Here is a 115,343-nt window from a genome sequence, read left to right on the forward strand (position 1 = left end):
AACAAAGGAGGCGCAGCTTTTTGCCGAATTGCTTGTTGAAAAATTAAGCTTAATCAAAGGGATTTCATCCAAAAAGATGTTTGGCGGTCATGGTATATTCCATGAAGGAAAGATGTTCGGCATTATTGACCCAAAAGGGCAGGCTTATTTTAAAGTGAATACTGCTTTGCAAAGTGATTATGAGAAAAATGATAGTCACAGACATGGTAAAATGCCTTATTTCTCTATCCCAAAACACGTTTTGGATAATGACAAAATACTATCGGAATGGGCCAAAAAATCAATCGAAATTTCTAAAGCCTAATCTATGAAGCATGTTTTTGTGCCATATAAGGTAAAACCAGATGCCGTTGAAACAGTAAAAGTTATTATTGGCAAATTCATTTCAGAAATTAAAAAGAATGAGCCGGGAACATTGTTTTATAGATCTTTTCAGGAAGAAGATAATCCTACTTCTTTTGTTCATATTATGGCTTTTTCAAATGAAGAAGCAGAAAATCTTCATAAGCAAAGTGGCTATTGTCGGGGATTTACCGATGTATTATACCCTTTGTGCACGGTAATGCCCAAGCCTGTTAGTTATTTGGAAATTAATTAAATCGGACAAATTCATGATTACGAAAGCCTATAGTACATTTTTTAAGGAACTTTCCAAAAACAATAATAAAGAATGGTTCCATGCCAATAAGAAAAGGTACGAAGCCGAGGTGAAAATTCCATTCTTAAATTTGTTGGACAGTTTGTTGCCCAACTTAACAGAATGGGATCATCGTATCCTACCAGATGCTAAAAAAGCGATGTTCGGGATTAATAGGGATGTTCGTTTTTCAAAAGACAAGTTGCCTTATCATACCATTTTAAAAGCTGGTTTTTCCCCGAATGGGAAAAAATCCATTTTGCCTGGCTACTATTTAGGAATTGATGCTACTAGCATTCATGTTGGGGGTGGACTTTTTATGTTGAGGCCACCAGAGCTTGCTTTAGTCCGAAATCATATTACAAAGGATACATCAGTATTGACAAAAATTGTTGAGGCTTCATTGTTCACCCAAAACTTTGGAAGACTTAAGGGAGAAAAGTCAAAACGATTGGATAAGAGCTTGCTTCCCGCAGCGGAAAAAATAGATTTAATCTATAACAAGCAATTCTATGCCATGGCCGAATTTCCATTGGAGCCTTTTTATAACTCTAATGAATTAAGTAGTGAAATCTTATCCCATTTCGAAGCCATTAAGCCATTGAACGCTTATTTGGGACATGCATTTGATTAACCAAGAGTTTATTTATTAATCCTAAAAACAGATACAAAAATGACAACACAAGAAGTTGCAAACAAACTAGTGAGCCTTTGTAGAGAAGGTAAATATGATCAGGCCTATGGCCTTTATGCCCAAGATGCGGTTAGCGTAGAAATGGCCGGAGTGCCCAATGAAGTGACTGAAGGGCTTGACAATATTTTAAAGGGCTTTGAACAGTGGGCCAGTAATATTGAGGAAGCCCACGGAGGAACGGTAGGTGACCCCATAATAATGGGCAACCATTTTGTAGTACCCATGACCAGTGATGTCACTTTTAAGCAAGGTGGTCGTGTAAATATGGAAGAGCTTTCCATGTACCAGGTAGAAAATGGTAAAATTAAAAAAGCGCAATTCTTTTATGATCCATCTGTCTTTGGTGGGTAAACACTAAATGTGCTAAATAGTATTAGGCGATGGCAAACCATCGCCTTTTTTATTCTAAAAACATCTCGATCATTCTTTAGGATCATGTTTAAAATTGTATTCTAAATGCTATACCCGCCAGCTTCCTTCGTCGTAGTTTATCTATTTTTCTTTATTTGAAGATTAAAGGAAATTCCCAGAATTTTTAAGGTTTTTGTGCAATTGCATTTAATGCCAATTCTTTATTTTTAGCATAGCAGCTCCCCTCAATCTTTTATAAACTTTTTTAATTCCTACTTAATTATGAAAAAGCATTCTTTTTTCAAATTTGCGTATTCCTTTTTTATTTTCCTGTTCCTTCTTTCGTGCGAAACTGAGCCATTACAATTGGAGACCGTTGAGGAAACATTAGAATCTGTTCAACTTAACGAACAAGAACGTATCAAGAACAATTTTAACCTTGATCACTTTAAAGACTCCTTGGATATTGAAAAAGAAAACCTAAAAATTCTATGGGAAGAGCACAAGACTATAACTGTTGAAGATAGGATTTGGCACGAATATAAAATTGAAGAATTGGTAAAACCCGATTTAGAAGAAGGTGAGATTACGGATATTACCTATAGCCTATTGACAACATTTTCTAATGAAAAGCCTGCATATTGGATAGTACGGATGGATTCCCATAACGGGGTTGCTTATAGCTCTTATTTTGATCTTTCCCCCAATTATTTTACAGGTATGGTATATTTATATAATGTAAAAGGGGAAATGAGTATGGCCAGATATTACCAAAAAGGAAATGGGTACCACGGTATCACTAAAGCAGGGAACGCTGTTACCTTGCCAACGCCTAGTGCTTCCCGTTGCGATTTTAAGTTAACCTCCAGTAACTGCTCTGGGACAAGTGATTGTGGACTCTTGGCAGGTGGCGGTGGTTGTGGCAACGGAGGCGGCCAAGGTTCGTATAGAAGGGTAAGGATTCCCGGCGCCACTACAGATTGGTACAATGACCGTAACGGGGACGGAAGGGGACAACCCAACGAGTATTCCCATACCTCTGTGGGGCGGGATACCTATACATGGGCGTGGGTCTCTAACGGGAGATCAGGCTATACTCACCAAGGCAGACAAAATTATAGAGCTGTTCAGAATAATGGGTATACCAGGGGCATCCCTAAGCCTGCTGTTTCGCCAAGTAAAATTATAAAACATCCTAGTTTGAAAAGTTATCCTTGTGTTGGGCAAATCTTGGGAGAGTTGGCAAAAGGTAATTTTAAACAGTTAAGACTGAATAAACTTGGACAATTGGAAGGTGGAAAACATTTGTCAAAGACGATTCTTGACCTTTTTGAAAACAACTCAAAACATCATTTGAATATTAAAGTTGGAACATTAAACAATGCTAATGGTTCTACTAAAATTGTGCGCAATGTGCCATCGAGAGGGCAAATTACATTTGAAATCACATTAGATAAAAGGTTTGTTCAAAATGGAACAAAGCTTGTAATTGCCAGAACACTTATTCATGAATCACTGCATGCTTATTTGAGCTATTTATATCAGAATAAAGCAACTTCATCATTTTCTTCATTATTAAGGCATTATTTGAGTCAAAATGGATATAATAACAATGCAGCTCAGCATAGACTAATTACCGAGTTTGCAGATGCAATTGGCTACTCACTAAGTATTTGGGATAATAATAAATTGAATATGCAGTATTATAAAGATTTAGGATGGTCAGGAGACATGCTTCAAACCAATGAATACAAATCGCTTAATACATCAAGGCAGACTGCAATAAGAAATGCAAATATTGCCGAAGGAAGTGCGGTTCAAAATGCAAGTAGTAAAGCCAAGGGTCAAAAATGTAAATAACACCTCCCATGAAGTATAATTTTCTAATATTATTATTAATAGCCTCGCTATGGAGCTGTAAAAGTGGATTTAATATTTCCCAAGAGGAAAATGATGTTGACTACCAGATTATAAATGCATTCATTTCTTTGAGAAAAATAAAAGCACTGAAAAAAGAAACTTTTGAACCCAAATCAAATGACTCTATAATTACTCAACTAATCTCATCAAATGGTTTAAATCTATTCCATTACAACCTTACGGAAGATCAGCAAAATATTAATTTTGAAAAGATTTTCTCAAAAAATGACATTGGTCAAATAAAAGCAGAATTTGAACGATTGCGCATGAGACGGCTAGATAAAAAAAGATTGTCGCGAGATGTGAAAATAGTAAGTACCCTTGATAAAAAAGGAGAAACTAGAATGATTACAATGCCAATAATTGTACCTAATAAAAATTATGTTTTTGTTTATTCAGAAAGTATATCGGATGGTGATCTATTTTGTATGAAAATGGAAAATGGAAAATGGATGCCTTTTGCCTCTTTTCCATTGTGGACATCTGATTAATCGTTTATTTTACCACAGTCTTATAAGTTGTCAATAATTGTTCATTAAAAAATACTGTTTTGGCGACCAATTATAAAACTAGTCAAACTCTTAATAGTTATAATATTGTTTGCGCATTGCAAACCTCAAAATCAAAACCTTGAAGACGATGAAAAAAAAATTATTTCGTTAGTAATAGATGAATATACCATCCCCTTACCTCCACCTCCTTCAACTGACCCAAATGACACCTTGGTCTCTATAAAGGATGCAGACTCATTGAAAAATGCAAAACTCAACATTGCTGTTTATCCTATTATGGATAATGAAATTAATAAAATAGAAGATGGAAAAATTCCTGACTTCTTCAAAAGTTTGTTGAAGTATGATTTGCCTATCAAAACAATTCATGAAGCCACACTTTTAAAAAGTACACAAGGACATAAAATCGTTTTGGCAGATACCACTATCTTATCCAACTCAAAAGAATTCAAGAAGTTTAATCTACTTTTTAATTTTTCAAGAATTTGGTTCGATAAAAGCAATTTTGGAAATGAGCGTCAGTCGAAGCCAATTATCTGGATATGCCCAAATATTATGCTTGACCAAAGAAAGAGACCAATGGATAGCACATCATATAGAACCAACCACTATTTGGTAATGCAAAGAATAATTCTGATTTTCTTTAATCTCTCATGAAATTAATTCAGGCGATGGCAAACCATCGCCTTTTTTATCCTGCAAAAAAGGTTTCCAATTCCTTAAGTGTCTGTGTTGAGGTTTGAATATCTTTTACAATTTCCCCTTTGTTCAATACCACAATACGTTCACAAACCTCTGTAACATGCATTAAATCATGACTTGATACCAAAACGGTTACATTCTGTTTTGCCGCAAGTTCTTTTATGATTCCTTTTAATCGAATCTGTGTGGTGGGATCTAGATTAGCAAATGGCTCATCCAGAATTACTACTTCTGGATTGCCAATAAAAGAAGCGACTATACCCACTTTTTTTTGATTTCCTTTGGATAAGTCTCGTAAGTATTTCTTTTGGCCCAAAATTTCACCATGAAAAAAATCTTCAAAAGTGGAAAGAAGGGCATCTACATCTGCTTTGTTTCTTCCTCTTAAATCACCAACAAAATAGAAATATTCTTCTGGGGTCAGATACCCAATAAGGAAGGATTCATCAATAAATGATGCTGTAAAAGGTTTCCAATCCTCGCTCTTGTTTACCTGTACTTCATTATTTATGATATGGCCCGTTGTAGGCTGAATCAAATCCAATAGAAGGCTGAAAAAAGTGGTCTTGCCTGCTCCATTGTTCCCTACCAGACCAAAGCTCTGCCCTTTGGGTATTTCCAAAGATTCAATATTTAATACGGTTTGTGATCCGTATTTTTTAGAAAGATTTTCAGTTGTAATCATCTATATATTTTTAAACTTCACTTTTGTGAATTTTGCTAGCTGTTTTTTTCCTTAAACCCAGCTATCATTCCATATTTCTTTCTTCTGTATTGCTCGGTGATTCTGTCCAACAAATAATTTTTTAGCGCAAAACCGATAACACCCAGAAGAGATAGTATTATTACCGCAGCTTCCATAGATATGAGATAATATGCTCCCGTAAAAATTAGAATGGGCAGCCCTAAAACTGGTAACATTATTAAAAACTGGGTGGAACTTGTGCCCTGCATATTACCAAATGGACTTTTATCAAGATCTATTCTTTTTTTGTTGAAAGATCCAAAAAATAGAATCACGGGAATGTTTACTCCCAAATTATAAATCGCACTTCCAAAGTTTATTGCTAAAGCTTCCCATCCAAAATACACATAGGGAATAGTCAATAAAAACATGGCCACCACACTAACCGATATTAATGTTGCTTTAGATTCTAAATATTTTCGCAAGGGTATGTTCTGTGACATCATCATGCTATAGTAACCGCTATCCCATGCCGGAATAAATTGACCAAAATTGCTAAGAAAGATTCCCGTCATAAAAATTCCCAAAAAAGCAAACATGGGGATCATATTGGCATAGACTTCTTGGGTATAGAATATTAAACCGTAAAACACGAAGAGAAGGGATATAAAGACTTGTGCTTTGGTTCTTTTGTTCCGCCAAATCATCTTCAGGTCTAGCTGTAAAAAAGTTCCCATGTCTCCAAAGCGTTTTGTCCATGTCAAATCTGAGGTCTTTGCTTCTTTGGATTTGGTTTTTAAGGAAGCATCTAAAAAGAGCTTGTTTTTAAGTAGTTTGTAATTTAAAAAGTATGCCAAAATAGCCAGCGCTACGGGCACAAGTACTGCAATGGGGTATTGATACAATCCATGAAAAATTGGACCGAAAAAATCTTTCACAGGCAGTATTTGAAAATAATCCAATCCATACTGTAGTACGATAATTCCGCCTATGATACCAAGGGCCTTATCACTTTTATTAACCAGAAAATTGACATAATTGATGCATAATACTATCGCGAAAATTGACACAAGCCATAGTACAACATTCAAAACGGGATAACCATTAAACAAAAGCACAACGCCAAAAGGAACGAAAAGAAAAAGCGCTAAAGCATTGTACCCAGAAAATCCTGATTTTCCCAGAATATAATGTGTTATGGTACTTTTTTTAATCGGAAAAGACAATAATGGCTTAATATCCATCACAGGAAGTTTCTGCAAAAAGTATCTAAAAAACAGTTCTATCAATATCCAGTATACCAAATACCTGCTCAGCACCCACATTGGCGCTTGGTCTGGAAAAAGCTTTCTAAGGATTTCATAAAGAAAGCCCCCAACAAACACTAAAGCTCCAATCATGTAAATACCAAAAAAGATCATTACAATTTTCAATGCCAACCCCTTTCCAAAAGAGGATGATCTAAAAAAAGATTTCCACTGAAGATTGATAAAATGTTTGAACATGGGTCGGTGATTTTCTAGATGTTTGTACCTAAAATACTTGATTTGTTACAAAAGCAACGCTTTTTTTAAAATCTAGCTTTCAAAATTGCATGAATGCTTAGTTTTGCAAAAAAAATTGATATTCCATGAGTGACTTTCATGCACTAAAAATTACTGCGGTTGATTCTTTAACTCCAAATGCAGTAACCCTAACTTTTGACATTCCAGAGCATCTTAAAAATACATTTGCCTATACAGCTGGGCAATATATAACTATAAAACATACTGTGAATGGAGAAGAATTACGCAGGGCCTATTCCATTTCTTCAGCTCCTTCTTCTGGGAAAATTACTGTTGGAATAAAAAAAGTGCCTAATGGTACCTTCTCTGTTTATGCCAATGAGAGCATTAAAACCGGAGATGTTTTGGAAGTTATGCCTCCTGAGGGTCGATTTGTTTTTGAGTCTACTTCAGAAGCCAAAAACGTCGCAGCATTCGCTGCAGGAAGTGGAATCACTCCAATAATGAGCATTGCTCAAACCGTGTTGGAAAGCCATTCAGAAAACACCTTTGTATTGGTCTTTGGAAACCAATCTCCTGAAGAAACTATGTATTTAAAGGCTTTGCAAGAGCTTCAAGAACAATATACCAATAGGTTTTTTATTCAACATCTTTTCAGTAGGTCTCAAGAAGAAAATGCGCTGTTTGGTAGAATCGAGACTTCAACAGTAAACTTCATAATCAAAAACAAGTTTAAAGAAACTGCTTTTGACGCCTTTTATTTATGCGGTCCAGAGGAAATAATCAATACTGTTTCAGACACCTTGAAAAGTAATGGTATTTCCGAAGATAAAATTTTGTTCGAATTGTTTACCAGTTCGGATGCGGAAGACACTTTGGCCGAAGAACTTGAAGGGAAAACCAAATTGGAAGTTCTTGTTGACGATGAGACCTTTTTCATAACCATGGATAAAAAAGAATTGGTGTTGGATGCTGTTCTCAAAGAAGATATAAATGCACCATATTCATGCCAGGGTGGGGTGTGTAGCAGTTGCATCGCTAGAGTCACCGAAGGAAAAGCTGAAATGGTCAAAAACCAAATCTTAACAGATGGGGAAGTTGCCGAAGGGCTCATTTTAACTTGCCAAGCACACCCGTTGACTCCAACCCTTAAGGTTGATTATGATGATGTTTAGATCTTTCAGCTAGATTAATTCCTTTTTTAATTGCTTATCCATTGTTCTGCAGCCATGGTCATAACCAATGGAAAAAGCTTTTTGAATGCCTTTTTTATCCAGCACTCCAATTTTTTCTAATTCTTTGGGCTCAATGAACAAATCACATTCTTGAAGTTTTTGGTGACTTGAAGCGTAAATCATCAGGCCAGTTACTCTACCTGCCAATTGCAATGAGTTTTTCAGGTCTTTTTTTTGTATTTCTCCAGCAATGGATACGTTACTCCCAATAATAAAGTCTGCTTTTCCATCAATATATTCTTTTGGAAAATTATTCATTACCCCACCATCTGCATAGAGCGTTCTGTCTATTTCAACTGGACTAAACACAGGAGTCAATGCAGCTGAGGCCAAAAGGGGTTTAATAAGTTTTCCTTTAGTAAATACTTTTTCCTCTCCTTTAAGCAAATCAGTGGCGACCACAAACAATGGTTTTTCCAGGCATTCAAAAGAATCTTTTGGAAAATAGCCCTTAAAAATTTTATAATACCTTTCGGTATCTATAAAGCCTGGCTTGTTAAGTGCAAAAAAGTTGTATTGAAACAAAGGCGTGTCTTTAAAAAACTGCAACATGTCTTCAATAGAATTCCCATTTGCATATAACGCACCAACCAGAGCACCTACACTGGACCCTGCTACCGTTTTGGCCTCCAATTCGCGTTCCTGCATTGCCTTAAGTAACCCGATATGTGCCATGCCGCGAATTCCGCCTCCGGAAAGTACCAGTCCAATCGATTTTGCCTTGGAAATAGTTGTGACCATGAAATAAGTAGATTAAAAACACTATAAAATTAACCACCAAAGCCCAAAACTCACATTTTAAACTTGTTTTTTAAGATAAAATTACCGACTGCCTAGTTTGTTTTTTTCAAAGATCAATGTGTTTTATGCATTTCGTCGATATCGCCTCGATTTTAATCTTGATGTATTTAAGGATGCCATTTTTGAAACCGACTTGCTGGTCGGAATGTTAAAATTGTCTGTTCTAAAAGAAAAATGTAATCAGACATGATACTTTTCGACCAATTGCACATAGATATTTATCGTAAGTTTACGATAGTATAGCAAATCTTGAAAAACACTTTTTCAAAAGAAACGGCAATCTTGATTTTTGCGAATTCTGCTGTTGCGGAAACTCGCCATAAAAAAACTGTGGCAAATTTGGAGTTGTTTCGAAGACTAACCGAACGTACACTTCAAACTGCAAAAGCCACTGGACTCCCATTTTATCATTTTACGGAAAAGGAACAAAAGGGTGCGACTTTTGGCGAGCGTTTTTCCAACGCCATTCAAACACTTTACGATAAGGGCTACCAAAATGTGATTACCATTGGTAATGATAGCCCACAGTTGAAAGCCTCCCATATTGTTGAAGCTGAAAAACAACTACGCTTGGGAAAAACCGTTCTGGGGCCAGCTTCTGATGGTGGTTTTTACCTAATGGGCCTCCATCGCTCTAATTTTGATGCTACTTTATTCCTTAGATTGCCATGGCAACGCTTTGGGCTATTCAATAAGATTTCCCAGCTACTTGAAAGTTATAATTCCCATATTTATAGCCTTCCCGTTTTACACGACCTTGACAACAAGCAAGACATTATAACTCTTTTAGGTTTTTCCAAAACCATTGCAGGCTCTATTCTCAAAATTCTCAGAGCTTTCTTAAAGTGCAATACTCAAATTGTTTTCAAAGACATACGAATACCTGGGTTCTACATTACATCTCTTTATTATAATAAGGGTTCTCCAATCCTTTTATAAAATCATTCTATTTCATCATTCATTGTTTTCAACTTGGATAAGGGTAAAATGCTTTTATCTAAATTCTAATTACTTACTAAAAAACATAACATGGCAAACTCATATTATGACCCGGCAGACTTAAGAAAATTTGGTAAAATAACTGAATGGAGCGAAGAACTGGGCACTAAATTTTTTGATTACTACGGTAAGGTTTTCGAAGAAGGTGCACTAAGTGCAAGAGAAAAATCTTTAATAGCCCTGGCCGTTTCCCATGTGGTTAAATGTCCATATTGTATAGATGCTTATACCAAAGACGGATTGCAAAAGGGAATTACCAAAGAGGAAATGATGGAAGCGGTACATGCGGGTGCTGCTATTGAAAGCGGAGCTACTTTGGTTCATGGAGTGCAAATGATGAACAAATACAACAAATTATCCATGTAGACCCGTACGGTTTACCACTAGAATTTTTAAAAATGGAAAGTATCTTACCAAAGTCTAAAAAGGTAAAAAAGCCAATGCAAAAATCCCTGAAAGCACGGGATAATGAATTAGCGGCTACCAATAGACAACTTGAAATACTTGAAGGAGGTCTCTTTGCTGAGGGCGAACTTCCATATTTCAAGGATAAAATCAATAAAATTGGTCATTTCCCACTTCGACCAAAGAAATTAGAGATTCTACAAATCAATGTGGGGTATATGTGCAATCAAGTATGCGAGCACTGTCACGTAGATGCTGGACCCGACCGTAAGGAAATTATGACACGTGATACCATGAAACAGTGTCTCGAAGTCATTAAAAATACTGGTGCCCATACCCTAGATCTAACAGGAGGAGCGCCAGAAATGAATCCAGATTTCCGTTGGTTTGTCGAAGAAGCTGCCAAAGCGGGAATTAAAGATTTTATTGTTCGGTCCAATCTAACCATCATTCGAGCAAACAAGAAGTACTACGATTTGCCGGACTTCTTTAAAAAACATAATGTACATGTCATTTCATCCATGCCGCATTATACCCGTGGCAAAACGGATAAGCAGCGTGGAGATGGCGTTTTCGACAAATCGATTAAAGCACTACAAGAATTGAATGCACGTGGATATGGCATGCCTGGCAGTGACTTGCGTTTAGATTTAGTCTACAATCCTTCTGGAGCTTACTTACCGGGGGATCAAATGGCTATGGAAAAAGACTTTAAAAAAGCCTTAGATCAGGATTTTGGAATTCAGTTCCATAATCTTTTTGCCATTACCAATTTACCCATTGCGCGCTTTTTGGATTATTTAATTGCCTCTGAAAACTACGAGGATTATATGTACGCCTTAGTGGAAGCCTACAATCCAGCAGCGGTGGCCAATGTGATGTGTACCAATACCATATCCATTAGTTGGGATGGCTGGTTGTACGATTGCGACTTCAACCAGATGTTGGACCTTAAGGTCGCCAGCAAAGTGAAACATATTAAAGATTATAATGAAGATGTTTTAAATGACAGGAACATTATTATCTCCCAACATTGCTACGGCTGTACCGCAGGTGCTGGAAGTAGTTGTCAAGGAACTGTCGCCTAAAACAATAAAATACTATTTAAATAAAGAATTATGAGTTATTTACAAGCTACCGAAGATTTATATAAAGAAGCCGCATTAACCCCAGACGTAGGGCTGTGTTGTACCACAAACCCCATTTGGGAATTGCCAGGACTAAAAATCCCAAGAATAATGCAAGAGATGAACTACGGTTGTGGCAGCACCGTTCATGCCAGAGACCTTTCCAATAATCCCAAGATGCTCTATGTAGGTGTTGGCGGGGGAATGGAATTATTGCAATTCTCTTATTTCAACCGTCAAAAAGGGGGGGTTGTTGGTGTTGATGTTGTTGATGAAATGCTACAGGCCAGCCGAGATAATTTTAAAATTGCCGAAGAAGAAAACGATTGGTTCAGGTCGGAATTTGTTGATCTGAAAAAAGGCGATGCTCTAAACCTTCCTGTTGAAGATAATTCAATCGATGTTGCCGCACAGAACTGCCTGTTCAACATTTTTAAGGAAGAAGATTTAAAGCGTGCCATTGAAGAAATGTATCGCGTGTTAAAACCAAATGGCAAACTCGTCATGAGTGATCCTACCTGCGAGCAAGAAATGAATACAACCTTACGAAATGATGACCGCTTACGTGCTCTTTGTCTTAGTGGAAGCCTTCCTATAAAACAATATATTAAGGCATTAACAGATGTTGGTTTTGGCACCATTGAAATTAGAGCCAGAAAGCCGTATCGAATTCTAGATCCTAAAAACTACCCCACAGATGAACTCATCTATATTGAATCTATAGAGGTAGCAGCTATAAAAGACCCTATGCCCGAAGATGGTCCATGTGTTTTTACCGGTAAAGCAGCCATTTATTTTGGTGGTGAAGATTATTTTGATGACCATAAAGGCCATGTTCTGTTAAAGAACCAGCCTTTGGCTATCTGTGACAAAACAGCAGGAGCCCTTGGTTCATTGGGGAGGGATGATATTTTTATTAGTGAGTCTACCTACCATTATGATGGTGGTGGCTGTTGCTAGAAAACAATATTGATTTCATTACAAAAACCGCTCTTGACCATCAGGGCGGTTTTTTATTTTGGGGGAATGGTACTTATCGTGTTTGTATATGGTTTCTTAACCTGAAAACCCATGAAGAATTTCCGATTAGGAAATTTAGAAGCAGCGAACTATGCATCCTATTAGGTATTGGGCATCGTACTCATTCTCTCCAATTTTGAAAACGGTCTATGTATAAATAGCTTTCAACAAATTTTCTGTGTTCGTTACTGGTCATTTTCTCCAGTAAATTAAGAGCAGAAATATAGCTCGTCAAGTTCCCGTTAGATGAACTGAATTTTCCGTCCTCAACAAATGTTACCAAACTGTCATTTTGAACTTTTAAATTTGGGTAATCTTTTTGCAGTTGTTTTCCCCCACCAATATAGGTGACGATTTTATGTCCGTCAGCAATTCCGGACTCACCAATAAGTTGTGCTCCTGCGCAATTGCTTACGATGTATTTGGTTTCTTCGTTTTTCTTTTTAATGAAATCCACCATTTTTTCATTGCGGACATGTGCGTACATATCATAACCACTAGGAACAAATAGCACTGTTAATTTTGGACAGTTTTCAAATGTGTAATCAGGAACAAAATGCATGCCTTCCTCCGTTGTGATTGGGTTTTCCGTTTCCGCTATGGTGATTACATTAAAAAGCTGCTCAAAATTTTGATTGGGTTTTCCAAAAACATCCGATGCAGCAATAACTTCACCTTGCAGGACGCCATTAAACATAAGAAGACCTATTGTTGGCAATTCAGTTTTGTACGGCTTCAAGTGTTTTGTTAATGTGTCAGATTGTGACTCTACTCGATTGGTATTCTCCGTATTTAGGTTGGTTTTTGATTTCTCATTATTACAGCTAATAAAAATAGTTGCAAAAAACAGTGTCGAAATAATCAGCACATTTTTCATATTCTCATTTAAATATTGACAAGTCAACTATAATACAACTTGGACTCACCTTTTGATTAAAAAGTAGAACAAAGGTATTTATGTAAATTCTATTAAAAATTAAGCTAGTTTAAGAAAGATTTGACAAATCCATTTCACAGTTTGATACTGGGTTTTACCTTGGTATTCTTTTTTACTAAAGTTTTAGGGTGTCTTTTATCCCACAAATGATTCGCTTAAACCGACCCGCCAGTCGGTCTGCTTTTTTAGGATATGCTCATTTTGGCCTGTATTTTACTTTTCACCGATTTTTCCTACACCTATACCCTTGTTTTTTTCGGTTGGATGGATTGCGCAGAATCTTTGTTACAGACTTAACGGTCTAATTCACCCAAAACCTAAATCTTATGGAAAAGAACCTAAAAAAACGAGAAACCATGCACCGCTTATGTGCAAAAGGGCTGGAAATATTCCAACAAAAAGGCTATTACAACACTAGCTTAGATGATATATTAAAGGAATTAGAACTTTCTAAAGGAGCCTTTTATCATCATTTTAAATCCAAGGAGGATTACTTTATCAATATTATACAAAACTTAATTGTCCAAAAGGTATATGCCTTGTTGGTTGAACCTTTGAATACCTACGAAAACCCTTTACCCATTATTTTGGATAGTTTGGAAGAAGCTTTGGAGCCCGGTAAGCGAAATGAAATGGCATATGGATTTATGCTTAATGACTTTCTTACAGAATTCAACAAGCGAAATGCTCAAATCAGTAAGTATCTAAAAGATATTCTTAAAGTGTGGGAGGTCAATCTAGTTTCGGTGTTAAAAAGGGGCAAAATAGATGGCCATATTGCTCGTCATATTGATTGTGAGGGAGTAGCTACCTATATTATAGCTTCTTATTTGGGAATGCGCTCTTTGCTCATGGATAATACCAATAAGCAACTCAAGTATCAATACATACAGCAGCTAAAACATTACTTTCGTTCCATTGCAGCGCAAAATGTAATGGCTTAAGGTGTCAATACCTGCTCAATTTTGGCCACTATCGCTGATGGACTGATGGACTCCATAGCTTTCTCATACCCTTTTGGAAGTTTGTTTCCATACACCGAAGTTGGAATTAATGGAAACAACGTTTTATTTGCCAACAATGCATTTTCCAGAGGTTGATTAAAAGGATAAAATCCGGCATAAGGGTGGGTAACACCCCAAATGGTTATCACAGGAATACCATAGTTTGCTGCCAAATGAGAATTGCCGCTATCCATACTTAACATCACATCCAAATTTGAAATTAGACCCAATTCTTCGGACAACGTCAGCTTGCCTGCCATATTGATTGCGCTCTTGCTTTCCTTTTCAATAGCTTCCAACTGTTGAATTTCATTAGCCCCACCGCCAAATAATAATATTTTATACTTTTCGGTATTGCTTAATGCTTGTATCACCTTTTTCATTAAATCTAGAGGATACATTTTACCCTCATGGGCAGCAAAAGGCGCAATACCTATCCATTTTTTAGCGTCTTGTGCTATCAATTCCAATGCTTTATCCGAAAGTGATTGCCGTTCCAGTAAGTTCACATTGGATAAATCAACGGGGAACCCTAATTCGGCGAACACATCGGCATAGCGTTGATGTGTACTTTTCAACTGTTGAAAATTTTTATTCTTGGCCCGCGTGAGTGCTTTTTTCTCCGCGCGTCCTTTGTCAATTTGAGCAAAAGGAATTTTATCCAATGCAAAATACTTCTTCAAAATTCGGCTTCTAAGCACATTGTGTAAATCTGCCACCGCATCGATTTGTAGTTTATTTAATTCCTGATGCAAGCGCCACAGACCAATAAGCCCTTTATGGCGTTTTTTTACATCAGCCTCATACACCTCAACATTCTTCAACGCAGAAAAAATAGGCGTGAATGCTTTTTTGGTAAGAATAGTAATCTTTAGTTCTGGGTTTTTGGCAAGTAAGACGGATAGCACCGGAACGGCCATAGCTACATCACCCATAGCCGATAGGCGAATCACTAAAATATGGGCATGTTTACCCTTTTTGTCCACGAAGCACAGGGTTTAATTCATCATCATTGTACATCTTCATCTGCTTATAAACTTTCATGTACTTGTTTCCCGATTCAATATCTGCCAGTAATTGATCAATAGCGGTGGAAAGGTCTTTTCGTTGTTCCAAAAGCACTTGGAGTTTTTCATTACATTTTTTGAGGTGTTCTGGGGAAGCATCCGTCCTATTTGCCTCTTCTTGCATATGATAAATTTTAAGTGCCAAAATAGAGAGCCGGTCAATGGCCCAAGCTGGGCTTTCTGTATTGATTGTGGCATCTCCTCTTACCTCAACCGATTGATATTTATTTAAAAAATAGCTATCAATATATTCGACCAAATCCGTGCGGTCTTGATTACTGGCATCTATTTTTCGTTTAAGGTCCAGCGCATCTTCTGGATTTATGGAAGGGTCCCGAATAATATCTTCATAATGCCATTGTACGGTATCAATCCAATTTTTTCGATAGAGTAAATGCTCTATCTTATCCTTTGGGTATGGATTTACAAACTCTTGATAGACATCGTCTTTAACATGGTAGGTATTAATACTCTCTTGAAAGATATTGAAGGCAAGCTCGCTAAACATTTTCGGATAATTTGAGGCAAAGATATTGCTTTATCGCTTAAGGATTTAGCTCTAATGCAAAAACCAAAAAAGACAGCAAAACAGATATCACAATAACTGCCTCTTTTAGTCTAGCCTTTTTGATGGCTTCCAAATAATTGGTCAAAAAAACAGCCGCCGGGAAAAAAGTGAGCAGCAATAACGATGAATCCATTGATTCAAACAGGCTAATAAAAAGTCCAATTAAGAAGGTTAAGAAGATAATGCGTAATGGAAGTAGTTTTCCCCCTCCTTTTTTTCGAACTTTCAAGAAAACCAAGAACGTTACCAATAGTATTAACGAGGCATAAATTATCAACTTGGTGATTCCAGGTTGACTTGGAAAATTAGTGTTTAAAAGTCCTAGCGAAAAACGATAGTGCTCTCTATAAAAATGAAGCATGTCGTACAACTTAAAAATCGCAAAGGACAAGATAAAAACTGATATGATAGCCGCAATAGGAACCATCCAGTTTTTGGTTGTCTTTCTATCATAAATATTGATTACGACAAAAACCAGAATTAAAAAAACAAGGGCCCAATCGTAAAAAAAGCTGGCTACACATATTAAAAAGCTAGCATCAAAAATTTTATGCTTTACGTTTTTAATCGATTTAATCGATAATAACCTCCACACTGCCAACAGCACAAAAAAATTGGTGAAAATGCCATTCTTATCTATTAATACATTGGAAAATGCAACTAGTAGCAATACAAAAAATAAGATGGCAAATGAGCTAAGATCCGTTACCTTCTCCACCCTCACAATTCTACTAATGAGGTAAATGGAAAATAAGAGTACCGTCAGTGTTAAAAGTTCTAGCGGAAGTACATCAACATTAATGTTCCGTTCTGAACCTAAAAACAAGAACATTCCATAAAAAAAGGAGAGAAAAACAGATAAAACAATATAGTTTATGGGCTTTGTTTTCCCGAAAAAGCTTGAAATCATGCTAGGTTTTACTACTTTTGTAAAGTAAATATAGCTAAGATGAGCAAGTTTTTTTATGGCATTGAAGACTTATTTGTAAACGGTCTTTTTGCTCCTTATGATTTTTTCCGTTTTATGCAAAACTGGTGGGCTTCCAACTCCGTGAATTGGATTTTCTTCGTCATTGGAATGATCGCTATGGTTTATTGGATGAACCAGCTGAAAATTTTTAATGATAATGGGGAAGAGGACAAGAGCATAAGCTCCCATTCTTATCTATAATAGGTCAAACCCAAGATCTTTTCGGTAGTACATCCCACCAAAGTGTAGTTTTTCTATATTTTGATAGGATTTTTGCAGCGCTTCGGTAAAGTTTTCTCCAAAAGACGTTATTGCAATAACACGACCTCCGTTCGTGACTATCTTTCCGTCTTTTATTTTTGTCCCAGCATGAAAAACAAGGGAATCTTGAATCTTTTCTGTCCCTGTAATTTCCTTTCCTTTTTCATACGCTTCTGGGTAACCTCCTGAAACTGCCATTACCGTTGTAGCTGTTCTTTTATCTATTTCCAGATTAATTTCATCCAGTTTCCCTTTGGCCATCGCATCCAGTATATCAACCAAATCGGTTTTTACTCTGGGAATAACAACTTCCGTCTCTGGATCACCCATGCGTACGTTGTACTCGATTACTTTGGGTTCGTCTCCTACTTTTATCAATCCTATAAAAATGAATCCGACATAGGGCAGATTATCCTTTTTAAGGCCCTCTACCGTAGGTTTTACAATTTGCTTCTCTATCTTCTCCATAAAAGCATCTGTTGCAAATGGTACAGGGGAAATAGCTCCCATGCCACCTGTGTTTAGTCCTGTATCACCCTCACCTATCCGCTTATAGTCTTTTGCTGTTGGGAGTACTTTAAAATTGGTGCCGTCAGTAAGCACAAAACAGCTTAATTCTATTCCATCCAAGAACTCTTCAATAACCACCGTCGCACTTGCCTCTCCAAATTTAGAATCCAGAAGCATCGCCTTTAGTTCAGCTTTGGCTTCGTCTAGGTCTTTAAGAATCAAAACCCCCTTACCAGCAGCCAATCCATCTGCTTTTAACACATAAGGCGGTTTTAGTGTTTCTAAAAAGGCATACCCTTCCTCTAAACTTTCAGAAGTAAAGCTTTCGTAGGCTGCCGTAGGGATTTGATGGCGCATCATAAATTCCTTGGCAAATTCCTTGCTGCCTTCCAGTTCTGCAGCAGCCTTTTGCGGGCCGATTACCGAAACATTTTTAAGCTCAGCGTCATTCAGGAAGAAGTCATGAACTCCATTGACCAATGGGTCTTCTGGACCTATCACAACCAAATTGATGCTTTCTTTTGAGACCAGGTCTTTTATGCTTTCAAAATCGTTTACCCCAACCTCAACGTTTGTGGCAATATTGGACGTTCCAGCATTGCCAGGAGCAACAAACAAGTTGTTAATTTTAGGGCTTTGTGAAATTTTATGGGCGATCGCATGTTCGCGACCTCCTGAACCAAGGACAAGAATGTTCATCAATCAAAATTTTGGCAAAAATAAACCAATTCAGATATCGGATATCAGATATCAGTATTTATTTCCCATTCAAATGTGAAAAATCACGATGCTCCTTGCCATGTAATTCCTCTGATGATAGCGATTTGAAGTATTCATACACCATTTTTAGCCCTTCTGAACGATGCACTTTAGGTTCCCAATCCAAAATTTCCTTGGCCCTAGCGATATCAGGTTGGCGCTGTAAGGGGTCATCCTGAGGCAATGGTTTGAATGTTATTTTTTGATCCGTTCCCGTAAGCTTAATGATTTCCTCAGCAAACTCCAGAATTGTGGTTTCATCTGGATTACCTATGTTCACGGGAAGATGGTAATCACTCATCAGTAAACGATAAATCCCTTCAACCTGATCATCTATATACGTAAAAGATCTTGTTTGGGATCCATCTCCAAAAACCGTTAAATCCTCACCCCGAAGCGCTTGCCCCATAAAGGCTGGAACCACTCGCCCATCATTCAAGCGCATTCTTGAGCCATAGGTGTTAAAAATACGAACGATACGGGTATCCAATCCATGATGGGTATGATACGCCATTGTTATGGACTCCATAAAACGTTTGGCCTCATCATAAACCCCTCGTGGGCCTATTGGACTAACATTACCATAGTATTCCTCATTTTGGGGGTGTACCAGTGGGTCTCCGTAGACCTCGGAAGTTGATGCAACTAGGATTCGGGCATTTTTTTCTTTGGCCAATCCCAATAAATTGAGTGTACCAAGCGAACCAACCTTTAAAGTTTCAATAGGAATCTTTAAATAATCAATAGGACTTGCAGGGGATGCAAAATGAAGAATGTAATCCAAATCACCTCCCAGATGCACAAAGGTTGAAACATCGTGATGGTGAAATTCAAAACGTTCTAATGGAAATAGATGTTCTATGTTTTTTAGGTCCCCTGTGATTAGGTTATCCATTGCTATGACGTGATGGCCCTCAGCAACAAACCGATCACATAGATGGGATCCAAGGAAGCCTGCTGCGCCACTTATTAGAGTTCTTTTCAATTAACTGGTTTTTTCTTTTTTGTATTTGAATCACTCTTTCCTTTTAGTGATTCCATTTTTCTTCTCAGCCTAATTTTATGTTTTAAGTTGGTGAAGTTATAGTTATATCTGAAAAACACATACCCCAAAATGACCACTACACTTACTAGCATAATAACCATTCCCAGGTTTTTGGCCTTGCTCCCCAAAATGATAAATAGGACAACGAACATAAGATTGAAGCACCCTATAATGAAGCTTGCTTGCTTATGGGTAAGTTTCCAGAAATCTATAAGCACATGATGCACATGATTCCTGTCTGGCGAAAAAGGTCCTTTTTTGTTGGCAATTCGTATGGCAAATACTCTTGCAGTATCAAATAATGGAACAATCAAAATACTTATCGCAATAAGTGGTGCATTTTCCAATAGAAAAGGTAGCCCTTCATAAGATTCCGGTTTTAAAGCCAAAAACTTCAATGTTAGAACACTAATGATGAAACCAACTATTAAAGAACCTGTATCTCCCATAAATATCTTTTTGTCGGAGGAGATGTTGAATCCGAAAAATGCCATCAAACAGGCATTCATGGTTATGCTTATCAATGCAAAAAAATACTCTCCTGATAAATAGAAAATGGTCGTATAAATTATCATTATTACAATACCAACTATTGAAGCCAGACCATCAATTCCATCAATTAAATTGTATGAGTTAATAATTGTCAACATTAGAAATCCAGCTATAGTCAAGTACAGAAAATAGGGGATTTCATAAATATTCAAAAATCCATTCAAAGATTCAATAACAAAACTGTCATTAACCAAAACAAAAGCAATAGCCAGTGTTTGGGCTATCAGCTTTGAGCCAGGAGAAAGTACTACCAAATCATCTTTTAAACCGATAATAAATAATATGGTCAATCCTGGTATTATGTAGATATCTTCTCCAGAAACATGCCAATTCTTGATAAAGAAAAAAGCGAAAATCAATGTAAAATAAAAAGAAACACCTCCTAAAGTTGGTGTTTTACTTTGATGTGAACTCCTGTTATTGGGGTCGTCCATTAACCTTTTATATTCTACTACTCCGATAATTTTAGGAATGGTTAGGTATACCAAAAGAAAGGCCCCAATAAAAATAAGTACAGCAGTTTCTAGAAAATTCATTTTTCAAAGGTAGAAAACTAAACTTAGTCCTTGATAAATAATAACATATCCGTAGCAAGATTAGTTCTATCAAAATCCGCAACCATGTCATCAAAAGTGTACTCTTTGCTTTCTCGGGTTCTAATCAATTGGACTTTCTCTATAAAATCTTGCATGTTTTCTGGTTCAAAAGGGATTCCTATTTTATACTTTTCCACCAGATTCTTGGACTCTCCTTCAACGCCCAGTAAAATAGGCTTATGCATTGCCGCCAATTCAAAAATTTTGGATGGTATCACCGTTTTAAAGGTGACAGATTTTCTTAAGTTTACCAAAGCCGCATCTAATATGGAAATATATCGCCCAACCTCATGCTTAGGAACTGGATCCAGCATGGTTACATTGGTTAATTTCATTTTGTTTTTTTGCTCAAGTAATTTTTCTTTTTCAGCACCTGTTCCCAAAAAAAGAAAATGAATTTCATCATCTTTTATTTTTGATGCGCATTCGAGCACAAAATCTAATGCATGTGCCATTCCATGTGTGCCAATGTAACCAATAATATATTTGTTTTTTATTTCAAGTTCACACAGTAATATGTTATCCTTTTCTCGTGGCGAAAAAAGATTCATATTAACTCCATTTTTAACTACGGTTATTTTAGAATCATTTACCCCATACCTTTCTTTTAATATCGCTTTGAAAGAATCTGTAACCGTAACAATCTTCCAGGCAGACTTGTACATTCTCTTTTCAAGAAACTCAAAATATCTTATTACAAGATTATGCTCCATCGCCCCTACTGCTTTTATTGATTCTGGCCAAAGATCCCGAATCTCCATTACCCATTTTTTTCTCTTCCAAAAAGCCAACCATTTGCCTGATATTGCCGTAAAAAATTGAGGAGAAGTGGCTATAATTAAATCTGTCTTAATAAACAGACCAGCAAAAAAGGACATAACCATAAAGCTTAAATAATCAATAATCCTTTTGATGAACCCTCTATTTGCTGCAATATAGGTCCAAACACGTATTACCTCAATACCATCGATTGTTTCCTTTTGATATAGCTTGTTCTTATATCCCTTATATACTTTCCCTTCAGGAAAATTTGGAATACATGTTATTACCGTAACTTTCTCGCCACTTTTTACCCATTCCCTACAATGCTCATATGTTCTTGTAGCTGGCGCATTCACCTCGGGAGGAAAGTTATCGGTCAAAAAAAGTATTTTCATAACAAAATAGTTGTTGTTAGTTCTTTTGAGAACGAAACACAGACTTTTTGTGCTTTTTCCGTTTTATTAAAGCCGAGACAATACTCATATTTCCCCAATTTGATATCGTGTATTTCTCCTTCAAAACTTAAAGAAACATTTATTCCTCCAAAAGATACTTGTCCTTTATTTATAACTATATTGTTTATTGACGGATGAATATGGAAAAATGCTTGGGATTCTATTTTCTTATCCCTCTTCGATAAAATTCTATCATGAATTACAATACCCTTTGTAGCATAAAAACTTCTTTCATGCAACACTCCCATAGATTTATACCCATCATGAGCAGATGTAACCATATCAACACTCTCTTTTAGATAAGCTATTTTGGCTCTTTTCGCGACTCTGAATCCGTCCCAAACTTGTGTTTGGTCTTTATTGTTTACAATAACTGTATTGTGGGAAGAAGTTTGGCGTTCATTCTGTCGTTTTTTATTCTTCTCATAAGTTGATGTTCCAACATCCACTATTAAGGGTCGTTCATGAAGGTATAGCTCAAAACTAAACGTATCAGAATGGGCATGACCTGGTTGATAATCTGGCCCAACATTACCAACGTCAACGAATAATTCATAATCCTTTCCAAGGAATTTTCTGTAGCCTGATTCCCTTAGGCTGGTTTTGTCAAAGGGTATTTTCAAATACTGGGCATAACTAAATAACTGCTTTGAGGTTGGGGCAATATTGTAAGTGCAATCGTTGACCATTGGAATATTTCCATTGCGATAAGTAACCGTTTTTATCCATCCCAACATTTTCTTTGCTTTATTATTCAATAATGAATGTAGGTCATCCTCTTTCCATGGGTTATTCTTAATCAAATTGATACAATCCAATAATCGATAAAGTAAAATCTGATGGTACATGGGGGAAAGCTCAAAATGAGCTCCGTCCCCCAAAATTTGTTCATCCAGCTCTTCTTTTAAAATCTTTTTGGCAATGCCGTAAAAATCATTGTCTTTAAAATAGTATGCTCCAAATAGCATCGAATACCCATTCTCCAGTAAATGATTCCCAAGCAAATGGTATTCCAAATTATCTTTCAATCTATAATAATGGTTATATAATTTTATGTTTATGTTTATGTTTTCTATTCCATTCTTCGACAAGAATTTTATCCAATTAATCCCTCTTAATGAAATAGGATATGGTTCAAGTCCATCTTTCAAAGAGCTGTCCTTTTCTATATAATCTTCTATAAGATTCAAGGCTTCATTCTTGTTTATTCCTTGTTGATTCAAGAATTCAAAATAATTCAGGTTATATGTCCAAAGTTTTCCATAACTATCATAATTCCAATCAATTACTTTATCAAACTTGTAGCCTATATTAAGAAAGTCAAATTTGTTATTCCCATAAAAACTTGATGGATTGGATAAAACATTATTCCAAACTAAGCCTGATGGCTTTTGGGGAACATGAGAGTAAGTTTTTCTAGGGGGAAATGCTTTAATCCAATTGCAAAAGCGATAGAAAGCCTGTATAGGCTTTAAATATCGTATAGTCCAGAAAAAAAATCTAAGTTTCACTAAATCTCGGTTAACTGTCCTCGGATAATATGCCCAAAAAAAAGAGTGCAGTAAAAATACCCAATTGTCTACTAATAAAGGGTTCTACAAAACAAACTAACGCAAGCATTCCCAAAAAAATAGCCAGAATCAGGTTTTTATTTTTATAACTCAGGTATAATGGCATGGCAAAAGCAGTCATTAAAATCAAAAAGCCCAATAGACCTGTTCCCACCAAGGTTTTTAAAAATTCATTGTGAGGGTCGTACGATTCTCGTTTAATCTTTTCTGGATAACTTAATTCTTTGATCTTTTTTTTCATTGCTGACCGCACATCACCTATTCCGTATCCAAAAAAGGGTGCTTCATAAATTAATTGTAAGGCGCTTTTGGAATACTGAATTCTTTCTACGAGACTTCCTTCACTCTTGGCAGAAATGTTTGTTGCTTCTTTGATTAAACGAGCAAACCTTGGGTTTGCAATTTTTAAACCAAAAATCAGGACAAGACCAATACCTAGAGCATAAATCCACTTTAGTTTTTTAGGAACCTTTCTAAGCTCAATTCCCACAATTACCAATAGAAGCATAACTAGAATAATAACGGGTATTTTAGCTTGCAATAGAAAAATTACTAGTGACATAATTGCCAGAGACACGTATCTGAAAATTACCTTAAACTTTACCTTTTTGGAAAGGAACAAAAGCAAAATACTTATAAGTAGTCCAAAACTGAAATACGTTCTGTGTATGTCCAAAAAAATGAAGTTGTTCCGTCCATGGAATATGATATACACCCATGTTTCTTGACTGATACCTTCCTCCACGGTTTTATTAATGAAATACAATTTTTCCGTGAAGAAAAAATAAATCAAATAGAAGAACCCAGTTAAACAGAGCAACAAATTCCCGGAGATATAAAGTTTTATGATTTTTGCATATGGGATATCCTTATTTATAAAAAAGAGCAAGGGTGCAACTATATAAAACAATCTTCGCTCTACTTTATTCAGTCCAAAAACAATATCCGTTGTCCATAACAAAGAGGAAAACTGCCAAACAAATAATAAAACAAACCCAAGGAAGAAAGGCAAACAACGTTTAACATTTTCGTGAAAGTCCTGTTTCCGAAATTGAAGCAGGGAATGAAGTAGCAAAACAACAACTAGGATGGGTTGAACCTTTAAATTGAATGGAAGCAGAAAGGAAAAAACCAATAATAAAACAATCTTTGATTTAGATAACAATGTCTGAATAGTTAGGGATTGCATTGTTTTATCTAAATTAATTGTCACTTTCCTTATTATGGGTTATTGGATTTATCTTAACAAATTTTCTTTTATTTTCAAGTTTCCAAATACCTTTAATGTTGGATTTTTTAATCATATTACCATAAGATTCCCAAAAATCTTTATCATTCCATATTACAATATAGTCATATTCTCTCAAGAGTTTATAGAACTCTTTGGTAGAAGTGAGCCTTGTTTTTAGTCTGACTTTTTTCTTTGGGTGATATGACCAAGGTCCCTTCACACTTAAAGGAAATGCCAAATATTTAAACTGTACATAAAGCCCGCCCATCGAAGTTTGATCTATCAGCATAATTTGGGCGTTGGGGTCTTTATCAATCAATTCATCAATAAGTGGGGTTATCAGTTTGTTTTTAGCTCCAATGTTATTAGCCCTAGTATTTGTGTGTCTTGGGGCAAAAGTCTCCATAGCGGACGAAGGTGTAAACAAGAGCATGAAAACTATAAAACCAATGGATAACCCTCTCCCTCTTTTATTAGTCAAAGTGAGAAACAATATAATCATAAACATCCCCAACAACATAGTTCCTGTATATCTATGATAACTGGCCAACCTTATAGATTCATAAGAGCCAAAACTGTATAAGTACAATATTAACAATACAAGGGCATAGGCAATCAAAATTAAGAGGAGGGAAGCTATAAATACCCAAAAATTTACCTTATTGGCAAAAATTCGCTTATCCAATGTTCGCCAATTAACAATAAAAATAATTATGGACCATACCATAAACAATAAGGCCCAATAGACAAGGGACAAGGAAAAGTTGATGTTATACAGAAAATCTGGCCCAGGTTTGTATAGTTCCGAGTTAAATATTTTGTTGATTGCAGCTACGTTATCCGTAAAATTAATGGGGCTTGCTGTTTTTGGGACAAAAGCGTCTCTAGACTTTGCCCTACGCTTTTCAGAAATGGTATCTAAATTTCCAATATAGGATACAGCTACTTTGTAGTTCTCTAAAGTTGAGTGCTGAAATTTTTGCAAGTTGCCCAAGTCTATTTCAGACAGTTCCAAAGAAAAGGACTCATTTTTTACATTGTGGAAATGTAATAGCATACTCCAAGAAAACTTAGATAGCAAAACAAGCATCACTGCAATTCCAAATCTTTTTAAAAATGCAACTCTTTCTGTTTTTGAATGTACTCTAAATAATAGATAGTCCATGGCTAAACCTAGTAACGAAAACAATGCGAACAGAACGCCTATTTCTTTAACCAAAGGAAGGCATACCAAAAAAATCAATGCTATACCAAAACCTTTTTTCTTATTTCCGCTTTGTAAGTAAGTAATAATGGACAAAGCCCAAAAAAGAGCCAAAACATTGTCATTATATATCAAATATATAGGCTGTACAAATACAAAAAACATAATAAAATAAACTGCGGATAATATTACGCAGTATAATAGATTACCCTTCTTGAACATGGGTAAAAACATAGACAAAGCGGACGCCAACACGGTTGTTTGTGCAAAAATTGTAACCCCTTCACTATATTCTCCTCTATTCAGAAATATGTTAAAATAATATTGAACCAATGATGTTACCCTAGGGTAATCTGCTTTATTAATATCATTGAAATGAGCAATAAGATCATGTTCTTGAACGAGTATTTTTGTGAAAAAACCCCAGAACGAAAATTCATCCCAGCCTACAATTATATAACTTCTAAAAATTATCCAATTAAGGAAAAACAAAATGGAAAAAATCCATAACGCCTGCCAACTGCTATTTTTAAGAAAAAAAAGGAGATTTACTTTTTTAACATATAAATAGGTATATGACAAATATATGGCAAAGGCAAAGCCCATTATGAACACCACAAAAGCACACTCAAACAGAAATCCTAGAATATTTGCTAAATACAAGACAACCATGAGGATGGCGAAAGAAAGAACAGGAACTATTTCATAAGAAATTTTTAATTTTCTTTTCACAAAAACCATAATTCCCAGTAGGCTAACAAGGAATACAATAAGTATAAATAAATTAGGCATTTTGTTTAATTTTTACAACTATATCACGCTCATCTTTGCTAACAAAAATTATTAATGGTTTCGTTTAATTTTCAAAAATCATCGTGATTTGAAAAGTGCATATTTCAATATGGCATAAATTGCTCTAAATCCATCCTTCCATCCTATTTTCTTACCTTCTTCATATGTTCTTCCATAGTATGATATTCCTATTTCATATATTCTTATTCCAGAAATTCTAGCAACTTTAGCTGTCACTTCTGGCTCAAATCCAAATCGCTTTTCCTTTAAATTTACGCCTTTAATGATCTCCGTTTTGAATACTTTATAACAGGTTTCCATATCCGTTAAATTGAGATTTGTAAACATATTAGACAGAAAGGTCAAAAACTTATTCCCTATAGTGTGCCAAAAGAACAATATACGGTGCGGGTTGCTCCCCATAAATCTTGACCCATAAACTATATCAGCGAACCCTAGAAGTATAGGCTTAAGAAGATCTTCATATTCATTGGGGTCATATTCCAAATCTGCATCCTGAATCACCAAATATTCCCCTGTTGCTTTGGAAATGCCAGTGTGTAAAGCTGCTCCTTTTCCACTATTAACCTTATGTTCGAAGTATTGGATATCCACCTCTGGTTCTTTGTCAATATATGCCTCAATAGCCTCTTTTGTATTGTCACTGGAACAATCATTAACGATAATAATTTCTTTCTTAATATTATGCGATAGGTTTACATTCTTAACTTTGTCAAGTATATGATGAATAGTTTTACCTTCATTGTATGCAGGTATAATAATGGAAAGTTTGGTTATTATAGACATATTTGGGTTTGTATTGTTTAAATTTGGAAGGTTTCCTATATTGGACTTAATATTCTTTAACCTTCTTAAAGAAATAATAGCAGCAAATGTAGTATAAGTTGGGGAAACAAATTTCTAAAAAAATTTGATTTGATTTCCTAGTCACTTTTTCTTCTAGTACAAAAGCATGATTACAAATAGAAATACGGTTCCTATCAAAAACCTAATTTTTACAATTATTATTTGTTTTAGTGCTTCCTCTTTTGCAATTCAAAACAAAAATATTGAACATCCACCCCAAAAAAGGAATTTTCTTCAAAAAGGACTAACCGGATTGGATTACAGTAATATGACAAAACTGAAAAGAGAAGTTGAAAAAGGTAAACATAGGTCTTCATATAGGAAACTTATCAGACAAGGAAACAAAATTATAAACGAGGATTCATTTTCCGTTATTTACAAACCACACGTTCCTCCAAGCGGAGACAGGCATGATTATATGTCCATTGGTCCATATTGGTGGCCAGACCTTAGTAAACCGGACAGTCTTCCTTGGATAAATAGAGATGGAAAAGTAAATCCCTTATCTCGAGGAGTTAATTCTGACTATTCCATTAAATCCAGGTTTTTCAAAACTGTTTATTCTTTGAGTTTGGCGTATTTTTTTTCTGAAGACTCGGAATATGCAGTTAAGGCAACTCAATTACTTCATGATTGGTTTATTAATCCAAAAACCAAGATGAATCCGAATCTAAACTATGCACAAGGAATTCCAGGTAAGAGAACGGGTAGAAGTTCAGGTATTATCGAGTTTTCTGGAATACGTGATATAATATCCTCAATAGAAATATTGGAATCTCAACAAGTTTTAGACAAGAAAGCCAGTTCTAAAATTCGTGTTTGGATCAAAGATTATCTTCAGTGGTTACAAACAAGTGACTTTGGTATAGAAGCCAAGGGAGCTACCAATAATCATGGTACATGGTATGATGTACAGGTTGTTTGCCTTCTTATTTTTTTAGATGAAATAGATAAAGCAAGGCAGTACTTACAGTCAACAACGTTTAGCAGGTTGGCAACGCAAATCAATCCAGATGGCAGTCAACCAAGAGAGTTAGGTAGGACCAAAGCTTTGCACTATTCTACTATTAATTTACACGCTTTTACACTGCTAGCTTATATGGGGCAAAAGGTGGAGGTAGATTTATGGAATTATGAGTCTGACAACGGGTCTAGTATTCAAAAAGCTTTTTATTTTCTTAAACCCTATGCCATTAATCAAAAGGAATGGAAGTATCCACAAATAACGGATATTAATCAGGCTCTCGAAAATCTTCGTGAATTATTTGCCAAATCTGCAAAGATGTTCAACCATCATGATTTTTGTGAAGTGTCTTCCAAAAAAACTTCTAAAAACAAGGCATTTCCTTTATTATTATTTAACTGTGCAATTCATTAGCTGGTTTTTGTTTGATTGTTAGAAGTATAATATAGCCCTTAAAGGCATCATGGTTGAGCATACAACTTATATATTTCGGTACCCGCACACAAAAATGCACCTGTTCCATAAACCTCTGTCTGGTCTGCAAATGCTTCTCCTGGAGCTGCCCCAATAGGTTGAACATACCCGAGCATTCCATCATCCGTTATATGATCCACCAAAGAGTTCCATCCTTTAATCAAAAAAGGTTCGTATATAGACCTATCCAATATTTGATTATTTACCCCCCAAGCTAAACCATAAATATGAAAAGATGTCCCGCTAGTTTCTGGTGTTGGATAAAACTCTTCACCCAACAAGCTCATAGGCCAATGGCCTTCTGGTGTTTGAATCTGAATTAGCTTTTTCGCCATTTTCTTATAAATCCTTAAAAAGTATTTATATTCCTTTGTTTCCTTCTTCAACTCGTTCATTACATTCACAAGGCCTGCAAATACCCACCCGTTTCCGCGAGACCAAAAAATTTTCGTTCCATGATCTCTTTTTTCCATATAACTTTCATCACGATAAAACAAGCTTTCCTCATCATCAAAAAGAAAACTCGTCGTTGCCTTAAACTCAGACATTAGGAAATTCAAATATTTATCATCTCCGGTTAAATTGTAAAGTTTGGCCCAAACCGGTGGGGACATAAACAAGGCATCGCACCAATTCCAACGATCTTGATGATAAGCTGAGGCCCATTCTAATGATGTTTTTGCAGGATGGAGTAAGACATAATCAAACTGTCTTTTGGTCGGTTTTAACATTTTCTTTTCCTTATACTTTTGATAAAGTGAAAGATAGAGTTGCCCTACTGTATGATCATCTGCATGGTAGATGCGATCATGTAACTTCCACTTGTTTGTATTCCCAATTTCTTTAAGCCATTGAAAGTATTTATCTTCATCTGAAACCATTGCCCACTTTAGCATGCCTATATACAATGCCCCATTTGGCCAAGCTTTTGGATTATGGGGGTCTTTATTTCCACTGTAAGTGTCATGAAAATGATTAATTTGCCAGTCAGCAACTTTTTTCATGATTCTCTTAACTTCATGTGGTTTGATTTCTTGCGCAGTCAATAAATAACCCTGCATTAATACCATGAGTAAAATACACAATAGCAATGGCCTTACTTTCATATGTTGAGGTTGAAGAAAGTTAATGATGTTGTCTGGTAATTGCTAAGTTAGCGTAAAATTACCCTGTTTAGCCCAATATTTTCCATGATCCATCTTTTAAGGATTCTATAGCGGCAAATGACGCATTTGTGGTGTTTACGATTACTTCAAAAGGAATAATAGAGCCTTCACCTGATTTGTGTTTTGCCAGAAGCTTTCTAAATTGGTTATAATGTCCCTTGTCTTGTTTAGAGCTAAAGTTTTTAGTTCCAAATCCATATGTTTTTAGTTTTCGCCAATTCTCCAACACTAATGTTCGCTCTTGCGAATATACTTCCACTCTTTCCTTAGAATAACCTTTGCTCCCGTTTGCAAAATAATTGATAACTGCATTGGAACCATCTTCATATTTTAATAAAATACTCGCATTATCTGTATTCTCCTTGGGGTTTTTACCTAAGGCACTCATGCAGACTCCTTCTACAATACTCCCCGTTAGGTACGAACATAAATCTATGAAATGGCATGCTTCCCCAATAATTCTACCCCCGCCTACTTCCATATCATGAACCCAGGTCTCGGGTGGAATAAATCCTGCATTCATGGTGGCTATGATATTAATCGGAATGTTTTGATTACCTAAAAGGTGTTTCATTTTCCTTGCCAATGGGGCAAAACGACGATTAAACCCTACACTCAAATTCCCATAATTTTCTTGGTAAACCTCCTCAATCTTTTTAAGTTCGTCCCTGTTCAATGCCAAAGGCTTTTCAACAAATACACTTTTATTGTTCTGCAAAGCTTCAATTACCATTGGAGCGTGCATATTATGCTTGGTTGTTATAAAGATCAAGTCAACTTCTTCATCCTGAACAATTTCCCTATAATCCGATGTGCTATTGGCAATGGCATGACGTTTGGCCATAATCGTAGAAGACAAGCCCCCAGAACTTGCTATGTATTTTATCTCTGCTCCAAGCTTTTTTAGATTAGGAAGAATAGTGGAACTGGTAAAATTTCCGGCCCCAATAATCCCAATGACCCCTTTTTTATTCTGAAAAGATTTATGAACAACTTGTATTGTCCTTTTTGGTTCTTTTGTGTCATCATATTCAATAATTGAGGCAATGGATTTTATACTGCCCATATTCTCATATATTTTTTGAAAATCGGATAACGGAATTCTTTCTGTAATTAAGGGCCTAACATTTAAATTCTTTTTTGAAATAGCATTTAGAACAGCTTGAAAATTCCTTTTTTCCGTCCATCTTACAAATCCTATAGGGTAATCGTTACCTTTTTCCTCATATTCTTCATCATATCTTCCAGGACCATAGGAACAAGATACCTGGAACGAGATTTCTTTTTCATAAAAGTCTGCCCTACTTATATCCAGACCAATAACGCCCACCAACACCACTCTTCCCCTCTTTCTGCACATCTTTGCGGATTGGGAAATGATTTCATTGCTCTTATTTGATGCTGTAATAATCACGCCATCGGCCCCAACCAAATTAGTGTAAGCTTCCACAAATTTTACTTGATCTGTTCCATGACTTGGGTTCACAGCCGTTACACCTTTTTCGTTGGCCATACGAACCTTTTCCTCATCGTAATCAAAACCTATCACATTGCAACCGTTAGCTTTGAGCAATTCAGCAGTAACCAACCCAATAAGCCCAAGTCCAACAACTACTATTGTTTCTCCAAATGTGGGATTTAAAAGACGTATCCCTTGCAACCCTATAGATCCAATAACGGTAAACGTCGCTTCTTCATTTGAAACATTATCCGGGATTTTTGCAACAAGGTTCTTGGGTATATTTACAAATTCTGCGTGGTTCCCATTTGAAACAACTCGATCTCCAACGTTGAATTCATGCACATCCTTGCCAACTTCCACAACTACTCCAACATTACAATACCCCAATGGTAAAGGTTGATTGAGTTTATTAAAAACAGCATCCATAGTAGGTTTCAGACCATCAGTTTTTACCTTATCCAGTACCATTTTCACTTTATCAGGTTGTTGTTTTGCCTTTTGAATAAGATTCGCCTTTCCGAATTCTACAAGCATCCTTTCGGTTCCTAAGGAAACCAGAGTCCTTTTGGTCTTAATTAGGACGGTACCTTGGTTAACCTTCGGAACCGGTACGTTCTCCAAAATGGTTTTTCCGCTTTTAAGGTCTTGTATAATTTGTTTCATCAAAAAATCTTTAAAGAATATTAATCAATTGTTAGCCATATGAATCAGGGCTTCCTTAAGTTGTTTGCCCTCTTGAGTATAGAGATAAACCTCCTCAGGAAGATTAAATATATTTTGTTGATATAATTCAAAATTTTCATGGGAATTTTCCCAGACACACCTCACAATCTCATCTTCTGAAACGTCTTCTACAGTGAATCCTATCTTGTGTTCACGAACAATGTCTCCATCAGCACTACCTTCCAGTGCTATCATGGGTTTTCTAAAGTAACAGCTCTCATAAAACCTATTGGTCCGAGCCCATTTCCAATTTAATTCACCAACATTGGGAAATGGATACACACTCCAAACCAAGTCAACCTTAGAATAAATTTCAAAAAGGTTTCCCGGTGATTTGTATTCTCCAAAATACTCCACATTTTTTAAAGAAATCAGTTTGGCAAATTTGGCATCGTCAACCAAGGAATAGCCAGCAACAAAAAGCTTTATATTATTAGGGTAATTACTGGCCAATCTAGTTAATACTCTAATTGATTTAGAACATCTTAGCAATCCAAAATATCCAATTATGACTATGTTATGTTCTAAAAATCCAGTTTTAGTTTTTTGCTGTCGATCCGATTGTTGTCGCTCAAGCTTATTTTCCAAGATAATTGTCTTAGTCTTTACCTTAAGGTTCTTTTGATAATACTCTTCCACAAATTTTATCGAGGTAGCTATCATAAGTTTACAGTTGCTTACAATATATTTATCCAAAATTCGTACTAATCGCCCTTTAAGATTCTTTTGTACTTGCGCACTACGTATGTCACCAATCTCAACAGCAACATGTTTCAGTAATCCAATCGCTGAAATAATACATAACAAACCCATGTCTACACCAAAGGCATAAATAATATCAGCTTCTTTCACTTGACTCCTAAGCTTTGGCAAGGCTTTAATCATTTTTATTGCGCGCATAAGGAAATTTCCGTGCTCAATTTCACCAAGTATAGCTACTTCACAAGATGGTAATCTACCTTTATGATATTTGCGAGTAAATGAAGCGGCACTTACTTGAAAACCTTCATCCATTATCATTTTTATTCGCTTGGAATTACGGGGTTGACCTAAGACCCCCAAAGCAAAAAGTACCTTAACCTTCTTTTCATTCATACCAATGACTTTTAATGCACGTGTCTTCCCATAGAAATTTGTTGCCTGCGCCAGCGGTGTTCTCAGAATAATAGCTGTGTTTTATTAAGATGCTTTCAATTGCATTTATAATCCTTTTTACATCTTCCCCTTCAGTTTTAAGAACTATTCCATAGTCACCAAACTCAACGATTTCCTTCATTGGCTCATTGTTTCCCACTACCACGGGCACTTTCATGATTATGGATTGATAAAGCCTATTTGGTTCACAATATCTATTATTCGGCGTCTTCTTATCGTAAAGGATGATGCTCAACTTTGCGTTCTTGAGATATTTGGGTATGCTTAATTGGTCCACCAAGCCCGCAAAAAAGATATTCTCTTTTAATTTATCACCATACTTTTCCTGCAATCTAGACAAGGCTTTGCTCTCAAAATTACCAACTACTATGGCTTTTATGTTCTTCGTTTTTAATATTGCATCCACCGTATTAAATGGATAACGTTTAGGAATAGACAAGCCTTGTAAATAAGCATAATCAGATCCATTAAGCCAACGTTTGAATTCGTCAAAGTTAACATCCTTGTTCGTTGATTCTACAAATTGCTTGTCAGGATAGTTTCTGATAAAATCGTGTTTGGGATAATTTTTTATGACTCCTGCATTTTGGAGGTATTCAATTCTGAACTTGTTAGCGTGAATAATTTTTTTACTCTTATTTTCTATAAAATTGAAAACCCTTTTCAGTCCTTTTCTTTCAAACCTAAAAGGAATCTCATGCAAGTCCCAAATGCATTTACCTCTCTTGGAAAAAAGAGGAAACATAAAAGTATACTCCTCGTGAGCCCAAATAAGATCGTATTTGTACAAGAATGGTGAAACTCGTAAATAGAACTCAAAAGATTTAATTAAAAGAAATTTGGATGACGGTAATTTATCTCGAGTAACAAGTTTAAATGATTTAAAGGGAATTCCATATGAAGTTACACCTTCCTCTAATCTATTATCCTCAAAGTTAACGTATATGAAAATATCATTTCTTTTGGACAAGCTTAGGCATTCCTTTCTTATCCTATCATCGTATTCCAACCCTTTAGTCCTGGCCACAAAGGCTATTTTCATATTACTTATTTATAAGTTTCTTTTAAGGTTAAAAAACCTTACAAAAATTCATGTCAAATTTCTCTTATTTTTTTTAAACTTCCTGGTATAAATAAAAAGAATCAGAACCAAAAGCTGGAAAGGGAGTTTTAATCTTTGATGAGACCCTCCGAAATGTGCAATGGAATAAATAGGGAGAAATGCAAAAAGCCAAAGAAGTATGGCCTTTTGCTGAAACCCAAGAGCCCCAATCGTACGCACCACTGATTTGATGTTTATCAAAAGCCATACCAATGCAAAATAATAGACAATCAGAGTATATAACCTTAAAAATTCACTGGTTTTGCCATATTCGGATTTCAATCCGGAAGAAAACATCCGCTTAATAATAGAATGAGGCATCGGTGTAACTATATACCTTACATGACTCATAAATATGGCTTTAGGCATATTGGAGGCATCAATTACATCATCTGCCTTTCTTAATTTCGCTCGTTCTTCATAACCTTTTGTTATTAAGTGGGTTGCATTATATTTATATGAATGCACTTTTTTCTGAACAGTTGGATAAACTATCCACAAAACAGTTAGTAATCCCAAGACAAAAGCTGAGTAACCCAAGACTTTTTTAGCATTGATTTTCTTGAAGAAACTTTTGATAAATGGACCAAATTCAAGTAAAAACATCGCCAACCACACTGTCGCCAACATAAAAGGACGTAGCATATAAAGACCTATGGATAGAATAATAGCTATTAAATAGCATCTTATGGTTTTCTCGCTATAGTTTTTTACAATTAGGAGTGCAAAAAGCCAAATAAGCAAATCCCGGAGATTGGAGATTGCTAAAAAAAGAAGGTAGGGATAGAAAAAAACAAATGTATACGGAGATTTTGCAACTGGAAAGAGCTTATGAAAATAGTACAAAAAAAGAAGCAGAACAGGAATATTGATAATCTTGATAAAAATGAATCCCAATGGGTCCATATATTTCTCAAAGTAATTGATATAGCCCCAAAAAGACCTATCTATATTAGCAATCCATATTTCCGGATTGTCAAAATACTTAAACCCATCACTTATCAAATAATCTACATTGCCAAATAAAAACTCAAAAACAAAGAGTAGATATACAACCAGGCAAAGCGAAAAAATGATGACATAGCTCGATATGCGGTTTTTTCGAGTGTAGCAAATCAAGGCGAGAAATGATAACAAAAAGAATAGTATCATATGAAAACTTTGGAATGAACATCTGCTGATACCTCCCAGGAATTCTTGTCCAAAAAAACCTTACAATTATTGCTGTAATGGCTATAATTAGTCCTAATCTTGTCAACACATTCCTCAATCATCGAAGAATCACTTATTACCTCTCCTAATTGGAATTCTGTAATTATTGAATTCACCGGAGGCCCATTTAAACCAATTACTGGAATTCCGTAGCTTGCGTACATATAAATAGATGTAGGCACTGACTTGTTCTCATGACCAATAAAGCCAATAATTTTGTGTTCAGTATTTAAAATCATTTTGACTTCTTCTCTAACAAAATTTGTATAAAACAAAACATTCTTCGGACACTTGACATTCGTTTCAGGTTTCCTGTTCGGAGCAATAATCAAGGTATTTATATTTTTATCTTCAACTCCCTCAATGAGCACCTTTAAATTGCTTCGTTTGGCGGCAGATATTGAAACCATATCCGGGCTTGAAATTCCGTTAAGCTTCATCCATGACCGGCTCAGTATTGAGAACTCCTGATTCTTTTCTTCCTGAGTTTCAATAAACGTTCTAAAATCCCCAAAGCATGCAACTACCGTCTTGTTCTTCGCCCTTTTGGGTAAAAACTCCACAAGATCTTTGTGAAAAACTACAATAGAGCTAGATAGCAAACAGAGTAATCGCCTCAATAGATAATTGATACGCTTAGAGGGAATATTATGCTCACAAATGTTATGACATGACCAAATAATTTTAGACCCTGTCAATTTGCACAGGGCGAAAACTAGCAATATTCGAATAAAAGTAACTAGCCACCCTCTGTAAACAATATATCTGATATGATAAATTGAGTTTCTATTTTTTAAAAGCTGTTTTAGTAAACTCAAATAGGTTCCTTCACATGGAATTATGGATTCTAGTTTGGAAAAAATACTTTCATATTTATAATCAATTCGTGATTCACATAAAACCTTTTTTAACTTCAATGCCTAAATTGTTAAGTAAAATTGTCATTAATTACCAAGTTACGGCAAAGTACCGCATCTTAGATTCTCAAAAATCATTATTTATAAATATTAAGTTCTCTCCTTTGTGAGAAAAAGAAAAGTCATATTTACTTATTGCTCTGAAAAGACTGGTTGAGCATCCTGCTTTTTTTCTGTCATGAAGTTCAATTATCAAACATCTTGTCTTCGGCAACCAATTTTCTGTGTTGGATTCAAATAATTCTTTTTCCGCACCTTCTATATCAATCTTTAAAATATCAATCGTCTCCAGGTCATTTTGTTTCATTATCTCATCGACAGATATTGTCCTCAAAAGCCCTCCGGTATTCTCTCTTGATTCCTTAGCCAGTTCAGTCATAAAGCCCCATTTACCATGCCCACTATCTATAAGGTTTATCTCTTGATCATTGATACTTGATAGGGCTTTTTTTAATGCGGTAATGTTTGGGTATTCTTTTATGTTTTTTTGAAGCAATTCAAAATTAGAATCCTCAGGTTCAATACAGACCATTTTGGAATGTGGATGTTTATTGATAAAATAAATAGCGGCCAACCCAATGTTGGCTCCAGCATCTACGATAAACTGAGGTTTAAAGTCAAGAGAAATATGGTATTGTTTTTCCATGAAAATATGCCGAAAGGTAGGAATATCACTTGTTCTACTTCTTAATTTTAGAGGGATATCAGAGTTAGGCAAAAAAACACGTTCAGTTTTGTTGAATTTTATTTTAAAAAAAATTACAATCCCTCTTCTTCCAAATGTTTTAATATATCTATAAAGGTTTAAAAGTAATCTCATTTTATTTATGTTTTTATCGTTTTCATTGACAATCATTTATTAATACTTACTAGCTCAAGGCACAGAAGAACCAACTGCCAATATACTTTTCAAATATTTAAAGTAGAAAATAATCATTATACCCGACCAAAAGACATAGAGTAATAGATAGGAAACACCAGCACCTATAACACCTTTTAAACTAACTAAAACAAAGAAGCAAACAAAATAAAGAATCGTAGAAAATAACAGTGCTTTAAAAGAAAGTTTGGGGAAACCCATAGCTAGTACCGCTGGAGTGATTGGAAAAGCTGTCATTGAAACCAAAACTCCTGACAAATACCACAGCAATGTGGGCAACCCCTCCAAATACTCAGCCCCTACAGTCCATAAAATAATATATTTTCCGCAAATTATAAATCCCAACAATGTAGTTGCTCCAAAACAAAAGCTTAAAAAGGAGAACTGTTTAACAACATTCTTAAACTCAAAAATTCTTTTAGTCGCCCATAATTTGGTAAGCTCAGGATATATTGATTTGTAAAGTGGTTGGGATACTTGGGTAAATATCTTGGCAAACTGCTTTGCAATCTGATATAACCCCGTTGCAGCACTTCCCAACATAGAATCCACAATAATTATGTCTAAATTCAAAGTCATCATCCGCACAGTTCCATGAAAGTTTGTTGTCCAGATAAAACTCCAAATTCCCTTAAAGCGAGTTGGAATACATCTAATTTCATCAAGAGTTGGGCAAGAATTAAGATAAATTTTTTTTCTTCTTAACAACAATATACTACTAGTGAGTAAATAAATATATCCTGTTATTTGCGATATCATCGTAACAATAACAAAATACCAAATTCCATATCCGAATATAAAACCTATGAAAACTAGTGCCAACTTTAGCACCGCCCCACTTACACTGCTGATAGAAAAATGCTTGAAATCATCATAAATCCTGAGAATAGCTGTGGGTGTGCCTTGAATATTAAAAAGTATAACGATGGAAAAAAGGGATGCTAAATTAGTTTTGTCATCCGCCCATCCCAAAAAATACCCTATAATAAATGAAAAAGAAAACCCAACCAAGGTAGCAAGTATTGCTGTAAAGACATCAAGGGCAAAGCCGAACTTCAACAAATCCTTGAAATCAGATATTTCTTTGTTAACAACTAGTTCCGACCCATATTTTATTAAGGCTTGCCAAGATTGAAAGTTTAATAACTTATCCACTATAAGTGCATATGCCTGCACAAGAGCAAGTACACCGAATAATTCTGACCCCAAGACCCTAGCTATTAATGTAAAGGATATCAACCCAATTAAAGATGAAATAACACTCCCAGATGCCAATATTCCGGCATTTAAAGAAATCTTTTTAAATAAAGCGGATTTGAAAAAGCTCACAATGGGTCTTTATTAATTCACCTCAAAAATCATTAATGAGGAAATGGAGTTCATGATAATTATGCATTGGGAAGAGTAAAAAAAATTTAATCTCCTATTTTTTAACACCACAAAAATCAAGTATTTGTTTTTCATCAGTTATTTCCAAAGACATGAATTCATTATGGGCAACAAGAAAAACGATTATATCTGCTTCTTCAGCAGCTATTTGATAATCAGTAAGTTTGAATACTTTATGCGAGGTAATATTTGGCTCTACGATAAAATATTCTTCATTATTTGCATCTTGTAATACTTTTTGAACAATATATTTTGCAGGTGATTCACGTAAATCATCAATATTGGGTTTAAACGCGAGACCCATAAGAGCGATACGAGGTTTTCTTCCATGTTTCAATTGAAACTCCATTTTAGAGGATTTTACTTTTTCTGCGCACCAAAATGATTTGTAATTATTGATTTCACGAGCAGTTCCAATAATTTTAGATTCCATGGGGTAATCTGCCACAATGAAATATGGATCTACTGCAATGCAATGTCCTCCTACACCACAACCAGGTTGTAAAATGTTCACACGAGGATGCCTATTAGCCAAAGAAATTAATTCCCACACATTAATATCTGCCTTATCACAAATTAAGGACAACTCATTTGCAAATGCTATTTGTACATCTCTTGATGAATTCTCCACTAATTTGCACATTTCAGCCGTTCTAGCATTGGTCTTATGCAATTCTCCCTCAATGTACTTAGAATAAAAATCAACCGCTTTGTTGGTGGAAGCTTCATTAATCCCGCCAATAACCCTATCATTGTGCACCAACTCATACATCACATTTCCTGGTAATACCCTTTCTGGGCAATAGGCAATATGAAGTTTATTTTTTAATTCTGGTCGCTGCTCAAAAATCAGGTTCATCATTCTTTCAGTGGTCCCGATTGGAGAGGTTGATTCTATAATATATAGGTCATCCTTTTTTAGAAGAGGAATTATAGCTTCGGTTGCTGCTTTTACAAATGAAATATCTGGCTCGTTCTTATCCTTAAAAGGAGTTGGCACCACAATAAGGTAAGTATTGGCCTCAACCGGATTTGTTCCAGCTTTTAAAAATCCTTCTTTCACTGCATTCTCCACTGCCTCATCTAATTCCGGCTCAACAATATGTATTTTGCCTGCATTAATTGTTTCAACTACATCTGGGTTGATATCCACCCCATGTACTGGAACTTTGTTTTTTGCAATCAAAGCAGCGGTAGGCAGGCCAATATAACCAAGCCCCATCATAACAACTTCAGGGTAATTGTTCATTTTTAACTTTTTGAAATATAATCTACAATTTTCTCGCAGGCGTTTCCATCTCCATAAGGGTTGTGAAGTTTGCTCATTTTCGAATATTCCTCGCTTTCTTTGAGCAACTTGGTCGTTTCAGCAATAATTTTTTCCTTGTTTGTACCAACAAGTAGTACGGTACCTGCCTCTACTGCTTCTGGTCGCTCGGTAGTGTCACGCATTACCAAAACTGGTTTTCCTAGACTTGGGGCCTCTTCTTGTACGCCGCCGCTATCTGTAATTATCAAATAAGATTGATTCATTAACCAAACAAATGCCGGATAAGACAATGGAGCAATTAATTGTATGTTTTCTATTTGATCCAAAAGTTTGTAAACAGGCTTTTGAACATTTGGATTTAAATGAACCGGGTATATAATTTGAGTATCTGGATTATTAGTTGCTATAAGTTTAAGTGCTTCACAAATATTGATAAAACCTTGTCCGTGATTTTCTCTTCGATGTCCAGTTACCAAAATCAGCTTCTTGTTTGAGTCCATTAAATTCTCCAATAAATCTATTTCCTCATCTTGATAATCAGTATTATTTACTTTTTCGACACTAAATTTCAATGCATCAATTACGGTATTACCAGTTACTACTATTTTGTCAGTAGGTTTATTTTCATTTAATAAATTTTGTTTTGATGTTTCAGTAGGGGAAAAATGAATATTGGATACAACTCCTGTAACACATCTATTCATTTCCTCAGGAAAGGGAGATTGTATGTTAAAAGTTCTAAGTCCTGCCTCAACATGACACACTTTTGAGCCGGAATAAAAAGCAGCAACACTCGATGCCATAGTTGTTGTTGTATCCCCATGCACATATACAAAGTCCGGTTTAAATCCTTCTAAAATTGGTTTTAATCCAATAATTATATCAGAGGTCAAAGAATAAAGATTCTGATTGGGCTTCATTAAGTTCAAATCATAATCTGGCACTATTTCAAAAAAATCAAGCACTTGATCCAACATTTCTCGATGTTGTGCAGTAATACAGACCTTCGTTACAAATCTCTCTGGAAACTTTTGAAATTCCTTTATCAAAGGTGCCATTTTAATGGCTTCTGGTCTTGTACCGAAAATGATCAGGTTTCTTATCATTAGACATTATATTCTCATAACTACTGTCGTACTGTTTCCTTTTTTTGATTTAGCACACAATTAGATTGATAGCTCAAATGCTTTCTTATTAAGAAACCTAATTGCCGAAAATGCAAAAAATAAGCCTACTAGAAAGCCAGGCACAAGTACGGTGGCCTTTGAAAAAAGAGTCCTTTTAACCCGTTGAACATTTCCAAGATTAATTATGTTAATCGCTTGTTTCTGTTCTTTAACTTCAATCTTCTTTTGCTCAGTATTCTTTATGAGTTGATTTTTTAAACTAAAAAGGCCAGTAACATTCATTTTTTCGTTATTATCCAATACAATTCGCCCATCTCCGTTCTGACTGCTTTGAATATTAAAACTCTTAGAGTAAATAGAAATCAATTCATCAATCTGTTTTATGAATGTTTCATTTCTTTCAATTCTTTCCAAAGCATTTTTATTGGATGTATCCACCAATTCATTAAAATATTCATTGGAATTTATATATTCCATAACTTTTTGCGCAAATAATTTTCCTTCAGATGGGTTTTTGAAAAAAAAGGTGATTCTATGGTTTAATGAGGTTTTATTTGAAAGCTCGGATTTAATCAAATCCAAAAATTCGTCATTAGTTTGAAATTTCTCCAAAAGTTCAAGGTATTCCAAATCCCCTTCTCCTTTTTTCCCATCTTCTATAGGTTCAATCGTAATTTTAAGCTCCTTTAAATTTGTAACATCCGCGCCAATATTCTTAAAAAAGACGGAATCTTTGGCTCTTATATTACTTTCTAACTCTGCAACAACATCATATAGATAGTTCTTACTTTCTAAATTAGGTTTTACAATTACCTCAATTTTCAGCTTATTTCTAGAAATCTGGTTAAGTCCGTATCCGAGTCCTACTCCAACTATAACAAGAATCCCCAGAATCAAAGCATTCTTTTTTAAATAAAGGAACGTTCTTAAAAAAGCTATTCCAATTTTATTAAATCCCCTACCTATCATTTGAAACAACTGTCCCAAATCAATTTCATCTGAATTGTTATTGTTTGCTGGTTGGCCTGCCATATCTATGCGTTGAATATTTGTTTTAAAATCCTATCTGTTATCAAATATGTGGGTTTTACACCTGTTGTCCCCAATCCTCCTGATGCTAATGTACTTCCAGTTTCTAAAGGGTTATCGGAAGCATAATATGCGTATCTTACTTTTACATCTTTTTTGATGCTCTTCCTAATTTTAGATGCAGATTGAACCGCCTTTTGGTAGTGCACTCCTTCCATTTCCAAACCAATTACATTCCAAGTAGATTCATGAAAAAACCGAAGAATGTCCTTATTTTGGAGCGATGTTCCTAGCACCGTCACCATTGTTCCTTCCAATACTTTCAATCCATAGCCTTCAAAATCCGCTGAGCATAGTTCATTTTTAAACGGATAATTGTCCGCGGTTCCTTCAAAAATGTGTGCTGAAGGAATCATCAAATCCCCTTTACCACCTTCTAAAATACCTGCTTTACCCATCACTGAAATGGAATCAACATTTAAAAATTTCTTTCCGTTGCCCGTTTCCACCGGTTTTAGTAACTCATCTATAGTTTCATAGGCCTGTTCTCCAAAAGCATAATCCATTACAAAGATAACGGGTTTCTCTTCCGTTGAAAGGTCAGATGGAAAATCGTAACAACATGTATCTTTTCCAAATTTTGCAGAATCAAAAATCTGAACATCAATGTTGGCTCCAGATTCATCATCTATAAAAATCATCCCATTTTTTTCTCCTGCATCTGTAACTTTTTTACGCAGCTCTTTGTTTTTTGAAGAACTAAGGGCTTCATAAATATCCAAAGACTTTCCATCTGGAAATTCTTTGGCCAGCACCTTTTTTGCAAACAATGAATTCATAACACTGTGCATGTTGGCGCTAATAATATGAATTGGTCTTTCTAATAAATTGTGCTTGTTGAGGGTCTGCTTTATCATTGTTGCCCACCTTTCTCCATGAATATGGTGGCCTAGCCGCTCTCTCAGCAATGGACTAAAGGTGATGGTGCGCTTATTACCTGTTGTTTCTTCTTCAATAGCCAATTTGCCCAGCCAAAAAATGATGTTCAAAAAACGATCTGGTTGCGTTGGAGTGCTCAGTTTATTTTCAATTTCAACTACTTCGTCAAAAGTTCTCCCCAAAATGTTTGCAGCGTGTATCTGTGCAACCTCGCGCTCCGAATCATTCTTTTCTTCGTTTTCCACAAAGCGGGCCAATTTACCCCAATCACGTATTGTTGCCGTCCCATCTTCAACTAAAACTCGTTTACAGATTTTTCCTGATTCAATAAAAAGAAAGGTGAGGTGGGTAAGAATATCGTAAATGTCGCTTCTCCCGCGCGTTATCTCAATATTCATTTGCTCGTCATCAATTCTATAACAATTTCTTCTACGTTTTGGAGGAACTATAGCTTTAAGGTGTGATTTTGAGAACCCTTCGTCTGAGGTAAGATTTATAAATCGACACTCTTCTATGCCTTCAGGTAATCTTTCCAGTACATAAATCAATCCATTAAGCTCTGCCTTTTCTTCGGCGACAGAACCATAAATCTCTGGCCTTAACAACAAAAGTGCACTTCTTAATGCGTTTCCTGAAACTCCTGAGGGTTTGTAAAATCCTCTATTGAGTAGGTGCCTCATTGTGATGTACAGACGCTCAATAGCGTTGGTGGATTCTTGTGCTCTTGTAGTTTGTTTTACTTCGGTTGCCATCATAACTTCTGGCAAAAATACATGAATTCCTAAGAAAGTAGCATTGTTGTTTGCTATCTATATTTGAAAAGGTGAAAGTCCGTCTGCAACTTTTCGATCATTGGATAATCGTTGTACCTTATTCTGTCCGCCAAGTTTGCCTATTGTCTTCATATAGGCCTGAAAACCTCCTTGCCTCACCTTAGTTATTTTAAGAGGTTGCAGGATGTTTCCTTCAATTAAATCAAGGTAATAGGAGTTCTGCGTTTTCATGCTTTCCTCAATCAAACTTGAAAATTTAGAGATGTCAGATGGTGGTCTCTCAAATTCTATGAACCATTCATGAAACGGAAGCTCTCCATTCTTTGGTGCCGTTTGAGGTGCAACAGTAAACTCGTTTATTAGTGCATCGGTTTGCATGGTTGCTTCTTTTATGGCTTCTTCTACTTCTTTTGCAATTACATGCTCCCCAAAAGCGGAGATAAAATGTTTTATTCTTCCCGAAACAACTATTCTATAAGGCTGTATAGAAATAAACCGGACGGTATCTCCAATATTGTAGGCCCACAACCCCGCATTCGTTGATATTATCAATGCGTAATCCACATTCAATTCTACATCTTCAAAGGTGAGCCTTCTTGGATTTTCATCAAAAAACTCATCTGCTTTTATAAACTCATAAAAAATACCTGAATTGAGCAGTAAAAGCATTCCATTCTCGTTTTGGGAATCTTGATAGGCAAAGAATCCTTCACTAGCTGGGAATAACTCTATACTATCTACTTTTTTTCCAATCAAATTTTCAAACTTGGCACGATAAGGTTCATAGTTGACCCCTCCATATATAAACAATTGAAAATTCTTAAAAAGCTCCCCAACCTTTTTTCCAGATTTTGCATTCAACTTTTCAAAATACATCTGCACCCATGACGGAATGCCTGCAATCACTGTCATATCCTCATTTTCTGTCTCTTCAATAATCTTATCTACCTTGGTTTCCCAATCTTCAATACAATTGGTTTCCCAGCTTGGCAACCTATTCTTTTGCAAATAATTGGGAACATAATGAGCGGAGATTCCCGAAAGCCGACCTAATTTTATTCCTCCTTTTTCTTCAAGAATAGGGCTTCCCTGTAAAAAAATCATTCGGCCATTTACAAAATCGGCATTACCAGTCTCATGGATATAAGACAAAATCGCATTTCTAGAGGCTTCAACTTGATGCTTAATGGATTCCCTTGTGATAGGAATATACTTCGCTCCTGAGGTAGTACCCGAGGTTTTGGCAAAATAAATGGGTTTATTCGGCCACAGCACATCACTTTCGCCATCAATTATTTTTTGAACATAATCTTTAAGCTGTTCATAATCTCTAACAGGTACTTTTTTGGCAAAATCAGCATAAGTGCTAATAGCATCAAAATTATGATCCTTACCAAATCTGGTCTTGGCCGCAGAAGAAACGAGCTCTTTAAAAACTTTTTGTTGCGTTTGTATGGGGTTATTCACCCATTTTGCGGTTTTTTTTGCAATTCTCCTGGCAAAAAGTTTTGCTGCAACCTTTTTTAAAGACATCAATTAAAATCAATATAGTTTAATGGATTAACAGGCTTTCCGTTTTTCCAAAGTTCGAAATGCAGGTGTGGACCCGTGGTGAGTTCACCTGTGTTTCCTATGGAAGCAATGACTTCACCTGCCCGAACCAAATCTCCTTGAGACTTGCTTAGCGAGCCGTTGTGCTTATACACTGAAGTAAGCCCATCTTGATGTTCAATGATAATTACATATCCTGTTTCAGAAGTCCATTCGGAAAAAAGCACCGTTCCATTAGCTATGGATTTTACAGGAGAATCCTTTGGTGCAACTACGTCTACGGCATAATGCCTCGTTTTGGGGTCAAAATTTTGTGATAGCGTTCCTGTCAATGGTGAGAACAGAAGCGCTTCAACATTTGTCACATTTCGCTCGAACAAATTGTACTTATCCTCCAATTCCACTTCTTCCCGTAATAATAGATCTTCTCGAATTGGTGTTAGATCCACAGTAGAGGGGTCAAGTTTGAATTTTTCGAAAAGGGAATCTCTGTTCACCTCGTTATTTTCAATATCCCCCCTTAAAACAAGGCGTACATTGTCTAAATACCTGTTGGTATAATTAAGAACCGTTACAAGAGAATCTGTCTTATATGTAAGCTCTGTAGCCTGTCTTTTAAGTCTGGTAGACGAATAGCCGGGAATATATTCCCGTAAGGGAGTAAACGCAATTATGAGGGTAGTAAGGCCTATGAGCGCAATAATAAACAGTGTTCCCGTAACAAAAACGTTAAGCCGGCTAAGCTTAAAAGATATTTTTTCCTCAAAAGTGCTCTCATTAAGTATTACCAGGCGATACTTGTGCAGTAGCTTTCGTTTTATTTCCTTTCTTTTCTTCTTATCCTTTGCCATAATGAACAAAGATAACTTTAGATTTTAATTTTAGCTGTTAAGCTTTTTAAAATGAAGTTATGCCTTGAATTTGGCTTATAAGCAATTTGAATTGCTAATTTTCGTTAATGGCATAGAGCCTTAAGGTTCTTTTTACTAATTTTACTGTTCATTTAAAGGCGTTGATGTTATGATTGCTCAAACTATTTTTCTTGGTATGCTAGGTCCTTGGCAAATTGTACTTGTTGTACTTGTTGTTCTTTTGCTTTTTGGAGGCAAAAAAATTCCTGAACTTATGAGAGGTCTGGGCAGCGGTATAAAAGAATTCAAGGATGCTTCAAAAGAAGATGAGAAAATAGAGGGTGGAAAGGAATCCGACTCTTAAATCTATTTTATTATAAAGGTTTTTCCTACGCATTAAAAGCTTATACTTAAAGGCTTTATCGATGAAAAACCACATTTTTATTGCATACACGCTATAAATTCCCCCTTTCACAACAAAAAGTTATAAACGCTACCACCTTGTTCTATTTTAGCGTTTGAAACTTACATTAAGTTCGCTGAGCTTGATGTACTATCAATCACCTGACAGTTATTTGTACAGACGGAGTGATTATGAAAAGACCGTTTTTAATCTTATTATTTCTTCTTCTCACACCTGGGCTTAAATCTCAGGAGGTCACCCTATTGCAGTTTGATGATGAAGAATTGTTGGCTGCCGTAGCGAACAATACCGGCACTGACACCAATACAAAAACACTTTCCAAAGAATTTGAAAGCCTAAGCCGAAAGCAACTCGCAAAATTCATGCGGAAAAAGGGCACAACGGATAAGCTTATAAAGAAAGCAGATGAGTATTTTGGTAAAATGTGGTATGCTGAGGCAGCGCGTATCTATGATATGGTCCTTGAAAAAAGCGAAGCAAAGCACACTTTCAATCTCCTTTCTAATGCAGGAGATTCCCATTATTACAGTGGAAACTTGGAAAAATCGTATAAATGGTACCATGAACTTTATGAGACCTACAGAGAACTAATAACAGAAGAAAAGTTCTTTAAATATGCCCATAGCTTAAAAGGAACCGGACGGTATAGAAGAGCTGCCAAGCTTACAAAGTTGTTTAGGCAGAAAAGAGATGAACCGCTTAAAGAATTGGCCAAAGACAATGTTGCCGAATATGCCCCAGCTCTTGTGGAGATTAAGAATATGGCCATAAATTCCAAATATTCCGATTTCTCCCCAATGTTTCATAACGAATCTGAGGTCGTTTTTGCGTCAGCACATGATTCTTCCTTCTTAACTACCCGTCGTTATAAATGGAACAACCAACCTTTCCTTGATCTTTATGTGGCCAAAACCGATAGCGAAGGGGAAGACTTAACGAGCCCTAAAAAGTTCTCCAAAGAAATCAATACAAAATACCACGAAGCTTCGGTTGCTTTTTCTCCTGATCAAAAGACCATCTATTTTACCAGAAACAACTTCGGCAAAAAGCTGAAACGCGGCAAAAATGGTATAAATCATTTAAAAATCTATCAATCTAAACTCATCGATGGAGAATGGACCAAAGCTGTTGAGGTATCGTTTAATAGTGAAAACTACTCTACTGGTCATCCCTCGGTAAGTCCTGACGGAAAGAAGTTATACTTTGTGTCTGACAGACCCGGCGGGTTCGGCGGCACTGACGTTTACAGTGTCGACATCCTAGAAGCGGGCAAATTCTCTGAACCTAAAAACCTTGGAAGAACAATCAATACCAACAAAAAAGAAATGTTCCCATATATTACGGAGGATGCACTATATTTTTCATCTGACAGAAACATGGGGATGGGAGGACTGGATATATACAAATCCGACCATGTAGACGGCTTTTTCAGTGTAGGTATCAATCTTGGGGAACCCATTAATAGTAGTAGGGATGATTTTTCCTATATCATTGATGAAAATAACGAGAAAGGTTATTTTGCCTCAAATAGAAAAGGAGGAAAAGGGGATGATGACATCTATTCCTTTAAGCACATCCTAAACCTCAACGCTATTTCTGGGTCCATTGCAGATCACATAAACGGAGATCCTATTGCCGATGCAATGGTAACTCTAGTGGATAGTGACAACCTTCGTGTTGATTCTATTGTAACATCAAAAGATGGTAGTTTTATTTTTAAAAACCTTAAACCCAAAACTAAATACACTATTAAGACTGTTAAGAAGGGATATTTTGAACAAACCTCCCCCATTACCACCAGAAAAAATGAGCAAGTAAGTATAACGCAATCCTTAACACAGCTTCAAGAAATAATAGCCGAAGAAAAAGGCGTGCTGAAATTGGAGACTGAAACGATTTATTTTGATTTTGACCGATTCAATATAAAACAACAGGCTGCCGCAGAGCTGGACAAACTGGTAGAGGTGATGAGAGAATACCCAGACATGGTAATCAAAATCGAATCTCATACAGATGCCATCGGGAAAAAGGTTTACAACAAATACCTTTCAGACAAACGCGCAAAATCCACAAGGGATTATATTATCTCTAAAGGAATCGATGCCTCAAGGATTCAAAGTGCTCTTGGTTATGGAGAAGAGCGGCTCTTAAACGACTGTGGAGATGGTAGGCGTTGTTCCAGAGCCAAACATCAAGAAAATCGGCGCTCAGAGTTTATTATAGTAGAAATGTGACCCAACACACCCTAAAAAGCTAAAATCCCCAACAAAAAATTGGGGATTTTTTTATTCCATTATTCTTAAAAGTGCATTCCACCGATTCTTTTCCTCGATATCCTGTATTTACACCCATGCATTTAATCCATGAAAAATTGTGCTTCATGGGGTTTTTATAATTCATGAGGTTTTCATCATTCTTTTTTGGTGTTTTATCCCATTGTTTTTTACTCCCTCTGGGAAACCATAATCTTTGTCCTGTCTTTAAATCTTAAAAACTTATTTATGAAAAAACTAATACTCGTAAAAGAAATTTATTTGGAAGGTTTCAAAAACCTAGGTCATATTGTGATAGAGAAATACTTTAAGGTATTTGCTTGGTTCAGTTTTGTGATGTTCTTTATTGTGCTTTATGCTTTCGTATATAGAATTGCGACTGGGTTTGCCTTTGACTAAAACATTAGTTAAGCATTTAAAGAACAAAAAAGCCCAGTAGGCTCTGGCTCACTGGGCTTTTCTGTTTATCAAACAAGTCAACTAAGAACCCTGATTAAATTTTACAGTTCTTAATATGGCTTCTAATTCAAACATGTAATCTCGCTTTTCTTCAGAAGGGGCAAAGGTAAATCCTTCTAACACCAATTTCCTATTGTTCTCTTTATCGTTGATGATATAGGTTATAAAAGGGCCCGCCATTGGGTAACCACTGATTTCCCATACTCCTCTGGCCTCAGCAGCCTTTTTTCCGCCAATTTGGGCAGGAAAAATATAGGGGGAAAATGCCTTTTCAGTAATCATAAATGTCTTTTCATATGGGCCTGGCACATACTTTTTGCCTATAGAGTCCCTCATTTTAACAATATCACTTACAAAAGTGGAATCGTTGGCAAAGCTATTCCAGGGCATTGCATATGCTACAATATTCATAGTGCCTTTTGGAATTTGAATGTCCATCCAAACAAAATTCTTTTCGTGTTTCCCAACTTTATATAAAGAAGGAACGTTTAAGCTTATCCCAAACTCCTCTTCAAACGCTTTTTCCTTGGTCAAGGACCGGGTAAAACGTCTCTGTGCCTCATTAATTTCTACTCTTTTAAAGGATGCTATTGCCCTCCCGGCCAAAGAATCAATATTCCCGGCTAGATCATTGTAGGTTTCCCCTTTAATTACCGCAATTTTTTGTGGTTTTGCATATACATCCGTTTTTATGTGCGCGCGCGAAAGGGTGTCTTGCTCAACAAAAAGAACGGATCTGGAGTATGTGATTGCTCCTTTAAAAATCTGAGGGGGTATTTGGGTAATCGTAAATTTTGGTTCTCCTTGTGGCAATCCCAAAACCGGTGCAGCAAAATGCTCCCGTATTTTATCTCCAATACCGCCCTTCCAGAGTTCGGAGTCCATCACTACCATTAAGGAGTTGATTCCTCCCGTAGATGGGGGAAGAAATCGTTCTTTTTTTCCAGAATCTTTACATGATATAATCACCATTAAAAAAATGGTGATGCTTAGTGTTCCAAATTTTTTCATCTCGAGTTAAATTTACGAAGAACAATCGCACAATTTAAGTTTTGTGCCCGGTTTCAAGTTATTACCACTAAGACCGTTCCATTTTCGTAAATTTTCAATAGAAACTCCAGGGTATTTTCTTGATATGGTCCAAAGCGAGTCTCCTTCCTGAACCGTATGTACCTTTGAGCCGCTTGCCAATGCTCCTCCTGAAGTTGATTTGGAAGAACTGGTTTTGGCCACTGCCTGTTTAGGAAGATAGGGTTTTCTCGGGAAAATAGTGAGTCGTTGTCCAACTCTTAAATTGTTACTCCGCAGGCCATTCCATCTTTTTATTTGACTTACTCCTACACCATATCGCTCTGCTATTTTTCCTAAATAGTCCCCACTTCTAACTTTATACCTAACCTGATTTTTTGCTTGCGTAAGTTGTGGCAACGGTTTTTCCAAAGAGTCCAACTCTTTTTTTGCATAGGCATAAATGGCTTCTTCATTGTTTACAAACTTGCCTATTTTGGTAACGGGTAAACGAAGCGCGTAGTTTTTCCCCTTGATTTTGGGAATGATGTTTAATTTGTAAGCAGGGTTCAACATTTCCAATTCTTCCGTGCTTATATCAACTAGTTTGGATATTTGGTCAAACGTAATTAGGTTTTTTACGTGGATAGTATCGGTCTCAAAATAAGGTCTGTCAGCTTTTTTATATTGAAGTCCGTGTTCCTCCGCATATTCAAAAATATACATCGTGGCAAGAAATGCAGGTAAATAACCTGCTGTTTCACGTGGAAGATTTCTTCTAATATTCCAATAATTTTTATAGCCTCCAGATCGTCTTATGGCTTTGTTTACATTTCCTGGACCGGAGTTGTAAGCAGCCAATGCCAAATCCCAATCGTTAAAAATATTATGGAGCTTGGATAAATATTTCGCGGCGGCTTTTGTCGCAAAAATTGGATCATTACGCTCGTCTACATAACTGCTTACTTCCAATCCATACATTTTACCAGTGCCATACATAAACTGCCACAGTCCCTTGGCCCCAACTCTTGATCTGGCTCTTGGGTTCAAGGCTGATTCTATAATAGCCAAATATTTTACCTCTAGCGGAACATCATTGTTGTCCAGCTCTTGTTCAAAAAGTGGAAAATAAAATTGGCTGGCCGTGATCATCCTTTGCATTAAATCTTTCTTCCTAACCAGAAAGGATTTTATTACACTCTCCAAAGATGGATTGTACGAAATATTAAAAGGTGTTTTTTCATCCAACAACGCCAACCTTGCTTTAAGCGTATCCGTAGGTAAATCAACCAGGGTAATTTCTTCTTCTGATGGATTTTGTACCTCGAGCAACATCTCACTAAAAAGTTGAGCGCTATTGTGTAACTCTTTTAACCAAAGACTGTCATATCTTCTGGCCTCCTCCAAGTCCATTAGTTGGGTCTTGCTCAGCTCATCTGAAGATGCTATAACGGTATTCCCATCAATTTTGTCTTCAGCGATTTTAAGATTTAATGGCTTAATTGCCTGTTCCGAAACAGAATCGTTTGGTGTAGGTTGTAATAATGCTTCTTTGGTATCAGCTTGCTTCGTACCCGTAGAATCTATCTCTTGTGCAAAGAGTGATGTGGTTGAAAACAGGAGCACTGCCCATGCAGCTATTTTAAAATTTTGGTTCATTTTGGATAAGGTTTGATTTTGGGGCAAACGAAAATGGTGTTTTTTTCTGAAATATTAAAGCTTTCAGCCTAAAACATGGCATAGCATAAGATTTCTCCTATTAATTCATAACGTGCAGATTAGCCCAATATTGCCGCGATTCCTGGAAGTGTTCTTCCCTCCAAACTCTCTAGCATTGCACCTCCTCCGGTAGACACATAACTCACTTTTTCTTCAAAGCCAAATTGCTTCACAGCGGCTACTGAATCTCCGCCACCGACAAGGGAGAACGCTCCATTTTGAGTGGCTTCATCAATTGCATTGCCTACTGCTATGGTCCCTTTTGCAAAATTCTCCATTTCAAAAACACCTACAGGTCCGTTCCAAAGTATCGTTTTAGAATCCAAAATTACCTGCTTAAAGTTCTCCATAGTCTGAGGCCCAGCATCAAGTCCTTGCCATCCATCTGGAATCTCATTAACATCCATAAATTGGGTGTTGGCACTATTATCAAAGGCATCTGCTGCCAAAACATCAACTGGTAAATGAACTTTTACCCCTTTTTCAGAAGCTTGTTTTAAAATGTCCAAGGCCAATTCCATTTTGTCATCCTCGCAGATGGAATCGCCCACTTTTCCTCCTTGTGCTTTTACAAAAGTATAGGTCATTCCACCACCAATAATTAGATTGTCCACCTTATCCAGAATATTTTCAATGATGGTGATTTTGGATGAAACCTTTGCTCCTCCCAAAATAGCAGTAATTGGTTTTTCTCCCGTTTGCATCACTTTTTCTATAGCCTTTATTTCTTTTGCCAATAAATATCCAAAACACTTATTCCCAGAAAAATAGTTGGCTACAATAGTGGTAGAGGCATGGGCTCTATGGGCAGTGCCAAAGGCATCGTTCACATAAATATCACCATGTTTGGAAAGTGCTTCGGCAAAAGCTTCATCCCCACTTTCTTCCTCACTATAAAATCGAAGGTTTTCCAACAACAATACTTCCCCGCTTTGCAATTCCGAAACGGCAGTATCTGCAACATCCCCAACACAGTCCGAAGCAAATTTTACCTGCACCCCAATAATTTCAGAAACTTTTTCACAAATATGGGATAATGACATGTCTGGATTTACCTTTCCTTTAGGTCTTCCCAAATGACTCATTAAAACAGCACTGCCTCCATCTTCCAAAACTTTTAATATACTGGGGGTCGCCGCATCAATTCTACTCGTATCCGTAACATTAAAATCTCCATCAAGCGGCACATTAAAGTCAACTCGGATCAAAGCTTTTTTATCCTCAAAATTGTAATCGTCTATGGTCTTCATTTGTATTTGTTTATGGCAAGCCCAAATGTAAAGATTTCCTGCTTTCCAGTTTGATCATTAGCACCATATTTTTAGAGCCACAACAAAAAACCGTTCAAAACATGTGGAACCTAAAAAATGTATCTTTGGAGCATGCTGTTTAAAGATGTTTTAGGGCTAGAACATATTAAAAAACATTTGGTAACGACTGCTGATTCTGGCAGAGTGGCCCATGCTCAATTGTTCATTGGCCCTGAAGGCTCTGGAACTTTGCCAATGGCGCTGGCATATGCGCAATACTTGCTTTGTGGTAATAGCGGGGGTGAGAATGAAGGAGACAATATAGCCTGCAATGCAAAGTGCAATTCGCTTACTCATCCAGACCTACATTTCGCTTTCCCGGTTTCCAATTCCGATAAAGTAAAATCCCATGCGGTAAGTGACCATTATCTTCAAGATTGGCGACAATTTATAAACGAGCAGCCTTATGGCAATCTGTTTGATTGGTACAGACTTATTGGTATTGAGAAAAAGCAAGGGCAAATTGGGGTTGATGAGGCGCAAGATGTGGTTAAAAAGCTTTCTTTAAAATCTTATGAAGGAGGGTATAAAATAGTAGTAATATGGATGGCCGAAAAAATGAACATTTCTGCCGCTAATAAGCTTCTAAAACTTATTGAAGAACCTCCTGAAAAAACGGTGTTAATTCTAATTGCTGAAGAGGAGGAACAAATCATCAATACTATTCTTTCTCGCTGCCAGATACTACACTTTCCTCCATTGGCACAAAATGATATTTCTACGGAGTTGATTAAGAAAGGTGCACCCGAAAACGAAGCACTTTCCATTGCCCATGAAGCCCATGGCAATTTTAATAAAGCTTTGGATTTGCTAAACAACGATTCTGAAGATTTGGTATTCGAACGCTGGTTTGTGCAATGGGTGCGTAGTGCTTTCAAAGCAAAAGGAAATAAAGCGGCCATTCAGGAATTGATTCTTTGGAGTGATGAGGTTGCCAAAACAGGAAGAGAAGTGCAAAAACAGTTTTTAAATTATTGTTTGACGATGATGCGCCAAGCACTTCTGCTAAACTATAAAGCGGACAGTTTGGTTTATGCCAAAATGCATTTGGAGGGGTTTGATCTTGGTAAGTTTGCGCCCTTTGTGCATGAAAACAACATTCAAGATATTGTGGAGGAGTTGGAAAAGGCAATTTTTCACGTGGAACGGAATGGGAATTCTAAAATCATCTTTACTGATCTCTCTATAAAACTCACCAGGTTGCTTCACGCTAAAGCAGCTTAAAAACTAATACTATGGAACATTTTACTTCGCATGCGACCCAAATCTTGTTGCTTGTCTTTTTAGCCGTCACATTTTTACAAAGTGGTATTGATAAAATTATGGACTGGAAAGGAAATTCATCTTGGCTAACGGGTCATTTTTCAGAAACTTTTTTGAAAGGCATTGTGCCTCTAATGCTTGGAATTGTTTTGCTTGCCGAAATGGTTTCTGGACTTCTATCTGTTGTAGGTATTTTTCAATTCATTACTGAAGGTGAAAGCGACATGGCGTTTTGTGCTGCCGTACTTTCTGCGACCACTTTGTTGCTATTGCTTTTTGGACAGCGGGTTGCCAAAGATTATGAAGGGGCAAAGACTATAGTAATTTATTTTATTCCAACCATCTTTTTACTCTATTTGCTCCAAACTTAATTCTGTTGACAGTGATCTTCAGCTAACATTTTTTTGAGTTTCCTTCGACTAGTAGAATAACCACTTTAAGTCAAATAATTATGAAAACAAAGGAAGGAGTTCAGGTTTTAAGACTCAATGAAAACAAATTGGAGTTGTTGATAAAGCTTGTGAATTTATTCAATGAGGTATTTAGTGAATACTACACAGTTGCTTCTAAAAAACATCTTAAACGGTTGCTTCAAAAGCCTGAGTTTTATGCAATCGTTGCTGTTAAAAATGATGCTATTATTGGAGGGTTTACCGCATACGAGTTTCAAAAATACTATACTGATAAAAGTGAATTGTATATCTATGATATCGCTGTAAAAAAAGCCTTTCAAAATCAAAGTGTAGGAAAGAAGTTAATCAACTATTTAAAAAATAATAGTCCTGGTGTTGAAACCATTTTCGTAGATGCCCATTCTGAAGATATTCAAGCTGTAAAGTTTTATGAATCTGTCTTTGGACCCAGTGAAAAAGTAGATCATTATACTTTTGACATCATCAATCCGAAAAACAGCTAAAACGGCAAGCTTTCCTTTATATAAAAACTATTCATTATCTGGTATCTTTGGAGTGATACCTAGATTGCTATTGGTTAAAAACTAAGCTGGAAGACTCAAAGCAGAATAAACAAAACCTAAAAATAAATATCATGAAACATGCACTTTCTATTTTCCTAATTATTCTAATGGTCTCTTGCGGTTCTTCTGATAAAAAAGAGGCATATGCCACCAAAGACTATAATGTATACATGCGAGGGAATCTTGCTGGAAAACACTCTAGCACCTTAGATAAAGAGGGAAACTATATTTACAATTTTGAATATAATGATAGAGGTCGAGGGCCGGAAATAGAGGAAAAAATAAAGCTAAATGACAAGGGCTCTATCACCTCACTACAAATCTCTGGTGTTAACTATTTAAAGGATACCATTTCTGAAGTTTTTAGCTATAATAAGGAAAAAGCCAGTTGGAAAAGTACTTCTGAACAAGGTACTACCGAGTCGGATGGAGCCCCATTTTATGCTAGCGTAAATGGCACCTTAGGCGATACAGAATTGTTGATTAGAAAATTACTAGCCTCTCCCAACCATGTAGTGCCCCTGTTACCAAGCGGTTCAGTAAAAATTGAAAATATAGATAGCATTGAGGTTGAAAATAACGCCTTAAGGCTCTTGGAGATTACTGGATTTGGTTTTGTTCCATCTTATATTTGGCTGGATGATAATGATAGAGTTTTCGCCTCCGTCTCCTCGTGGTTGACCATAATTGAAGAAAAAAATGCTCCACTTATAGAGCAGCTTTTGGAAATACAAACTGAAAAGGAAAATGCTTTTTTTAGGTCTTTGGCCCAAGAACTGACCGATACTCCCAGTGGTGCTTTCGCCATAAAAAATGTAAATCTATTCGACTCCAATTCAGGTGAAATTTTGCCAAATCGAACGGTTATCATAAACGGAAATACTATTGCGTCCGTTTTAACAGATGATCCTTCACTACCTGAAGGTGTAACCGAAATAGACGGGACCAACAAAACACTTTTGCCCGGGTTATTTGACAATCATTGTCATGTGCAAAAGGAAGATGGTTTACTGCACTTGGCAGCTGGTGTAACCTCAATAAGGGATATGGCTAATTCCATGGAACTCATAGAAATCAGAAAAGAGTTTGATAGTAACACCAGTATAGGGCCCCGTGTTGTAACCATGTCCGGATTTATTGATCAAAAAGGTCCTTTTGCTGGTCCTGGGCTTACGATTACAAATGTGGATGAAGGCTTAAAAGCTATTCAGGATTTTAAGGATAATGGCTATCATCAAATCAAATTATACAGTTCTATAGATCCTTCTTGGGTAAAACCTCTTGCGCAGAAAGCACACGATTTAGATTTAAAACTAAGCGGACATATTCCTGCACATATGTTAGCGGAAGATGCTATAAAAGATGGGTTTGATGAAATACAACATGTGAATATGTTGGCTTTGAATTTCCTATCTGATACCATAGATACCAGAACCCCTTTGCGATTTTCTGCGGTGGCCGAACACACTTATAAATTGGATTTAAAAGGAGATGATTTTAAATCATTTGTTAAACTTTTAAAGGATAAGGGCATTGAAATTGACCCCACCGTTTCCATTTTTGAAGGCATGTTTACTACAAAAGCAGGAGAACCCGACCCTCAGTTTGAAGCTGTTTTGGATAGGTTGCCTATTCAAGTGAGGCGTGGTTTTTATTCTGGTGGCTTACCTATTCCGCAAGGAAAAGAGCAACAATTCAAGGATTCATTTCAGAAGTTATTGGATATTATTTATGAATTGCACACCAGCGGTGTTACCATACTTCCTGGTACGGATGCTACTCCCGGCTTTGCATTGCATAAAGAACTGGAAAACTATGTTCGTGCCGGAATTCCAGCAAATGAAGTCTTGCAGTTGGCCACAATAACCTCTGCAAAAAACACCTTTACAGATAATCGGTTGGGCTCTATTGAAAAAGGAAAACTTGCCGACCTTATTCTGGTGGACGGAAATCCTTCTGAAAACATAAGTGATATAAGACGAGTGGTTATGACTATAAAAGATGGCAAAATCTTTAATCCCAAAAGTTTATACGCAGCATTGGGCATTGCACATTTTGAATAGCCTTGCCTCGATACAATTTTAGCTTGCCTAAGATAACTTTTAAAACAAAAAAGCCCATCTATAAAAGATGGGCTTTTTAAATTATAGAGTATATAAAGTTCTATTTCTTGTATTTATCATTCAGGATTTTTAACACCGCATCCGTAAGGTTTTTTGTGTCCTCTCCATACAGCACAGCTCCACCATCTCCGCCTCCAAGGATATAAGTGTAGCCATTTGCTTTACCGTAGCTTTTAATTTCCTCTTTGACTTTGCTCACCAAAGAGTCCATTTCTGTTTGGCTTCCTTGCTGTAACAATTGCTCCTCTTGTTGTAACTGCTGACCTACAAATTGTCCTCTTTGTTGCAGTACACTATATTCTTCTTGGGCACTTTTTTGAGACATTTTTTGCGCTTTCGTTTGAAATGCTTGAAGCTCAATTTGAAATGCTTGAGAAATACTGTCTCTTTTCTTGGTCAATGCTTCGGCCTTAACTTTAAATCTAGCTTCAACATCTAGCTTCTCCTGGTAGCCATCCATCAATTTCACGTTGTCCACATATCCAATCTTGTCTTGTTGACATGATATCGTCGTCAAGGCGATTGCAAATACTATAAGTTTTTTCATGTTTCTCTTTTTAAGGATGCGCAAAAATAGAAAAGCTTTTTGAATGACTATCATTATCTTTTATGAATCCAAAAAAAGCTTTCAGAACAATTATAAATAATTTTTATTTAGGTTATAATAAAAAATCAATTTTATCTATTATTATGGCCTGCGGAAACAGCCTTTATTGCGCGCTTCTTTTTTAAAAAGGTAATTAGTGCTCTATTTGATAAGAAGTCCTCAGAAATAGCTTAAAACAGATTAATTCTTCTTTTTAATGACGTATATCAACGAAGAATATTCTTTTGAAAAATATGCTTTAATGTTAGACCATAGCCCAATAAAAAATGCATTTATCAAATACAGTTTGTTTCCTTTATACTTTTCTGACAAGAGTGAAACATAAAACGAATCGAACAGCATTGGTTTAATTGAAACCACTTCCATCTCGTGCTTATCAAAAAGTCGAATAATTGAAGTTTTAGAGAAATGCCATATATGTCTGGGCACATCATATGCGGCCCAATAGGCGCCATAAAATTTGGCATCGTAAGATTTATAATTAGGGACTGCAACTACCACAACTCCATCTTTATCCAATAAACTTGCTATTTTTTCCACTTGTCCATCTAAATCTGGTAAATGCTCTAAAACATGCCATAACGTAATCGCCCCATACCTGCTTTCTTTTAAAGCAGAACTATTTTCGTGCAATACTATCCCCTTTTTGGCAGCATTGAGCCTAGCCTTTTCATTTGGTTCTATTCCATCAACTGAAAAACCTTTTGTTCTGGCTTTTACTAGAAAATCTCCTGTGCCTGCTCCAAAATCGAGGAGTTTTTTTGAGTTAACTATCTGATTATCAATCAGTTTAACTTTTTTTCGAAGACTATATTGCTTTACTTTTTGATATAACCTATCGGTAAGCGAAGTTTTTGAGTCCGTATGGGAAATGTATACCTCGCTATCGTAATACGGACTTAAGTCTTTTGGCTGTGGATGCGTTACCAACATTTCTAACTCAGCATCGTAGTGTAACTCAAAGGACTCTTGAGAAACTGAAAAATCTTTAGTTTTTAAATACGACTTCATTATAATTATGGGTGGAAAGGTATTCTTGTTTGAGGTTTCGAAGATACGGCAAAACGATATCCTTTGAAATTGAATCTTCGCTTAAACAATCTTTCTCAGTGTCACTAAACACTTCAATAGCGATGTGCCAGTTTCCAAATCTAGAAGCATGCACATCTTCCATTAACGGACCCATATCAGCTGCCTCACTTAGAATTCCATCAATGGCTAAAGGAATTAAATTAATTGTCTTTGTGGGAATTTCAACTTCGTAAAAAGAAAAATAGTATGGCTTATTCTCGACCATGAATGGAACCTCTGTATCTACGTAATAATCTTCCAATTCGAATTTGATGTTTATATAATTATAGAATTCATTTGCATCCTTGGGGTCTTCAAAAACAAAAACGGTCTTTTTAGGCAATCCTCTTTTAAATCTTTTGCCATTGGTGATTTTGTAATCTTTAATATTTGGAGCAATTCTAATTGGAATACAGGAATACAATACAATCCCCAGTGTTAAAAAGAGTAAAAATTTCTTCATTGGTGTTTAGTTTGATTCTTTTATTGAATCAATAATTAAGCCAAAAAAAGAAATCATGTATTTTGTTCCACGTGGAACAAATAGCTCTTTACCTTCCTAGAAAAACCAATAAAACACTAACATCTGAAGGAGAAACACCACTTATTCTCGAAGCTTGTGAAATTGTAACTGGGCGTATAGCTTCTAACTTCTCTCTTGCTTCATAAGAAAGAGATTTTAATTTAGAGTAATCAAAGTCCTCAGGAATCTTTACATTTTCCAAACGGTGTAATTTATCCGCATTGTTCTTTTCCTTTTCTATGTAGCCAGAATACTTTACCTGAATTTCCGCTTGCTCCAATACCTCAGAATTGAATTGGTGTTGTTTCACAAAACCGGAAACAACATCCAATTGAAGCATATGATCCATAGTAACCCTTGGTCTAGAAAACACCTTAAATAGTTTATCGGATTGGCGAACGGTTGAAGAAGACACCGATTCCAAAATAGGATTTATTTCCTCTGGAGAAAAGCTTGTCTTTCTAAAAAAGTCTACAAAACTTTCCGCCTCCTTTTGTTTTTTCTCCATTCGAACCATTCTCTCTTTGCTTGCCAAACCCAGCCCAAAACTCTTAGGCGTCAAACGAAGATCAGCATTATCTTGTCGCAATAAAGTACGATACTCTGCTCTGGACGTAAACATGCGATACGGTTCTTCTGTCCCCTTTGTAATTAAATCATCAATCAAAACACCAATATAGGCTTCGTCTCTCTTTAAAATAAACGATTCCTTTTCATTGATTTTCAAATGTGCATTTATTCCTGCCATCAGTCCTTGTGAAGCTGCTTCTTCATACCCTGTAGTTCCGTTAATTTGACCAGCAAAATATAGATTCTTAATCAGCTTTGTCTCCAGTGTATGTTTCAATTGCGTTGGCGGAAAATAATCGTATTCAATGGCATAACCCGGTCTAAAAAACTTAACATTTTCAAACCCCTTTACAGACTTCAACGCATTATATTGAACATCCTCAGGCAAGGAAGTAGAAAAACCATTTACGTACACTTCAACTGTATGCCACCCTTCAGGTTCTACAAAAATCTGGTGAGCATCTTTGTCCGCAAAACGATTTATTTTATCCTCAATTGAAGGGCAGTATCTAGGTCCAATACTTTTTATTCTTCCGTTAAACATTGGGGATCTGTCAAAACCTTCTCTCAATAAATCATGAACCAAAGCACTGGTATGTGTCATATGACAATCCCTTTGATTGGTTAAAATTTTAGACTCCAAATAGGAAAATTTCTCAGGATTCTCATCACCCGGTTGTGGAATCATTTGAGAATAATCCAAGGAACGCCCATCCACTCTTGGAGGTGTTCCCGTTTTCATTCTGCCACTATCAAATCCGAAATCCGTAAGTTGCTCCGTAATTCCTGTAGCCGCCTTTTCTCCAGCTCTTCCTCCTCCAAATTGCTTTTCCCCTATATGGATAAGCCCATTCAAAAAAGTTCCATTAGTCAATACAACCGCCTTTGACTTAATGTCAATTCCCAGTGATGTTCTAACGCCAACAACCCTATCTCCCTCAACCAATAGGCCAGATACCATCTCTTGATAGAAATCTGCATTTGGGGTATTCTCTAAAGCCAATCTCCATTCCTCAGCGAAACGCATTCTGTCATTCTGCGCTCTTGGACTCCACATAGCGGGTCCCTTAGACTTGTTCAGCATCTTAAACTGAATGGCTGACTTATCAGTAATAATGCCACTATAACCCCCCAATGCATCTATCTCACGAACAATTTGCCCTTTTGCAATTCCGCCCATAGCAGGATTACAAGACATTTGTCCAATGGTTTGAAGGTTCATGGTGACAAGCAGGGTTTTAGAACCCATGTTCGCTGCTGCTGCCGTAGCTTCTGCTCCAGCATGGCCACCGCCAACTACAATTACATCATATTCTTTTTCAAACATATCTAATGTTCCACGTGGAACAATTTTATCTTTTCTTCCTCTTTACTCCGCATCAATATACGCTCTTCATCTGTCTTATCTCCAAAACCCATAAGGTGTAATATGCCATGACTCATGACCCTTAATAGCTCTTCATCTAAACTTACTTTGTAAGCTTTAGCATTCTCATTGACTCTTTCAGTTGAAATAAAAATATCTCCTGAAAGTGTCTTTCCATCTGAATAATCAAATGTTATAATGTCTGTATAAGTGTCATGATTTAAATAGTCCTGGTTGATACTAAGAAGATAATCATCAGAGCAAAATATATAGTCCAACTCTCCAGCCAAAAAACCCTCTGACATAATTATTCTAGTAATCCAATCGGAATATTGGGTTTTGCTCTCTAAAACAAAGTCCGACTTAAAATGAAACTCAATCATTCTTAAAATAAACCTTTACCCTCTTCGCGTAATTTTGCCGCAAAGGTAGTGCTTGTCCATTTAATATTTCAATGTCGTTCTGGTATTCCTTGAGCAACTCTGGTTTCGTGGTTATAGGGTTCGTAAAGTTGTTTAAGTTTGTGTTGCTTTCTCGTTCCTTTTTCCTGCCCTGTTTTAGGGTTGCATCTTTGAGTTTCAACAGTTCGTGCTGAATCGTATTTACTTTACTTCTAGTGCGCCTCGTAATTCCATTTTCCAATAAGTCATTTTCAAAATCCCCCATCTGCCTAATCAACTTTTTCGCAAGATTCCTGTCCGCATTATTGATTAAATCATTCAGCTGTTTTTCCAGTTGTTGACGGATATATTGTTGTTCTTTATAGATTTCATATATCTCGCTCAAACTCATTTCTCCATCGCCACTTTCACCGCCACTTCCATTTTCACTTCCCTGTTGTCCATTCCCATTCTGTCCTTCCTTTCCATCATTTTTTCCTCCTTCATTCCCGTCCTGTCCTTTTTTACCAGAACCTTGCTTTTCTCCTTCTCCTTTGTGACCTTCCCCTTCTTTTCCCTGTTGCCCAGATTTACCTTTACCCTGTTCTCCAGAACTACCCATCTTCTCTTGAACACCTTGCTGTCCCTTAATGATATCCGGCAGCTGAAAATCACCACCTCCCTGACCGCTGCCTTGGCCAGGTTTCATATTCTGTTGCATGTTATCCAGAATATTCGCCAAAAAATCAGCCAATGCATTCGTCGCATTTATAACATATTGTTGATATGATGCTCCTTGAAAAACTTGGTTTTCGGCTATGCTTTGCAATGACTTGTCAATATTATAATATACCTCAGTAATTTGCTCATTCACAAACTCTGACAACTCCGCTCTTCTAAGAGACAAAGCGAATAAACTGTCATCAACATGCTCAAACAACCTTCGTAATTCCTTTTGATCTCTTACTGTTTTAGAAAACTGCGAAATGTCAACATCTGAACCTTCCACGGTCTCAAAAAGGGTTTCTTGCTTAAAAGAAAAGGTCACCAAATTATCCAAAATTTGTCTCAACATTTCCGCATCTTCTGTAATAGAAGAACCGCCACCACCCATGGAGCTTTGCTGTAATGATTTGCTCATCTCTTTCATCTTTTGGGCAGCAGATTTCTGTTTTTGGCTAGCCTTGTTTTTAGCTGCTTTACTTTTTTCTTCTTCCGAATTTTCTTGCTCTTCCTTACTCTTATTTAGTTCCTCCAATGCCTTTTTCTGATCTTCTTCAACGCCTTCTTTGTCCCTATCCTGAACATTTATGCTCATCGGCTTTTTCAAGTTCTCATTATCTTTTTTAAGCTCATTCAACTCCTTGGCCAATTCCTTAAAATCTTCATTCAACTTTTGTTGCTTCGCTTCTTCCTCAGAAATAGCACTATCCTCCTCCGAAAGCTTTTCTTGTTTCTCTGATAACTCATCGAGCTCTTTAGATAGCTGCGCCATTTTCTCTGTTACATAATATCGTTTGGTGAGCTCTAAAATCTGCTCTAAATTTCTGGCGCTTGAACTCTGCTTCCTGCCAAGTTCGTCTAGCTTCTTTTTTAGTTCCTCTTTGTCAATTTTATCAGCAAGCTTATTTAGTTCCTCTAACAGTTTCTCGTTCTTTTTTGCTTCAAGCTCCTGTCTTTCCAGTCTCTCTTGTAACATTTTCTTTCTCTCATCGGAACTATCATCCTTATTCAAACTTTCCTTTAACTGTTGACTGAATTTCTCCATCAATTCCTCTTGGCGTTCCTGCTTCTGTAAAAAATCTTTTATCTCATTTTTATCATCAAAGTTCAAGGTCTTTTCTTCCTTTTGCTTGTCATTGATTTTTGAAAGGGTTTCTTGCTGTTCTTTATATTTTTCAAGAGACCTATCCATCTTATTCAAAACAGAATTTTGAAACTCTAACTCTTTGTTTTTCAGTTGGTTACTGTCAAATAATGCTGTGTCAAACGTTTTGCTTTTAGTTAGCTTACCGTTTCTAAGTCCATCATTATCAACAACTTCAAAATACAACTTATAGTTCTTCCCTTTCTCCAGGGTAAACCCTGAAGGAAATGTATAATAAAACTGGTGCACATTGTTGTTGGGTGATTCCAAAACCACTCTTTGAATATCTCGATTATTATCTGCTGGATAGCACACAACTCGTATCTTACTCACCTTGTAGTCATCCGCAGCTTGGCCTGTATAAAATGATTGGTTTTGATGTATAGAATCCAAAACCTGCTCCACCTCAACTGTCGGATAGGCATCCTTAACAACTTCCAATTGATAACCAAGTTTTTCAAAATCCTGTACATTTTTATTCGATGTGCTCAGCTCATAACTTAAATCATTATAAACCTTAACCGCATGTTCGAACACATTTTGATCCTTGACAAAAGCAAAAGTCGTATCACTTGCTGACATTTGAATTTCCTCTACATGCCTGCCCTCAATATTCCAACTTACTTTAGTGCCTTCGGGAATAACCGCATTTCCGGTTCCAGTAATTACCTCAGTTGTTCGTTGTATATACTTTGGAAAATCGAGCTGCATTTTAAAATCAAGTAAGGACGGAGTTCTAAAACTTCGGACCGTATAATGCTTGGAGTTCCACCCATTGGCTGTTACATAAAAACTGCTCTCGTTGACGGGCGCCTCAAACGTATGCGTATAAACACCATTACGGTTTTTAAGCAATAGCTCCTCCCCATCAATTACCATAAATACATTTTCTGGTTTTACCTCTCCTGCAGTGGTCACCTGTATGGTCAAAGGTTCATTATCCAAAACCTCCAGCCTTTCATTCAATATTTGAAAAGTAAACGGTGCCGGCTGTTCAAACGCCAAGTCATAATTAACTACTCTTTTGTATGAATTAAAAAAGGAAACGATATTGCCAGACAACCAAATGAAGCTTAAAATAAGCACTGGAATCACCACATACTTTGCATATTTAAAACTCTCTTTAAAGTCAATTGCTTTCTTAAACGAAACTTGACTCAAGCCTTCACTTCTTTGTTCAATACTCGCCAACAAAAGTTCGGAAGCAGATTTGTTTTCAGCCAACTCCAACAAATTGTATAGCTTATCATCAATTTGAGGAAAATGTTTTCCAATGAGCACCGACGCTTCTTTGTTGGATATCCCTTTTCTAATCTTAAAAAGAAAGAATAGCGGAACTAGAATAAACTTATAAATCAAGAACAGCTCAACCACTAAAAAAATCAGAAACAGTACAAGGCGCCAATCTTGGTTCAACCAAAGCATATATTCCAAAGACATTATGCCAAGCATAAAAAGAAGTCCAATCGCTAAAAACAGCAGACTTCCTTTAATCAATTGCTTTGTATAATACTTCTTGGTAAACTCGTTGAGCTTATCGAGTATCTTATGATAACTGTTCAAAATCCATATTATTTACTACCAAGATACCTGATAGCAGGGAATAGTGCTGAAAACTTTTTGTTAAAACACATCCCTTAAACTGTTTTCTAGTGCTGGGCCAAGTAGTATCTTTGCGGCTCAATTTGGTGTCACATGAGTCAAAAAGTACGGGTTCGTTTTGCTCCCAGCCCAACGGGGCCATTGCACATAGGTGGTGTTCGCACTGCTTTATTCAATTATTTGTTTGCCAAAAAACACGGTGGTGATTTTGTGCTCAGAATTGAGGATACTGACCAAAACCGCTATGTGGAAGGTGCAGAGGCATATATTGTGGAAGCTTTAAACTGGTGTGGTATTCCTTTTGATGAAGGGCCAGGGAGAGAAGAAGCTTTTGGGCCCTACAGACAAAGTGAACGGAAACATTTGTACAAGGACTATGCTCTGGAGCTCATTGAAAAAGGGCATGCTTATTATGCTTTTGATACCTCGGAGCGATTAGATTTTCACCGTAAAGATCATGAAGAAAAAGGCAAGACTTTTATCTATAATTGGCACAACAGGCTAAAGCTTACCAACTCCCTTTCGTTGTCTGCCGAAGAGACACAAACAAAACTGGATGCCGGAGAAGATTACGTTATCCGATTTAAATCACCACAAGACCAGGAAATAGTTTTGAATGACATTATACGTGGAGAAATTAAAATAGACACCAATGTTCTTGATGATAAAATCCTTTTTAAAAGTGATGGTATGCCTACCTACCATTTGGCGAATATTGTGGATGACCATTTAATGGAAATTACGCACGTAATTCGCGGTGAAGAATGGTTGCCATCTTTGGCCCTTCATCAATTATTATATAATGCTCTTGATTGGAAGGCGCCCAAGTTTGCACACCTGCCCCTTATCATGAAGCCTGTTGGTAAAGGAAAATTGAGCAAACGTGATGGTGAAAAAGGAGGATTCCCCATTTTTCCTATATCGTGGAACGAATCTCAAGGGTATCGCGAAGCGGGATATTTTCCAGAAGCGGTTATTAACTTTTTAGCGCTATTGGGATGGAATCCTGGAACGGAACAAGAGCTATTTAGTTTGTCAGCATTAATTGAAACCTTTAGCTTGGAGCGTGTAAACAAATCCGGCGCACGCTTTGATCCTGAAAAAACAAAATGGTACAACCACCAATACCTCCAAAAGAAAAGTGATAAAGAACTTGCATTCTCATTTATTGCATTTCTTCAAAATAGTTTCACCTCTCTTCCTGAATCTGCAGTCAACCTAGAATATGTTACAAAAGTAGTTTCGCTAGTTAAGGAGCGTGCCGATTTTGTTTCCGATTTATGGGAATTGGGCAACTACTTTTTTGAAGCACCTACCAGCTACAATGAAAAAGCGGTAAAAAAACAGTGGAAGGAAAATACGCCACAACTGATGCAAAAAGTAGCTGAGATTTTGGAAGTTACCGAAGACTTTAACTCAGCAACTGTTGAATCCAATGTTAAGGCCTGGATTACGGATAATGAACTTTCCTTTGGAAAAGTGATGGGCCCTTTAAGGTTAATCATTGTTGGAGAATTAAAGGGGCCTCATATTTTTGATATTCTTGCTTTATTAGGAAAAGAAGAAAGTGTAGGAAGGATAAAAAAGGCCTTAGAGACAATCTAATTGACGGATGTGTAACAAAACTTGATCGTTGACTACCTATATCGTACAGAGTTTTGTACTTTAACTTCTTAACATAAAATCTATACGCTATGGGTAATTTTCTTCTTATTCCTTTAATATTTTTTGGGCTTATCGTTCTTTTTTCTTCCTTCTTTACGGTAAAGCAGCAAACCGCAGCTATTGTGGAACGCTTTGGCCGCTTTAACAGCATTAGACAATCTGGTTTGCAAATGAAAATTCCATTGGTGGATAGGATTGTGTCTCGTGTTGGGTTAAAAATTCAGCAATTGGATGTTATTGTTGAGACCAAAACGCTCGATGATGTTTTTGTAAAACTTAAGGTTTCAGTTCAGTATGTAGTTATCAAATCTAAAGTTTACGAAGCCTTTTATAAACTGGAATATCCACATGATCAAATCACTTCTTATGTTTTTGATGTGGTCCGTGCCGAGGTTCCAAAAATGAAATTGGATGATGTCTTTGTGAAAAAAGACGACATCGCCATTGCCGTAAAAACCGAACTTCAAGATGCCATGTTGGATTATGGATATGACATTATTAAAACCTTGGTAACGGATATTGACCCCGATGCTCAGGTCAAAGAAGCTATGAATAGGATTAATGCCTCCGAACGTGAAAAAATTGCTGCGCAGTTTGAAGGTGATGCTGCCAGAATCCTAATTGTAGAAAAGGCGAAGGCCGAAGCGGAAAGCAAAAGACTGCAAGGACAGGGTATTGCCGATCAGCGTCGTGAAATTGCACGAGGTCTGGAGGAATCTGTCGAAGTTTTGAATAAGGTTGGAATCAATTCACAAGAGGCATCTGCCTTAATTGTAGTAACACAACATTATGATACGTTGCAATCTATTGGTGAAGAAACCAACACCAATTTGATTCTTTTGCCAAATTCTCCACAAGCCGGTAGCGATATGCTCAATAATATGGTTGCCTCATTTACAGCAAGTAATATGATCGGGGAATCTATGAAAAAGACAAACGTTCCAAAAAAGAATAGTTAGAAAATCGGATTTTCTTGCTGGCTTAAAGAAAAAACCTCAATTGTTTAATTCAATTGAGGTTTTAATTTGATGTTTACTAAAAACTTAAAATAAAGCGCTCTCACGGCTGATCTATAGCCAAAATATACTGTTGGGTTTCAGTAAAAAGATCTGCTAAGAAACGCTATCTAAATTGACTGATGTTTATTGTTAAAAACAATGAGGTTTGGCTTGTTAAATAGATAACCTCTATATTAATTATTTTGTTGGATTTTTGCCCAAGTGTCCCTTAAAGTAACCGTTCTATTGAAAACCAAATTTTCGGCTGTTGAGTCCGTATCTACATTAAAATATCCCAAACGTTGAAACTGAAATCTGTCTCCAACTTTTGCATTTTTCAGACTTGGTTCTAAATACCCCGTAATTTTTTTCAATGAATCTGGATTTACAAATTCCATAAAATCCTTGTCCTTATGTCCATCGGGATTTTCATCATTGAACAAGCGATCATATAAACGAACCTCAGCTTTCACAGCATGCGCAATTGAAACCCAATGTAACGTACCTTTTACTTTTCTTAAACTTTCTTCTGTGCCGCTACCACTTTTACTTTTGGGGTCATAGGTGCACTGCACTTCAAGAATATTCCCATCGGTATCTTTGGTGCAGCTTTCCGCTTTTATGATATAGCCGTTTTTCAATCGAACCTCACCGCCTAGCTTTAGTCTGAAAAATTTGCGATTGGCCTCCTCTCTAAAATCTTCTTGCTCTATGAACAGCTCTCTTGAAAATGGAACTTGTCTACTTCCATCGGATTCATCTCCTGGATTGTTCTCAGCCTCTAACCATTCTTCTTTACCTTCTTCATAATTCGTTATAACCACTTTTAATGGATTGAGTACCGCCATTACCCGGGGAGCAATTTTATTCAAATGTTCCCTTACGTGAAATTCCAACAAAGAAACATCTACAATGTTCTCCCTTTTTGCAATTCCAATAGTTTCCGCAAAATTCCGAATAGATTCTGGAGTATATCCCCTTCTTCTTAATCCGGATATGGTTGGCATGCGTGGATCGTCCCAACTATCAACAACACTCTGCTCCACCAATTGTAATAATTTACGTTTGCTTACCACAGTATGACTCAGGTTTCTTCTGGCAAATTCCCGTTGTTTGGGGCGAAGCTTTTCAGTATCTACCAATTGGTCCAAAAACCAATTATACAATTCTCTATGAGGCAAAAACTCTAATGTACATAAGGAATGCGACACTTGTTCTATATAATCACTTTCACCATGAGTCCAATCATACATTGGGTAAATACACCAATCGGTATTTGTTCTGTGGTGGGCCTTATGCAGTACGCGATACATGATGGGGTCCCGCATTAGCATATTTGGAGAAGTCATGTCAATTTTTGCTCGTAGTACATGTTTTCCTTCTTCAAACTCTCCATTTTTCATTCTCTCAAAAAGTGATAGATTCTCCTCTATGGAACGATTTCTAAATGGGCTTTCTTTGCCCGATTCAGTCGGAGTTCCCTTTTGTTCTGCCATTTCTTCTGAGCTCTGGCTATCAACATAAGCTTTGCCCTGCTTGATCAATTCTACCGCCCAATCATAAAGCTGTTGAAAATAGTCTGATGCATAACGCTCCGTGTCCCATTCATAACCCAGCCACTTAACATCTTTTTTTATGGCATCTACATACTCCTTTTCCTCTTTTGCTGGGTTTGTATCGTCAAAACGTAGATTCACAGGCGCATTGTACCTAAGGCCTAATCCAAAATTTAGACAAATAGAACTGGCGTGGCCTATATGAAGATATCCATTTGGCTCAGGTGGAAACCGAAAACGCAGGTCTTGCTGCCCATATCCATTTGCCAAATCTTCCTCAACAATATGCTCAATAAAATTCAACGATTTAACTTCTTCCTCCATTTCAAAAATTTGAAGCGCAAATGTAGTAAAATCCAGCGTTTATAGCCATTAATCATGCATTGGTGTATACAAAGAAAGCCATTTCACAACACTTTTGGTATGCCCTACAACAATATCTTTCCTTTCGACGAAATTAAAATCATATTTGTTATTAGAATATTATATGAAATAGTGGGTGTTTTTGGGCACCTAACTGAACTGAACAAAAATTAAGGGGCACAACGATAGGGCATTATTGCCCATAACCTCTTAAAACTAACGCTGATGAAGAAAACTAGTTCATATAATAGCATTCTTGTGATTGTATTCGCATTTATGCTGCTTGGAGCACACTCCTTAAGTGCACAAGTACTTGAAAAGCCAACAACCGTGTGGACGGCTGCGTGTGCTTCGGATAGCTTTAACCAATACGATGTTAGCTTCAGATGGAACCCGCCCTTGGTGGATGCTGGAAATGAGTTTATTCTTGAACTATCAGATTCCAATGGAAACTTTGGGTCTCCAAGAGAGCTTACAAGAGTTGGAGACAAAAACACGGATTTTAATTTTGATTTTCGCTTCACGCTTCCAACAGATGTTAGAGGTGAAAGCTACAAATTGAGGGTACGTAGTACAAGTCCTGTAAAAACAAGTCCTGCTACTGACTCATATCCCATGCATTATATTGATTATGGCTCTCCATTACTTATCAGCCAGGATGGCAGCGGAACGATTCCTCCAGGTGGAGCTATTTCTGTTTGCGGTGGTGGGTCTGTTACACTTTCACCACATAATATCCCCAATGCTAACACCTATCAGTACAATTGGTATAGAAGTGGAACACTATTATCAGAAAAAAGCGAAAGCATTACGGTATCCACTACAGGGATGTATTATGTTGAGTTAGATTATGGGTCTGTATGTTCAGGTTCTGCAAATACACTTTCCAATACCATTGAAATTTCAGCGGGCAGTAGTGTGGGAATTGCAATAAATGGTCCTAACGATATTGGGCTATGTCCAGGAGATGCCGGCACCTTAACCACCAATATTACCGGTGTGGGTCTTACTTACACTTGGTTCAAAGATGGTGCTATCGTGTCCGGACCTACTTTAGAAGGCTCTACATATAATATAAACACAGGAGTCAGTGGTTTTGATGGAAGTTACGAGGTTGAAGTTGAAGGTGCTGCTGCCTGTTTAGAGCGTTCTGCAGCTGTAACCGTAAGAAATCTTGGAGAGTTTGAAGTAACAAGACAGAATGAAGAAAATATTGTGTTGTTACCCTCTCAGACAAAAACACTCTCAGTAACGACTACGGCTACTACTCCAACATATCAGTGGTACAAAGATGGATCGCCTGTTTCCGGTGCCACAAACAGTTCTTTAGACATTACTGAAACAGGAGTGTATTTTGCTAGGGTAACTGAAAATGGAGGAGGTTGTTCAGCTTTACCATTAGATTCAGCAAATACTACGGTGGTTTCTCCAGATTCCTTTGAGTTTGTAGTTGCTTATGCCGGAGCGTACACCGAATGTCAAAATACTGGAGCAACCATAAGTCTTTCCACTATTAATGCAGTTAGCAACTCTGGAGCAAAAACAGATGTTACTGCAGATTTACAATCTTCATTTACCTATCAATGGGTACATGACGGTAATACTATTGGAGGAGAAACTTCGAGAACAATTACTGTTTCCAATTTTGAAGACAATGGTGACTATAGACTAGATGGTGTTTTAAACAGCTTTAATGTTTCTTCCAATGATTTAAACATAAGGTTATCAAAAAATACTTCATTAGAAATAACTTCTAACGGAACTATTCTATGTGAAGGAGCAGATGCCATTGTTTTTAATAGCTCTGAAAACTTGGCTGATGAAACCTTTGAATGGTTAAAAGATGGTGCTATTATAGATACCTCTTCAGAAACTATTACTGCAGATGAAATAGGAGTTTACCAATTAATTATACGGACAAATGACTGCCCAATAGTTTCCAACGAAGTTACCGTACGGACCTTTGATGAATCCTTACTTGTTCTTGACAGTCCTGAAGACATCATTATAATAGAAGGTGAAACCGAAACTGTAATGGCAACTGGTGCTGAATCATACGAATGGTTCGACACCAACAATACCTTATTAGGTACACAAGATTCCTACAATTTTGAGCTAGAAGGAGAATACCTTTTAGTCGCAAACTTTGGGAACTGTACCATAAACAGAGTTATTACCGTAACCTATAGAGATACCTTTTCCATTCCTAATGTAATTACCGCAAATGGTGACGGAATTAATGACCTATGGGTTTTACCAAATACATATTCCAGAGATGAAAATGTTTTGGTAACCATATATGATGAAAGAGGGAAAGAGGTTTTTAGCCAATCTAACTACGAAAACAACTGGCCTCAATCTACTACATCATTTAACAAACAAAATATGATCTTTTATTACAGGGTCACTAGAGGAGGTGAAAACCTTAAACAAGGAACAATAACTGTTATCCGATAAAACCGAAATGCGCACAAACAAACCCCAACTTTTATTACTCTTCATCCTTATGCTTTCTTTTTCTGGCTTACGCGGCCAGGAAGAGAATCCGTTTGTGGCGTATGATGTGCCTTCCCAGAACCTGTTAAAGTTCAATAGGTTCCTTATAAATCCGACCTTTTCAACGGTACGGGAAGACAAATCGTACATCAATTTATTTCACAGAAACCAATCGGTATCTTTTGATGACAATAACCAAGTTTATTTCTTAAGTTATAGCGGAAGAGTAGGTGATAGGAGTGGTGTTGGACTAAGTCTGTTCACCAATCGTGAAGGGCTATTCAACAACTTTGGGGTACATGCCAATTATGCCTATGGAGTCAAGTTGAGCCCAAAAAGCAATTTCACTTTTGGGGCTAATGTTTCATATTATCAAAGTGCCTTTAATCAAAACAGGGCCAATGCCTTGGATAATGATCCTTTTTTAAACGGATTGGAAAGTAGTTCTTTAGTTACTTTCCAACCTGGGTTCAATATTTCTTATGGTAATTTTGACTTCGGTGGTTTTGCCGAAAATCTCTTTGATTACAACCTTAAAACCAGTGAATCGGTTACCGAATTCAATGAGAAAACCTATTCTGGTCACTTACAATATACCCATCAGTTTGAAAATGCCTCTGGAATATTGGAGCAAGGTAGGCTAATGCCTTTGGCGCGTGTTAGAAAAACAGGGGAGGAAACCATTACGCTTGGTGGAAACCTTATTATGGATTTACCAAAATTAGGATGGGTTCAAGCCGGTTATGATGACTTTTATGGCGCCTCTGCCGGACTAGGTTTCAACCTCAACAAAAACCTCTCTATAGGATATACAGTAGAAAAAGGACTTAGCAACAACTTTGAAAACTTTGGGGTAAGCCATGAGGTTTCACTAGCGTACTCCTTTACCCCCAACTTAACAGAGGATAGGGTAATGTTGGAAAAAGAAAATGAGGATTTAGTTGATACGGATACGGTCCCTGAAGAAGATTTAACCCTTTCTGAAAAAGACCTCAAGATTTCCGAATTAGAATCAAAATTAGCAGAAAACGATGCCATTCTGGATGAACTTTTATTGCGTCAAGATTCTATTGAAACGGCAAGAGAAAGTGATTTGGAAAGAAGGTTTGAAACCGTAATGCGTATGGTGCGTAGAGAGACAAAAGGGCAAATGCCTCAACTAGAGGAAAAGGCTAAAGAAGTCTATTTTGCCAACATGGACAGCATGGATGTTATCGATACCAAACGTCCTTCACAAACGGTCGCTAACCACGGACTTTCCAATACTACTGCCGCCAAAAAAGTTATTCGCTTAAATGATTCTAAAAACACCACTGTTGCTTCCAGAAAAACCTCAGTTAAAAGAGATAAAATAGCCAAATCCCCAAGAAAAACTGTTGGACGATTTAGATCTTTCAACATACCTAATATAGAAAGTGGGCACTATCTCATTGCAAATGTCTTTAGAGACCCTCAAAATGTATCTGCATTTTTAGACAAACTACAATCTCAAGGTATAAACGCCGACTATTTTGAAAACCCTAAAAACGGACTCAACTATGTATACCTAAAAGGGTTTAGAGATAAAAAAGAGGCCATTGATGCCTACAATACACAGCTTGACGGAACTTACCAAGGTGATGCTTGGGTAATGAATGTTCATGGAGTAGATCCATACAACAGTTTCGTAGCTGTAGAAAAAACTACAAAATCCAAATATGGAGACAATGCTTTGCATAAAAATGTAAGCAAGACCAAAGGAAATGCTTCTCAAGTCTCTTATAGCACATATAAAATTAACGGGCTAGGTTCTGGTTTTTATATCATCGCTAACGTTTTTGAAAAAGCCAAGAACGCAAACCGATTTGTAAAAGAACTGAATGCCAAAGGATTAAATGCGAGCTATTTTATAAATCCAGAAAACAACTATAGGTACGTGTACCTTAAAAAACATCAGACCTGGACCAATGCGCTCACCTCATACTATTCCAAACTAAATGCTTCGTATGATGACAAAATGTGGATCATGCGGGTAAAACCAAACTCCAATAGTTAAAATGACCAATCATTTTCTCAAAACAGTTCTGTGCCTAATTGGCATATGCTTGATAGGCTTTAAAGGCCAATCTCAAGATGTGCCCTTTACTCCAAGACTTACGGATGGTGGCAACTCCTATATAAACATTAAAGGTGACTATACTTTTCTTTCGAATAGTGTCATGAACCGTGTATTTTCAGATGGTACAGGAGTTAATACGCCATATAATGGAAACGGAAGTAACAACAGTTTGCATGTTGAATATGTAGATATCGATTCAGACCCAACAACCTTTAATTCCAGTAGTTCCACACTCTCTGTTCCAGATTGTTCGCAAATTTATTGGGCAGGTCTATATTGGGCAGGAAATTATGATGTGGAGCGGGACGGTGACCACAGAAGTAGATACGTTCACACCTATACAGACGATAGTAATCATTACGATGTAACCTCTGTTAAATTTCGAGTTCCAGGAGGTAGTTATATTGACCTCACCGCAGACAACAATCCAGATCCTGTTGGAGATGAAGATGCCATTATTGTTGATGGTTATAACACCATATCCAATGATCCATACGTATGTTATAAAAACGTAACATCCCACTTACAGGCCCTTGCAGATCCTGATGGAGAATATTTTGTGGCCAATGTAAGAGGGACAAGAGGAGCAACCAGCTATGGTGCTGCCGGATGGACATTAGTGGTCATTTATGAAAACCCTACCCTAACTGGAAAATACATATCTGTTTTTGACGGTTATGAAGGTGTAACAACACAATCTGGTAACAGCACAGCGGATATCACGGTTTCTGGTTTTAACACCATTCCTGTTGGACCTGTAAATGCGCGAATCGGTGTAAGTACGTTAGAGGGAGAGACTTCGCTATCTGGCGATACCTTTGGTATTATTTCCAATAGTAGTGCCTCTTTTACGGACATCTCAAATGCTGCAAATCCTGATGATAACTTTTTCAATTCAACCATTTCAGAAGATGGCGCCAATGTTACTACACGAAATATAAACAGTACCAATGCCATCGGTTTCGATTCCGATGTTTTTGATCTGAACAACCCTGGCAATAGTATCATTGACAACGGTGATACCAGTGCCACGCTTAGGCTTGGAACCAGCGGTGACTGGTTTGCTTCTTTCTTGGTAACCTTTGGGGTAGAAATTATTGAGCCCGACATCGTTCTGGAGAAAAAAGTTGAGGATATCGGAGGTACTGATATTACTGGCCAAGGTGTTAATCTGGGCCAAGTTTTAGATTATGTACTGTCCTTTGTGAACACTGGTAATGATGATGCAACCAATTACACCATTCGAGATGTACTACCTGCCAATGTAACTTTGGATGAAACCACTATTACCATGCCAGCTGGTGTTACCTATACCTATAATGCGGCTACAAGAGAGGTTGTGTTTAGTATTCCAGATAATTTGGTGGAAGAAGGAGACCCCGTTTCAGAAATAAGAATGCGGGTACAAGTGGCTGAAAACTGTTTTGATTTTGTGGATGCCTGTACCGATATTATCCAAAACCTTGCATATTCCACATATGAAGGTGTGATAAATGCCAACCAAATCAGTGATGACCCCAGTGTATCAGACTTTGATGATTGTGGATTTACAACACCTGGAGCCACCAACTTTTTATTAGATGATTTATCCGCTTGTAATTTTACAAGAACCGTTTTACAATGTGGTGCTAGCGTAGTACTAGATGCGGGTGATAACTTTGATAACTACATCTGGTACAGAGATGAAAATGGAGATAATCTAATTGATGCTGGTGACACCGTTCTAAATGATGGAGACCCAGACGGCGACCCAAGTACGCTACTGGTAAATGAGGCTGCCACTTATATTGTTGATAAGCAAGTTGCTGACCCATGTAAAGATTTCACAGAAATTATTCTGGTTGAGCTTTTTGGAGCTACACAATCCAATCCAATTTCTGCATTGGTAAATGATACCACAAATACTGTTGATGGTGAAGTTTTAATCTGCCCAAATGACGGTTCAGAACTACCAGAAATTTTCCTTTGCGGATTAAATGACACCGAATTAATCCAGATAAATATTCCGGATGCGGATAGTATTGTTTGGGAACAATTGGATGATGCCAGCTGTGCCGCTGCAACTCCAAATTGTGCAAATACCAACAATGGCTGTACCTGGAATTCTGTGGGTGCGGGAAGTGATTTTCTTGCCTCAGACGCTGGTGAATATAGACTTGTGATCAACTATCAAAATGGTTGTTTCAGTCGTTTCTACTTCAATATTTTCAAAAACCCGTTGGATCCTCAGTACAATTCAAGGGATATTATTTGTTCTACAGATGGTAACATCACAGTAACAAATATGCCATTGGATTACGAGTACCGCCTAATAGACCAGGCAACCGGAAATGTGGTGGTTGGGTACAATTCAAATCCAAGCTTTGACATTACCACCAATGGTGCCTACACTGTTGAAATGAGACAACAAGGTGTTGTTGATGGTTGTGTGTTCATCTTGGACAATATCGGTATTCTTGATAGGGATTTTCAGGTAGATGTTACCACAAGAGATACTGATTGTAATGGCCTTGGAGAAATAGGAATTTCCATTCTTAATGTAGAAGCCCAATACTATTATGAAATCTCCCAAGGAGGGACAATCGTAGATACTTTTGGACCATCCAACGACAACAACTATACCTTTGAAAATCTAAATGATGGGGTATATGATGTTGCTATTTCTACAGATGATGGTTGTGCGTACACAGAGCAGGTAACCATCAACGATGTAACAGATTTAGCAGTTACCGCCCTAACAACAAAAAATATAGACTGTACTGATGGTATCATTACAGTTACGGGCACAGGTGGTTTTCCAAATCCAGATTATGCCTATGCAATATGGAGCTACAATGGAGTTGATTTGTATACTGCCGTTGCGGACATACCGGGTGGTGCATATCAAGTAGCAAACGATTTCACCTTCACTAATGGCGAAGAAGGAGACTATGAATTTATTGTAGTAGATGGCAACAACTGTTCCTTTATCTCAAACAGTGTTTCTATTGTTGTTGCTCCTTCTGTGGAATACACTACTTCATTTACGGATGAGACCTGTTTCGGTATTGCTGATGGAACATTTACAGTAAATGTTACCAACTCAAATGGATATAGTTTATCATACACCCTAACGTATCCTGATACCTCAACGGCGACAAATACTTCTGGCTCGTTTACTGGCTTACCGCAAGGGGCATATTCCTTGGCCATTACGCAAGCCCAAGGCGCTGTATCTTGTGACTTTCCAGAAACTTTCACTATTGGTGGACCAGCGTCCGGTGTAACAGCGAATGCTGTATTAATTCAAGACTATACATGCTTGCAAGATGGAATCATAGAAGCGCAAAATGTTGTTGGTGGTACCGCTCCATATGAGTACAGTATTGACGGTGTAAACTTCGTTAACGGGGTTGGAGCAGAACGTTTTTCCAATCTTACAAACGGTGCACATACCATTACTATAAGAGATGCTAACAATTGTGTTATTACAACAAACACAATTACCTTAGATCCTCTAAATCCGCCAACAGATTTAACCTTTTCAGCTTCAACACCTAGCTGCCCTGCGTTAACATCAGATGTTACCGTAACTGCTGTTAACGGAAATGCACCTTTTGTATTTGAAATTACAGCTCCAGCACCGGTTGCTGCTACCTCGATTACTGGCAACAATGCCGATTTTGATGGCCTTGCTCCTGGAACATACTCTTTTAGGGTAACAGACAATAAAGGCTGTGTTTACAACGAAACTTTTACAATAGATCCTGTCTCAGAAATAACAGTTGTTGGACAATTGGTAAGTAACATTACCTGCTTTACAGATACCGATGGCGAACTTTTGTTTACCGTAGCAGATTTTAATACCGATTTCGATTATAGTGTTACGGGTCCTGCAAACTTTTCAGGAAATGCACAAACCAACGGTTCTATTTCATTGAACGGTTTAGACGACGGAACCTATACTATTGTAGTTACAGATAACTTAACAACCTGTACAGCGACAGCAAATGTGACCATAAATGCTCCTCCAGCAGCGCTAACAATAAGTGCTTCAGAAACACAACCTACATGTCCAACAGACGGTAGTGTCTCCCTGACATCAACAGGCGGATGGGGTGGCAATACCTTTACACTGACCAATCCAGACACCACTCCTTTTGGAACCAATGCCACAGGAGCTTTTGTTGGATTGACACAAACAGGGACATACACGGCTTCTGTTATAGATGCAAATGGATGTGTTGAGACAACAACCTTTAATCTTGATCCAGCAGTTGCACCCATACTTGCTATTGTTCCAAACGATACTTGTTATGATGATGCGGTTGGACTAACGCTTACAGCAAACGTAACATCTGGTGGTGATGGTAATTATGAGTACAGTCTTAATGGTGGTGCCTATGGAACAAATAATGTATTCACAGGATTGACCGACGGTACCTACACCATTGATGTTAGGGACGGCAAAAGTTGTACAGATTCAGCTTCAATTACTATAAATCCAGAATTAAGTGTAATTGCATCAGCGCCAAATATTACGGCATGTGCGACCAGCACCAACGTAAACATTACGGCAGTAGGCGGAGATAATAATTATGTATATGCCATTGTCGGTGACGGAGTCGCTCCGGTACCAGGTGATTTTGCAACAACAAACCCTGTGAGCATAACAGGCGCAGGAGACTATGATGTTTATGTTCGAGACAATGCTGGTAATGCTGGTTTTTGTGAGTCTTCTTTTGACCTAACTATTGTACAAGATGCTCCATTGTCATTATCAATTGTTGATACGGGAATTCAATGTAGTGGAGAAGCTCAGGCAACCATTACCATTACAGCATCAGGAGGAGAAGCTCCTTATGAATATAGTATTGATAACGGAACAACATATCAAACTTCAAACACTTTTGTCAACCAACCAGCCGGAAACTTTGACATAAGAGTAAGAGATGCCAATAATTGTGATATCTCACAAGCATATAATATTACAGAACCCTTTACACTTTCCGCTTCGGCCGCTGTAACACAGTTGGCAGAATGTAACCCGGGGCTCGGGGCTGAGGTAAGAATAACAAATGCTATTGGAGGTACAGCACCATATGAATATAGCTTTGATGGAGGTACAAATTATGGCGCTAGCGCCATAGGTTTTCTGCTTCCAGGAACCCATACTTTGTTGATTAGGGATGCTAATAACTGTACATTCCCAATGACAGTTACCATTGATCCAGAGCCAACTCCACCAGGTGTAACAACCGCAATAGATTATGAATGTGATGGAGAAGGGATAATTACAATAACTCCTGATAATCCAGGATACAGTTATACTTACGAAATTGATGCGACCCCAAACACCCCAAGCACTTCTAATGTGTTCAATAATGTGTTGGTAGGGTCACATACCATTAGCGTTAATTATACAAACAATACACCCCCAGCGCCAAGTGTTCTGCTTACGGAAGATTTTGGTACTGGGCCCAACATATCAATCCCCGAAGTTGATACTGCTTTTTACTGTTATGAATCGCAGGATGCCTCCTTGGGTACATGTCCCGATGCCAATTTCCAGATCAACGATCTACAATATAGTGTTACCAATAACATTGTTGCGCCTTTTGGTGCTTGGATAAGTCCAAACGATGCGTCACTGACTCCTAATGGAAGGTACTTAGCCGTTAACGTTGGTGACCCAGGTGTTAACACTGTAGTTTATTTTAAAGAGGATGTAGAAGTTATTCCGAATCGTGACGTCGAGTTTTCATTGGCTGTATTTAATTTAGTACGACAAGGCAGAAATCTTATTGAACCAAATATTCTTGTAGAGCTTGTAGATCCATTTGGAGCTGTAATCTCAAGCGGAACCACAGGTTTAATTCCTGAAAACACTGGGCCAAATGACTGGCAAAATCTTACTATTCCTGCATTAAATCCTGGTGCCAATACTACTATAGATATTGTTATAAGAACCATTGCGACAGGAACAAACGGAAATGATGTTGCCATTGATAATATACAAGCTACCCAAACTCCTGAAGTTTGCGCTGGAACTTTAACAGTCGATGTTGAAGTTGAAGACGGAAATGCATTTGGAGCAGCAATAACTGCCTTTTCAGAAATCACATGTAATGGAGCCAGTGATGGGTCTATCACTTTTGAAGTAGAAAATTTTGATGCCGTAAACGGTTTTGAATATAGATTAGGAGGCGTAGGACCATATACTACGGCTTTTGCTAGTCCAGTAACCATTTCAAGCCTTGCACCAGCAACTCCTCATAACATTGAGGTTAGGGATGTCTTGGACAATACCTGTTCAATTCCTTTATCACAAGCATTATCAGAGCCTGTGGTTCTTGAGACCACAGCTGTAATCTCAGATGGTATAACCTGTATAAATGGAGGTGCTACCATTACTGCATCTGTTTCTGGAGGAACACCGGCATATGAGTACCAATTAGAAGATGGTGTTGGCGGAGTTATCACTGCCTACCAAAATTCAACTATATTCTCAGGTCTTGCTGCCGGAGATTATATCGTACGCGCAAGAGATGCAAATCTTTGTGAAGATCCAATAGATACCGCACTTACAGTTGCTCCTTTTATTCCCGTCACTTATACTTTCACCGCTTGTTATGGTGGAAATAATGATGGTACCATCCAAATAGATGTTACTGCGGGTAATAATGACTATGAATTTAGTTTAGATGGAGGCCCTTGGGTAACACCAACTCCATCAACTGCAACAACACATACGTTTACAAATCTTCCATCTGGAAATTACACCATTAATGTAAGGGATGGTTTTGGATGTACAGGGACATTGGAAAATGTTACCATACACCCAGCTCCAACTATTGATGTTGTTGATATCAGCACTTGTGCGGACGGAAGTATAACCGTTACTGCACCAGCGGCCTTAACTAACTTGGAATATGCTTTTGTGCCAACAACAACAAGTCCTGCGGGCTTATTCTCTGCGACAAACACCTTTGCTGTAACAACAGGAAATGATGGTGATTATGATGTTCATGTTAGAGATACTTCCGCTTCAAATGCATATTGCAATTACGTTGAGACAGTAACTGTTAACCCTGCTACCCCATTAACCGTAACCAACACCCCAACAGACCCTCTTTGTCATGATGGTACTGGTTCTATTCTTGTGGATATTACCTCAGGAATAAGTCCATACACCATTCAAATTATTGATCTGGATAATGCTGGAGCATCTGACCAAACAGACACAAATGTCTTGGTTAGTAGTAGAACGTATTTCAATCTAATGCCTGGGGATTACACGATCAATGTAACCGATGCTACAGGTTGTACCGTTTCTGAAACACCGGTAACTGTTACAAATCCCGATGAGCTAACTGCTACAATTATAGGACAAACTCCAACAAATTGTACTGGTTTGCCCAGTGAGTTTGGTTTTGATTTTACAGCTTACCCAGCCACTTTAGGAACCATTCAGTTTAGTGATGACGGTGGAACGACATGGGTGGTTAATACAACTCCTGGAACAACAGATCAATTTAGAGGATATAACTCGGGTGATATCGTAAATCCTTCTATGAGAATTGTAGATGGATCAAATAATACGGTATGTCAAACTGATTTCCCACCGTTCATTATTCCCTACCCTCTAGATGATTTGGACATAACTATTGCGGCAATAATTGTTAACTGTAATGAGTTACAGGTAACTGTGACTGGTGATAACGGAACAGATCCATATGAGTATACATATACTGATGACCCTGCAAACTTTGATCCATCCACCGCTACATGGACAGCTCAATTACCCAGGGGAACATCTCACACTTTTGTTGGACTGGTACCTGGTAGAACTTATACATTCTATGTAAGAGATGATGTAGGGTGTGTTAGACAAAGTAATACAAATGTAAATGACTTGATTACCATTCCGTTGGACATAACTTCTGTCATTACGCCTTCCTGTGATGGTGCTAATAATGGAAGTATCACCTATACCGTAACAGATACTCAAGCACCATTTGGACCACAATTTAGATGGGAAGTTTTTGATATGAGCACTGGAGTTCCAGTCTCCGTAACCAGTAGTGGTGGAAATGTTGCATTTTCATCACCACAAAATGTTACTATACCAGGCTTAGGTACAGGAAATTATTTTATTGAAGTAGTTGAAGTTGATGGCGTTGGTGTTGATAGTTGTATTGGCGCAACAGAAAACGAATTATTAGAAGAATTAGACCCATTAACAGGAACGCCCGTAGCGCTTCAAAATATAAGTTGTGATACTCCTGGATTGATTCAGGTTCAAAGCCCATTTGGTGGTGGCGGTACTTACACGTATACTGTAACCGGACCTGCTCCTTTTGTTACAATCGTATCTACATCAGATAACCCAATAGAGATTCCTGCAAACTCACCTGCCGGAAATTATCATGTGACCATGGAGGATCAATATGGTTGTTCTGCACCTTTAGGAAATGTTGCATTGACACTTACTCCAAACCCAACCATTGACGCAATTGCTGTTGATAACTGCTCTAATCCGTCAACAGTTACCATAACGGCAACAAGCGGTGCGGCACAAGTATTGTACTCTTTAGACAATGGCGCAACATACGAAGACAATGCAGGTGTGTTTAATAATGTAACGGCAGGAACATATAATGTTGCTATTTTGGATAGTAATGGTTGTTCTGCAACAAGCACAGTAACTGTTCATCCTGTTCTAGAGGTAGATATTGCCCTTACAAAATTGTTGGATTGTTCTGGAGCTCCAGATGATGCCCAAATTACCATAGAAGTCCTTTCTGGTTCTGGTGACAATTTAGGTTTTGCTGGAAGTTATGATTACGAAATTACTGATGGTACGGGTACTGTGGTGGCCAAAACAGCATTGCTTAGCAATCCTTTTGTTTTCAACACTACTACACCAGAAAATTATACGATAACCGTTTATGACAACAACACAGCAACACCCTGTACTCGAGTATCGAATATTACCGTTGACCCGGCAATTACCCCATCATTTAATATCACTTCAAGTACAAATGTTACCTGTAATGGTGATGACGATGGAACCATTAATGTAAGTGCAATAGATAATGGTATTGGTGCATATGCTTTTGAAATTATTTCAGGCCCAGGAAGTGCCGCTGCCTTCCCAATTTTGCCAACTACAAACAGTGCTGCCACAGCATCGTTTACCGGTCTTGAGGGAACAGCCGCAGGAATAACCTATACCATAGAAGTTACAGCCGCCAATGGTTGTACTACAACACTTACCCAAGTAATCACACAACCAGACCCAATTACCAACGTGTCTACAGAGGTCGTTGAATTTGGATGTGCTACTGGAAACAACAGAGACAACGCAACCATAACCGTCAATACTGGGGCTACTCCTTTGCCTACCGGACCAATAGTGGGTGGTAGCGGAACTTATGTTATCTACGAGTTTATTGAAGAAGATGATCCTAACACTGTTCCTATTGAAGCTCCTGTAGTTGTTCAGTCTGGAGCAAGCAATGTATTTACCGAGACAGATCCTGCAGGTGGAAGCTATACCATAAATGTTTATGACAGCAATGGTTGTTTTGCTACGGTAACGGAGACTATTAATCCATTTGATGAATTGCTAAGCGCAAGCGCAGCAGTTGACGTAGCCGCTACTTGTGTAACCGGTGAAGACATCACTATTACCGCTACAGGTTCTATAACAAATTCTACAACTACTCCCGCCAATTATGAGTTTAGACTCTTGCCCGGAGGTGGTTTCCAACCTTCAGGAAGTTTTACCGGTCTTGCCATCGGAACTCATAATTTTGAGGTTAGAAATACGGTAACTGGATGTATCACTACTACATCACATGAAGTTGTTGACCCACAAGTGCTTGACTTAATTGTAGTAAATACAACCAATATTACTTGTTTTGGTGACACCAACGGTGCAGTTGAGTTAAACCTTCAAGATTCCGGTGCTGTAACATATCCAAGTGCAACGAATTATACGCTATACCATGATGTAAACAACACCCCAACCAACTTGTTAGATGATGTTACTTCAATTGGTTCTGATGCAGATGGTAGTTTCACTATTGGCACGCTAGCGGCTGGAACATATTTTATTGAAGTAGAAGATACAAACCCTCCAGGTTCAGCATGTACCTATACGCAATCATTTAATATTGCAGGTCCAAGTGTTGGCATTTCTGCAAATACTCAAGTTACTCCAGTAACCTGTGCCCTTGGCGATGGTAGTATTGAAATTATTAATCCTGCAGGTGGATGGGGTGGCTATACCTACTTCGTAGATTTGGCTTCCAATCCTGCACCCACATTCCCTGGAAGTTATCAGGCTTCACCGCTATTCTCTGGTTTAGCTGGTGGTGTTGGCCTAGGAACCGATTATCAGGTTTGGGTTGCAGATCAAAATGGCTGTGAATTCCAGTTGCCAAATGAAAACTTAGTAGATCCATCGCCAATTGTGGCAAATCTGCAAATCAATCAAGAAAACTGTACTAACCTCCAAGGTGAAATTGAAGTAGTGGGTATTCCTGCAGCTAACCCTGTAACAGGTGGTCAAGGAAGCAACTATACCTATCAACTTGTTCGTAATGGTGCCAATGTTGGCTCTCCACAGACAAACCCTGTTTTCTCAGGTTTGGGTGAAGGTTCTTACGAAGTATATATAGAAGATCAGTGGACGTGTAATACCCTTGTTGGACCAGTAGTGTTGCTCAATGCAATGACTGCAACCCCAACTGTGGTAAAACCGATTGATTGTACACCAGATCCTGGCGGCCATATAACCATTAATGTAAATGGTGGTTCTGCCAACCTAACTTTCGATGTGCTTTTCCCCGATGGACTTACAACTGCAAATAATGCTACAGGTGTCTTCACAGGACTTACGCAGCCAGGAACCTACACTTTTACGGTTACAGATGGAGATACTGTTACTCCATGTACCATTGTAGTAACACAAAGTTTAGACGATAAAGTTGATCCTGTTATTACCAACGTGGTGATGAACCCTGTAAGTTGTAATGGTGGTTCTGATGGAAGCCTCACGGTAGAATTAGATCCAGCCTCAGCGGTTAATCCAATTTATACCTACGAGCTTTACGAAATGTCAAACCTTGTAGTACCCTATAGAGCTGCACAAAACAGTCCTGTTTTTGATAACCTTCCACAAGGAGATTATCGTGCACGGGTAATTTCATCAAGGTCTTGTGATGATTTCCATGATGAAACTGTTACAGAGCCAACTGCTCTTAATGTATCTGCAACGGCAACACCATTCTTGTGTAATGCCAGCAACACAGTAAATACCTCAACCATTACGGTAACTGCAGGAGGAGGAACAGGGCCTTACTTATATAGTATTGACAATATTAACTTCCAAACCGCCAATACATTTGATGTGGTGGATACTGGAGCTGTACAAAACATTACAGTATTTGTAACAGATGCCAACTCTTGTCCACAAACAGCAATTGTTGCGCCTATTCAACCTATCAATGTGTTTACTGCGGCAGTAACGCAAAATGTAGCCATCAGCTGCGCTAATCCGGAAGATGTTTTAATAACGGTTTCTGACGATGGAAATCCAGCAAATGCATATACCTATGAATTGTTGCCTGTGGGCAATACCTTAGGTATACTTACAGGAACACCAACCAATGTTACCACAACCTTTGATTTAACAGCACCTGGCAGTTATACCTTCAGAATTACGGATACAGTTACAGGTTGTTTTGTGGATACCACTCCATATGAAATTCTTCCTTATGATTTAATTGAAGTGGTAGCAACAGCAACTGCCCCTGCCATCTGTTTTGGTGATAACAACGGTGCGCTTGAAATCAATATAACAGGATACACAGGAACGTATGACTATCAAGTTTTTGATAGCTCCAATAACCCTGTAGGTGGTTTGGTTAATACCGATACAAGTGTAAACCCACGTCCTATTGGCGGACTTTCAGGTGGAAACTACTATGTAGTAGTAACGGAAACAGCGAATCCTTTGTGTAACGAAACTTCAAATACTGTTACCATTGCGTCTCCTGATAGAGCATTAACAGCAACTCCTGTGGAGGTGGCCAATGTTACCTGTACCAATGATCAAGGTGAGATTGAAGTGTCTCCCGATGGTGGATTTACTCCATACGATATTCAATTAACCAATACTACAACGGCTCAAGTGTACAATGCCAATAATGTAGTAAGTTTTGTGTTCTCTGGTCTATCAGCTGGCACCTTCGATGTTCAAATTACAGATAATGCTGGCTGTATTATCAATGAGCCTATTGTGCTTGTACAACCAACACCTATTACGGCAGATATTGATGCCACGCCAACAAACTTAGTCTGTTATGGTGATACCAATGCAACCGTTTCTGCTATTAATGTATTGAATGGCGAAGGGGTTTATCAATATCAATTGAATGTTTATGATCCAACTGGAACAACTATTACATCGACCTCTGGCGCGCAATCAAGTTCTATTTTCAACAACTTAGGCGCTGGAATATATAGCATTACGGTTTCTGATGGATGGAGTTGTGGTATTGAAACCATTCAGGTGACAATTTCCGAACCTGTTGAGGTTATGGCTAATTTGATTCAATTAACACAACTAACCTGTACCGCTCAAGCTCAAATAGAGCTTTCAGCAACAGGAGGTACTGGGCCATATGAATTTAGTGTTGATGGAAGCCCTGGCTCATATGCAGCAATGGCTGGAGGAACGACTCATACATTCACAGTCCCAGCGGGTCCATATCAGTACTATGTCCGTGACGCTTTTGGTTGTGAGGCTATGATATCCAATCAGGTTACCGTAGATCCTATAGTTCCTTTAGATATTATCATAGATGATTCAGCTGCCTTTATTAACTGTACCGGCGAAGCTTCTGCAACCATAATGGCAACTGCTGTGGGCGGACTAGGAAATTATAGTTATGAACTCTTTTCAGACCCTGGATTGACAACATCCGTTGCTGGTCCACAAACTACTGGTGAGTTCAATGGACTTATAGCTGGTCAGTATTACGTTAATGTAATTAGTGTCGATTGTCAGGCAACAAGCTCAGTAATTGATATTATTGATCCTGCTCCATTACAAATAGACAGACAGGAATCTACAGATGTTACTTGTGCCGGTTTAGAAGATGGTACAATTACGGTTGAGGTTTCAGGAGGTACTGGTGAGATTCAATATGCCATTACTCCAAACCTAAATCAATTTGATACCGTTAACACATTCACTGATTTAGCGCCAGGCATCTATGATGTGATAGCACAAGATAGAAATGGTTGTTTTGAAACTTTCCAGTTTGAAATCTTGCAACCAACTCCTATTCAAATACAGGCCATAAACATTATGCATGAAGTGTGCTTTAATAGTGCTGATGGCTCTTTTGAATTGGACATCACTGGTGGAACGGCTCCTTATGAGTCAAGCCTTAATTCCAATGCAGATACAGATTACGTGCTAGATCAGGTCTTGTTCCAAAACCTGCCAGCAGGAACCCATGTGGTGTTTGTAAGAGATGCCCAAGGATGTGAATCCAACGTATTTGTTGAAATCAACCCTGGTGTCAACCTTGCTGCCACGGTAACCCCAATGTATCAGTGTGATGGAAACCTACCAACCAATTCTTTGGAGATTGTATTTGAAGACCCAACGGTAAGTAGCGATGTGTTATATGGTTTGGATACCACAGACCCAACACAAATGCAATTGACACCTGACTTTACCAATATTGCGCCAGGTGATCATAGCCTTACTATTTTGCATTCAAATGGATGTCCAAACACCATTGATTTTAGTATCACAGGATTTGAGCCTTTGACTTTATTGCTGGAAAACAACAATATCAATGAAATTACGGCCACAGCTACCGGAGGTCTAGAAGATTATACCTTCTTCTTTGGTGATGTTGATAATGGAACTGACAATACGTTTATCATTAATAGAACAGATACATACCCCGTTACGGTTGTAGACCAGAATGGATGTGAAGTAACTATGGAAATCTTTATGGAATTCATAGATATTGAAACACCAAACTTCTTTACCCCAGATGGAGATGGTATGAACGACACATGGTTGCCGGACAACTTAGAAGCCTTCCCTAACGTACTAATGATCATTTTTGATCGTTATGGTAGAGAGCTCTATCGCATGGGATATGGAGATGCTGGATGGACCGGTATCTACAACAACAGCGAGCTGCCCACCGGTGATTACTGGTACATCATTAAGCTGCAAGGCGAAAACGATGACCGTGAATTTATTGGACATTTTACCCTATACAGACAATGATAGCTTAACCTACAACATCATGTTTAAAAAACTCTTATCCTCAATCTTTATATTCACGCTGACCCTTGGTGTTGCAGCGCAGGAATTGACCATTCCGCAGCTATCCCAATATATTGCGGACAATCCTTTTTTAATGTCCCCGACCTATGCGGGAATTGGAGATCATATTAAAGTTAGGCTCAACGGACTTACCCAATGGGTAGGTATAGAAGATGCACCAGATACACAAACATTGGCTGCTGATGCACGAATCGGAAACCGATCTGGGATTGGTATGCTTATGTACAATGATAGCAATGGGGAAACCAAACAAAGAGGAGCAAGGGTTTCCTTTGCGCACCATCTTATCTTAAATAGGTATGATGATATTTTCCTGTCTTTCGGGATATCGTATAATTTTAATCAATTTAGAATTGATGTTGAGAATTTTGTAGATAACAATGGTCAGCTACCAACAGATGATAAATCCACTACCAATCATAATTTTGATTTAGGTTTTTTGTATCGTCTGAACAAATTTTATATCACGCTAAATGCTTCGAATATTTTAAATAAGGATTTGGCACAATTCAACCCTGTTTTTGAACCAAATACCTTAAGAAACTATTATGCTTATGCAGGTTATAGTATTTCCAAAAACAAGAACAGTAAACTGGAATTAGAGCCTTCGGTCTTTTTTCAATGGTTTGAAAGTGATGGTCGTTCTGTAACCGATGTAAACGCAAAATTCAGATTCCACGATTTCGAAGATTACTACTACGTTGGACTTACCTATCGTTTTCTTAATGATCAGATTGGAAAGCCTTTATACATTGCCCCTATTGCAGGTCTAAAAAAGAGCGATTTTTATTTTGGATACTCATATCAGGTTATTACCAACGAAATTTTAGGATATAGTTCTGGTACCCATGTGCTTACCGTAGGACTAGATTTGTTCCAAGGGATAAGCAATTGTAGGTGCATGTACTAATTTGATGGTTTTAAACTACTTTTGTCCCGCTTAATTCATCAGTTTGTGGGGAAAATTAGAATAAATAACATCAGGGTACATTCCAATCATGGGTGTCTTAAGGAAGAAATGCTAATTGGCAGTGATTACCGTGTAGACCTAGAAGTATACGCTGACCTGTCCAAACCATCACAATCCGATAAACTTTCAGAAACCGTTGATTATGTGCACTTAAATAAGATTGTACGAGAAGAAATGGCCGTTAGATCCAATCTTTTAGAACATGTTGCCAAACGCATTATTGATCGTATTCTTCTAGAATTACCACTAGTACAAAAAGCCCAGGTTGAGGTCGCAAAAATTAATCCGCCTATGGGTGGTGACGTTGAAAGTGTTTCGGTGAACGTCCAATATTCTCGATAAACTCCTGTTTATTAATGCACTAAAACGTTACGCTTTTATTAATTTTGTTTTATCAAATGGCATTGTGGTCGAATTGGATAGACAAAATCTCGCAAAGGTTTTCATGGTGGTTCGAGTCCACCCGATGCCTCTAAAGTCGTTTCCTTTTACAGAAACTTACATTTAAGTTTGTTCCCCCTTAAACATTCGTAAAATATTTATAGATTTGCACCACTAAAATGGCATCGTGGCCGAGTGGCTAGGCACAGCTCTGCAAAAGCTTGTACAGCGGTTCGAATCCGCTCGATGCCTCTTAAAAACCCAACATTACTGTTGGGTTTTTTTATTTACTTTATTCTCTCGATGCCGTCCTTGATATTAAACCGCTCTTTTGGGAGAAATCCCTTTGTGATCATCACAATTCCGCATACAATTAAAACAATTCCCAATATTTTTTTAATAAGCATGGTACGTTCTGGTGTCAAGTATTTTTTTAATTGCTTGGCCAATAATATTTTAATCAAATCCGTAACAAAATAAACACAGATTACAGTGCTAAAAAAAACCACCATTCTATTCGGGTTGTTATCCAAACTTGGCCCTACAATTACAATTACTCCCAACCAAAAAGCCAGTACTCCAATATTGATGAAGTTTAATAAAAAACCTTTAACAATAAGATTTAAATACGTTCCCGTAGATGCTTTTAAGCTTGCTTTTTTTGTTTCCTTCTTTACAAATATTACAATACCATAAACAAGCAATATCATTCCTCCAAAAACAAAGAGCCCTGGTTGATTGCTGAGGTTTTCAAGTAACTGAAAGCTACTAAAGTATGCTATCGTAAAAAAGACAATATCAGCTACAATAACACCTACATTAAAGATAACGCCTGCCCTAAAACCCTTTGTGGCACTTGTTTCCAGCAACACAAAGAAAACGGGTCCTATCATAAAGCTTAACAAAAAGCCTAATGGAACAGCTGCTTGAATATCTTCAATCATGATTCTTATTCAACTCTTTTTATTTTCCCACCAAAAACTGTTTTTTCGTCCATTTTCGCAGGATCACCATATATCAACACTTCACCTCCAGCTTTGACATTTGCCTTGACATAATCAGTAGCATAAATTTCTGCGTTTCCGCCTGCATTCACCGTAATCGTAGTGAATTTTGTTTTAAAGGCTTTTCCGTTATATACACCACCTGTATTGATAATTACATCTTGATTGTCTGAAAATCCTTTGGCTTCAATTTCCCCACCTGTGATTGCTTTTATTAATAACTGCTCTGTTTGGCAATTAACGGCCAATTCACCACCCTCCTGAGCTTTTAACTCTAAGACGCCTTGAACAAATGGTTCTTCAGAAGCTATTTTTGCGTCCTCATTTACATCCAAAACCTTTAATTCTTCAGTATAATATAAATTGACAAACGTTCTATACCCACTAAAAATCTTGTCAATTTCCATGCGCAATTTTAAAACACCTGCATTATTTACAATAGCTACTTTTTTCGTGTTAGCTCCTGTTATAACTGCTTTGTTTTCATCCGATTTGATTAGATTTATGGAAAGACCATCAAAACCCTTAACTGTTGTAAATGCCTGTAACTCTTGTGTAATTTTTTCTTCTTGCGCATTAAGCACTAAAGCAAACAAGAACACTAGCAAAATCCTTACTTTTTTCATGAGTTAAAAATTGATTCTCAATAGATAACAAATTTTATTCCAAAAACCGTATTATTTGCTTTTACCTAACAACGAAAAATCTAAATGCCTTTTGATTAAATCCGTGTTCTTAACCATTACCATCACCTCATCACCAAGCTGATACATTCGATTGGTTCGTTCTCCAATAATAGCAAATTGTCTGTCATCAAATACGTAATAATCATCTTTTATGTCCCGTATTCGTACCATTCCCTCACATTTATTTTCCACAATCTCAACATAAATACCCCATTCTGTTACCCCAGATATAACTCCCAAAAACTCGCTGTCTTTATGGTCTTCCATGAATTTTATCTGCATGTACTTAATGGAATCCCGTTCTGCACTGGAAGCCAACAATTCCATATCAGATGAATGCTTGCATTTCTCTTCATATAAAGGTTGCTTTGGTGGTTTTCCGCCATCAAGGTAATGTTGCAACAATCGATGCACCATCACATCTGGATATCTTCTAATTGGCGATGTAAAATGTGTATAATATTCAAAGCCCAATCCATAGTGACCAATGTTTTCCGTAGTATAAATCGCTTTGCTCATACTGCGAATCGTTAAAGTATCGACCAAATTCTGTTCTTTCTTTCCTTTTACGTCCTGCAATAGCTTGTTTAAAGAGCTATTGATGCTCTTTTTGTCCTTAAGGTTAATACTATGACCAAACCTAGAAATAACACCGTTTAAAGCTATTAATTTATCTTCATCTGGCTTGTCATGAATTCGATATACAAAGGTCTTTTTTTGTTTCCCTATAAATTCGGCCACTTTCTTGTTTGCCAATAACATAAACTCTTCAATAAGCTTATTGGCGTCTTTTGCCTCCTTAAAATAAACACCCTCTGGTTCGTTATTTTCAGTAAGGTTAAACCTTACCTCAATTTTATCAAAAGAAATAGCGCCTTCATCCATGCGTTTTTTACGCATAATTTTAGCAAGCTTGTCAAAGGTGAGTGTTGCTTCCACCACCTCTTTTGAAACTTTATATCCCCCTTCTCTAATGGAAATATCTTTCGGAATCGTAGCTTCTCCAGTTTCTATAATATGCTGTGCTTCTTCGTAAGCAAATCGTTCATTTGAATTAATTACTGTTCTCCCAAACCATTGATTGATCAAACTGGCATTTTTATCCATTTCAAAAACCGCGGAAAACGTATATTTTTCTTCATTTGGCCTTAATGAGCATGCATTATTGGAAAGGATTTCTGGAAGCATGGGGACAACCCTATCCACCAAATAAACCGAAGTTGCCCGCTCATAAGCTTCTTCTTCCAAAATAGTATCCGGTTGTAAATAGTGGGATACGTCCGCAATATGAATTCCTATTTCAAAGTTTCCATTTTCCAACTTTTCAAAGGAAAGCGCATCATCAAAATCCTTGGCATCCTTTGGATCAATTGTAAAAGTGAGGACATCTCTCATATCTCTCCTTTTCGCTATTTCTGATTCCTTGATGGAAGTATCCAGTGTCTGGGCAAATTGTTCTACCTCATATGGAAATTCATACGGTAATCCGTACTCAGCAAGAATAGAATGAATTTCTGTATTATGCTCTCCTGGCTTACCAAGTATTTGCGCTACTTCACCATAGGGTGAATCTGCATCTTTGGGCCATTCGCCTAAATCAACCAAAACCTTATCTCCATCCTCAGCTTTTTTAAGCTTCTCCATGGGGATAAAAATATCCTTATACATTCTTTGGTCCGATGGTCTTACAAAAGCAAAGGTCTTTTGTTTGTCAACAATACCAACATAAGACGTTTTCTTACGTTCCAGAATCTTTGATATTTCACCTTCTGGTTTTTTTCCATTGCGTCTAGGTTTAATAAAAACCTCCACATTATCGCCATGAAAAGCCCTGTTCAATCTATTATAGGGAACAAAAATATCATCATCAAGTTCATCTACTATTATATATGCATTTCCGCTTGAGGTTAAATCTACCTTTCCAGTAAAATAAGTATCCAGTGAAGGTTTCTTTTTAAACTTTCCGCGACCATCTTCAGCAATTCTATCGGTAGATTTAAGCTGCCCCAAACGTTTTATAAGATCATTTCTACCTTGGGTATCGGTAATCCCAAGTTGAGCAGCTATTTGTTTATAATTAAAACTTTTGGAGGGTTCTTTCTCTAATACGGTAAAAATGCCTTTTGTTATCTCATTCTTTCTTTGACTTCTTGTCCTCTTCTTTTTCTTTGACATTTAGTTTTTTTAATTTTCGGAAAATTACAAATTATAATTCGTGAGAACGGATTCATTAAAAAGTAATCGTAAACACTAAGTCATTTTATCAACAATTAGTAATAACATATTTTTCTTCTTTTTAAAATTTAAATAAAAATGATGATGATGATAGTGTGTTGAAATGTGGCATAACTAATTTTAGAAAAAGTTGCTTTGAACACATTAAAATTTTTGTTCACGATCCTTCATTAAGAGATGAATTTAAAAATCAGCTGATTAGATTTTTTATAAACGATATTTAATAACTGTTGTCAACATGAATTTATTGAAAAGTAAATATTGGTTTAATGTTAACTAGTTCTATTTATTGTTTCTTATCTGTTGATTAATTTTTAATTGATTTTAGGTGAATGATTGAAGAATAATCGCTATTGGAACTATTCTAATAAAAATCAAAATTTATTTTTGGTAAAAGAGTAAACAAAAGAGGTGTTTTTACAAATAGCTGATATATAATAAGATGCGAAGATTCAACGATTTTTGTCAACATACCACCATGAAAAGAATTGTACCTTTGTAAAGCATTGTGCTAAAACAAGAACCATGAAAATAGCAATAGGAAATGATCACGCTGGCACCGATTATAAACTGGCGATTATCGGTCTATTAAAGTCCAAAGGTATTGAGGTAGTCAATTACGGAACCGATGGCACGGACAGTGTTGATTATCCAGATTTCGTACACCCGGTTGCAACAGATGTTGAAGAAGGAACGGTTGATATGGGTATTGTAATATGTGGTAGCGGAAATGGAGCTAGTATGACCATAAATAAACACCAAAAAGTTAGGGGCGCGCTATGTTGGACTAAAGAAATAACAGCCTTGGCTAGAGAGCATAACGACGCTAATATATTAAGTCTTCCAGCTCGCTTTATAGCACTTCCACAAGCTTTGGAAATGGTAGAAACCTTTTTGAACACGGAATTTGAAGGAGGCCGACACGAAAGAAGAGTTGAAAAAATAGCCTGTAGATAGCCAAAACCAAAACACATGGGGCATCACCATGGTCACTCACATGCACACGACGATTTAAAAGGAAGAAACTTATTAATTTCCATTCTTCTAAACATAGCCATTACGGTTTCGCAAGTAATTGGTGGAATTCTCTCGGGAAGCCTTGCCCTTCTATCAGATGCCCTTCACAATTTTAGTGATGTACTGTCCCTGATCATTAGTTATGTGGCCACGTTATTGGGCAGAAAAAAAGCGTCCAAAAACAAAACTTTTGGTTATAAACGGGCGGAAATTTTGGCCGCATTCATCAATGCAGCTACTTTGATGGTTGTAGCTGTAATTTTAATGGTTGAGGCGGCAGAACGGTTCTTTGAACCCCAAGAAATTGGTTCTAACCTGGTCATTTGGTTGTCAGGGATAGCCATTTTAGGTAACGGCTTCAGTGTGCTTTTGTTGAAAAAGGATTCTAAGGACAATATGAATATGAAATCGGCATACCTGCATTTACTTACTGATATGATGGCCTCTGTTGCGGTGCTTATAGGTGGACTTTTAATGAAATTCTTCCAGATTTATTGGGTAGATGCCGCTCTGACCATGGCCATCGGGTTATACTTGATTTATATGGGCTATGATTTGTTAAAGGAATCCACAAAGGTGCTAATGCTGTTTACACCAAGATCTATTGAGGTTAAGGAAATTGTGGAGTCCATTTGTACTTTAGAGCCGATTAAAAATGTACACCATGTACATATTTGGCAATTGAACGAAGAAGAAATCCATTTGGAAGCCCATATCGATTTTAAAGAGGATATTAAATTGTCTGAATTCGATAAGATTTTGGTGGATATTGAAGAACATGTGTACCATAAACACGGAATCAACCATGTGAACATCCAACCTGAGTTTGATAAGTGTGATTCCAAAAGCGTAATAGTTCAAGATTGATGGAAATCATAACAAAAACTTTTGACGAACTTTCAACCAAAGAGCTGTACCAAATTTTGCAGCTGCGAAGCGAGGTTTTTGTAGTGGAACAAAATTGCGTATACCAAGATGTGGATGGCAAGGATGAAAAAGCATTGCATGTTGTGGGCATTAAAAATGGAGAAGTAGTGGCATACACCCGGATGTTTAAGCCTGGGGATTATTTTACAAACCCAAGCATTGGAAGGGTAGTGGTTGCTAAAGAAGAACGAAAATACGGCTATGGAAAAATAATTATGCAAGCTTCGATTGATGAAATGGGCAAAAGATTTAAGGGAATTCCAATTGAGCTCTCGGCACAAACCTATCTTATAAAATTTTATACTGATTTGGATTTCAAACCTTTTGGTGATGAGTATCTAGAAGATGGCATTCCGCATATAAGAATGATTAGGGCATGAAAATCACACAAGCTTTTTTGCCACACCAAGTTTAATTAGAAAATCCAGTTTTAAAATAAGATTCACTGGTCTTTCTACTTTGTTTTTTCTGGAAAAAAATAGATATCCTTCGTTTCTTATATCAAGTGCCCTAAGCTCCATTTTTCCGTGAAAACTATTTTGAGAGGCTGCAATTTCCGCTAGTTTGTCTTTAGACAATCCTTTTTGTTCTAAAAAATCAATCAATAATTTTCTATTTACAAAAGTGATATTACAAGAAGTAAATATGTTTTCTTCATCCGCATAAATGCTGGTTACCAGAGCATAAAAATCAGTTTTCTTTTTTGAATCAAAGAGCCAACCTTGTTTTTGAACCCCGTTTTTTTCATAGAAAAGCTCAAAAGAAAAAGTTGGAAGACTATCATTTACATAATCAAGTTGTGCTTTTTCATCTACATAAAAAACAGCGCTATCCGCTTTACTGGTAAGGATAAGATCTACACCTTTTTTCTGCTCTTTAAGGTTAGAAACTCTTTTAAAACAATACTTTTTTAAATGTTTCCTGTAGTAGTGGTCCAGTAATTTAGCTAATTGTTTTTCCTTTTCTAAGTCAGATCTAAAACTACTTTTCAACCTCGATTATTTTTTGAAGCAAGACAGCTCCAATTCTCTCAACAACACCAACCACAAGGGCATTCCCCATAAAAAAGGCTCTCTTTGTATCAGAGATTCCTTCTAATTTAGTGTGGTTGTCCGGGAACATGTTTAATCGTTCCAACTCTAGAGGAGATAGTCTTCTAAGACCTTTTTTGGTTGGAACCACATGTTTAAACCTGGAAGGAGATTTACCTCCTTCTCCAGTTATGATCGTTCTGGAAGGTTGATCAAGGGCATCAGGAAAAACCATACTACCCTCACTATACTTATATTCAAAACCAGCTTTGGTTTTTCTAATTTCTTTTTTTGCCCCTTTTAGATAGTGCCATTTAGGTAGCTCTGTTTCAGAAATGTAAAGATGCTCTTCCGCAGTGCCATTTTCCAGAACATCAGAAAGAACAACACGACTTCCCTCGTAGGATGGACTTGTTTTTAATGTAGATACTTTGCCATCGACGCAAACACCGGAATTTAAAAAAGGAGAAAGTGTTTTATCAACATTAAAGGAATTTGATATAGACACAAGGTCTTCTTCCAACACAAAAGAATCGGTTTTCTGGCTTGTTGATTGCACAGGAAAAGCAGAAGCCAACGTTCCATTATTCAATAGCCATTCTTTTGAATTTTTGAGGTTTTTATAAAGGGATGTAGATTTATGGTAACCAAGAAAAAAGACTCGCCTTCTTCGTTGGGGCATACCATAGTCCGCAGCATTAATTACCCGCCATTCAACTGCATAACCCAAATCATTAAGACTTCTAAGCATCACGGCAAAATCCCGACCCCTTTGAGAAGATGGAGACTTTAATAATCGGTCTACATTCTCTAAAAAAAGATATTTTGGCGGCACTTTTTTTTCCGAAAGAATTCTATGGATGGACCACCAGAGCACCCCTTTTTTACCGATGAGGCCTTTAGAGTTTTTAAGCGTTGTTGCAACAGAATAGTCCTGGCATGGAAATCCCCCAACCAAAATATCGTGATTAGGAATGGTGGAAGTTGCGACCTCTTCAATATTTACGTTGGTGTGGTTTTCTGCACCAAATTTGGCTTCATAGACCAAAGAAGCGTGTTGGGTTTTTGTGGACGGTTCCCATTGGTTGCTCCAAACTACTTTGTAAACACCTGTGTTTTCTAAGCCCAGCCTAAAACCTCCCACACCTGCAAAAAGCTCGCATACCCTTAATTGTTGCATGGTCAAAAATAAGATTTGTTATTGGGTATGGTAAGATAATCCAATAATGTGTTGAATTGTTTTTTAATCATCCCATTCTTTTTACGATCGGATGTTCGGCATTCAATTCTAACAAGTCCCATAAATTACCATACAAATCTTTAAATACGGCAACCGTTCCATAATCCGCTTTTTTAGGTTCTCGAACAAATTCAATTCCTTTTGAATTCATTTCATTGTAGTCTCTCCAAAAATCATCTGTGTTTAAGAACAGAAACACTCTTCCTCCTGCTTGGTTTCCTATAAAATGCTCTTGTTCTTCTTTTGATGCCCTAGCAAGCAAAATTGTTGTTCCAGTGGAATTTGGAGGGGATATTACAACCCATCTTTTGTCCTGCTCGGGTTGATAGGTATCCTCAATTAAGTCGAAGTGTAATTTTTTGGTATAAAAATCAATTGCTTCATCATAATCTTTTACGACCAATGCAATGTGAACTATGGATTGTTTCATGTATAATGTTTTTAAATAATAGCCAGCAGTGGATTTCTTAAGCAATGGCATAAATATACGCCAACCACGGTTGAACGAAGATGATTACCAATATATGGGACACCATAACGGGCATTAATTTATAATCACTTTGTTGAAAAGCAAAAGCCCAAGCTGCACCCAGACCAAACGTTCCGGCCAAAGGAGCTAGAGTGGCTCCTATCATCGTAATTAAATTGTGGCTTGGCCCTGTAGCATAGTTGATGTGAATTGCAGCAAATAGCATTCCTGAAACAAGAATTTGCGACGTTTTGGAAAAGCCAGATCTGGCCAGTCTTAAAATTACATATCCACGGAATATGATTTCCTGTGATATGCCATCAAAAGAAGGAACAAAAGACATGGAAAGACCAAAAGCGCTAGTATCAAAAAGCTTGTCAAATTCTTTTATCCATCCTAAATAAAGAACAATTACCTCAAATAAAAGTATGGTTAAAGCTATTTTCCAACCTCGAGTTGGTGCAGGCAGAAGCAAAGAGGATATTGACTTGCGAACATCAGAAAAATACGGAATTGAAATTAATGCAATGACCAAGATAATTTGGGTAATAGCGCCAGTTGTAAAACCTCCCGCTATAGTTGATTCAACCTCAGAAAAACCGTGGAACCATTTTGAAGCTCCAAAAATATCTTTAGCAACTGCTATGTTTGAAAGCGCTATATACATAGCACATACCAAAATAGTCTCAAAAAAAGCGATGGGTTTTGTAGTTGTATGATTTCTCTTATTCATCAATAAGGCATAATCTATCTTGACTGACTTCTATTCGTGTTGGTATTATTTTATAGGCAAACCATAATGGATAATAGCCATGGTTTTGGAATGCATTTTAATTATTTAGTACTATACTACAGTGTTTAACGACTATGACTTGCGAACAAGGTTATCAAAGTTTCTATAACCTTCTCTTTATCTCACAAGGATTTCCAAATGCCAACATATCATCAGGAATATCCTTGGTCACAACACTTCCTGCTCCAATGGTCACATTGTTTCCTATGGTTACACCAGGGAAAATAACAGCATTCCCTCCAATCCAGACATCATCCCCAATACTTACAGGTTTCGTCGATGTAAGGTATCGAGTGCCATGTTCGGTTGTAACAATCCTATCAGAAGCCTTTAAAGGATGTATTGCAGTGTAAATTTGAACGTAAGGGGCTATCAACCCATTTTTTCCAATGTTTATTTTGTTGTTATCCAAGAACATACAATTTGTATTGATGAAAGTATTATCTCCAATGGAAATATTGTCCCCATAATCACAAAAAAAGGGTGTTTCAATCCATACCCCAGAACCCTTAAAAGAAAATAATTCTGTTAAAAGATTTTCACGTTCACTAGTTAACTCTGAATTGAGACCATTATAAACTTTCAATAATTTTCTCGCCTTGTGGTACATTTCCAGTAGTTCTGGATCTCTGGAATTATAGAAATCTCCATTGAGCATTTTTCCCTTTTCAGTCACAATCGGTTTATTTTAGATAAATATAATAGCCCTGCAACTATAGTGAACAGCGTTGCTAATTATTTGGTATTGAAATTACATTATTTTTGATGAACTTGCAGTGGTACTTATGGGCTGTTCGCCTCAATTGAAAATGATTCAAGAGGGGCGCCATATACAGATATGGTTTGAATAACCGAGGGTGTTTTTTAGTGATCTTTAGAATCATTGAATTGCCATAATACATTCACTAGTTGCCATTTCCCATTCAGCTTTACGATGTGCATATAATCAATCCAATCATCTGCTATCAATTTTACTGAAGCTACTTTGTCAAAAACATCAAGGATGACGACTTCTTTTTTGGGGTTTTCAGGGAATTTGTCCCCGTCTTGGTTATAGGTTTCCGCAAGAAGAATCATGGCATCTGTAAAGGTTTCCCGCAAGTATTCTTTTCCAGTTTTTTTATTGGTCCAAAAAGTTCTTTTAACCATTCTAGGGTGAGCGGATAGTTCAAACTGTTCGGGTTTTACGTTATGTTGAGATTCGATATAATCCAACGCGACCTGTTTAATGTCTAAAGTGTCCTGTCGGGTTTGTCCGTGAACATAAAAAGTTAGAAGGAAAAATAATGAGGTTGCAAGGGTGAATGATTGTTTCATAATTGATGATTAAAATGTTGATGTTAAAGGCTTCCCGTTCCTGCGACGTTGCCCGCTTTTGTCTGCAGGAGCTACTGGAGCCAAAAAGCCAATTCGCCATAGCCGATGTTAGTAAACAGTACCGAACAATGATTATGAGGGCCTATTATTAAATATAATATTATTTGAGAGGCACAGAGCGACCTTTAGGAAATTTTCTTTACCCTAACCCATCAACTAATGTTTAATTTCATGGGTGTCCCTTACCTTACTAAAAGTCAAGTCTAACAATTTCCAACCATCTGGCCCTTTTTTATAGATTTCGGTTACGGTAAACTCATTGGACACGTCGTTTCCTCTAACATGTGCCACCAAGGTAATACGGTTCCAAAGGATGGCAGTATCGTCAAAAAATTCAACTGCTACATCATGGATATCAGCATTTTTATACCAAATACTTCCAGTCTCAATAATTTCAAGTTCTCTTTCCTTTTTCCAGGTTCCACTCATATGAACGAATTTTGACTTGTCATCAAAAAGCAGCGCTAGTTTGTCTACATTTTTGTCGGCCATCCAGGTCCACTTGTTCTTTGAAAGCGTAATAATTTCCTTTTCCGTTTTAGATTCTTGTGAGAAGGACAAGTTCACACTCAGGAAGGTTAAAACAAATCCTATAATTAGTTTTTTCATTTCCATATTTTTTAGTTTACAGTCACTTCAAAGTAAATAACTTGGCCGTTTTCTAACGCGATGAATTCTGGATAGCAATAAGTATCCGCATCTTTAATCATTAACCAAGTTCCATTAAATTTATTTATCTGTTTATAGCTTTCCAATTTTTTTAACATCAAGTACAACATGATCGCCACGGTGCATATCCGAAGGGGAAGGCACTATACAGTGTTCTCACTTGTTTTCTTCCAAGATGATCACAACTATCTATTCTTTACATAAAGATCTGTCCACATGGACCTCCATATCTTCCATGATTCATCTATCTGTTTTCGGTATATGGTTGTATTAAAGCCTTTCTGGTACATTCCGAAATTTGTTGAATCTTTTTTATAGTCCCAATCTAAAATAGAACTATGGGTTGTTACAGCTATTGTATCCAAGACCGTTAGGCTAATTATTTCTGTAGTGAATTTGTTGATAATGGTTTTGGAACTGTCTCTGGGGAACCAAAACGCCCTTATATTTTCTTTACCAATTACAGGATTGAATCTGTTGGGTTGAATTTGAGCGTCTTCTTCCAACAAATCCATTACCTTGCTCTCATCCATATTTTTCCATCCTTCAACGTAGTCCGCATGTACCTGTCTAATTTTGGACTCAATATCACTTCCTTCAGCATCCGACCTTTCTTTTGGGTTTTGATTACAACCAAGTGCAACAAGGAATAAGATTATCCCCAATGTTAGTTTACTCATTTTGCTATTGTTCATGTTTAAATAATTTTTCCTAACGGTTGGTGTATGGTGCGCATTCCGGAGGTTAAGCACTATACCCCTTGTTTTGAGTATTTTTTTATTCTATTTCTATTGTGAAGGATGCTGTTAAACCAACACTAAAATTTCGAGGAAGCTTCTCTACTCCGAAAATGGCTCTTGAATGCTCTCCCCTTTTTTCTAAGACTTTAACAAATAAGTCAGATGCCCCGTTCACGACTTGCGGTGAATCATCCCAGTTTTCGCCTGACTGGAAGTAAGCGTCAATGTGATTTAATCCAATAACCCTCTCAAATCCAACCTTTTTGTCAACTTGAGCTAAAACATTCAAAGCACAAAGTTCCATGGCTTTAAAACCATCGTCAGTATTAAGGTCATCTCCTAAACGTCCTTGATAGAGATATTTTTCATTGTAGATTGGAAACTGGATTGCTATATAGGCGATACTCTCTCGAATATTTACTGAAACATAGCTTCCACCAGGTGTTGATACATTAGGCAGTTTATATCCGTGTTTGTCTAAGTTCTCTGTAGGTGTCATTGTCTTTTTAATTACTCATAACGGTTGGTGTATGGTTAGTTGTGAGTCTCGCGCAACTAATTTAACAAAAGGAAGCCGAGCCTTGGGAAAATCCGAAGGATTTTCCGAGTAACACAGACCCCAGCAATTAATTGTACACGTTGTTTTAGGTAGTTTTTATTATTTATTCAAATCTTTATACATAATATAAGTATCCACGAATCCTAATTGAGAGTGTCTAAATCCTTTTGGTGTTGTTCCAATTATTTCAAATCCGTATTTTTTCCATAATCCTACAGCTCCTTTATTAGTACTTACCACGATATTGAATTGAATTCCTTCAAAGCTATTTTCCTTTGCTATTTTAAGGGAGTGTTCACAAAGTTTTTTCCCAATCCCTCTTCCTTGTGTGTTGGGATTTACCATATAACTGCAATTTGCAATATGGTTTCCTAAATCAATTTGATTGGGCTTAATGATATATGTTCCGAGTATTTGTCCATTTTCTTCTATCACATAGGTTTCCATATAATCTGCGAACCAATGCTTTTTCAAGTCCTTTTTCGGTGTATTCGGATTGAATACATAAGTATCTCCTGTTTCAATAACTTTTGAGAATATTTCCCAAACTTTATCAATATCAGTTTCTGTTGCTTTTCTAATATTCAATCTTTGGCTGTTTGCTTCTTCATCCATACTGGCGTTGTGTCCGATTTATGATTTTCGCCAATTATGTCCTTGTACAGTTCGGGTCTACGAGCATTTTTATATCTCCAACCACCAGAGAGCTTAATTTTTTCTTTCGTGATTTTTGAAATCGTAATTTCGTCTTCAAAGGATTTTATTTCAGATAAGACTTCTCCGTAGGGGTCGATTATCATCGAATTTCCATTTTTTAGATGTTCGCCATCATAGCCAATCGGGTTCGTAAAAACATAATAAACGCCATTGTCGTAAGCCCTTGCAGGTAGCCAACGCATCAACCAACGCCTACCTTTTGGTCCATCAAATTCCATCCGTAATGAAACAGGGTCGTTTTCACGATTCTGCCAATGTTTGTCAGCTACGTAATCCCGATGCGGCATTGCGGATGGCGTACAACCTGTAACATGGGGTGCAAAGATTATTTGCGCCCCTAAAAGGCTCGTTGCCCGCACGTTTTCTATCACGTTGTTGTCATAGCAAATCAAAATTCCGCATTTCCAACCGAGTAGGTCAAATACGCAATACTCGTTACCAGCAGACATATGTTTATTGATAAATGGATGTATCTTCCGATACTTTGCGACGACACCTTCCGCAGTAACACAGATATAAGTATTGTATATTTTGCCTTCTGATTTTTCCACTAAACCCGCCAAAATGGGAATATCTAGTTCTTTGGAAATTCCGATTAATTCCTGCGTACTTTTTCCGTTTGGAACTTCTTCAGCCAACTCCGTTATTTGTTCTAAGCTTAAATCCTTTGTAAAAGTGTAGGCGGTAATAGACATTTCGTGAAAACTGATCAAGTCTGCTCCACTAGATTTTGCTTTTTCTGCAAGCTTTCGGATTATCGATAAATTATATTTTTTATCACCGTCTTTCGGCTGAAATTGAGCTACTGATACGTTCATGTTTTGATTAATGTTGAATTATTTGATTGCTTGTGCACAACGGTTGGGCTAAGCGTAGTGCGGGGGCAAGGAAACTTTTCGTTTCTGTCTTAGCACGAAGCTAAAGCTTTTGGTTTTGCTTTTTCTTTTTTTGTCCAAAGCTAAATCCATAAGATTTAGCGACTTTATAAATATACACAGACCTTGGCTTTAAGCCCTAAAGTCCGCATTACGTTTAGGCTTTGTTGTGTGCAGTTTTATTGTGTTCTGCTTACCCGTCAATTGATACTCCGACCTGCTTATTATTCTCAAAATGAACATTGAAAAAGTAGTTTTGACCTTCTTTTTCCTGAAACGCCATTTCAAATCCCTCATCACGTACAGATATTCCTTTTAGTTCAAAATGTTTTTCAATTGATATGAATTCCATTTCAGCATTGTCAAATTGCTCTTTAAGTGCTTTTTTCGATTCAGCTTTTATTTCTTGTTCATTATTTAACGCATTCAAAAGAATTTGTTTTTGCGTTCCAGATATTCCGTCCTTGTTTCCAGCAATTAAAATCTCAATATTTGAGTCCAAAAATTTTCGATTTATTTGCCAACCAACATCATTACCCCTTATGCTAAAACTCTCGATTTCCCCAAAATCCGAATCCGTTGTTTTGAGTTTTTTACTCCCAAATAAATTTCCAAATATTCCCATTAAGTTAGTTTTTGGTTAGAATTTTTAAATTGCACACAACGGTCTTGTATAACCGTCAGTTACGGGTTTATATGCGTTAATTTTCGGTTTGGCACAGGCTTTAGCAATTCCGAGTGGATTCGGACGTAGTCGAATCCGCCGTAATTGCGGTTATACATTGTTGTGGTGTCGTACTTATTTTTCATTCTCAATTAATTCAATTCCCACAGGTTCCTTTGGTGGCGGTGGTGGTGGCGGAATATCCATTTTCTCATTCAGCCATATTTTTAAAACCACGCTGTCAGTCAGTTTTTCATATTCGTTTACAACTTTATACAACGTTTTTGGGAATAATGAAATCTTTTCATCATCATAGGATAAAAATATCAATAGCTTTTCCGGATTTCGACTCCAAGATGGTATTTTACCATTGTTATTAAAGTCTTTTTTTAAAACTGAAGCCAAGCTATCTAAAGGATAATAAAACCTATCAGCTTTACTAATTGTATCGTTATGTATTTGAATTGTGTTTCTCTGCTTTATTAAAATGCATCCAAAATTATCCCAACAAGGATTTCTCAAATAAACTCTTTTTATAATACTGTCATTCTCAAAAGTTATTTTTGGAATACTATCATTACAAGCGATTTCTTCAGTTCTTTCGAGTAAACTTTTCCATTCCGTATATTCAGTCAGTTTTAATTCCACCGCAACACTTTCACTTTCGTTTTGAAAAAGACCAAAATTCTGTTCAACAATTTTTTTCGGTTTCTGCTCCGTAGTATGACATCCGAAGATTACTGAAGTCAGAATTATAAAAGACAATATTTTAAAGTCAGTTCTCATTTTTTTTGTATGCACCACAACGGTTCGGCTAAGCGTAGTGCTGAGGCAAGGAAACTTTTCGTTTCCGTCTGGTCTGCGAGCCAGAGCTTTTTGTTTTGTAATTATCTTTTCTTTTTTAATTGCCAAATCCAAAAGATTTGGCGGACTTAGTAAACAAACCCAAACCACTAAATTTAGCGCTTTATGCCCTATTTGCTATAGGTGTTGTTAGGCTTAGTTATTTATTCCAGTTCCAGTAACAATTTAGGACCATCGTAAAATCCTTCTCTGTCGGCTTGAATCATTCCAGAAAAGTTTTTTTCAAAGAACTGCATAAGTTCTCCATTTGCGTCATAACCTTTGTCCACTATATCATTTGTTGGCAATTGAACACAAATTATATATTCGGTCTTTTTTAAGTGTTCAGCCACCTTTTTCTTTTTAAGTTCATAGAAACGTGGTTTACCGACAAACTCCAAAAACTCTTCTAATTCCTCTTCCGCAAGTCCGTCAGAATTTTCAAGTCCATTTAGTTCAACTAAAAGCGGCAATCTATTTTTATCATAAATTAATTCAAAATGATTCCAGTTTTCAGTTAGTAACTCCGCTCCATTTAGATTAGAACTTACACTTATTCCATTTGCGATTACAAAGTCCAAAATACTTTGAACCGTCGGTTTATTTTTGGTTGCACAAAATACTCTTGTGAAGTAACCCATATGTTGATTTTAATTAAGCCTAACGGTTAGTGTATGGCTTCGTTGCGGAAAATGTCCAACGGACTTTTCCGCCGTAGCCCTAAGTTAGCTAATCAGACTGGAATTTCCTTATGGAAATTCCGACCGCAATGAGCTATACACAATGTTACCTGCTGGCTTTTTTTAGTTTTCCGTCCCGTCTCCTTCTTAATACAGCAATTTCATTTGCTAAGTCTATTCTTTGTTCTTTCCAGAATTGGGCATAGAGTTCTTCCTCTGTCATTTGTTTTGTAGACTCAATTATTCCGTTTTCAGATTTTGATGGTGGGGCAACAGGTTTGTCAAAAGCTCTACTTAACCCACAAATATTCATTTTCAAAAATCCGTTTTCCATTCCTCCATAAACTAGCCAAGTTCCTTTTCCTTCAACATAAGGTTGGCAAGATTTCCAATTTTTTCCGATATAAATATTTTCTTGTAAGTCTCCTCCGTCCAATGATTCCACAACTTTTATTTTATAAGTCAGGTCATTATTAACTTCGATAATTTCTCCAATGAAAATACATTCCGAATTCTCTATTTCTTGTTTTTGGAGGTCCTCTAAATTTTTAAATCCACAATCGCAAGCAATTCCGATTTGCACGAAAAAGAATGATAAGATAAATGTCCAGATTAAGTTCTTCATTTCGTTTTGTTGAGCTTGCAGGTAAAGGTCTCGGCTATGATTTCGGCTTGGCAAATCCGTTAGGATTTTCCAAGTTCGGAATCCAGCCGTTTTTTAAAGTTAAGGTTTTTGGTTTGTCCAATGGAAAGCTGAATTATAGCCCTTGTTGTAGTGCGTTTTTAGTCCACCTCAAAGTGAGAGACATTTGTTGTTACAATCCGCCATTCGCTTTTGACTTTTATCAATCCGTATCCGACACTTCCACGCACTTTTATGGTGTCTCCTTTGTTATTGATCCGTTGATTATAGTATTCCGTTATGTAGGATGCCGAGTTATTTGAAAGTAAATTGATATGCTCGTTTGACAGATTCCACACCAAAATTTCTTGAGTGTCTCCTATAAAATTTTTCCAGATATCATTAACGGTTTGATAATTTCCCCAATATTGGCCATCACCGAATAAAATATGGTCATCAACATCAAGATAATGCGTCATGAGTTTAGTGTGATTAAGATTTTTCAAATCTTTGATATGACGATGGTACATTTCTGAAATTTCCTTTTTTAGATGAACTGTAGAGGACTCGGCGCTTTGTTCTTTACAACCAATTAAAAGGAGAGTTCCTAAAAGAAGAAAAATTGGTCTCATGAGTCTTTGATTAAATTGAAAATGCACTACAACGTTAGGATATATAAACCTACCCTAAAAGGTAATAATATCCAAAGTAAAATAGTGGTTATCCAATACTTTTTCCTTGAGGTAATGATAACGCACCAAAATATGGTTATTTTACACCTACCTAAAATCTTATCCTAATGGAATACCTACTCAGATTAAAAACCATATTGGAACTTAAACGGTATAGCAGTAATACCATTAAAACCTATTTAGGGCTTTTAAAGGCATTTATTGGTGAATATCTATTAAGCGACAAACAACTGGTGGAAGCAAGAGAAAAACAATCCACTCGGCATCAATAATCATACGAAAGAAACACTACTCTTTTTTAGGATAAATGATATCCAGAAACTGATCTATAAGCTTCACTTGGTCCTTATTATTGGAATAGAGTAGACTATTTTTTCTGGAATAAGCTCGAGCAAAAAGGTCAAACTTTATTCTATAAACCATCTTATTAATTTCTTTATCCTGTTTTTCCGCTAGCGCATTAACTTTTCTCAATTCATTTTCCCACCAAGAAAAGTTCGTTTTTTCAGGATTTTCAAAGTCTGAAGACATTTGTGCGATCAATTTGCTTGAAAGTTTTTTTTCCAGTTTAAGCGCGTTGGTCAAAGAGGCAGTTTGTTTTTTAAAGGGCTTGGAAGCCTTAAGTTGCTGTAACTGCTTTGCCAGACTATCAGTTTCATAAAAACCAGCATAGGATTTGATAAGCCGTTCATATTCTTCCGCAGCAAATAAGAAGTCCAGGCTGTCTTTGAATTTTTGAATCTGATTGTATTCGGATTGATATTGCTCGAGAATGGCTTCGTCTTTAGCCAGACCGTTCTTTTTTAGTTTCTGAAGATGCAACCAATCAAAGGCCCGTAAAACCTGTTTTTTCGGTGGCCAACTGTGATTGCCATCATAAGTGATAAGTGTGCTATTGAATTTTATGAGTTTTAAATAACCCTTATTTTCCAACATTTCTTTGTAGTTCATGTCTTTAGTGCCACAAAGACCAACATAGGCGTAATGTTGTGCGGCCGGCATTTGTTCCTGCAAATAAGAGAACCCTGCTCCACAGCCTACTACCCCGGCAAATTTGTTGGTTAAAGAAGCTATGGCACTTGCCAATCTAGATCCACCTGAAAATCCGGATAGATACATTTCATCTTCTTTAATAATAAACTGTGAAAAAATATGATTGAAAAGATTGTTGGCAATATCAAAATTGCGTTCATAAGGGCCATTTCTAGAATCATTGGAACATACTAAAATATGGCCATACTTTTCAGAAGCACTTATAAAAGGTTGAATGCCAATAGACCCCCTTGCGGCTGGCTCAAAGATAAAAATGATAGAGCTAAGCGTATTTTCCTGATACGATTTTGGAAGGTAAAGAGCAAAGGTTTCGTTGTTGGTTCCCGATACGGTTAAAGAATCGTGCACAATACCTTTTTCTAAGGTTTCTTGTGCAGGCACAAAAAATATAACACCACAAAAAAAAGCAAAACTCAAAAGGAGAGAACGCATGGTTATTTTAATAGACTGGTATACTTTTTACGGTCTTTCAATAGTGCTGTTGCCGCAAGAATGGCATCATCATGTTTCAAGTAATATTGATACAATCCTTCACGGTAGAAATAGCGCTTGATAATTTCATCTTCAAGATTTTTTGTTATTTCTTTTTTAAAGGTATCCAAAGCTAAAATTTTGCCCTTGTTTACCGCAAGCAATAAGTCCTTGTATTTGTTTTGGACATCTGGCCCCAACAAATGGTCATCGGCATTAATAGATTGCTCCAACAATTCTTCGGTTTCTGTTTGAAAAGAAAAATCCTGTGCTTGCGCAAAGGTTTTGAAAGTATTAAAATCGCTTTCAGAAAAAGCAAAATCATCAACAGTATCAAAGGAGTGGTCATAATAGAAATCCGTGGCAAAATCAAAAACAATATTGTTTTGTTGCAGGGCATCCATCAAGGTATTTGATTTAAGTGATGTAATTTCCACATCGGGCATAACACCTCCACCATCTTGCACCTTACGCCCATTTCTTGTGGTAAATTCTTTAAAGTTTGTATTTCGCACAGCATTGCCTTCATGGTCTCTGTTCCAATAATCCAAGGACTGAATGCAACGCCCTGAAGGAGTATAATATCTTGAAATAGTGACTTTGAGCTGGGTTCCGTATGTGAGTTTTAAAGGGCGTTGTACCAAGCCTTTTCCAAAGCTTCTGGCACCCATAATAACAGCGCGATCCAAATCTTGGAGTCCGCCCGAAACAATTTCGCTTGCAGAGGCACTTCTGCCATTTACGAGCACAACCAAGGGAATGTCCAAATCTTCTGGCTGGTTTTTGGTCTTATATTCTTGGTTAAATTTTTTGACTTTGGATTTGGTGGTTACGATCAGCTCTCCCTTTGGAACAAATAAATTGGTGATATTAATGGCTTCTGAAAGAAGGCCGCCAGGGTTTCCACGTAAATCAAGAACCAAACTTTCCGCGCCTTTTCCTTTTAAATCTTGCATGGCAGCTTTGGTCTGGCTTGATGCTTTTCTATTGAATTTTGAAAGAACGATATAACCCGTCTTATCATCGATCATATCATAAAAAGGGACCGCATCCACATCTACACCTTCACGATTGATCGTTGCTGTTTTTGTTTCACCTTGCCTTACAAAAGTGATATTTACGCTGGTATTGTTTGACCCCTTGAGCAATTCACTGGCATTATCATCAAAGTCTGACACCTTTATGTCCCCAATTTTAATGATTTCATCACCAGCTTTTAGTCCAGCTTTATCCGCGGGGTAATCTTTATAAGGCTCCACAATCACCAGCTTGCTTTCATAAGAACGCACCAAGGCTCCTATTCCTGAATATTCTCCTGCATTATTGATTTTATAGGCTTCTACATCTTGTTCGTTTAAAAAACGGGTATAGGGGTCAAGCTCATCCAGCATATTCTTAATGGCGGAGTCCATTAATTCTGCAGGATTGGTTTCGTCAACATAATTCATGTTGAGCTCTTTGAAAAGTGTAGTGAAAATTTCTATTTGCTTTGCAATTTCAAAAAAATCACTTTTAAAACCACTTCCTACTATTAAAAAAGCAACGGCTACAATAGGAATTAGAATCTTTTTGTTAATCAATTTTTTCATGGCATTCTTTTTTTATAAATGCGGACAAAAGTTGTTGAATGGCCCTATTTACTTCATCATACTCGGGCATCTTATTACCAAGATATAAAAATAGAAACGCAAAGTTTCCCTCTATCTTGTTAAAAGCTTCTTGCTTGTTTTGTCTGTAAGCCTCTCTAAGTAAGCGCTTAATACGGTTGCGCTTAACAGCGCTTTTAAATTTTTTCTTTGGCGCAACAACACCTACTTTAATGCGTTCCCCATCATCAAAGCTTACCTGGGTATATAACAGCTTTACAGGAAATGCCTTAATACTCTTTCCTTCAACAAAAAGTTGTTCGAAAACCCTTTTGCTTTTGAGTTTTTCTCTTTTTTGGAAAGTGAATTTATTTAAAGTCATATTAAAGCTGGCCCATAGGGAGACAGGAAAATTTTACTTTTCCAAGATACAGGTAAAGATATTAAGAATTAAACTCTGGGCAGTCAGGGTTTAATCCAGCAATTTTTGATGAATATTGTTCTCACCATTAACATCCGCCATAAGTTGGGACGGATCAATCATAATTGCCTTAATTTCTTCTAAAGGGCGATCAATAACAAAACCATAGGTTGGATGGGCCCATGCCCAATCATCTAAAACGGTCCTTTTTAAATTGGGATATGGATTATCTTTCTCCCCCCGCATCATGCGCAGGGGAACATAAAAAGTTTCTTGTGTGCCATCCGAATTGACCACCAAAATGTCCAGTGGCATGGGCATTTCGCCAATTCGTTCCAGTACCACCGTGGTTTTTCCATTTTCCGATTCAACAGTCTTTATGCCATAGTCAATGGTGTTTGTGGTTTGGGTCCAATCGGTCAAGTACCAATCCAACTCCATTCCAGATACTTTTTCGGCAGTTCTTTTAATATCATTGGGCACTGGATGCTTAAACTTAAAGTCTTCATAGTATTTTCCGATGGTTTCCATCAACTTGTCTTGTCCGATGACATAACCCAGTTGGGAAAGAAAAATAGACCCTTTGCTATACGCTGCAATCCCATAAGCAAAATTGGTGGAGTAGCGATCAGCATGGGCCGTTTGAGGGAGCTCTAGACCAGAATTTACCAAAGCATAGTACCCCTTGTATGAGCCTTCAAAAGGATTCTCCTTGCCTTGCTCCATAATTTCGTTCATGCATAAACTGCTGATAAAGGAGGTAAACCCTTCATCCATCCACTCATATTTTGATTCGTTTGTGGCCAAAATATGCTGAAACCATGAATGCGCCATTTCATGGACCATGACCCCAACAAGACTGCCAAAGTTCCTTTTTCCGGTTATTAAGGTACTCATGGCGTATTCCATTCCACCATCTCCTCCTTGCACCACAGAATACTGATCGTAGGGATATTGGCCTATATTTTTGCTAAAGAAACGCATGGCATCTTCTGTTTTAGGCTGCAATTTTTTCCAATTTTCAATAATTTCTGGGTCGTTTTTATAATAAAAATGTAGCGTAGGGCCCCCCTCCATTTTTAAAACATCATGAATGTAATCGGGATCAGCGGCCCACATAAAATCATGAACGTTTGGAGCTTTAAAGTGCCACGTTAATTTTTTGCCTTTGGTCTTTACGGTTGTACCTGGAGTTTGATATCCATGTCCAATTTCTTCCGGATTTTGTAAATATCCAGAACCTCCTACAGTGTATTTCTTGTCTATGGTAAGTTTTACATCAAAATCACCCCAAACACCATGAAATTCTCTGGCGATGTACGGATTTGGGTGCCATCCTTCAAAGTCATATTCCGAAAGTTTTGGATACCACTGGCTCATAGATAGAGCAACACCTTCGCTGTTGTTTCTACCGGAACGTCTTATTTGCAAAGGAACTTGTCCCTTAAACTCCATGTTTAGCGTAGTCTTTGCTCCAGAAGGAATAGGTTCGGCTAAATCCACTACCAAAATGGTTCCTTCTTCCGCAAAAGAAACTGGCTTGCCATCTTGAGTCAAGGTTTGCACATGAAGATATCCCATTTCGGTTTCGGATAGCAATGAAATTCTGCTTTTTTCATTTTCCATCATTCTACCATCTGGGTCTTTAACATTTTGTAGACGAACATCCATTTCGCTACCTGGTTGAAAAGCATTAAAATAAAGATGATAATACACTCTTTTCAACACGTCTGGTGAGTTGTTGGTATAGACCAGTTTTTGGGTTCCCGTGTATTGAAATGTTTCCACATCCATATCAACCTCCATCGTATAATCTACATGCTGCTGCCAGTATGAGGTGTTATTTTGACCGAAGAGGAAAGAAACTCCAGTAAGAACAGTAAAAATGAAAGACAATAAGGTTCTCATGTTATTTTGTGTTATTGTTTAAGGTCATTTTGCCTTTTGAAATGTTTCCTGCTAAAAGAAGGGCATTGTAAGCATTGACCATTTTACCTGATTTTGAAATTTGATTGAAGGTTGTTGCATTTGAAGGATCCCCAGATACAATGACGGAGGCCTTTGAACGTAATCCTGATTGAATTAAGATTTGCTTTACTTGCGAAGCAGATAATTGAGGGTAATATGATCTAATCAATGCGGCGACACCGGCAACTGCAGGAGCGGCCATGGATGTACCACCCATAAAGTCATAAGAATTATTGGGCAAGGTGGAATAGATGGCATCACCAGGAGCAAAAACATCAACATTTTGCTTTCCGTAATTTGAAAAACCTGCTACCATTTTAGAACCGTAACTGCTTGTTAAAGCACCAACAGTAATTACATTATTCGCAAATTCTGAGCCATTATAGCTGTGGTCGTTGGGATAATTGGGGTTTTCAGGATTGTCCAGGTCATCACCGTCATTTCCAGCTGCATGCACAATGAGGACATCTCTTGATGCGGCATATTGAATCGCATCATACACCCATTGCGCATTTGGTGAAAAAGATTTTCCAAAGCTACAATTGATGATTTTTGCGCCATTATCAACCGCATATCTAATGGCCATAGCGATATCCTTGTCGTATTCATCGCCATTTGGCACAGCACGTACACTCATTAATTTTACATTTTTGGCCACTCCATTAACACCCTTTCCATTGTTTCTTTCTGCGGCAATAATTCCCGCTACATGGGTACCATGGCTTTCGGTATCAACTCGATTTTTTGGGTTTCCATTTCCATAAGATTTGTCGTTTAAATCATATGGATTATCACCTACTGGAGTTCTTCCATTAAAATCTTTGTTTAGGTTGTAATTTA

The 115,343-nt window shown here is 37.2% G+C and carries 96 protein-coding genes and 2 tRNA genes (2 of these 98 running past the window's edge); 35 read left to right on the plus strand and 63 right to left on the minus strand.

Annotated elements, in window-relative coordinates; all coding sequences use genetic code 11:
• From FVB32_RS04710 to FVB32_RS04740, 7 genes are all read left to right on the plus strand, one after another.
• Positions 1-304: the 3' portion of a TfoX/Sxy family protein gene (locus FVB32_RS04710; protein ID WP_147741664.1), read on the plus strand. It extends 74 nt beyond the left edge of the window; 304 of the gene's 378 nt are visible here — the last part of the coding sequence; its start codon lies off the left edge, out of view; the stop codon is at positions 302-304.
• Between the two features lie 3 nt (positions 305-307).
• Positions 308-598, plus strand: coding sequence for a putative quinol monooxygenase (locus tag FVB32_RS04715; protein WP_147741666.1), 291 nt, complete (start codon positions 308-310; stop codon positions 596-598).
• 13 nt (positions 599-611) lie between these two features.
• On the plus strand, positions 612-1,271 hold the full coding sequence (locus tag FVB32_RS04720) for a DUF2461 domain-containing protein (RefSeq protein WP_147741668.1): 660 nt from the start codon (positions 612-614) through the stop codon (positions 1,269-1,271).
• A gap of 39 nt (positions 1,272-1,310) precedes the next feature.
• Positions 1,311-1,682 carry a nuclear transport factor 2 family protein gene (locus FVB32_RS04725; protein WP_147741670.1) on the plus strand — a complete coding sequence of 124 codons (372 nt, stop codon included), beginning with the start codon at positions 1,311-1,313 and terminating at the stop codon, positions 1,680-1,682.
• 282 nt (positions 1,683-1,964) lie between these two features.
• Complete coding sequence (locus FVB32_RS04730) at positions 1,965-3,542, plus strand: hypothetical protein (protein ID WP_147741672.1); 1,578 nt, start codon at positions 1,965-1,967, stop codon at positions 3,540-3,542.
• Between the two features lie 8 nt (positions 3,543-3,550).
• A complete protein-coding gene (locus FVB32_RS04735; RefSeq protein ID WP_147741674.1) occupies positions 3,551-4,093 on the plus strand; it encodes a hypothetical protein in 543 nt (180 codons plus the stop codon).
• 105 nt (positions 4,094-4,198) lie between these two features.
• Complete coding sequence (locus tag FVB32_RS04740; protein ID WP_147741675.1) at positions 4,199-4,771, plus strand: hypothetical protein; 573 nt, start codon at positions 4,199-4,201, stop codon at positions 4,769-4,771.
• A gap of 34 nt (positions 4,772-4,805) precedes the next feature.
• On the opposite strand, the gene FVB32_RS04745 is transcribed toward FVB32_RS04740, so the two are convergent.
• Positions 4,806-5,501, minus strand: a complete 696-nt coding sequence (locus tag FVB32_RS04745; protein WP_147741677.1) for an ABC transporter ATP-binding protein — start codon at positions 5,499-5,501, stop codon at positions 4,806-4,808.
• A gap of 35 nt (positions 5,502-5,536) precedes the next feature.
• Positions 5,537-7,006: a DUF5687 family protein gene (locus FVB32_RS04750; RefSeq protein WP_147741679.1), complete on the minus strand. Its 1,470-nt coding sequence runs from the start codon at positions 7,004-7,006 to the stop codon at positions 5,537-5,539.
• A 125-nt stretch (positions 7,007-7,131) separates the two neighbouring features.
• On the opposite strand from FVB32_RS04750, the gene FVB32_RS04755 reads away from it, so the two are divergent.
• Complete coding sequence (locus FVB32_RS04755; protein WP_147741681.1) at positions 7,132-8,181, plus strand: ferredoxin--NADP reductase; 1,050 nt, start codon at positions 7,132-7,134, stop codon at positions 8,179-8,181.
• A gap of 9 nt (positions 8,182-8,190) precedes the next feature.
• On the opposite strand, the gene FVB32_RS04760 is transcribed toward FVB32_RS04755, so the two are convergent.
• A complete protein-coding gene (locus tag FVB32_RS04760; protein WP_147741683.1) occupies positions 8,191-8,982 on the minus strand; it encodes a patatin-like phospholipase family protein in 792 nt (263 codons plus the stop codon).
• Between the two features lie 309 nt (positions 8,983-9,291).
• Here FVB32_RS04760 and FVB32_RS04765 point away from each other — a divergent pair, with 309 nt between their 5' ends.
• The 4 genes from FVB32_RS04765 to arsM all read left to right on the plus strand — a co-directional run bounded on the left by FVB32_RS04765 (position 9,292) and on the right by arsM (position 12,533).
• Entirely contained in the window at positions 9,292-9,981 is a 690-nt protein-coding gene (locus tag FVB32_RS04765; RefSeq protein ID WP_187269498.1) for a TIGR04282 family arsenosugar biosynthesis glycosyltransferase, read from the plus strand.
• A gap of 90 nt (positions 9,982-10,071) precedes the next feature.
• Complete coding sequence (locus tag FVB32_RS04770; protein WP_147741687.1) at positions 10,072-10,407, plus strand: arsenosugar biosynthesis-associated peroxidase-like protein; 336 nt, start codon at positions 10,072-10,074, stop codon at positions 10,405-10,407.
• Between the two features lie 32 nt (positions 10,408-10,439).
• The gene (gene arsS, locus FVB32_RS04775; RefSeq protein ID WP_187269499.1) at positions 10,440-11,534 is read left to right on the plus strand and encodes an arsenosugar biosynthesis radical SAM (seleno)protein ArsS; all 1,095 of its coding nucleotides are present in this window, start codon (positions 10,440-10,442) and stop codon (positions 11,532-11,534) included.
• A 30-nt stretch (positions 11,535-11,564) separates the two neighbouring features.
• On the plus strand, positions 11,565-12,533 hold the full coding sequence (gene arsM, locus FVB32_RS04780) for an arsenosugar biosynthesis arsenite methyltransferase ArsM (protein WP_147741689.1): 969 nt from the start codon (positions 11,565-11,567) through the stop codon (positions 12,531-12,533).
• A 181-nt stretch (positions 12,534-12,714) separates the two neighbouring features.
• On the opposite strand, the gene FVB32_RS04785 is transcribed toward arsM, so the two are convergent.
• Positions 12,715-13,470, minus strand: a complete 756-nt coding sequence (locus tag FVB32_RS04785; RefSeq protein ID WP_147741691.1) for a DJ-1/PfpI family protein — start codon at positions 13,468-13,470, stop codon at positions 12,715-12,717.
• A gap of 386 nt (positions 13,471-13,856) precedes the next feature.
• Between FVB32_RS04785 and FVB32_RS04790 the strand changes: the two genes are divergently transcribed.
• Positions 13,857-14,474 carry a TetR/AcrR family transcriptional regulator gene (locus FVB32_RS04790; protein ID WP_147741693.1) on the plus strand — a complete coding sequence of 206 codons (618 nt, stop codon included), beginning with the start codon at positions 13,857-13,859 and terminating at the stop codon, positions 14,472-14,474.
• Here the strand turns inward: FVB32_RS04790 and FVB32_RS04795 are convergent.
• Genes FVB32_RS04795 through FVB32_RS04805 form a run of 3 tightly spaced genes read right to left on the minus strand, consistent with a single transcriptional unit; the run spans position 14,471 to position 17,079 of the window.
• A complete protein-coding gene (locus FVB32_RS04795) occupies positions 14,471-15,520 on the minus strand; it encodes a glycosyltransferase family 9 protein (RefSeq protein ID WP_246139828.1) in 1,050 nt (349 codons plus the stop codon). The two genes, FVB32_RS04790 and FVB32_RS04795, sit on opposite strands and share 4 nt — an antisense overlap.
• Complete coding sequence (locus FVB32_RS04800; RefSeq protein WP_147741695.1) at positions 15,504-16,109, minus strand: DUF4254 domain-containing protein; 606 nt, start codon at positions 16,107-16,109, stop codon at positions 15,504-15,506. The genes FVB32_RS04795 and FVB32_RS04800 overlap by 17 nt, the downstream gene beginning before the upstream one ends.
• A gap of 37 nt (positions 16,110-16,146) precedes the next feature.
• Positions 16,147-17,079: a DUF6427 family protein gene (locus FVB32_RS04805; protein ID WP_147741697.1), complete on the minus strand. Its 933-nt coding sequence runs from the start codon at positions 17,077-17,079 to the stop codon at positions 16,147-16,149.
• A 39-nt stretch (positions 17,080-17,118) separates the two neighbouring features.
• On the opposite strand from FVB32_RS04805, the gene FVB32_RS04810 reads away from it, so the two are divergent.
• A complete protein-coding gene (locus FVB32_RS04810; RefSeq protein ID WP_147741699.1) occupies positions 17,119-17,340 on the plus strand; it encodes a DUF6341 family protein in 222 nt (73 codons plus the stop codon).
• Here FVB32_RS04810 and purD read toward each other — a convergent pair.
• The 8 genes from purD to FVB32_RS04850 all read right to left on the minus strand — a co-directional run bounded on the left by purD (position 17,335) and on the right by FVB32_RS04850 (position 27,684).
• Positions 17,335-18,609: a phosphoribosylamine--glycine ligase gene (gene purD / locus FVB32_RS04815; RefSeq protein ID WP_147741701.1), complete on the minus strand. Its 1,275-nt coding sequence runs from the start codon at positions 18,607-18,609 to the stop codon at positions 17,335-17,337. The genes FVB32_RS04810 and purD overlap by 6 nt on opposite strands.
• A gap of 58 nt (positions 18,610-18,667) precedes the next feature.
• Positions 18,668-19,654, minus strand: coding sequence for a UDP-glucuronic acid decarboxylase family protein (locus FVB32_RS04820; protein WP_147741703.1), 987 nt, complete (start codon positions 19,652-19,654; stop codon positions 18,668-18,670).
• On the minus strand, positions 19,651-20,802 hold the full coding sequence (locus FVB32_RS04825) for an MraY family glycosyltransferase (RefSeq protein ID WP_147741705.1): 1,152 nt from the start codon (positions 20,800-20,802) through the stop codon (positions 19,651-19,653). The genes FVB32_RS04820 and FVB32_RS04825 overlap by 4 nt, the downstream gene beginning before the upstream one ends.
• 23 nt (positions 20,803-20,825) lie before the next feature.
• Positions 20,826-22,019 carry a glycosyltransferase family 4 protein gene (locus FVB32_RS04830; RefSeq protein WP_147741707.1) on the minus strand — a complete coding sequence of 398 codons (1,194 nt, stop codon included), beginning with the start codon at positions 22,017-22,019 and terminating at the stop codon, positions 20,826-20,828.
• Positions 22,016-23,590, minus strand: a complete 1,575-nt coding sequence (locus FVB32_RS04835) for an alginate lyase family protein (protein ID WP_147741709.1) — start codon at positions 23,588-23,590, stop codon at positions 22,016-22,018. Before FVB32_RS04835 ends, FVB32_RS04830 begins: the two co-directional genes overlap by 4 nt.
• Positions 23,591-23,600: 10 nt before the next feature.
• Positions 23,601-24,212 (minus strand): O-antigen ligase family protein, encoded by a 612-nt coding sequence (locus FVB32_RS17690; RefSeq protein WP_187269500.1) that lies wholly within the window; start codon positions 24,210-24,212, stop codon positions 23,601-23,603.
• A 640-nt stretch (positions 24,213-24,852) separates the two neighbouring features.
• The gene (locus FVB32_RS04845) at positions 24,853-26,877 is read right to left on the minus strand and encodes a hypothetical protein (RefSeq protein ID WP_147741713.1); all 2,025 of its coding nucleotides are present in this window, start codon (positions 26,875-26,877) and stop codon (positions 24,853-24,855) included.
• A 78-nt stretch (positions 26,878-26,955) separates the two neighbouring features.
• Positions 26,956-27,684 (minus strand): glycosyltransferase family 2 protein, encoded by a 729-nt coding sequence (locus FVB32_RS04850; protein ID WP_147741715.1) that lies wholly within the window; start codon positions 27,682-27,684, stop codon positions 26,956-26,958.
• Between the two features lie 166 nt (positions 27,685-27,850).
• Between FVB32_RS04850 and FVB32_RS04855 the strand changes: the two genes are divergently transcribed.
• Entirely contained in the window at positions 27,851-29,122 is a 1,272-nt protein-coding gene (locus FVB32_RS04855; protein WP_147741717.1) for an alginate lyase family protein, read from the plus strand.
• A 47-nt stretch (positions 29,123-29,169) separates the two neighbouring features.
• Here FVB32_RS04855 and FVB32_RS04860 read toward each other — a convergent pair whose 3' ends face one another.
• From FVB32_RS04860 to FVB32_RS04925, 14 genes are all read right to left on the minus strand, one after another.
• Positions 29,170-30,288: a glycoside hydrolase family 88/105 protein gene (locus FVB32_RS04860; RefSeq protein WP_147741719.1), complete on the minus strand. Its 1,119-nt coding sequence runs from the start codon at positions 30,286-30,288 to the stop codon at positions 29,170-29,172.
• A 67-nt stretch (positions 30,289-30,355) separates the two neighbouring features.
• Complete coding sequence (locus FVB32_RS04865) at positions 30,356-32,473, minus strand: bi-domain-containing oxidoreductase (RefSeq protein WP_147741721.1); 2,118 nt, start codon at positions 32,471-32,473, stop codon at positions 30,356-30,358.
• Positions 32,474-32,497: 24 nt separating this feature from the next.
• Positions 32,498-33,547 carry a glycosyltransferase family protein gene (locus FVB32_RS04870; protein WP_147741723.1) on the minus strand — a complete coding sequence of 350 codons (1,050 nt, stop codon included), beginning with the start codon at positions 33,545-33,547 and terminating at the stop codon, positions 32,498-32,500.
• 73 nt (positions 33,548-33,620) lie between these two features.
• Positions 33,621-34,730 carry a glycosyltransferase gene (locus tag FVB32_RS04875; RefSeq protein WP_147741725.1) on the minus strand — a complete coding sequence of 370 codons (1,110 nt, stop codon included), beginning with the start codon at positions 34,728-34,730 and terminating at the stop codon, positions 33,621-33,623.
• Between the two features lie 48 nt (positions 34,731-34,778).
• Positions 34,779-35,435 (minus strand): hypothetical protein, encoded by a 657-nt coding sequence (locus tag FVB32_RS04880; RefSeq protein WP_147741727.1) that lies wholly within the window; start codon positions 35,433-35,435, stop codon positions 34,779-34,781.
• Positions 35,436-35,938: 503 nt separating this feature from the next.
• Entirely contained in the window at positions 35,939-36,622 is a 684-nt protein-coding gene (locus FVB32_RS04885; RefSeq protein WP_147741729.1) for a glycosyltransferase family protein, read from the minus strand.
• Positions 36,623-36,986: 364 nt separating this feature from the next.
• Positions 36,987-37,739: an FkbM family methyltransferase gene (locus tag FVB32_RS04890; protein WP_187269502.1), complete on the minus strand. Its 753-nt coding sequence runs from the start codon at positions 37,737-37,739 to the stop codon at positions 36,987-36,989.
• Between the two features lie 54 nt (positions 37,740-37,793).
• A complete protein-coding gene (locus FVB32_RS04895; RefSeq protein ID WP_187269503.1) occupies positions 37,794-39,128 on the minus strand; it encodes a lipopolysaccharide biosynthesis protein in 1,335 nt (444 codons plus the stop codon).
• A gap of 94 nt (positions 39,129-39,222) precedes the next feature.
• Entirely contained in the window at positions 39,223-40,437 is a 1,215-nt protein-coding gene (gene wecC, locus FVB32_RS04900) for a UDP-N-acetyl-D-mannosamine dehydrogenase (protein ID WP_147741735.1), read from the minus strand.
• 2 nt (positions 40,438-40,439) lie between these two features.
• Positions 40,440-41,564, minus strand: coding sequence for a non-hydrolyzing UDP-N-acetylglucosamine 2-epimerase (wecB, locus tag FVB32_RS04905; RefSeq protein WP_147741737.1), 1,125 nt, complete (start codon positions 41,562-41,564; stop codon positions 40,440-40,442).
• A gap of 60 nt (positions 41,565-41,624) precedes the next feature.
• Positions 41,625-42,617, minus strand: a complete 993-nt coding sequence (locus FVB32_RS04910; RefSeq protein WP_147741739.1) for a hypothetical protein — start codon at positions 42,615-42,617, stop codon at positions 41,625-41,627.
• A gap of 2 nt (positions 42,618-42,619) precedes the next feature.
• The gene (locus tag FVB32_RS04915) at positions 42,620-44,308 is read right to left on the minus strand and encodes a DUF6909 family protein (protein WP_147741741.1); all 1,689 of its coding nucleotides are present in this window, start codon (positions 44,306-44,308) and stop codon (positions 42,620-42,622) included.
• A 54-nt stretch (positions 44,309-44,362) separates the two neighbouring features.
• Complete coding sequence (locus tag FVB32_RS04920) at positions 44,363-45,859, minus strand: GH3 auxin-responsive promoter family protein (protein ID WP_147741743.1); 1,497 nt, start codon at positions 45,857-45,859, stop codon at positions 44,363-44,365.
• Positions 45,859-46,728: a M23 family metallopeptidase gene (locus FVB32_RS04925; RefSeq protein WP_147741745.1), complete on the minus strand. Its 870-nt coding sequence runs from the start codon at positions 46,726-46,728 to the stop codon at positions 45,859-45,861. The genes FVB32_RS04920 and FVB32_RS04925 overlap by 1 nt, the downstream gene beginning before the upstream one ends.
• Before the next feature lie 169 nt (positions 46,729-46,897).
• Here FVB32_RS04925 and tatA point away from each other — a divergent pair, with 169 nt between their 5' ends.
• The 3 genes from tatA to FVB32_RS17695 all read left to right on the plus strand — a co-directional run bounded on the left by tatA (position 46,898) and on the right by FVB32_RS17695 (position 49,824).
• Positions 46,898-47,092 carry a twin-arginine translocase TatA/TatE family subunit gene (tatA, locus tag FVB32_RS04930; RefSeq protein ID WP_147741747.1) on the plus strand — a complete coding sequence of 65 codons (195 nt, stop codon included), beginning with the start codon at positions 46,898-46,900 and terminating at the stop codon, positions 47,090-47,092.
• 230 nt (positions 47,093-47,322) lie between these two features.
• Complete coding sequence (locus FVB32_RS04935) at positions 47,323-49,386, plus strand: OmpA family protein (protein WP_147741748.1); 2,064 nt, start codon at positions 47,323-47,325, stop codon at positions 49,384-49,386.
• Between the two features lie 267 nt (positions 49,387-49,653).
• Positions 49,654-49,824, plus strand: a complete 171-nt coding sequence (locus FVB32_RS17695) for a DUF6747 family protein (RefSeq protein ID WP_187269504.1) — start codon at positions 49,654-49,656, stop codon at positions 49,822-49,824.
• Positions 49,825-49,905: 81 nt separating this feature from the next.
• Here the strand turns inward: FVB32_RS17695 and FVB32_RS04940 are convergent, their stop codons facing one another.
• The 3 genes from FVB32_RS04940 to FVB32_RS04950 all read right to left on the minus strand — a co-directional run bounded on the left by FVB32_RS04940 (position 49,906) and on the right by FVB32_RS04950 (position 53,861).
• Positions 49,906-50,895, minus strand: coding sequence for a DUF4837 family protein (locus FVB32_RS04940; RefSeq protein WP_147741750.1), 990 nt, complete (start codon positions 50,893-50,895; stop codon positions 49,906-49,908).
• Positions 50,896-50,907: 12 nt separating this feature from the next.
• Complete coding sequence (locus FVB32_RS04945; protein WP_147741752.1) at positions 50,908-52,551, minus strand: lytic transglycosylase domain-containing protein; 1,644 nt, start codon at positions 52,549-52,551, stop codon at positions 50,908-50,910.
• 119 nt (positions 52,552-52,670) lie between these two features.
• Complete coding sequence (locus tag FVB32_RS04950) at positions 52,671-53,861, minus strand: phosphoglycerate kinase (protein WP_147741754.1); 1,191 nt, start codon at positions 53,859-53,861, stop codon at positions 52,671-52,673.
• Positions 53,862-53,993: 132 nt separating this feature from the next.
• Between FVB32_RS04950 and FVB32_RS04955 the strand changes: the two genes are divergently transcribed.
• The 4 genes from FVB32_RS04955 to FVB32_RS04970 all read left to right on the plus strand — a co-directional run bounded on the left by FVB32_RS04955 (position 53,994) and on the right by FVB32_RS04970 (position 58,223).
• Complete coding sequence (locus FVB32_RS04955; protein ID WP_147743429.1) at positions 53,994-55,145, plus strand: DNA polymerase III subunit; 1,152 nt, start codon at positions 53,994-53,996, stop codon at positions 55,143-55,145.
• A gap of 11 nt (positions 55,146-55,156) precedes the next feature.
• The gene (locus tag FVB32_RS04960) at positions 55,157-55,555 is read left to right on the plus strand and encodes a DoxX family protein (RefSeq protein WP_147741756.1); all 399 of its coding nucleotides are present in this window, start codon (positions 55,157-55,159) and stop codon (positions 55,553-55,555) included.
• A gap of 80 nt (positions 55,556-55,635) precedes the next feature.
• Positions 55,636-56,100 carry a GNAT family N-acetyltransferase gene (locus tag FVB32_RS04965; protein WP_147741759.1) on the plus strand — a complete coding sequence of 155 codons (465 nt, stop codon included), beginning with the start codon at positions 55,636-55,638 and terminating at the stop codon, positions 56,098-56,100.
• A 131-nt stretch (positions 56,101-56,231) separates the two neighbouring features.
• Positions 56,232-58,223 carry an amidohydrolase family protein gene (locus FVB32_RS04970; protein ID WP_147741761.1) on the plus strand — a complete coding sequence of 664 codons (1,992 nt, stop codon included), beginning with the start codon at positions 56,232-56,234 and terminating at the stop codon, positions 58,221-58,223.
• 100 nt (positions 58,224-58,323) lie between these two features.
• On the opposite strand, the gene FVB32_RS04975 is transcribed toward FVB32_RS04970, so the two are convergent.
• The 6 genes from FVB32_RS04975 to FVB32_RS05000 all read right to left on the minus strand — a co-directional run bounded on the left by FVB32_RS04975 (position 58,324) and on the right by FVB32_RS05000 (position 66,230).
• On the minus strand, positions 58,324-58,830 hold the full coding sequence (locus tag FVB32_RS04975) for an OmpH family outer membrane protein (protein WP_147741763.1): 507 nt from the start codon (positions 58,828-58,830) through the stop codon (positions 58,324-58,326).
• A 240-nt stretch (positions 58,831-59,070) separates the two neighbouring features.
• Positions 59,071-59,901 carry a class I SAM-dependent methyltransferase gene (locus FVB32_RS04980; RefSeq protein ID WP_147741764.1) on the minus strand — a complete coding sequence of 277 codons (831 nt, stop codon included), beginning with the start codon at positions 59,899-59,901 and terminating at the stop codon, positions 59,071-59,073.
• Positions 59,879-60,424 (minus strand): hypothetical protein, encoded by a 546-nt coding sequence (locus tag FVB32_RS04985; protein WP_147741766.1) that lies wholly within the window; start codon positions 60,422-60,424, stop codon positions 59,879-59,881. Before FVB32_RS04985 ends, FVB32_RS04980 begins: the two co-directional genes overlap by 23 nt.
• Positions 60,425-60,512: 88 nt before the next feature.
• The gene (mnmG, locus tag FVB32_RS04990; RefSeq protein ID WP_147741768.1) at positions 60,513-62,381 is read right to left on the minus strand and encodes a tRNA uridine-5-carboxymethylaminomethyl(34) synthesis enzyme MnmG; all 1,869 of its coding nucleotides are present in this window, start codon (positions 62,379-62,381) and stop codon (positions 60,513-60,515) included.
• A 2-nt stretch (positions 62,382-62,383) separates the two neighbouring features.
• Positions 62,384-62,803: an rRNA maturation RNase YbeY gene (gene ybeY / locus FVB32_RS04995; protein ID WP_147741770.1), complete on the minus strand. Its 420-nt coding sequence runs from the start codon at positions 62,801-62,803 to the stop codon at positions 62,384-62,386.
• Positions 62,796-66,230 carry a DUF4175 family protein gene (locus FVB32_RS05000; protein ID WP_147741772.1) on the minus strand — a complete coding sequence of 1,145 codons (3,435 nt, stop codon included), beginning with the start codon at positions 66,228-66,230 and terminating at the stop codon, positions 62,796-62,798. The genes ybeY and FVB32_RS05000 overlap by 8 nt, the downstream gene beginning before the upstream one ends.
• A 132-nt stretch (positions 66,231-66,362) precedes the next feature.
• Here FVB32_RS05000 and gltX point away from each other — a divergent pair, with 132 nt between their 5' ends.
• Together gltX and FVB32_RS05010 are read left to right on the plus strand one after the other, a co-directional pair.
• Positions 66,363-67,874, plus strand: a complete 1,512-nt coding sequence (gene gltX / locus FVB32_RS05005) for a glutamate--tRNA ligase (protein WP_147741774.1) — start codon at positions 66,363-66,365, stop codon at positions 67,872-67,874.
• An 89-nt stretch (positions 67,875-67,963) separates the two neighbouring features.
• Positions 67,964-68,893 carry an SPFH domain-containing protein gene (locus tag FVB32_RS05010; protein ID WP_147741776.1) on the plus strand — a complete coding sequence of 310 codons (930 nt, stop codon included), beginning with the start codon at positions 67,964-67,966 and terminating at the stop codon, positions 68,891-68,893.
• A 233-nt stretch (positions 68,894-69,126) separates the two neighbouring features.
• Here FVB32_RS05010 and FVB32_RS05015 read toward each other — a convergent pair whose 3' ends face one another.
• Positions 69,127-70,812: a glutamine--tRNA ligase/YqeY domain fusion protein gene (locus tag FVB32_RS05015; protein WP_147741778.1), complete on the minus strand. Its 1,686-nt coding sequence runs from the start codon at positions 70,810-70,812 to the stop codon at positions 69,127-69,129.
• Positions 70,813-71,076: 264 nt separating this feature from the next.
• Here FVB32_RS05015 and FVB32_RS05020 point away from each other — a divergent pair, with 264 nt between their 5' ends.
• From FVB32_RS05020 to FVB32_RS05050, 7 genes are all read left to right on the plus strand, one after another.
• Entirely contained in the window at positions 71,077-73,308 is a 2,232-nt protein-coding gene (locus FVB32_RS05020) for a T9SS type B sorting domain-containing protein (protein ID WP_147741780.1), read from the plus strand.
• A gap of 7 nt (positions 73,309-73,315) precedes the next feature.
• Complete coding sequence (locus tag FVB32_RS05025; RefSeq protein ID WP_147741782.1) at positions 73,316-75,382, plus strand: PorP/SprF family type IX secretion system membrane protein; 2,067 nt, start codon at positions 73,316-73,318, stop codon at positions 75,380-75,382.
• A gap of 1 nt (position 75,383) precedes the next feature.
• A complete protein-coding gene (locus FVB32_RS05030; RefSeq protein ID WP_147741784.1) occupies positions 75,384-89,753 on the plus strand; it encodes a T9SS type B sorting domain-containing protein in 14,370 nt (4,789 codons plus the stop codon).
• A gap of 19 nt (positions 89,754-89,772) precedes the next feature.
• Positions 89,773-90,723 (plus strand): PorP/SprF family type IX secretion system membrane protein, encoded by a 951-nt coding sequence (locus FVB32_RS05035; RefSeq protein ID WP_246139829.1) that lies wholly within the window; start codon positions 89,773-89,775, stop codon positions 90,721-90,723.
• 45 nt (positions 90,724-90,768) lie between these two features.
• Positions 90,769-91,125 (plus strand): dihydroneopterin aldolase, encoded by a 357-nt coding sequence (folB, locus tag FVB32_RS05040; RefSeq protein ID WP_147741787.1) that lies wholly within the window; start codon positions 90,769-90,771, stop codon positions 91,123-91,125.
• Positions 91,126-91,183: 58 nt separating this feature from the next.
• Positions 91,184-91,255, plus strand: a tRNA-Cys gene (locus FVB32_RS05045).
• Positions 91,256-91,345: 90 nt separating this feature from the next.
• Positions 91,346-91,416: transfer RNA gene (locus FVB32_RS05050), tRNA-Cys, on the plus strand.
• 35 nt (positions 91,417-91,451) lie between these two features.
• Here FVB32_RS05050 and FVB32_RS05055 read toward each other — a convergent pair.
• The 3 genes from FVB32_RS05055 to rnr are packed head-to-tail and all read right to left on the minus strand — an operon-like array spanning position 91,452 to position 95,029.
• Positions 91,452-92,108 carry a LysE family translocator gene (locus tag FVB32_RS05055; protein ID WP_147741789.1) on the minus strand — a complete coding sequence of 219 codons (657 nt, stop codon included), beginning with the start codon at positions 92,106-92,108 and terminating at the stop codon, positions 91,452-91,454.
• Positions 92,109-92,113: 5 nt separating this feature from the next.
• Positions 92,114-92,794: a head GIN domain-containing protein gene (locus tag FVB32_RS05060; protein ID WP_147741791.1), complete on the minus strand. Its 681-nt coding sequence runs from the start codon at positions 92,792-92,794 to the stop codon at positions 92,114-92,116.
• Between the two features lie 51 nt (positions 92,795-92,845).
• On the minus strand, positions 92,846-95,029 hold the full coding sequence (gene rnr, locus FVB32_RS05065; protein ID WP_147741793.1) for a ribonuclease R: 2,184 nt from the start codon (positions 95,027-95,029) through the stop codon (positions 92,846-92,848).
• Positions 95,030-95,614: 585 nt separating this feature from the next.
• Here rnr and FVB32_RS05070 point away from each other — a divergent pair.
• The 3 genes from FVB32_RS05070 to FVB32_RS05080 are packed head-to-tail and all read left to right on the plus strand — an operon-like array spanning position 95,615 to position 97,413.
• Entirely contained in the window at positions 95,615-96,046 is a 432-nt protein-coding gene (locus tag FVB32_RS05070; RefSeq protein ID WP_147741795.1) for an RpiB/LacA/LacB family sugar-phosphate isomerase, read from the plus strand.
• Positions 96,047-96,061: 15 nt separating this feature from the next.
• Positions 96,062-96,973, plus strand: coding sequence for a cation diffusion facilitator family transporter (locus FVB32_RS05075; protein ID WP_147741797.1), 912 nt, complete (start codon positions 96,062-96,064; stop codon positions 96,971-96,973).
• Complete coding sequence (locus FVB32_RS05080) at positions 96,973-97,413, plus strand: GNAT family N-acetyltransferase (protein WP_147741799.1); 441 nt, start codon at positions 96,973-96,975, stop codon at positions 97,411-97,413. The genes FVB32_RS05075 and FVB32_RS05080 overlap by 1 nt, the downstream gene beginning before the upstream one ends.
• Positions 97,414-97,416: 3 nt before the next feature.
• Here the strand turns inward: FVB32_RS05080 and FVB32_RS05085 are convergent, their stop codons facing one another.
• The 16 genes from FVB32_RS05085 to FVB32_RS05160 form a co-directional block, all read right to left on the minus strand.
• On the minus strand, positions 97,417-98,025 hold the full coding sequence (locus FVB32_RS05085; protein WP_147741802.1) for a hypothetical protein: 609 nt from the start codon (positions 98,023-98,025) through the stop codon (positions 97,417-97,419).
• The gene (gene dcm, locus FVB32_RS05090) at positions 98,015-99,244 is read right to left on the minus strand and encodes a DNA (cytosine-5-)-methyltransferase (RefSeq protein WP_147741804.1); all 1,230 of its coding nucleotides are present in this window, start codon (positions 99,242-99,244) and stop codon (positions 98,015-98,017) included. The genes FVB32_RS05085 and dcm overlap by 11 nt, the downstream gene beginning before the upstream one ends.
• Before the next feature lie 67 nt (positions 99,245-99,311).
• Positions 99,312-99,734: a VOC family protein gene (locus tag FVB32_RS05095; RefSeq protein ID WP_147741806.1), complete on the minus strand. Its 423-nt coding sequence runs from the start codon at positions 99,732-99,734 to the stop codon at positions 99,312-99,314.
• Between the two features lie 37 nt (positions 99,735-99,771).
• Complete coding sequence (locus FVB32_RS05100) at positions 99,772-100,506, minus strand: CPBP family intramembrane glutamic endopeptidase (RefSeq protein ID WP_147741808.1); 735 nt, start codon at positions 100,504-100,506, stop codon at positions 99,772-99,774.
• Positions 100,507-100,669: 163 nt separating this feature from the next.
• Positions 100,670-101,242: a sugar O-acetyltransferase gene (locus tag FVB32_RS05105; RefSeq protein WP_147741810.1), complete on the minus strand. Its 573-nt coding sequence runs from the start codon at positions 101,240-101,242 to the stop codon at positions 100,670-100,672.
• Between the two features lie 188 nt (positions 101,243-101,430).
• The gene (locus tag FVB32_RS05110; RefSeq protein ID WP_147741812.1) at positions 101,431-101,883 is read right to left on the minus strand and encodes a nuclear transport factor 2 family protein; all 453 of its coding nucleotides are present in this window, start codon (positions 101,881-101,883) and stop codon (positions 101,431-101,433) included.
• Positions 101,884-102,099: 216 nt separating this feature from the next.
• Complete coding sequence (locus FVB32_RS05115) at positions 102,100-102,552, minus strand: nuclear transport factor 2 family protein (protein ID WP_147741814.1); 453 nt, start codon at positions 102,550-102,552, stop codon at positions 102,100-102,102.
• A 245-nt stretch (positions 102,553-102,797) separates the two neighbouring features.
• A complete protein-coding gene (locus FVB32_RS05120; RefSeq protein WP_187269505.1) occupies positions 102,798-103,292 on the minus strand; it encodes a YybH family protein in 495 nt (164 codons plus the stop codon).
• 97 nt (positions 103,293-103,389) lie between these two features.
• Positions 103,390-103,851, minus strand: coding sequence for a RidA family protein (locus tag FVB32_RS05125; protein ID WP_147741818.1), 462 nt, complete (start codon positions 103,849-103,851; stop codon positions 103,390-103,392).
• A 159-nt stretch (positions 103,852-104,010) separates the two neighbouring features.
• Entirely contained in the window at positions 104,011-104,526 is a 516-nt protein-coding gene (locus FVB32_RS05130; protein ID WP_246139830.1) for a GNAT family N-acetyltransferase, read from the minus strand.
• Complete coding sequence (locus FVB32_RS05135; protein ID WP_147741820.1) at positions 104,496-105,446, minus strand: nitrilase family protein; 951 nt, start codon at positions 105,444-105,446, stop codon at positions 104,496-104,498. Before FVB32_RS05135 ends, FVB32_RS05130 begins: the two co-directional genes overlap by 31 nt.
• A gap of 250 nt (positions 105,447-105,696) precedes the next feature.
• Positions 105,697-106,128, minus strand: a complete 432-nt coding sequence (locus FVB32_RS05140; RefSeq protein ID WP_147741822.1) for a hypothetical protein — start codon at positions 106,126-106,128, stop codon at positions 105,697-105,699.
• A 174-nt stretch (positions 106,129-106,302) separates the two neighbouring features.
• Positions 106,303-107,079 (minus strand): hypothetical protein, encoded by a 777-nt coding sequence (locus tag FVB32_RS05145; protein WP_147741824.1) that lies wholly within the window; start codon positions 107,077-107,079, stop codon positions 106,303-106,305.
• 95 nt (positions 107,080-107,174) lie between these two features.
• The gene (locus tag FVB32_RS05150; RefSeq protein WP_147741826.1) at positions 107,175-107,651 is read right to left on the minus strand and encodes a hypothetical protein; all 477 of its coding nucleotides are present in this window, start codon (positions 107,649-107,651) and stop codon (positions 107,175-107,177) included.
• Positions 107,652-107,796: 145 nt separating this feature from the next.
• On the minus strand, positions 107,797-108,315 hold the full coding sequence (locus tag FVB32_RS05155; RefSeq protein ID WP_147741828.1) for a hypothetical protein: 519 nt from the start codon (positions 108,313-108,315) through the stop codon (positions 107,797-107,799).
• A 158-nt stretch (positions 108,316-108,473) separates the two neighbouring features.
• The gene (locus FVB32_RS05160; RefSeq protein WP_222707947.1) at positions 108,474-108,791 is read right to left on the minus strand and encodes a hypothetical protein; all 318 of its coding nucleotides are present in this window, start codon (positions 108,789-108,791) and stop codon (positions 108,474-108,476) included.
• Between the two features lie 320 nt (positions 108,792-109,111).
• Between FVB32_RS05160 and FVB32_RS17700 the strand changes: the two genes are divergently transcribed.
• Entirely contained in the window at positions 109,112-109,276 is a 165-nt protein-coding gene (locus FVB32_RS17700; protein WP_187269506.1) for a hypothetical protein, read from the plus strand.
• Between the two features lie 16 nt (positions 109,277-109,292).
• On the opposite strand, the gene FVB32_RS05165 is transcribed toward FVB32_RS17700, so the two are convergent.
• The 5 genes from FVB32_RS05165 to FVB32_RS05185 all read right to left on the minus strand — a co-directional run.
• A complete protein-coding gene (locus FVB32_RS05165) occupies positions 109,293-110,489 on the minus strand; it encodes a hypothetical protein (protein WP_147741832.1) in 1,197 nt (398 codons plus the stop codon).
• 2 nt (positions 110,490-110,491) lie between these two features.
• Positions 110,492-112,117: a S41 family peptidase gene (locus FVB32_RS05170; protein WP_147741834.1), complete on the minus strand. Its 1,626-nt coding sequence runs from the start codon at positions 112,115-112,117 to the stop codon at positions 110,492-110,494.
• On the minus strand, positions 112,101-112,496 hold the full coding sequence (gene rnpA, locus FVB32_RS05175; RefSeq protein ID WP_147741836.1) for a ribonuclease P protein component: 396 nt from the start codon (positions 112,494-112,496) through the stop codon (positions 112,101-112,103). Before rnpA ends, FVB32_RS05170 begins: the two co-directional genes overlap by 17 nt.
• 90 nt (positions 112,497-112,586) lie before the next feature.
• Positions 112,587-114,443 (minus strand): M1 family metallopeptidase, encoded by a 1,857-nt coding sequence (locus FVB32_RS05180; protein WP_147741838.1) that lies wholly within the window; start codon positions 114,441-114,443, stop codon positions 112,587-112,589.
• Between the two features lies 1 nt (position 114,444).
• Positions 114,445-115,343, minus strand: partial view of a S8 family peptidase gene (locus FVB32_RS05185; RefSeq protein ID WP_147741840.1) — the 3' portion only. It continues 754 nt past the right edge of the window; 899 of the gene's 1,653 nt are visible here — the last part of the coding sequence; its start codon lies off the right edge, out of view; the stop codon is at positions 114,445-114,447.

The sequence above is a fragment of the Flagellimonas hymeniacidonis genome, from assembly GCF_008040165.1.
Taxonomy (GTDB): domain Bacteria; phylum Bacteroidota; class Bacteroidia; order Flavobacteriales; family Flavobacteriaceae; genus Flagellimonas; species Flagellimonas hymeniacidonis.

Bases quoted from the DNA above. Each gene is read 5' to 3' on its own strand.
- FVB32_RS04715 (WP_147741666.1), top strand. From the start codon at position 308: ATGAAGCATGTTTTTGTGCCATATAAGGTAAAACCAGATGCCGTTGAA.
- FVB32_RS04720 (WP_147741668.1), top strand. From the start codon at position 612: ATGATTACGAAAGCCTATAGTACATTTTTTAAGGAACTTTCCAAAAAC.
- FVB32_RS04725 (WP_147741670.1), top strand. From the start codon at position 1,311: ATGACAACACAAGAAGTTGCAAACAAACTAGTGAGCCTTTGTAGAGAA.
- FVB32_RS04730 (WP_147741672.1), top strand. From the start codon at position 1,965: ATGAAAAAGCATTCTTTTTTCAAATTTGCGTATTCCTTTTTTATTTTC.
- FVB32_RS04735 (WP_147741674.1), top strand. From the start codon at position 3,551: ATGAAGTATAATTTTCTAATATTATTATTAATAGCCTCGCTATGGAGC.
- FVB32_RS04745 (WP_147741677.1), bottom strand. From the start codon at position 5,501: ATGATTACAACTGAAAATCTTTCTAAAAAATACGGATCACAAACCGTA.
- FVB32_RS04750 (WP_147741679.1), bottom strand. From the start codon at position 7,006: ATGTTCAAACATTTTATCAATCTTCAGTGGAAATCTTTTTTTAGATCA.
- FVB32_RS04755 (WP_147741681.1), top strand. From the start codon at position 7,132: ATGAGTGACTTTCATGCACTAAAAATTACTGCGGTTGATTCTTTAACT.
- FVB32_RS04760 (WP_147741683.1), bottom strand. From the start codon at position 8,982: ATGGTCACAACTATTTCCAAGGCAAAATCGATTGGACTGGTACTTTCC.
- FVB32_RS04770 (WP_147741687.1), top strand. From the start codon at position 10,072: ATGGCAAACTCATATTATGACCCGGCAGACTTAAGAAAATTTGGTAAA.
- arsS (WP_187269499.1), top strand. From the start codon at position 10,440: ATGGAAAGTATCTTACCAAAGTCTAAAAAGGTAAAAAAGCCAATGCAA.
- arsM (WP_147741689.1), top strand. From the start codon at position 11,565: ATGAGTTATTTACAAGCTACCGAAGATTTATATAAAGAAGCCGCATTA.
- FVB32_RS04785 (WP_147741691.1), bottom strand. From the start codon at position 13,470: ATGAAAAATGTGCTGATTATTTCGACACTGTTTTTTGCAACTATTTTT.
- FVB32_RS04790 (WP_147741693.1), top strand. From the start codon at position 13,857: ATGGAAAAGAACCTAAAAAAACGAGAAACCATGCACCGCTTATGTGCA.
- FVB32_RS04800 (WP_147741695.1), bottom strand. From the start codon at position 16,109: ATGTTTAGCGAGCTTGCCTTCAATATCTTTCAAGAGAGTATTAATACC.
- FVB32_RS04805 (WP_147741697.1), bottom strand. From the start codon at position 17,079: ATGATTTCAAGCTTTTTCGGGAAAACAAAGCCCATAAACTATATTGTT.
- FVB32_RS04810 (WP_147741699.1), top strand. From the start codon at position 17,119: ATGAGCAAGTTTTTTTATGGCATTGAAGACTTATTTGTAAACGGTCTT.
- purD (WP_147741701.1), bottom strand. From the start codon at position 18,609: ATGAACATTCTTGTCCTTGGTTCAGGAGGTCGCGAACATGCGATCGCC.
- FVB32_RS04825 (WP_147741705.1), bottom strand. From the start codon at position 20,802: ATGAATTTTCTAGAAACTGCTGTACTTATTTTTATTGGGGCCTTTCTT.
- FVB32_RS04830 (WP_147741707.1), bottom strand. From the start codon at position 22,019: ATGAAAATACTTTTTTTGACCGATAACTTTCCTCCCGAGGTGAATGCG.
- FVB32_RS17690 (WP_187269500.1), bottom strand. From the start codon at position 24,212: ATGTCACTAGTAATTTTTCTATTGCAAGCTAAAATACCCGTTATTATT.
- FVB32_RS04845 (WP_147741713.1), bottom strand. From the start codon at position 26,877: ATGCCTAATTTATTTATACTTATTGTATTCCTTGTTAGCCTACTGGGA.
- FVB32_RS04850 (WP_147741715.1), bottom strand. From the start codon at position 27,684: ATGTCTATAATAACCAAACTTTCCATTATTATACCTGCATACAATGAA.
- FVB32_RS04855 (WP_147741717.1), top strand. From the start codon at position 27,851: ATGATTACAAATAGAAATACGGTTCCTATCAAAAACCTAATTTTTACA.
- FVB32_RS04860 (WP_147741719.1), bottom strand. From the start codon at position 30,288: ATGAAAGTAAGGCCATTGCTATTGTGTATTTTACTCATGGTATTAATG.
- FVB32_RS04865 (WP_147741721.1), bottom strand. From the start codon at position 32,473: ATGAAACAAATTATACAAGACCTTAAAAGCGGAAAAACCATTTTGGAG.
- FVB32_RS04870 (WP_147741723.1), bottom strand. From the start codon at position 33,547: ATGGATGAAGGTTTTCAAGTAAGTGCCGCTTCATTTACTCGCAAATAT.
- FVB32_RS04875 (WP_147741725.1), bottom strand. From the start codon at position 34,730: ATGAAAATAGCCTTTGTGGCCAGGACTAAAGGGTTGGAATACGATGAT.
- FVB32_RS04880 (WP_147741727.1), bottom strand. From the start codon at position 35,435: ATGCTACGTCCTTTTATGTTGGCGACAGTGTGGTTGGCGATGTTTTTA.
- FVB32_RS04890 (WP_187269502.1), bottom strand. From the start codon at position 37,739: ATGAGATTACTTTTAAACCTTTATAGATATATTAAAACATTTGGAAGA.
- wecC (WP_147741735.1), bottom strand. From the start codon at position 40,437: ATGAACAATTACCCTGAAGTTGTTATGATGGGGCTTGGTTATATTGGC.
- wecB (WP_147741737.1), bottom strand. From the start codon at position 41,564: ATGATAAGAAACCTGATCATTTTCGGTACAAGACCAGAAGCCATTAAA.
- FVB32_RS04910 (WP_147741739.1), bottom strand. From the start codon at position 42,617: ATGGCAGGCCAACCAGCAAACAATAACAATTCAGATGAAATTGATTTG.
- FVB32_RS04915 (WP_147741741.1), bottom strand. From the start codon at position 44,308: ATGATGGCAACCGAAGTAAAACAAACTACAAGAGCACAAGAATCCACC.
- FVB32_RS04920 (WP_147741743.1), bottom strand. From the start codon at position 45,859: ATGTCTTTAAAAAAGGTTGCAGCAAAACTTTTTGCCAGGAGAATTGCA.
- FVB32_RS04925 (WP_147741745.1), bottom strand. From the start codon at position 46,728: ATGGCAAAGGATAAGAAGAAAAGAAAGGAAATAAAACGAAAGCTACTG.
- tatA (WP_147741747.1), top strand. From the start codon at position 46,898: ATGATTGCTCAAACTATTTTTCTTGGTATGCTAGGTCCTTGGCAAATT.
- FVB32_RS04935 (WP_147741748.1), top strand. From the start codon at position 47,323: ATGAAAAGACCGTTTTTAATCTTATTATTTCTTCTTCTCACACCTGGG.
- FVB32_RS17695 (WP_187269504.1), top strand. From the start codon at position 49,654: ATGAAAAAACTAATACTCGTAAAAGAAATTTATTTGGAAGGTTTCAAA.
- FVB32_RS04940 (WP_147741750.1), bottom strand. From the start codon at position 50,895: ATGAAAAAATTTGGAACACTAAGCATCACCATTTTTTTAATGGTGATT.
- FVB32_RS04945 (WP_147741752.1), bottom strand. From the start codon at position 52,551: ATGAACCAAAATTTTAAAATAGCTGCATGGGCAGTGCTCCTGTTTTCA.
- FVB32_RS04950 (WP_147741754.1), bottom strand. From the start codon at position 53,861: ATGAAGACCATAGACGATTACAATTTTGAGGATAAAAAAGCTTTGATC.
- FVB32_RS04955 (WP_147743429.1), top strand. From the start codon at position 53,994: ATGCTGTTTAAAGATGTTTTAGGGCTAGAACATATTAAAAAACATTTG.
- FVB32_RS04960 (WP_147741756.1), top strand. From the start codon at position 55,157: ATGGAACATTTTACTTCGCATGCGACCCAAATCTTGTTGCTTGTCTTT.
- FVB32_RS04965 (WP_147741759.1), top strand. From the start codon at position 55,636: ATGAAAACAAAGGAAGGAGTTCAGGTTTTAAGACTCAATGAAAACAAA.
- FVB32_RS04970 (WP_147741761.1), top strand. From the start codon at position 56,232: ATGAAACATGCACTTTCTATTTTCCTAATTATTCTAATGGTCTCTTGC.
- FVB32_RS04975 (WP_147741763.1), bottom strand. From the start codon at position 58,830: ATGAAAAAACTTATAGTATTTGCAATCGCCTTGACGACGATATCATGT.
- FVB32_RS04980 (WP_147741764.1), bottom strand. From the start codon at position 59,901: ATGAAGTCGTATTTAAAAACTAAAGATTTTTCAGTTTCTCAAGAGTCC.
- FVB32_RS04985 (WP_147741766.1), bottom strand. From the start codon at position 60,424: ATGAAGAAATTTTTACTCTTTTTAACACTGGGGATTGTATTGTATTCC.
- mnmG (WP_147741768.1), bottom strand. From the start codon at position 62,381: ATGTTTGAAAAAGAATATGATGTAATTGTAGTTGGCGGTGGCCATGCT.
- ybeY (WP_147741770.1), bottom strand. From the start codon at position 62,803: ATGATTGAGTTTCATTTTAAGTCGGACTTTGTTTTAGAGAGCAAAACC.
- gltX (WP_147741774.1), top strand. From the start codon at position 66,363: ATGAGTCAAAAAGTACGGGTTCGTTTTGCTCCCAGCCCAACGGGGCCA.
- FVB32_RS05010 (WP_147741776.1), top strand. From the start codon at position 67,964: ATGGGTAATTTTCTTCTTATTCCTTTAATATTTTTTGGGCTTATCGTT.
- FVB32_RS05015 (WP_147741778.1), bottom strand. From the start codon at position 70,812: ATGGAGGAAGAAGTTAAATCGTTGAATTTTATTGAGCATATTGTTGAG.
- FVB32_RS05020 (WP_147741780.1), top strand. From the start codon at position 71,077: ATGAAGAAAACTAGTTCATATAATAGCATTCTTGTGATTGTATTCGCA.
- FVB32_RS05025 (WP_147741782.1), top strand. From the start codon at position 73,316: ATGCGCACAAACAAACCCCAACTTTTATTACTCTTCATCCTTATGCTT.
- FVB32_RS05030 (WP_147741784.1), top strand. From the start codon at position 75,384: ATGACCAATCATTTTCTCAAAACAGTTCTGTGCCTAATTGGCATATGC.
- FVB32_RS05035 (WP_246139829.1), top strand. From the start codon at position 89,773: ATGTTTAAAAAACTCTTATCCTCAATCTTTATATTCACGCTGACCCTT.
- FVB32_RS05055 (WP_147741789.1), bottom strand. From the start codon at position 92,108: ATGATTGAAGATATTCAAGCAGCTGTTCCATTAGGCTTTTTGTTAAGC.
- FVB32_RS05060 (WP_147741791.1), bottom strand. From the start codon at position 92,794: ATGAAAAAAGTAAGGATTTTGCTAGTGTTCTTGTTTGCTTTAGTGCTT.
- rnr (WP_147741793.1), bottom strand. From the start codon at position 95,029: ATGTCAAAGAAAAAGAAGAGGACAAGAAGTCAAAGAAAGAATGAGATA.
- FVB32_RS05070 (WP_147741795.1), top strand. From the start codon at position 95,615: ATGAAAATAGCAATAGGAAATGATCACGCTGGCACCGATTATAAACTG.
- FVB32_RS05075 (WP_147741797.1), top strand. From the start codon at position 96,062: ATGGGGCATCACCATGGTCACTCACATGCACACGACGATTTAAAAGGA.
- FVB32_RS05080 (WP_147741799.1), top strand. From the start codon at position 96,973: ATGGAAATCATAACAAAAACTTTTGACGAACTTTCAACCAAAGAGCTG.
- dcm (WP_147741804.1), bottom strand. From the start codon at position 99,244: ATGCAACAATTAAGGGTATGCGAGCTTTTTGCAGGTGTGGGAGGTTTT.
- FVB32_RS05095 (WP_147741806.1), bottom strand. From the start codon at position 99,734: ATGAAACAATCCATAGTTCACATTGCATTGGTCGTAAAAGATTATGAT.
- FVB32_RS05100 (WP_147741808.1), bottom strand. From the start codon at position 100,506: ATGAATAAGAGAAATCATACAACTACAAAACCCATCGCTTTTTTTGAG.
- FVB32_RS05110 (WP_147741812.1), bottom strand. From the start codon at position 101,883: ATGAAACAATCATTCACCCTTGCAACCTCATTATTTTTCCTTCTAACT.
- FVB32_RS05115 (WP_147741814.1), bottom strand. From the start codon at position 102,552: ATGAAAAAACTAATTATAGGATTTGTTTTAACCTTCCTGAGTGTGAAC.
- FVB32_RS05120 (WP_187269505.1), bottom strand. From the start codon at position 103,292: ATGAGTAAACTAACATTGGGGATAATCTTATTCCTTGTTGCACTTGGT.
- FVB32_RS05125 (WP_147741818.1), bottom strand. From the start codon at position 103,851: ATGACACCTACAGAGAACTTAGACAAACACGGATATAAACTGCCTAAT.
- FVB32_RS05130 (WP_246139830.1), bottom strand. From the start codon at position 104,526: ATGGATGAAGAAGCAAACAGCCAAAGATTGAATATTAGAAAAGCAACA.
- FVB32_RS05135 (WP_147741820.1), bottom strand. From the start codon at position 105,446: ATGAACGTATCAGTAGCTCAATTTCAGCCGAAAGACGGTGATAAAAAA.
- FVB32_RS05140 (WP_147741822.1), bottom strand. From the start codon at position 106,128: ATGGGAATATTTGGAAATTTATTTGGGAGTAAAAAACTCAAAACAACG.
- FVB32_RS05150 (WP_147741826.1), bottom strand. From the start codon at position 107,651: ATGGGTTACTTCACAAGAGTATTTTGTGCAACCAAAAATAAACCGACG.
- FVB32_RS05155 (WP_147741828.1), bottom strand. From the start codon at position 108,315: ATGAAGAACTTAATCTGGACATTTATCTTATCATTCTTTTTCGTGCAA.
- FVB32_RS05160 (WP_222707947.1), bottom strand. From the start codon at position 108,791: ATGACGCATTATCTTGATGTTGATGACCATATTTTATTCGGTGATGGC.
- FVB32_RS17700 (WP_187269506.1), top strand. From the start codon at position 109,112: ATGGAATACCTACTCAGATTAAAAACCATATTGGAACTTAAACGGTAT.
- FVB32_RS05165 (WP_147741832.1), bottom strand. From the start codon at position 110,489: ATGCGTTCTCTCCTTTTGAGTTTTGCTTTTTTTTGTGGTGTTATATTT.
- FVB32_RS05170 (WP_147741834.1), bottom strand. From the start codon at position 112,117: ATGAAAAAATTGATTAACAAAAAGATTCTAATTCCTATTGTAGCCGTT.
- rnpA (WP_147741836.1), bottom strand. From the start codon at position 112,496: ATGACTTTAAATAAATTCACTTTCCAAAAAAGAGAAAAACTCAAAAGC.
- FVB32_RS05180 (WP_147741838.1), bottom strand. From the start codon at position 114,443: ATGAGAACCTTATTGTCTTTCATTTTTACTGTTCTTACTGGAGTTTCT.